Source organism: Streptomyces sp. NPDC002386 (assembly GCF_053593175.1).
This window is the reverse complement of the sequence record NZ_JBSFBX010000017.1, coordinates 23635-138977: the sequence shown is the minus strand read 5'-3', so window position 1 is coordinate 138977 and position 115343 is coordinate 23635. Positions and strand designations below refer to the sequence as shown.

Annotated in this window: 95 protein-coding genes and 1 pseudogene (1 of these 96 running past the window's edge); 54 read left to right on the top strand and 42 right to left on the bottom strand. The window is 73.6% G+C overall.

All coding sequences use genetic code 11. The features are described 5' to 3' along the window. Positions 1-647, bottom strand: the beginning of a protein-coding gene (locus ACWCPN_RS29485) for an acyl-CoA dehydrogenase family protein (protein WP_451212117.1). 991 nt of this gene lie to the left of the window's left edge; 647 of the gene's 1638 nt are visible here — the first part of the coding sequence; the start codon lies at positions 645-647; its stop codon lies off the left edge, out of view. 130 nt (positions 648-777) lie between these two features. Here ACWCPN_RS29485 and ACWCPN_RS29480 point away from each other — a divergent pair, with 130 nt between their 5' ends. After that, a complete protein-coding gene (locus tag ACWCPN_RS29480) occupies positions 778-2016 on the top strand; it encodes a YihY/virulence factor BrkB family protein (protein ID WP_365128752.1) in 1239 nt (412 codons plus the stop codon). Between the two features lie 73 nt (positions 2017-2089). Further along, positions 2090-2770: pseudogene (locus ACWCPN_RS29475) on the top strand (helix-turn-helix domain-containing protein); the annotation flags it as partial. On the opposite strand, the gene ACWCPN_RS29470 reads toward ACWCPN_RS29475, so the two are convergent. The 3 genes from ACWCPN_RS29470 to ACWCPN_RS29460 all read right to left on the bottom strand — a co-directional run bounded on the left by ACWCPN_RS29470 (position 2759) and on the right by ACWCPN_RS29460 (position 4225). Beyond that, positions 2759-3157 carry a VOC family protein gene (locus tag ACWCPN_RS29470; protein ID WP_451212115.1) on the bottom strand — a complete coding sequence of 133 codons (399 nt, stop codon included), beginning with the start codon at positions 3155-3157 and terminating at the stop codon, positions 2759-2761. The pseudogene ACWCPN_RS29475 and the gene ACWCPN_RS29470 overlap by 12 nt on opposite strands. A 64-nt stretch (positions 3158-3221) precedes the next feature. Then, a complete protein-coding gene (locus ACWCPN_RS29465) occupies positions 3222-3404 on the bottom strand; it encodes a DUF397 domain-containing protein (protein WP_451212112.1) in 183 nt (60 codons plus the stop codon). After that, complete coding sequence (locus ACWCPN_RS29460) at positions 3401-4225, bottom strand: helix-turn-helix domain-containing protein (protein WP_451212109.1); 825 nt, start codon at positions 4223-4225, stop codon at positions 3401-3403. The genes ACWCPN_RS29465 and ACWCPN_RS29460 overlap by 4 nt, the downstream gene beginning before the upstream one ends. Before the next feature lie 278 nt (positions 4226-4503). Between ACWCPN_RS29460 and ACWCPN_RS29455 the strand changes: the two genes are divergently transcribed. Further along, a complete protein-coding gene (locus ACWCPN_RS29455; protein ID WP_365128746.1) occupies positions 4504-5367 on the top strand; it encodes an isocitrate lyase/PEP mutase family protein in 864 nt (287 codons plus the stop codon). After that, positions 5364-5633, top strand: coding sequence for a hypothetical protein (locus ACWCPN_RS29450; protein WP_451212105.1), 270 nt, complete (start codon positions 5364-5366; stop codon positions 5631-5633). Before ACWCPN_RS29455 ends, ACWCPN_RS29450 begins: the two co-directional genes overlap by 4 nt. Before the next feature lie 133 nt (positions 5634-5766). On the opposite strand, the gene ACWCPN_RS29445 is transcribed toward ACWCPN_RS29450, so the two are convergent. Next, complete coding sequence (locus ACWCPN_RS29445; RefSeq protein WP_451212102.1) at positions 5767-6435, bottom strand: cytosine permease; 669 nt, start codon at positions 6433-6435, stop codon at positions 5767-5769. A gap of 145 nt (positions 6436-6580) precedes the next feature. On the opposite strand from ACWCPN_RS29445, the gene ACWCPN_RS29440 reads away from it, so the two are divergent. Then, on the top strand, positions 6581-8152 hold the full coding sequence (locus ACWCPN_RS29440; RefSeq protein WP_451212260.1) for a carboxylesterase/lipase family protein: 1572 nt from the start codon (positions 6581-6583) through the stop codon (positions 8150-8152). 253 nt (positions 8153-8405) lie between these two features. Here the strand turns inward: ACWCPN_RS29440 and mmuM are convergent, their stop codons facing one another. Continuing rightward, positions 8406-9335: a homocysteine S-methyltransferase gene (gene mmuM / locus ACWCPN_RS29435; protein ID WP_451212099.1), complete on the bottom strand. Its 930-nt coding sequence runs from the start codon at positions 9333-9335 to the stop codon at positions 8406-8408. Between the two features lie 191 nt (positions 9336-9526). Between mmuM and ACWCPN_RS29430 the strand changes: the two genes are divergently transcribed. From ACWCPN_RS29430 to ACWCPN_RS29420, 3 genes are read left to right on the top strand one after another with little or no spacing between them, the layout of a single operon-like run. After that, entirely contained in the window at positions 9527-11257 is a 1731-nt protein-coding gene (locus ACWCPN_RS29430) for a DUF2264 domain-containing protein (RefSeq protein WP_451212096.1), read from the top strand. Beyond that, positions 11254-11622 carry a VOC family protein gene (locus ACWCPN_RS29425; RefSeq protein ID WP_451212093.1) on the top strand — a complete coding sequence of 123 codons (369 nt, stop codon included), beginning with the start codon at positions 11254-11256 and terminating at the stop codon, positions 11620-11622. The genes ACWCPN_RS29430 and ACWCPN_RS29425 overlap by 4 nt, the downstream gene beginning before the upstream one ends. A 52-nt stretch (positions 11623-11674) precedes the next feature. Beyond that, on the top strand, positions 11675-12133 hold the full coding sequence (locus tag ACWCPN_RS29420) for a hypothetical protein (RefSeq protein WP_451212090.1): 459 nt from the start codon (positions 11675-11677) through the stop codon (positions 12131-12133). A gap of 33 nt (positions 12134-12166) precedes the next feature. Here the strand turns inward: ACWCPN_RS29420 and ACWCPN_RS29415 are convergent, their stop codons facing one another. The 4 genes from ACWCPN_RS29415 to ACWCPN_RS29400 all read right to left on the bottom strand — a co-directional run bounded on the left by ACWCPN_RS29415 (position 12167) and on the right by ACWCPN_RS29400 (position 18517). Beyond that, a complete protein-coding gene (locus tag ACWCPN_RS29415; RefSeq protein WP_392293439.1) occupies positions 12167-12751 on the bottom strand; it encodes a TetR/AcrR family transcriptional regulator in 585 nt (194 codons plus the stop codon). Positions 12752-12834: 83 nt separating this feature from the next. Continuing rightward, positions 12835-15705, bottom strand: a complete 2871-nt coding sequence (locus ACWCPN_RS29410) for a glycoside hydrolase family 2 TIM barrel-domain containing protein (RefSeq protein WP_451212086.1) — start codon at positions 15703-15705, stop codon at positions 12835-12837. Further along, the gene (locus ACWCPN_RS29405) at positions 15702-16997 is read right to left on the bottom strand and encodes an ROK family protein (protein WP_451212082.1); all 1296 of its coding nucleotides are present in this window, start codon (positions 16995-16997) and stop codon (positions 15702-15704) included. The genes ACWCPN_RS29410 and ACWCPN_RS29405 overlap by 4 nt, the downstream gene beginning before the upstream one ends. 275 nt (positions 16998-17272) lie before the next feature. Continuing rightward, a complete protein-coding gene (locus ACWCPN_RS29400) occupies positions 17273-18517 on the bottom strand; it encodes an FAD-binding protein (RefSeq protein ID WP_451212079.1) in 1245 nt (414 codons plus the stop codon). 122 nt (positions 18518-18639) lie between these two features. On the opposite strand from ACWCPN_RS29400, the gene ACWCPN_RS29395 reads away from it, so the two are divergent. From ACWCPN_RS29395 to ACWCPN_RS29335, 13 genes are all read left to right on the top strand, one after another. Next, entirely contained in the window at positions 18640-19647 is a 1008-nt protein-coding gene (locus ACWCPN_RS29395; protein ID WP_451212076.1) for a hydroxyacid dehydrogenase, read from the top strand. Positions 19648-19760: 113 nt separating this feature from the next. Next, on the top strand, positions 19761-21080 hold the full coding sequence (locus ACWCPN_RS29390; RefSeq protein WP_199212543.1) for a radical SAM protein: 1320 nt from the start codon (positions 19761-19763) through the stop codon (positions 21078-21080). A 243-nt stretch (positions 21081-21323) separates the two neighbouring features. After that, the gene (locus ACWCPN_RS29385; protein WP_451212073.1) at positions 21324-22823 is read left to right on the top strand and encodes a cellulose-binding domain-containing protein; all 1500 of its coding nucleotides are present in this window, start codon (positions 21324-21326) and stop codon (positions 22821-22823) included. Between the two features lie 329 nt (positions 22824-23152). Continuing rightward, positions 23153-23875 (top strand): Crp/Fnr family transcriptional regulator, encoded by a 723-nt coding sequence (locus tag ACWCPN_RS29380; RefSeq protein ID WP_451212257.1) that lies wholly within the window; start codon positions 23153-23155, stop codon positions 23873-23875. 108 nt (positions 23876-23983) lie between these two features. After that, entirely contained in the window at positions 23984-24811 is an 828-nt protein-coding gene (locus tag ACWCPN_RS29375; RefSeq protein WP_451212070.1) for a hypothetical protein, read from the top strand. Between the two features lie 5 nt (positions 24812-24816). Then, the gene (locus ACWCPN_RS29370; RefSeq protein WP_451212067.1) at positions 24817-27366 is read left to right on the top strand and encodes a hypothetical protein; all 2550 of its coding nucleotides are present in this window, start codon (positions 24817-24819) and stop codon (positions 27364-27366) included. After that, positions 27359-28966, top strand: coding sequence for a hypothetical protein (locus ACWCPN_RS29365; protein ID WP_451212064.1), 1608 nt, complete (start codon positions 27359-27361; stop codon positions 28964-28966). The genes ACWCPN_RS29370 and ACWCPN_RS29365 overlap by 8 nt, the downstream gene beginning before the upstream one ends. Further along, positions 28963-29517 carry a Pycsar system effector family protein gene (locus ACWCPN_RS29360; RefSeq protein WP_451212061.1) on the top strand — a complete coding sequence of 185 codons (555 nt, stop codon included), beginning with the start codon at positions 28963-28965 and terminating at the stop codon, positions 29515-29517. Before ACWCPN_RS29365 ends, ACWCPN_RS29360 begins: the two co-directional genes overlap by 4 nt. A gap of 101 nt (positions 29518-29618) precedes the next feature. Beyond that, positions 29619-31892, top strand: coding sequence for a VWA domain-containing protein (locus ACWCPN_RS29355; RefSeq protein ID WP_451212059.1), 2274 nt, complete (start codon positions 29619-29621; stop codon positions 31890-31892). 137 nt (positions 31893-32029) lie between these two features. Then, on the top strand, positions 32030-35752 hold the full coding sequence (locus ACWCPN_RS29350; protein WP_451212056.1) for a tubulin-like doman-containing protein: 3723 nt from the start codon (positions 32030-32032) through the stop codon (positions 35750-35752). Then, positions 35749-38685, top strand: coding sequence for a hypothetical protein (locus ACWCPN_RS29345; RefSeq protein ID WP_451212052.1), 2937 nt, complete (start codon positions 35749-35751; stop codon positions 38683-38685). The genes ACWCPN_RS29350 and ACWCPN_RS29345 overlap by 4 nt, the downstream gene beginning before the upstream one ends. A gap of 70 nt (positions 38686-38755) precedes the next feature. Next, positions 38756-40855 carry a hypothetical protein gene (locus ACWCPN_RS29340; protein WP_365128707.1) on the top strand — a complete coding sequence of 700 codons (2100 nt, stop codon included), beginning with the start codon at positions 38756-38758 and terminating at the stop codon, positions 40853-40855. Continuing rightward, positions 40852-43134 (top strand): hypothetical protein, encoded by a 2283-nt coding sequence (locus ACWCPN_RS29335; RefSeq protein WP_451212048.1) that lies wholly within the window; start codon positions 40852-40854, stop codon positions 43132-43134. Before ACWCPN_RS29340 ends, ACWCPN_RS29335 begins: the two co-directional genes overlap by 4 nt. A 212-nt stretch (positions 43135-43346) precedes the next feature. On the opposite strand, the gene ACWCPN_RS29330 is transcribed toward ACWCPN_RS29335, so the two are convergent. Then, on the bottom strand, positions 43347-45056 hold the full coding sequence (locus ACWCPN_RS29330; protein WP_451212045.1) for a DEAD/DEAH box helicase: 1710 nt from the start codon (positions 45054-45056) through the stop codon (positions 43347-43349). 87 nt (positions 45057-45143) lie between these two features. After that, positions 45144-45347 carry a cold-shock protein gene (locus ACWCPN_RS29325; RefSeq protein ID WP_020943502.1) on the bottom strand — a complete coding sequence of 68 codons (204 nt, stop codon included), beginning with the start codon at positions 45345-45347 and terminating at the stop codon, positions 45144-45146. 431 nt (positions 45348-45778) lie between these two features. On the opposite strand from ACWCPN_RS29325, the gene rsgA reads away from it, so the two are divergent. The 4 genes from rsgA to ACWCPN_RS29305 all read left to right on the top strand — a co-directional run bounded on the left by rsgA (position 45779) and on the right by ACWCPN_RS29305 (position 50246). Continuing rightward, positions 45779-46882 (top strand): ribosome small subunit-dependent GTPase A, encoded by a 1104-nt coding sequence (gene rsgA, locus ACWCPN_RS29320; protein ID WP_365128701.1) that lies wholly within the window; start codon positions 45779-45781, stop codon positions 46880-46882. Positions 46883-46998: 116 nt separating this feature from the next. After that, on the top strand, positions 46999-48393 hold the full coding sequence (locus ACWCPN_RS29315; protein ID WP_451212255.1) for a bifunctional transcriptional activator/DNA repair enzyme AdaA: 1395 nt from the start codon (positions 46999-47001) through the stop codon (positions 48391-48393). Next, positions 48390-48905, top strand: a complete 516-nt coding sequence (locus ACWCPN_RS29310; RefSeq protein ID WP_451212041.1) for a methylated-DNA--[protein]-cysteine S-methyltransferase — start codon at positions 48390-48392, stop codon at positions 48903-48905. Before ACWCPN_RS29315 ends, ACWCPN_RS29310 begins: the two co-directional genes overlap by 4 nt. Positions 48906-49070: 165 nt before the next feature. Continuing rightward, entirely contained in the window at positions 49071-50246 is a 1176-nt protein-coding gene (locus tag ACWCPN_RS29305) for an SGNH/GDSL hydrolase family protein (RefSeq protein WP_451212038.1), read from the top strand. 4 nt (positions 50247-50250) lie between these two features. Here ACWCPN_RS29305 and ACWCPN_RS29300 read toward each other — a convergent pair whose 3' ends face one another. Beyond that, positions 50251-50733, bottom strand: a complete 483-nt coding sequence (locus ACWCPN_RS29300; protein WP_392293453.1) for a DUF456 domain-containing protein — start codon at positions 50731-50733, stop codon at positions 50251-50253. Between the two features lie 36 nt (positions 50734-50769). Continuing rightward, positions 50770-51759, bottom strand: coding sequence for a helix-turn-helix domain-containing protein (locus ACWCPN_RS29295; RefSeq protein ID WP_451212035.1), 990 nt, complete (start codon positions 51757-51759; stop codon positions 50770-50772). A gap of 407 nt (positions 51760-52166) precedes the next feature. Here ACWCPN_RS29295 and ACWCPN_RS29290 point away from each other — a divergent pair, with 407 nt between their 5' ends. The 3 genes from ACWCPN_RS29290 to ACWCPN_RS29280 all read left to right on the top strand — a co-directional run bounded on the left by ACWCPN_RS29290 (position 52167) and on the right by ACWCPN_RS29280 (position 56227). After that, entirely contained in the window at positions 52167-53636 is a 1470-nt protein-coding gene (locus ACWCPN_RS29290; protein WP_451212032.1) for a protein phosphatase 2C domain-containing protein, read from the top strand. Between the two features lie 68 nt (positions 53637-53704). Continuing rightward, positions 53705-55447: a pyruvate dehydrogenase gene (locus ACWCPN_RS29285; protein WP_451212029.1), complete on the top strand. Its 1743-nt coding sequence runs from the start codon at positions 53705-53707 to the stop codon at positions 55445-55447. 297 nt (positions 55448-55744) lie between these two features. Next, entirely contained in the window at positions 55745-56227 is a 483-nt protein-coding gene (locus tag ACWCPN_RS29280; protein WP_451212026.1) for an ATP-binding protein, read from the top strand. A gap of 98 nt (positions 56228-56325) precedes the next feature. Here the strand turns inward: ACWCPN_RS29280 and ACWCPN_RS29275 are convergent, their stop codons facing one another. Both ACWCPN_RS29275 and ACWCPN_RS29270 read right to left on the bottom strand, forming a co-directional pair. Beyond that, on the bottom strand, positions 56326-57366 hold the full coding sequence (locus tag ACWCPN_RS29275) for a DUF2637 domain-containing protein (RefSeq protein ID WP_451212024.1): 1041 nt from the start codon (positions 57364-57366) through the stop codon (positions 56326-56328). Positions 57367-57668: 302 nt separating this feature from the next. Beyond that, positions 57669-58508, bottom strand: coding sequence for a (2Fe-2S)-binding protein (locus tag ACWCPN_RS29270; protein WP_451212021.1), 840 nt, complete (start codon positions 58506-58508; stop codon positions 57669-57671). A 165-nt stretch (positions 58509-58673) separates the two neighbouring features. Between ACWCPN_RS29270 and ACWCPN_RS29265 the strand changes: the two genes are divergently transcribed. Continuing rightward, positions 58674-59456, top strand: coding sequence for a GntR family transcriptional regulator (locus ACWCPN_RS29265; protein ID WP_451212018.1), 783 nt, complete (start codon positions 58674-58676; stop codon positions 59454-59456). Between the two features lie 65 nt (positions 59457-59521). On the opposite strand, the gene ACWCPN_RS29260 is transcribed toward ACWCPN_RS29265, so the two are convergent. The 3 genes from ACWCPN_RS29260 to ACWCPN_RS29250 form a co-directional block, all read right to left on the bottom strand. Continuing rightward, positions 59522-60043 carry a DUF2231 domain-containing protein gene (locus ACWCPN_RS29260; protein ID WP_199212559.1) on the bottom strand — a complete coding sequence of 174 codons (522 nt, stop codon included), beginning with the start codon at positions 60041-60043 and terminating at the stop codon, positions 59522-59524. A 71-nt stretch (positions 60044-60114) separates the two neighbouring features. Next, complete coding sequence (locus ACWCPN_RS29255) at positions 60115-60882, bottom strand: hypothetical protein (RefSeq protein ID WP_451212015.1); 768 nt, start codon at positions 60880-60882, stop codon at positions 60115-60117. 166 nt (positions 60883-61048) lie between these two features. Continuing rightward, positions 61049-62722 carry a PucR family transcriptional regulator gene (locus ACWCPN_RS29250; RefSeq protein ID WP_451212012.1) on the bottom strand — a complete coding sequence of 558 codons (1674 nt, stop codon included), beginning with the start codon at positions 62720-62722 and terminating at the stop codon, positions 61049-61051. A gap of 344 nt (positions 62723-63066) precedes the next feature. Here ACWCPN_RS29250 and ACWCPN_RS29245 point away from each other — a divergent pair, with 344 nt between their 5' ends. From ACWCPN_RS29245 to ACWCPN_RS29225, 5 genes are all read left to right on the top strand, one after another. After that, on the top strand, positions 63067-63960 hold the full coding sequence (locus ACWCPN_RS29245; protein WP_451212009.1) for an FAD binding domain-containing protein: 894 nt from the start codon (positions 63067-63069) through the stop codon (positions 63958-63960). Then, positions 63960-64535, top strand: a complete 576-nt coding sequence (locus tag ACWCPN_RS29240) for a (2Fe-2S)-binding protein (RefSeq protein ID WP_451212006.1) — start codon at positions 63960-63962, stop codon at positions 64533-64535. The genes ACWCPN_RS29245 and ACWCPN_RS29240 overlap by 1 nt, the downstream gene beginning before the upstream one ends. A gap of 2 nt (positions 64536-64537) precedes the next feature. Beyond that, positions 64538-66922 carry a xanthine dehydrogenase family protein molybdopterin-binding subunit gene (locus ACWCPN_RS29235; RefSeq protein WP_451212003.1) on the top strand — a complete coding sequence of 795 codons (2385 nt, stop codon included), beginning with the start codon at positions 64538-64540 and terminating at the stop codon, positions 66920-66922. Between the two features lie 195 nt (positions 66923-67117). Further along, positions 67118-68575, top strand: coding sequence for an NCS2 family permease (locus ACWCPN_RS29230; RefSeq protein WP_199212561.1), 1458 nt, complete (start codon positions 67118-67120; stop codon positions 68573-68575). A 99-nt stretch (positions 68576-68674) separates the two neighbouring features. Beyond that, positions 68675-69826 carry an XdhC family protein gene (locus tag ACWCPN_RS29225; protein WP_451212000.1) on the top strand — a complete coding sequence of 384 codons (1152 nt, stop codon included), beginning with the start codon at positions 68675-68677 and terminating at the stop codon, positions 69824-69826. Positions 69827-69840: 14 nt separating this feature from the next. On the opposite strand, the gene ACWCPN_RS29220 is transcribed toward ACWCPN_RS29225, so the two are convergent. Both ACWCPN_RS29220 and ACWCPN_RS29215 read right to left on the bottom strand, forming a co-directional pair. Beyond that, positions 69841-70281, bottom strand: a complete 441-nt coding sequence (locus ACWCPN_RS29220; protein ID WP_199212563.1) for an SRPBCC family protein — start codon at positions 70279-70281, stop codon at positions 69841-69843. A gap of 107 nt (positions 70282-70388) precedes the next feature. Continuing rightward, entirely contained in the window at positions 70389-71156 is a 768-nt protein-coding gene (locus tag ACWCPN_RS29215) for a polysaccharide deacetylase family protein (RefSeq protein WP_392293524.1), read from the bottom strand. 183 nt (positions 71157-71339) lie between these two features. Here ACWCPN_RS29215 and ACWCPN_RS29210 point away from each other — a divergent pair, with 183 nt between their 5' ends. From ACWCPN_RS29210 to ACWCPN_RS29190, 5 genes are all read left to right on the top strand, one after another. Then, positions 71340-71600: a hypothetical protein gene (locus ACWCPN_RS29210; protein WP_451211997.1), complete on the top strand. Its 261-nt coding sequence runs from the start codon at positions 71340-71342 to the stop codon at positions 71598-71600. Positions 71601-71625: 25 nt separating this feature from the next. After that, complete coding sequence (locus ACWCPN_RS29205) at positions 71626-72093, top strand: TIGR03668 family PPOX class F420-dependent oxidoreductase (protein ID WP_451211994.1); 468 nt, start codon at positions 71626-71628, stop codon at positions 72091-72093. A gap of 105 nt (positions 72094-72198) precedes the next feature. Continuing rightward, a complete protein-coding gene (locus tag ACWCPN_RS29200; RefSeq protein ID WP_451211991.1) occupies positions 72199-72870 on the top strand; it encodes a DUF2690 domain-containing protein in 672 nt (223 codons plus the stop codon). Positions 72871-72875: 5 nt separating this feature from the next. Next, positions 72876-75878, top strand: a complete 3003-nt coding sequence (locus ACWCPN_RS29195) for a hypothetical protein (protein WP_451211987.1) — start codon at positions 72876-72878, stop codon at positions 75876-75878. Next, the gene (locus ACWCPN_RS29190) at positions 75878-76579 is read left to right on the top strand and encodes a hypothetical protein (protein ID WP_451211983.1); all 702 of its coding nucleotides are present in this window, start codon (positions 75878-75880) and stop codon (positions 76577-76579) included. The genes ACWCPN_RS29195 and ACWCPN_RS29190 overlap by 1 nt, the downstream gene beginning before the upstream one ends. A gap of 51 nt (positions 76580-76630) precedes the next feature. Here the strand turns inward: ACWCPN_RS29190 and ACWCPN_RS29185 are convergent, their stop codons facing one another. Both ACWCPN_RS29185 and ACWCPN_RS29180 read right to left on the bottom strand, forming a co-directional pair. Beyond that, positions 76631-76966: a hypothetical protein gene (locus ACWCPN_RS29185; RefSeq protein ID WP_451211980.1), complete on the bottom strand. Its 336-nt coding sequence runs from the start codon at positions 76964-76966 to the stop codon at positions 76631-76633. Positions 76967-77046: 80 nt separating this feature from the next. Continuing rightward, the gene (locus ACWCPN_RS29180; RefSeq protein WP_451211977.1) at positions 77047-77889 is read right to left on the bottom strand and encodes a patatin-like phospholipase family protein; all 843 of its coding nucleotides are present in this window, start codon (positions 77887-77889) and stop codon (positions 77047-77049) included. A gap of 177 nt (positions 77890-78066) precedes the next feature. Here ACWCPN_RS29180 and ACWCPN_RS29175 point away from each other — a divergent pair, with 177 nt between their 5' ends. Both ACWCPN_RS29175 and ACWCPN_RS29170 read left to right on the top strand, forming a co-directional pair. Continuing rightward, complete coding sequence (locus ACWCPN_RS29175) at positions 78067-79410, top strand: diacylglycerol/lipid kinase family protein (RefSeq protein WP_451211974.1); 1344 nt, start codon at positions 78067-78069, stop codon at positions 79408-79410. 216 nt (positions 79411-79626) lie between these two features. After that, complete coding sequence (locus tag ACWCPN_RS29170; RefSeq protein WP_451211971.1) at positions 79627-80736, top strand: winged helix DNA-binding domain-containing protein; 1110 nt, start codon at positions 79627-79629, stop codon at positions 80734-80736. A 145-nt stretch (positions 80737-80881) separates the two neighbouring features. On the opposite strand, the gene ACWCPN_RS29165 is transcribed toward ACWCPN_RS29170, so the two are convergent. The 3 genes from ACWCPN_RS29165 to ACWCPN_RS29155 all read right to left on the bottom strand — a co-directional run bounded on the left by ACWCPN_RS29165 (position 80882) and on the right by ACWCPN_RS29155 (position 85742). Further along, positions 80882-81673, bottom strand: coding sequence for a S1 family peptidase (locus ACWCPN_RS29165; RefSeq protein ID WP_451211968.1), 792 nt, complete (start codon positions 81671-81673; stop codon positions 80882-80884). Between the two features lie 238 nt (positions 81674-81911). Next, positions 81912-84737, bottom strand: coding sequence for a helix-turn-helix transcriptional regulator (locus ACWCPN_RS29160; RefSeq protein ID WP_451211964.1), 2826 nt, complete (start codon positions 84735-84737; stop codon positions 81912-81914). Positions 84738-84905: 168 nt separating this feature from the next. Further along, entirely contained in the window at positions 84906-85742 is an 837-nt protein-coding gene (locus tag ACWCPN_RS29155) for a helix-turn-helix transcriptional regulator (RefSeq protein WP_365128663.1), read from the bottom strand. Between the two features lie 126 nt (positions 85743-85868). On the opposite strand from ACWCPN_RS29155, the gene ACWCPN_RS29150 reads away from it, so the two are divergent. After that, positions 85869-87542: an AMP-binding protein gene (locus ACWCPN_RS29150; RefSeq protein ID WP_451211959.1), complete on the top strand. Its 1674-nt coding sequence runs from the start codon at positions 85869-85871 to the stop codon at positions 87540-87542. Then, complete coding sequence (locus tag ACWCPN_RS29145; RefSeq protein WP_451211956.1) at positions 87539-89149, top strand: AMP-binding protein; 1611 nt, start codon at positions 87539-87541, stop codon at positions 89147-89149. Before ACWCPN_RS29150 ends, ACWCPN_RS29145 begins: the two co-directional genes overlap by 4 nt. A 19-nt stretch (positions 89150-89168) precedes the next feature. On the opposite strand, the gene ACWCPN_RS29140 is transcribed toward ACWCPN_RS29145, so the two are convergent. Continuing rightward, positions 89169-89834 carry a hypothetical protein gene (locus tag ACWCPN_RS29140; RefSeq protein ID WP_451211954.1) on the bottom strand — a complete coding sequence of 222 codons (666 nt, stop codon included), beginning with the start codon at positions 89832-89834 and terminating at the stop codon, positions 89169-89171. A 280-nt stretch (positions 89835-90114) separates the two neighbouring features. Here ACWCPN_RS29140 and gcl point away from each other — a divergent pair, with 280 nt between their 5' ends. Beyond that, a complete protein-coding gene (gene gcl / locus ACWCPN_RS29135; RefSeq protein WP_451211951.1) occupies positions 90115-91902 on the top strand; it encodes a glyoxylate carboligase in 1788 nt (595 codons plus the stop codon). Positions 91903-91970: 68 nt separating this feature from the next. Here the strand turns inward: gcl and ACWCPN_RS29130 are convergent, their stop codons facing one another. From ACWCPN_RS29130 to ACWCPN_RS29110, 5 genes are all read right to left on the bottom strand, one after another. Further along, on the bottom strand, positions 91971-92687 hold the full coding sequence (locus tag ACWCPN_RS29130) for a TIGR04222 domain-containing membrane protein (protein WP_451211948.1): 717 nt from the start codon (positions 92685-92687) through the stop codon (positions 91971-91973). A gap of 159 nt (positions 92688-92846) precedes the next feature. Beyond that, positions 92847-93080 carry a hypothetical protein gene (locus ACWCPN_RS29125; RefSeq protein ID WP_199212575.1) on the bottom strand — a complete coding sequence of 78 codons (234 nt, stop codon included), beginning with the start codon at positions 93078-93080 and terminating at the stop codon, positions 92847-92849. A gap of 423 nt (positions 93081-93503) precedes the next feature. Further along, positions 93504-94961: a catalase gene (locus tag ACWCPN_RS29120; RefSeq protein WP_451211945.1), complete on the bottom strand. Its 1458-nt coding sequence runs from the start codon at positions 94959-94961 to the stop codon at positions 93504-93506. A 172-nt stretch (positions 94962-95133) separates the two neighbouring features. Then, the gene (locus ACWCPN_RS29115; RefSeq protein ID WP_451211942.1) at positions 95134-96024 is read right to left on the bottom strand and encodes a 2-hydroxy-3-oxopropionate reductase; all 891 of its coding nucleotides are present in this window, start codon (positions 96022-96024) and stop codon (positions 95134-95136) included. Positions 96025-96049: 25 nt separating this feature from the next. Further along, positions 96050-96871 carry a TIM barrel protein gene (locus tag ACWCPN_RS29110; RefSeq protein WP_451211939.1) on the bottom strand — a complete coding sequence of 274 codons (822 nt, stop codon included), beginning with the start codon at positions 96869-96871 and terminating at the stop codon, positions 96050-96052. 155 nt (positions 96872-97026) lie between these two features. On the opposite strand from ACWCPN_RS29110, the gene ACWCPN_RS29105 reads away from it, so the two are divergent. The 8 genes from ACWCPN_RS29105 (at position 97027) to ACWCPN_RS29070 (ending at position 103270) form a co-directional block, all read left to right on the top strand. Continuing rightward, positions 97027-97278 (top strand): hypothetical protein, encoded by a 252-nt coding sequence (locus ACWCPN_RS29105; protein ID WP_199212578.1) that lies wholly within the window; start codon positions 97027-97029, stop codon positions 97276-97278. Beyond that, a complete protein-coding gene (locus tag ACWCPN_RS29100; RefSeq protein ID WP_451211936.1) occupies positions 97275-97643 on the top strand; it encodes a helix-turn-helix domain-containing protein in 369 nt (122 codons plus the stop codon). Before ACWCPN_RS29105 ends, ACWCPN_RS29100 begins: the two co-directional genes overlap by 4 nt. A 118-nt stretch (positions 97644-97761) precedes the next feature. Beyond that, positions 97762-98274 carry a 2-oxo-4-hydroxy-4-carboxy-5-ureidoimidazoline decarboxylase gene (uraD, locus tag ACWCPN_RS29095; RefSeq protein ID WP_451211933.1) on the top strand — a complete coding sequence of 171 codons (513 nt, stop codon included), beginning with the start codon at positions 97762-97764 and terminating at the stop codon, positions 98272-98274. A gap of 4 nt (positions 98275-98278) precedes the next feature. Next, entirely contained in the window at positions 98279-98674 is a 396-nt protein-coding gene (gene uraH / locus ACWCPN_RS29090; RefSeq protein ID WP_199212581.1) for a hydroxyisourate hydrolase, read from the top strand. Between the two features lie 3 nt (positions 98675-98677). Beyond that, complete coding sequence (gene pucL, locus ACWCPN_RS29085) at positions 98678-99601, top strand: factor-independent urate hydroxylase (RefSeq protein WP_199212582.1); 924 nt, start codon at positions 98678-98680, stop codon at positions 99599-99601. A gap of 120 nt (positions 99602-99721) precedes the next feature. Then, the gene (locus ACWCPN_RS29080) at positions 99722-101101 is read left to right on the top strand and encodes an 8-oxoguanine deaminase (RefSeq protein ID WP_451211928.1); all 1380 of its coding nucleotides are present in this window, start codon (positions 99722-99724) and stop codon (positions 101099-101101) included. A gap of 329 nt (positions 101102-101430) precedes the next feature. Further along, the gene (locus ACWCPN_RS29075; protein WP_451212251.1) at positions 101431-102756 is read left to right on the top strand and encodes a nucleobase:cation symporter-2 family protein; all 1326 of its coding nucleotides are present in this window, start codon (positions 101431-101433) and stop codon (positions 102754-102756) included. A 112-nt stretch (positions 102757-102868) separates the two neighbouring features. After that, entirely contained in the window at positions 102869-103270 is a 402-nt protein-coding gene (locus ACWCPN_RS29070; RefSeq protein ID WP_451211925.1) for a winged helix-turn-helix transcriptional regulator, read from the top strand. A gap of 8 nt (positions 103271-103278) precedes the next feature. Here the strand turns inward: ACWCPN_RS29070 and ACWCPN_RS29065 are convergent, their stop codons facing one another. The 4 genes from ACWCPN_RS29065 to ACWCPN_RS29050 form a co-directional block, all read right to left on the bottom strand. Next, positions 103279-103701, bottom strand: a complete 423-nt coding sequence (locus ACWCPN_RS29065) for an acyl-CoA thioesterase (protein ID WP_451211922.1) — start codon at positions 103699-103701, stop codon at positions 103279-103281. Positions 103702-103755: 54 nt separating this feature from the next. Next, complete coding sequence (locus tag ACWCPN_RS29060) at positions 103756-104385, bottom strand: hypothetical protein (RefSeq protein ID WP_451211919.1); 630 nt, start codon at positions 104383-104385, stop codon at positions 103756-103758. Positions 104386-104501: 116 nt separating this feature from the next. After that, positions 104502-105101, bottom strand: a complete 600-nt coding sequence (locus ACWCPN_RS29055; protein WP_451211916.1) for a histidine phosphatase family protein — start codon at positions 105099-105101, stop codon at positions 104502-104504. 163 nt (positions 105102-105264) lie between these two features. After that, positions 105265-106476, bottom strand: coding sequence for a pyridoxal phosphate-dependent aminotransferase (locus tag ACWCPN_RS29050; RefSeq protein ID WP_392402048.1), 1212 nt, complete (start codon positions 106474-106476; stop codon positions 105265-105267). A gap of 81 nt (positions 106477-106557) precedes the next feature. On the opposite strand from ACWCPN_RS29050, the gene ACWCPN_RS29045 reads away from it, so the two are divergent. Continuing rightward, positions 106558-107184 (top strand): winged helix-turn-helix transcriptional regulator, encoded by a 627-nt coding sequence (locus ACWCPN_RS29045; RefSeq protein WP_451211912.1) that lies wholly within the window; start codon positions 106558-106560, stop codon positions 107182-107184. Between the two features lie 84 nt (positions 107185-107268). Here ACWCPN_RS29045 and ACWCPN_RS29040 read toward each other — a convergent pair whose 3' ends face one another. Genes ACWCPN_RS29040 through ACWCPN_RS29030 form a run of 3 tightly spaced genes read right to left on the bottom strand, consistent with a single transcriptional unit; the run spans position 107269 to position 110855 of the window. Further along, on the bottom strand, positions 107269-108069 hold the full coding sequence (locus ACWCPN_RS29040) for a hypothetical protein (RefSeq protein ID WP_451211910.1): 801 nt from the start codon (positions 108067-108069) through the stop codon (positions 107269-107271). Then, a complete protein-coding gene (locus tag ACWCPN_RS29035) occupies positions 108069-109331 on the bottom strand; it encodes a VWA domain-containing protein (RefSeq protein ID WP_365128641.1) in 1263 nt (420 codons plus the stop codon). The genes ACWCPN_RS29040 and ACWCPN_RS29035 overlap by 1 nt, the downstream gene beginning before the upstream one ends. Before the next feature lie 18 nt (positions 109332-109349). Then, the gene (locus ACWCPN_RS29030) at positions 109350-110855 is read right to left on the bottom strand and encodes an IucA/IucC family protein (RefSeq protein WP_451211907.1); all 1506 of its coding nucleotides are present in this window, start codon (positions 110853-110855) and stop codon (positions 109350-109352) included. 123 nt (positions 110856-110978) lie between these two features. On the opposite strand from ACWCPN_RS29030, the gene ACWCPN_RS29025 reads away from it, so the two are divergent. Then, positions 110979-112481, top strand: a complete 1503-nt coding sequence (locus ACWCPN_RS29025; RefSeq protein ID WP_451211904.1) for an IucA/IucC family protein — start codon at positions 110979-110981, stop codon at positions 112479-112481. Between the two features lie 570 nt (positions 112482-113051). Here the strand turns inward: ACWCPN_RS29025 and ACWCPN_RS29020 are convergent. The 3 genes from ACWCPN_RS29020 to ACWCPN_RS29010 form a co-directional block, all read right to left on the bottom strand. Further along, complete coding sequence (locus ACWCPN_RS29020) at positions 113052-114122, bottom strand: HTTM domain-containing protein (protein WP_451211901.1); 1071 nt, start codon at positions 114120-114122, stop codon at positions 113052-113054. 79 nt (positions 114123-114201) lie between these two features. Next, positions 114202-114843 (bottom strand): DUF5819 family protein, encoded by a 642-nt coding sequence (locus tag ACWCPN_RS29015; RefSeq protein WP_451211898.1) that lies wholly within the window; start codon positions 114841-114843, stop codon positions 114202-114204. Between the two features lie 264 nt (positions 114844-115107). Next, the coding region (locus ACWCPN_RS29010) for a hypothetical protein (RefSeq protein ID WP_451211895.1) at positions 115108-115343 on the bottom strand (236 nt) is incomplete at its 5' end.

Genomic DNA, 115343 nt, shown 5'->3' with positions numbered 1-115343 from the left:
CACTTGTGCCCGGTGAGGGCGTACGTCCCGGCCTCGGCGAGCGGCCGGGCCCGCGTGGTGTTGGCCCGTACGTCGCTGCCGCCCTGCTTCTCGGTCATGCCCATGCCGAACAGGGCGCCGGCCTTCTCGGCCGCGGTCCGCAGCCCGCGGTCGTAGATGCCGGACGTCAGCCGCGGCTCCCACTCGGCGGCCAGCGCCGGATCGGCCCGCAGCGCGGGCACGGCGGCGTGTGTCATCGACAGCGGGCAGCAGTTGCCCGCCTCCACCTGGGTCCACACCAGGAACCCGGCCGCCCGGCGCACATGCCCCGCCGGCCGGGTCCAGGCGCCCGTGAGGCCCGCCGAGACACCCTTGCCGAGCAGACGGTGCCAGGCGGGGTGGAAGTCCACCTCGTCGATCCGGTGGCCGTAGCGGTCGTGCGTGCGCAGCCGCGGCGGGAACTCGTTCGCCTGCGCCCCCCACTCCTGCACCTGCGCCGACCCGGCGGCCCGGCCCAGCGCGGACAGTTCCGAGCGCACCTCGTCCAGCACCTCGGCGGCGGTGTGCCGCTCGACGGCCTCCACGAGGGCCCGGTCCGCGCCGAAGACGTCGTAGCCCACCAGCGCGGGCGGCTGGTTCGTCACGGTGTGCGTGGGGTTGCCTGCCATGACGCGAACCTACCCGCGATCGCGCCGAAGCTGCCCCCGCAGTGCCGTGGCGCCGCCGGGGAGCGCGTCCGCCCCGGTCGTCCACCCCCGGAAGGTGAGGGCGGTCCGGTGCGGCGGATACCGTTAGGTCGTGCAGCCAGGAAGTGAAACCCCCGATCGGCCCGCCGGCCGCCTCCACCGGGCCAGAGCCCTCTACCGGAACGTATCCAAGCGCAGGACGGCCTGGCTGCTTCTCAAGGACACCGTCAACTCGTGCATGGAGTACCGCATCCTGGGCCTGGCGGCCGAGGCGGCCTTCTTCACGCTGCTGTCGGTGCCGCCGCTGCTGCTGAGCCTCATCGGCCTCCTCGGCTACGTCGACGCCTGGACCGGCGCCGACACCATCAAGAGCCTGGAGAACAACATTCTCGAGGCCTCCCGCACCGTCCTGTCCGACAAGGGCGTCAAGGAGATCGCCGAGCCGATCCTGCACGACGTGATGGCGGGCGGCCGGCCCGACGTCATCTCCATCGGCTTCCTCTTCGCCCTGTGGTCCGGCTCCCGCGCGGTGAACGTCTTCATCGACACCATCACCGTGATGTACGGCCTCGACGGCGTGCGCGGCATCGTGAAGACCCGCCTGATGGCGTTCCTGCTGTTCATCGTGGCCCTGCTGATCGGCTCGGTCGCGCTGCCGCTGATGGTGGCCGGACCGGACGCGGTCGTCCGGATCGTGCCCTGGTCCGAGACGCTGGTGCAGGTCCTGTACTGGCCGGTCGTGCTCGTCCTGTCGGTCGTCTTCCTGACGACGCTGTACCACGTCTCGGTGCCCGTGCGCTCCCCGTGGATCGAGGACGTGCCCGGTGCCCTGGTCGCCCTCGCCATGTGGGTCCTGGGCAGCCTGCTGCTGCGCATCTACCTCACCCACACCATCGAGGGCGCCACGATCTACGGCTCCCTGGCAGCCTCCGTCGCCGTCCTGCTGTGGATCGGTGTGTCGGCCTTCGCCGTGCTCGTCGGCGCGGCGGTGAACGCCGCCATCGACCGGGTCTGGCCGGCCGCCGCCACGGCCGCCGCCCGTGAGGCGAACGAGCGGGTGCGCGAGGCGCAGGTCGCCGAGTACGTCGCCTGGGCCGCCGGGGCCCGCGAGAGCGACCCGGACGACCCGGACATGCCCTCCGAGTTCCCCGAGCGCTGGTCCCGCTTCCTCCCCCCGGAGGACGTGACGGCCCGCCTGCGCACCCACGCCAGGAACCCGCACCACCACACGCACAAGGCGGACGGGGCGGCCGGAGGGACCGGCGCGGCCGGTCCGGGCGCAGCGCCCGGATCCGGCGGTGTGAACGGCGTCGACGGCAAGCACGGCGGCACGCCTCCGCACGGGACGTGACCACGGGGCGGCCGCCCCTCCGCGCCGGCCGTTCCGCCGCCCGGGGCGCCCCGGGCGGCGTAGCCTGGCGCTCGTGTACGAGGAACGGCCGTCCCGGCTCACCGGCGCCGTCGTGTGGCGCCGCACCCCCGAGGACCCCGCCGCCCGGCCGGTACTGCCCGACGGCTGCATGGACCTGCTGTACAGCGACGGCAGGCTGCTGGTCGCCGGCCCCGACACCCGCGCCCACGTCCCCGGGGGCCCGCCCCGCGCCTGGGCGGGCCTGCGTTTCTTCCCCGGCACCGCGCCCGCCCTGCTCGGCGTACCGGCCCGGGAACTGCGCGACACCCGGGTCGAACTGACCGACCTGTGGCCGGTCGCCCGGGCCCGGCGGCTGCGCGACCGCGTCGCGGCGGCACCGGAGGCGGCGACGGCCCTGGAGGACATCGCCCTCGGCTGGGCGGCCGAGTCCGACGGCCCCGACCCGCTGCTGCGCCGGCTGGTGGAGTGCCTGGACGCGGGCCGCGCGGTGACGGCCACGGCCGCCGAACTCGGCATCGGGGAACGCGCCCTCCACCGCCGCTGCCTGACCGCCTTCGGCTACGGGCCCAAGACCCTCGCCCGCATCCTGCGCCTCCAGCGCGCCCTGGCGCTGGCCCGCTCCGGCGTGCCGTACGCGCAGACGGCGGCCCGGACCGGCTACGCGGACCAGCCGCACCTCGCCCGTGACGTCCGGCAGCTCACGGGCCGGCCGCTGGGCGAGCTACTCGGCGGCCGACGGGGCGAACAGATCGACGCCGTTGCCGTCGGGGTCGTGCACGGTGGCGTACCGCTGGCCCCAGAACGCGTCCCACGGCTTCAGCTCGCCGTGGTACCCGGCGCCCACCAGATCCTCGTACACGGCGTCCACCCCGGCCGGTGAGCCGCAGTGGAAGGCGAGCCCGACGCGTCCGCCGGCGGCGGGCGCCTGCCAGGCCGGGTGGAAGGACCGGACGGTCTCCTCGGTGTCCAGGGCGAGCACCAGCCCGCCGGGCAGCTCGGCCTCGACATGCGGCTGTGTCTCGGCCCCCTCGGGGAAGACCAGCCCGAGGCGGCGGTAGAAGGCGAGCGAGGCGGCCAGATCGGAGGCCACCACGCCGATCACGGCGAATCGTGGAGTCATGGGCCCACGGTAGGCAGGGACCGGACCCCCGGTCTTGAAGAAAACGGACAGGGGCCGGACCCGGTCAGACGCCCTCGGCCAGCTTCAGGAAGGCGGCCCATGAGGCGGGGGCGACGGTGAGGTGCGGAGCGGTGGGGGTCTTGGAGTCGCGGATGTGGATGGCGGTGGGCGCGGCGGCTACTTCGAGGCAGTTGCCGCCGTCGCTACCGCTGTAGCTCGACTTGAACCATCGAAGTACGGTGCTCATTGCTCTCCTAGGAGACGGTCCAGCAGTTCCCGCGTGTCCTCGGGGGTGAGTGCCTGTGACCGCAGCATCGCACACCTTTGCGTGAGGATGGCCACCTCGTCGGGATCGGCGATCAGTTGACTGCCGCGCTGGGTCTCCGTATAGGCGAGCCGCTGGTGATCGGGGGTCTCCAACAGGACGAAGGGGCCGTCCAGAGCCGCGTGTGCGCTGCGTCCCAGTGGCAACACCTGCAAGGCGATGCCCGGCATCTCGGAACAACCCCGCAGATGTTGGAGTTGCTCGCGGTACACCTCCTTGCCGCCGAGGAAGTCACGCAGCACTGGCTCCCAGATCACGAAGCAGGCGATCGGCGGATCCGTACGCTGGAAGATCGCCTGGCGTTCGGTCCGAGTCGCCACGTACGGCTCGATCTCCTCCTCGCGCAGCACCGGAATTCGACTGCGGAAGACCGCCCGAGCGTAGGCCGTCGTCTGGAGCAGACCCGGCAGAACCTGGTTCTCGTAGGAGGAGATCACCGTCGCCTCCCGTTCACAGTCCAGGTACTCCTCCGCCCACATGGGAACCAGGTCCACCTCGGGCATCCTGCTCAGCGCGACGGACAAAGCGCCCCTGGTGTCGAGGAGTTCGTCCAACTGCTCCGCCAGATCCGGCTTCAGCGGGCGTCTGCCCTGCTCGATCGAGGCGATCTGCTGCTCGCCGACGACGAACCGCTCGCCCAGCGACCTCTGCGTGTACCCGGCGGCCTCGCGGTGGAGGGCGAGCAGCGCACCCACCATCCGCATCGCCGAGGCGTTCCTCCGTGCCCGTCGGCTCGTTCCCATGCGGTCGAACTCCCCACCCTCGTGCCCGCGTTCACCATCCCGCACCCGTACAAACGAGCTGTACGTGAGCAGGTGGCGGCGGACACGGACTCGCACTGGGCGGGACGGCTCACCGAGTGACGTTTCTGCGGTGAACCCGTTCGGCCAACGGGGTGAGTAAAGCCCGTGCATGGCAATGGTCAGCCATCCGTCTAGGGAATCTTTCGACTCGGTAAAGGGCGTCGAGACGCGGAGACCTCCACGGGTCCGCGTCACCCACCCACAGAAGGAGCCGGACCTTGACCTACGGGAAGAAACTGCGCGAGCGGATCGCCGGGCCCGGGACCACACCGCTGATCGGCGTGTACGACATGTACTCGGCCTCGATCGCGGCCAAGCACTACGACGGGATGTTCGTCTCGGGCTTCGGCTTCGCGGCCTCGTACTACGGCCTGCCGGACATCGGCTTCATCGCCTGGCCCGACATGGTGGCCTTCGTCCAGCGGCTGCGGGGCGCGTTCCCGCACCACCACCTGCTCGTCGACATCGACGACGGGTACGTCGACCCGGAGGTCGCCTGTCACGTCGTCGAGGGACTGGAACGGATCGGTGCCTCGGGGGTGATCCTGGAGGACCAGAAGCGGCCCCGCCGCTGCGGGCACGCCGACGGCAAGCAGGTGCTGCCGCTGGACGAGTACCTGGAGAAGCTGGAGAAGGTCCTGGCCACCCGGCAGGACCTCGTGGTCGTCGCCCGCACGGACGCCACCGACGAGCACGACATCCTGCACCGCGCCGAGCGGCTCGCCGCGACCGACGCCGACGTGGTGCTGGTCGACGGAGTGCGCAGCGTCGAGTGGATCGGGCGGATCCGCGAGGTCACCGGGGGCAAGCCGCTGCTGTTCAACCAGATCGCCGGCGGCAAGTCGCCCCGCCTGTCGCTCGGCGAACTGTCCGACCTCGGTGTCGACGTGGCCATCTACAGCACGCCCTGCCTGTTCGCCGCGCACCAGGCCATGGACTCCGCGCTCACCGAACTCAAGGCGGCCGACGGGCGGTTGCCGCGGGTGGACCCGGCGGGCGGGGTCGGCGTGCACGCGTCGACCACGCTGCTGGAGCGCAACATCGCCCGCGAGCGGTCGCGGCCCGAGGGCGTGGGCGTGTGAGGCGTGCGGCGTCCCGGCCGACGGTGGCCGCGGTGCTCACGGCGGCGGTGCTCGGGGCCGGTGCCGTGCCCGCGGTCGCCTCGGCGTCCGCGTCCGAAAGCCTGATCACCGTCATCGACAACTCGCGGGCGGACTCGATCCTGGAGGTCGACCGCGCGGGCAACCTGCAGGCCGGCAGCGGCACCGCGGGCAGCGACCACGACGGCAGTGCCGTGGACGTGGTCGAGGCCCTGGCCGGCGCCGCCGGCCGGCAGGAGGAAGGCTGAGGGGCGACGCGGGAACGCGGTGACACGGGACGACGGCCGGGCACCCCGTACGGGAGGTGCCCGGCCGGGCGTCCGCGGGTGGGGCGCCGCGACCGGCCCGCCGGAACGGGCGGGTCGGCTCGGTCGGGCTCGGTCAGGTCTGGAGCCGCTCGGTGGCCGCCGCTCCGGGGTGGGGGAGGGCGTCGGCGGACTCGCGGCGGCGCACCCACCGCCGCCCGTCGGAGACGGCGAGCAGCGCGTACAGCGCGCCCGCGGACAGGGCGCCGGCGAGCCAGGACAGGTCGATACCGTGCAGGCGCAGCGAGAGCGGGCCCCGCAGCGCGGCCACCGAACCGTCCATGAACAGCCAGGTGCAGAGCACCCCGACGGCGAAGGCGAGGATCGCGCGCCAGCGCACGTCGGGCAGCCGGCGGCTGCCGACGGGGTCGAAGAGGCGGTCGAACGAGGTCACCTTCCGCTCGACCACGCCGTAGTGCAGCAGGACGATCCCCGCCCACGGCGCGAGAAGAACCAGGCGAAGACCGACATGAGCGCCAGCACGGCCAGGGTGGGCGGACCGTCCAGCGCTCGAAGGCGGCGATGGCGCGGTAGCCGCCAGCGAGACGGCGACCTGGACCGCCATGACCAGGGCGGCGACGACGATCTTGACCGCCGTGTTGCCGGCGTGCGGGTCGAGTGCGCCGATCCTGCCGAGCAGGGCCACCACGAGGTCGAGCACGATCCAGGTGTTCACCGCGCACCAGCCGACCACGACGACCGCCTGGACGGCCGTCGGCAGGTAGTTGCCGCGCCGTCCGAACACGGCCGCACGTCCCCCGTACAGCCCAGCGGGGACTCCGTGCGCCGGAATACATCCGCGCGGTGTGGTGCTCTGGGATGAGCGGTGCTTGATCGGTGCCCGGGTGGCCGTACGGCGGGGGCCGGGCGTGGTGAAGGGCTGGTGGGCGATGACGGCAGAGCAGCCGGCGGGCCCCGTGGTCGGGACACCCCACGGGGCGGTACGCGGCCGGTACGAGCGCGGTGTCGCGGTGTTCCGGGGGATCCCGTACGCCGCTCCGCCCTTCGGGCCCCGCCGGTTCCGGCCACCCGAGCCGCCCGAGCCGTGGGACGGCGTGCGGGACGCCGGTGCCTTCGGGCCGACGGCGCCGAAACCGGCGTACTCCGAGGCCTTCGCCCGGTACCTCTCCGATCCCGTGGTCGCCGGTGACGACTGCCTCAACCTCAACGTGTGGACCCCGGAGCCGGGCCCGGGCGCCCGTCTGCCGGTCCTGGTGTGGCTGCACGGCGGTGCCCTGACCAGGGGATCCTCCGCCGTGCCCGTCTACGGCGGACACGCGTTCGCACGGGACGGGGTGGTGCTCGTCTCGGTCAACTACCGGCTCGGGGTCGAGGGCTACGGACTGTTCCCGGACGCGCCGCCCAACCCCGGGCTGCGCGACCAGCTTGCCGCGCTGCGCTGGGTGCGCGACAGCATCGCCGCGTTCGGCGGCGACCCGGACAACGTCACCCTGTGCGGGCAGTCCGCCGGAGCGATCAGCGTCGGCGCCCTGATCGCCGCACCCCAGGCCCAGGGCCTGTTCCGGCGGGCGGTGCTGCAGAGCGGCGCACCGGAGTTCTCGGAGCGCGACCGGGTGCGGCGGATGGTGCGCCGGATGGCCGGGCGGCTGAAGATCCCGGCCACCGCCGAGGCCTTCGCCGCCGTCGACCGGGCACTGCTGCTGCGCACCCAGGCCGAGGTGAGCCGGCTGAGCGGCCCCGTGCTGGGCGGCCCCGCCTTCGGCATCGTCGTCGACGGGGACCTCGTGCCCCGCGACCCGCTCCAGGCCCTGATCGACGGCGAGGCGGCCCGGGGCGCGGACCTGCTCATGGGCTGGACCCGGGACGAGTACCGGCTGTGGCTGGTGCCCGGCGGGCTCGTCGAGCGCGTCGACCGGCTCGGCACGGTCGCCCTGGCCGGGGCGATGGCCCGCTGCCACGCCGGCCACGACGTGCCCCGCGGCTACCGCGCCGCGCGTCCCGGCGCCGGCACCGCCGAGGTCGTCGGCCAGATGGTCACCGACCACCTGCTCCGGCTGCCGCTGCACCGGCTCGCCGACGCCCGCCCGGGCAGCTCGTACCTGTACGAGTTCGCCTGGCCGTCCCAGGTCCCCGGGCTCGGCGCCTGTCACGCGCTCGAACTCGGGTTCGTCTTCGACACCGGGGAGGTCCCGGAGTCGGTCAAGCTGGCCGGGGCGGGCGCGCCGCGGGAGCTGTGTCAGGCGATGCACTCGGCCTGGGTGCGGTTCGCCGCGACCGGGGATCCCGGCTGGCAGGCCTGGGACGCCACGCACCCGGTGCGGATCTTCGACGGCGGCGAGCCGTGTGTCGCCCACGGTCCGCGCGACAGCGAACTCGCGCTGTGGCCGGTCACGCCCGCCATCCCGGAGCCGGCGTCCGCCTCCGGCGTCAGGGCACCGGGAGCCGCACGAGCCTCCGCGGTACGACGCCTGCGCCGCTCGGTCACCGCCCGACGCCGATGACGGCGCGCACGGTGCCTGTGCCGCGACCTCCGGCGCCGACCCGGTGACGTGGGTCGTTCAGGCCGGTGATGGACGGTGGCTGCGCGGCACCGGTGGGTTGCGGGGGTGCTCGGCGCGCTCCGCTCGGTCGCCGTCCGGCATCGGTGCGGCCGCGTGCGGTGTCGGTGGGTCCGGGAGGGCGTGATGGCCGGTGGCGTGGGTGTGGCGGGCCGTGGCGTCCGTCGGGGCCGCGGGGGCGGTCGGAGTGGCCCGCTCACACCACCCGCGCGATCTCGGCGATCCCCTGCGGTCCCACCCGGCAGCAGCCGCCGATCAGGCGGGCCCCGGCGTCACGCCACTCCACGGCATGGCCGGCGCCGAACCGGGAGCGGCCGGTCCAGGCGCGTGCCCGCGGGTCCCAGGCCTCCCCGCTGTTGGGGTAGACGACGACCGGCTTCCCGGTGACCCGGGCCGCGACGCCGATCGCGTACGGCACGTCCTCCGGCGCGCAGCAGTTCACACCGACCGCGATGATCTCGTCGGCCTCCGCGGCGGGCGCGAACGCCTCCTCCAGCGACTGGCCGGCGCGCGTACGCCCGCCCTCGACGGTGTACGAGAGCCAGGCGGGCACCCCCAGCCCCCGCACCGCCCGCACGAGCGCCGCTCCCTCGTCGGCGTCCGGGACCGTCTCCAGGGCCAGCGCGTCCGGCGCGGCCGCGGCCAGGATCTCCAGCCGGGGCCGGTGGAACCGTTCCAGTTCCCCGACGCTCAGCCCGTAGCGTCCCCGGTACTCGGAGCCGTCCGCGAGCATCGCCCCGTACGGACCGGCCGAGGCCGCCACCCACAACGGGCGGACGGCTCCGGCCGCCCGCGCCCGCCGGGCCGCGTCCCGGGCCAGTTCCACGCTGAGTGCCAGCAGCCGCGCCGCCCTCGCCCGGCCGATCCCTCGCCTGCCGAACCCCTCGAAGCTGGCCTGGTAGCTGGCGGTGATCGCCACGCTCGCACCGGCGTCGAAGTAGGCGAGGTGCGCATCGGTGATCGCCTCGGGCCGCTCGGCCAGCAGCCGTGCCGACCACAGCTCGTCGCCCAGGTCGTACCCGGACGCCTCGAGCTGGTTGGACATCCCGCCGTCGAGCACGACCGCTCCCGCGGCGAGGGCTTCGGCGAGGCCGGGACGCGTGCTGCCGGGCGTACTGCTGGTCATGTCTCGACGCTAGTCCACGTGCCTCCCGCGCACAGCGCGCGCGTCCGCGCAACGGGGTGGAAAGCGCTTCCCGCGAGCGGTACGGTCTCGGGTCGGCCGGGGACGGCGCCACGTGCCCGAGCCCGGCCCGGTCCGCGAGGAACGCCGGAACCGGGGCGCCCCCGGGTCCAGCGGGAAGGGAAGTCACCGCCGTGCTCCGACTGCCGCCCGACGACCGCTCGTCGAGCCCGTTCACCGGGTACACCCGCGCCCACTGGGAGGCCGCGGCCGACGCCCTGCTCGCCGCCGTCGAGCCGTACGCCACCCCCGACCGCGCGCTCTACCACCTGCCCGGCGACCACGTCAGCCACTCCGGCCACCTCTCCGACGGGCTCGAAGGGTTCGCCCGCACCCTGCTGCTGGCCGCCTTCCGAGGTGACGAGACCGCGCTCGGCCGCTACGCCGAGGGCCTCGCGACCGGCCCGGGCGGAGTCTGGCCGCGGATCGCCGACCGGAGCCAGCCCCTGGTCGAGGCCGCCTCGATCGCCCTGGCCCTGCGGCTGACCCGGCCCCTGCTCTGGGACCGGCTGGACCAGCGGGTGCGCGAGCGTACGGCGGTCTGGCTGGAGGACGCCCTCACCGCCGAACCCTGGCCCTGCAACTGGGTGTTGTTCCCGGTCACGGTGGGCGGATTCCTCGCCGAGATCGGCCACCGGCCGGACGCGGCCCGCAGCGCGGTCGACCGCGGCCTGGGCCGCGTCGAGGACTGGTACCTCGGCGGCGGCTGGTACACCGACGGCGACGGCCGCAAGTTCGACCACTACAACGGCTGGGCCATGCACCTCTACCCGGTGCTGCACGCCTGGCTGGCCGGCGACGCCGAACTCCTGGACCGCTACGGCGGCCGTCTCGAAGCCCATCTCGCCGACTACGCACGCCTGTTCGGCGGTGACGGCGCTCCTCTGCACCAGGGCCGCTCACTGACCTACCGGTTCGCGACCGCGGCCCCGCTGTGGCTGGGCGCGCTGACCGGACGTACGCCGCTGGCGGCCGGTGAGACACGGCGGCTGGCGTCCGGAGCGCTGAGGTACTTCCTGGACCGGGACGCCGTGGACTCCCGCGGACTGCTGACCCTCGGCTGGCACGGCCCCGACGAGGCCGTCCTGCAGAGCTACTCGGGGCCGGCCTCGCCCTACTGGGCGAGCAAGGGCTTCCTGGGCCTGCTGCTGCCCCCGGACCACGAGGTCTGGACGGCACGCGAGCGTCCGGGCCCGGCGGAGCGCGCCGACGCGGTGATCCCGGTCGGCGGGCCCAACTGGCTCCTCCAGTCGACGTGTTCGGACGGCGTCGTCCGCCTGCACAACCACGGCAGCGAGGACGTCCGCTACGACCCGTACTACACGCGGTTCGCGTACTCGACGGTCACGCGCCCCCTGGGGTCCCCGCCCGACAACAGCGTCACGGTCGGCGGCGACCCCGTCCGCTCGGGCATCGTGCCGCTGGGAACGGGGGAGGACTGGGCGGCCTCCCGGCACACCGTGGCGTCCGGTGCGACGGTGACCAGCCTGGTCGTGGCCGACGGGGCGGTGGAGGTGCGGGCCCATCTGGTGACGGGAGCGGAACCCGGCACCGAGGTGCGCGTCACCGGGTGGGCGCCGGGAAAGGACGAGCGGGCCGAACTGGTCCCGGCGCACGGCCTGTCGGACGGACCCGCCCTCTCCGGCGTGACGGGTGACGGTCCCACCCTGTTCGTCGCCCTCGCCCGGCTCACCGCGGAACCCGGTCCCGTGCCGCTGGGCGACCTGGTGGCCGTCGAGGTGCGGGAGGGCCGTGACCTGACCGTCCGCTGGGCCACGGGCCGGGCGGCCGGACGGTTCCGGTTCGCGCCCCGCGAGAACTCGGTTGCCGCCCTGGGCGACCGTGCCCAAGACTCCACCGCATGACTTCCAGAATCCGCCACGTCACCATCGCCTGCGCCGACGCCTACGCCCTCGGTGCCTTCTGGTCGAAGGTGCTGGACCAGCCGCTGCACGAGGACGACCACCCCGGTGACCCGGAGGCGCTGATCGAGGGCGCGGGGCTGCTGTTCGTGACCGTGCCCGAACGCAAGACGGTCAGGAACCGGCTGCACCTCGACCTCCAGCCGCAGGACCGCACCCGGGACGAGGAGGTCGAGCGGGTGATCGCCCTCGGCGCCACCCTGGTCGACGACCGGCGCAGGCCCGACGGCACCGGCTGGGTGGTGCTCGCCGACCCGGAGGGCAACGAGTTCTGCGTGGAGCGCAGCGCGGCCGAGCGCGCCGGGTAGGGCGCGGACACTTCGGCCGCCGCCGAAGCGATGCGGACCTAGCGTGCTCCGTATGAGCGACACCGAACAGGAAACGCCCGCACGGGCCGTCACCGCCATGGTCGGGCACGTGCTGGCCCTGGCCGCCGGATGGACCGCCTGGGACGGCACCCCGGTCCGCACCGACGGCCGCGTGTACACCCCGCACAAGGCGATCCGCAGGGTCGCCGACCACCTCGTCGACCATCTCGCCGAGCTGGAGTCCCGGCTGGCGGGCGAGGATCCCCAGCCGGACCACTGGCACGCCTCCGCGAGCACCACGGCCGCGGACCTGGCCCCCTTCACCGCCGACGACCTCGACGAGGCCCGCAGCCGCCTCACCCGGCTCGCCCGGATCTGGGCCGTACGCCTGGACGCGCTGACCGGCGAACAGCTCGACGCCTCGCCCGGTGAGGGCTGGACCTTCCGCGAACTGGCCCACCACGTGGCGGAGTCCACGTACTACGCGGACGCGGTCGGGGACCTCTCGTGACCGCCCGCGCCCGTGCCGCCGTGGCTGTTCCGCTCAACCGGCGGCCCCCGCCTCCCGGGGCCAGTGGGTGAGGGCGATGTGGAGGGCCTCCACCGCCTTGTCCCAGGAGGCCCGTACGTCGCGGGGGGCACCGAAGCCGCCGGTGGACTCCAGGACGCAGTAGCCGTGGAAGGTGCTCCGCAACAGGCGTACGGCGTCGGTGAGGTCGGGCTCGGCCAGGCCGTAGGCACGGAGCATGCCGTAGGTGATCTCGGCGGTGCGGCGCAGGGCGGGGGAGCCGGCGATCAGGCTCTGGTCGATCTGGATCTGGGTGGCCGCGTAGCGGCCGGGGTGCTCCAGGGCGTAGGCCCGGTAGGCGCCCGCGAAGGCGGTCAGCGCGTCCCGGCCCGCCCGCCCCGCCACCGCGTCCGCGATCCGGTCGATCAGCTCGCCGCCCGCGTGCAGCGCCAGCCGGGAGCGCAGGTCGTTCAGGTTGCGGACGTGCGAGTACAGGCTCGCGTCCTTCACCCCGAAGCGTCGGGCCAGCGCCGAGAGGGAGACGTTCCCGAAGCCCGCCTCGTCGGCGAGCTCGGCGGCGGCCACGACGATCCGGTCGACGGTGAGTCCCGCACGGGCCATGGGCCACCTCCTCCTTGGACGCCCAGCCGGCGTCCCAGGGTATCCAGGCCGTGACCTCGGGCCCGCGCGGATCGGGGCGCCCGTCAGGTCGTGACCTCCGAGAGGACGAAGGAGAAGCGGGTGGGCTCGGCCCGCAGGAAGTACCGCGGCAGCGGGCCCGGGCCGCAGGACTGGGAGCCGAGGCCGTGCAGTCCGTGGTCCAGATTGACCCACACCGTGTCACCGGTGGTGAGGTCGGTGAGGTGGGCCGCCGCGTCCAGGTGCTCGGTGGTCCAGCGCCGGGCGGTGAGGGAGAACTCCGGGGCGCCCTCGACGCGCAGGCCGCCGAGCTCCGCCCAGCGCACGCCGGCCCGGGCGCCGTTCTCCTGCGGGCGGACGTACGGCGTCTGCATCTCGTCCACGGTCGACTGCCAGCGGCCGACCACGGACGCCGTCGCGCTGTCCGGGTACGCCTCGCCCGGCCCGCCGCCGTACCACCGCACCCGGTCGGCCGCGGCCAGCCCGAGGCGGACACCGAGCCGGGGCAGCGGTACCGTCCAGTCGCCGTCCGGGGTCACCGACACGGTCAGGCCCAGCCGTGTTCCGTCCGACGTCCAGCGGTACACGGCCGACAGCCCGAACTCCCGGGCCGCCGGCGCCACCCGGGTGCGCACCGTCAGCGCGTCGTCGGCGACGTCCACCGCGTCCAGCCGGTGCCGCATGCGGTGCAGACCGAGCTCGCGCCACAGCGGGCCGTGGCGGACGTCCGTCTGCCAGGCGGCGCCGTCGTCGTTGTCGGTGGTGGCCCGCCACACGTCCAGGCGCAGCCCGGTCACCGCCACCCCGCCGATCGCCGTCAGGGCACCGCTCCGGGCGTCGAAGGAGGCCGGGCCGAGGGTGATCACCCCCTCGCCGGGCACCGGGCCGGCGCCCGCCGGGACCGACGGCACCGGGCGGACCCCGACCGCGAACTGACCCCAGGCGACGACGTGTTCCCTCGGCGCCCAGGCGGTGTCGGCGGCGAGCAGCGCCCGTACGGTCCAGTGGGCCTCGCCCGCCGGTGCCGGGGCCGGCGGCTCGGGCAGCTTCACCTCGGCCGACGCGCCCGGCGCCAGCGGGGGCACCGGCAGGGCACCGGACGCCACGGTCTCGCCGTCCACCTGGTAGGCCCAGGTGAAGGCCAGCGCCGAGAGATCGGCGAAGTCGTACTTGTTGGTGACGCGGACGCCGCCGCCGGTGCCGTCGCCCTCGATCGCGACCGGTTCGATCACCTTCTTGTACTCGACGAGCCCCGGGGAGGGCCGCCGGTCGGGGAAGAGCAGCCCGTCGCAGACGAAGTTGCCGTCGTGCAGTTCCTCGCCGAAGTCGCCGCCGTAGGCGTAGCCGAACCGCTCGTCCTTGACGCCGTGGTCGATCCACTCCCAGACGAAGCCGCCCTGCAGCCGGTCGTGGGCCTCGAAGATCCGCTGGTAGTCGGCGAGTCCGCCGGGGCCGTTACCCATGGCGTGCCCGTACTCGCAGAGGATGAAGGGCAGTTCACGGCGCCGGCGGGTGCCGCCGTCCAGGCCCCGGCCGATCCGCTCGACCTCGTCGTGCCCCGCGTACATCCGCGAGTACACGTGCGTGTCGCGGCAGTCGAGGTCGCCCTCGTAGTGCACGAGGCGGGAGGGGTCGCGGCCGCGGATCCACTCGGCCATCGCGGTCAGGCCCCGGCCGGTGCCGGCCTCGTTGCCCAGTGACCAGACGACGACGGACGGGTGGTTCTTGTCCCGCTCGACCATGCGGGCCGCGCGGTCGAGCAGCGCCGGGGTCCAGCGGTCGTCGTCGACGGGATTGTCCCGCCAGGCCTGCTCGGTGAAACCGTGCGTCTCCAGGTCGCACTCGTCGACGACCCACAGGCCCAGCTCGTCGCACAGGTCCAGGAAGGCCGGGTGCGGCGGGTAGTGGGAGGTGCGGACGGCGTTGACGTTGTGCCGCTTCATCAGCAGCACGTCCTCCCGCATCGTCCCGAGGTCCAGCGCGCGGCCCCGCTCCGGATGCCACTCGTGCCGGTTGACCCCCTTGAACAGCACGGGCCTGCCGTTGACCTTGAGCAGGCCGTCCGACAGCTCCACCGTGCGGAAGCCCACGCGCAGCGGCACCCGTTCGCCCCCGGTGTCCAGCACCCCCTCGTACAGCCTCGGGGTCTCCGCCGACCACGGCTCGGCGGGCACCGTCACCGGCTCTCCGGTGCCGACGTCGATCCCCAGGCCGGGCACGGTCACCCTGCCGTCCACGTCGGAGTCGACGCGCAGGGTGCCGGTCCCGGCGACGTGGTCGTACGAGGCCTGCACGAAGAAGTCCGGGGCGCAGCCTGCCGGGCGGTGCAGCAGTGTGACGTCACGGAAGATGCCCGGCAGCCACCACTGGTCCTGGTCCTCCAGGTACGAGCCCGCCGACCACTGGTGGACCCGCACCGCCAGCACGTTGCCCACCGCCTTCAGCAGGTGGCCGGCCGCGAACTCGTGCGGCAGCCGCGAGCCCTTGAACTCGCCCAGTTCGGTGCCGTTCAGCCAGACCCGGGCGCAGGACTCCACCCCGTCGAACCGGAGCACCGCCCCGCCGTCCGACGGGTCGGGCCAGTCCGCGGGCAGGTCGAAGACGCGCAGGTGGTCGCCGGTCGGGTTCTCGGTCGGGACCCGGGGCGGGTCGACCGGGAACGGGTAGCGGTGGTTGGTGTAGACGGGGGACCCGTATCCCTGGAGCACCCAGTGGCCGGGGACCCGCAGCTCCGCCCAGCCTGCCGCGTCGTACCCCTCACGGGTGAAGGAGTCGTCCTCGGCGTCGGCCGTGTCCGACAGTCTGAAGCGCCAGGTTCCGTTCAGCGAAAGGGACCTGGCGTCCGAGGCGGCGTACCAGGCCCGGGGCGGCAGCGCCCCGGAGCCCGGCGAGACGTCCTCGACGTAATCGGTGGCCGTGGGAGTGCGGAAGCTCATCGGTCTCCTAGCTCAGCCGGTCGTCGGACGATCGGTGCGGTACGGCCTCTCGCGGCACCGGCGCGCCCGGCGCCGTTGCGCGGTCCACCCGCGGACCGCAGCGTCCCCTCCAGGGCGAACGTGGCCGCGCCCAGGCACACCGGGTCGGTGGGGATGGGGGAGAGGACGATCTCGGTCGCGGCCAGCGGCCGCCGCAGCGCGCGCCGGGCGACCGCCACGCGCACCTCGTCGAGCAGCGGCGCGCCGAGCCGGGACGCCACCCAGCTGCTCAGCACGACCACCTCGGGGTTCAGGAGATTGATCAGGTCGGATATCCCGGCGCCCAGATAGCGGGCGGTGTCACGGACCACCTCGAGCGCCACCGGATCGTCCGCGGCGGCCGCCGCGCCCAGGGCGTCGATGGTCGCCGTCTGGTCGCCGGGGTGCAGCAACGGTGACCGCGGGCTCAGTTCGCGCAGGTTCCGCATGATGCCGGGCGCGCCGACGTAGGTCTCCACACAGCCGTGGTTGCCGCAGTGGCACAGCCGGCCGTCCAGCACGAGCGTGGTGTGCCCCCACTCGCCCGCGCTGTTGCTGACCCCCCGGTGCAGACCACCGCCGAGCGCGAGACCGGCGCCGACCCCGGTACCGAGGTTGACCACCACGGCGTCCCCGCGCCCCCGCGCCGCCCCGAACCACAGTTCGGCCACGGCGCAGGCGCGCAGCGGGTTGTCCAGGTACAGCGGATGCGCGACGCGCTCGGCGAGGAGGTCCAGGAACGGCACGTCGTGCCAGTCCCAGTTGGGCGCGTACTCGGCCACGCCGCTGTCCCGGTCGACCTGGCCCGGCACGCTCACGCCGACGCCGAGCACCCGGGCCGGCTCGATCCCGGCCCGGGTCACCACCGAGGAGACGGCGGCGGCGACATGGCCGGCCACCTGCTCCGGGCTGCTCCCGCCGGGCCGCATCTCCTCGTCGGCGCGGGCCAGCACGTTCAGCGCCAGGTCGAACAGCTCGACGTGCACGTACGTCTCCGCGACGTCGACCCCGATCAGGGCGCCGCCGGACGCGTCGACGGCGACCAGGCCCCGGGGCCGGCCGCCCGCCGAGTCCTCGAAACCGACCTCGGTGATCATGCGCAGGTCCAGCAGCTCGCCGACCAGCGTGGCGACCGTGGCCAGGCTCAGCCCGGTGGCCGCCGCCAGCTCCTGCCGCGAGGTGGGAGACCCGGCGATGATCTGGCGCAGCACCTCGTAGCGGTTCGCGGTGCGGATGTCACGTGACGTGCGCTTCACGGAAGCGGCCCCTCCCATCCCGTCGGCCCGGAACGGCACGGGACCGGCACCGGCGCGGCGACAGGCTATGGGCTGGAGATGCTTCGGACAAGGGGTTAGGAAAGGGGGTGTGAAAAGCCCCGCCGGTCTCAGGGGGCGTCTCCCCGGTCTTCGCGGGTCCGCGACGCCCGGCACGGCACCTCGCCGCACGCCCGAACCGCCCACGTACACCCGGTACGAGGGCGACTCGACCGCACGCCGAGGCACCGCACCGGACGCCGCGGCCTGATCCACGAAGATCGGGCAGACGCCCCCTAGTCCCCCAGGACGTCCCGGACGAACGCGTTGGTGAACTTCCCGGTGGGATCGAGGGATTCGGCCAGGGCGCGGAAGTCGGCCAGGCGCGGGTACCGCAGCCGCAGCTCCGCCGACGGCACCGTGAACACCTTGCCCCAGTGCGGACGGGCGTCGAACCCGCTCAGCGCCTCCTCGACCCGGCGGACCACCGGCAGCACGGCGGACGTGTCCTCGATCCAGGTGAAGTGCAGGGCCACCGAGTCCCGGCCGTGGGCCGGGCTCAGCCACTGCGGGTCGGCGGCGACGGTGCGCACCTCGCAGGTCTGCAGGACGCCGGCCACCGTCGTCCGTACGGCGTCGAGCGCGTGCAGCGCGTCGACGGCGGCCGCCCGCGGCAGCAGGTACTCCGACTGCAGCTCGGCCCCGCTGCTCGGGGTGAACTCCGCCCGGAAGTGCGGCAGCCGCTCGTGCCACGGTCCCGGCACCCCGAACTGCCCGGTGCAGTTCACCGCGGGCATGCCCGGCACCGGGTGCATCGCCTCGGTCGCGGCGGCCGCCCACGGGAAGTCCACCGGCGCCTGATCGGTGCGCCGCTTCACCCACACCTGACGGAACCCCGGCTCCCGCCAGTCGGTGAACAGGCTCACGCTGTACGCCGCCCCGGCCACCGCCCCGTAGTCCAGCCCGGCCAGCGGCAGTTCGGTGAACACGTACTGCTCGACCTCGTACGCCGGCTCCAGCTCCAGGGTGAGCGCGGTGACCACGCCGAGCGCGCCCAGCGAGGTCACCGCGCCGTCGAAGTGGGCGTCGCCCCGGGCGACGGTGACCGTGGAGCCGTCCGCCGTGACCAGTTCCACCTCCCGCACCGCGGCGGCGAGCGGCCCGTTGGCCACGCCGGAGCCGTGGGTGCCGGTGGCCACCGAGCCCGCCACCGAGATGTGCGGCAGGGAGGCCATGTTGGGCAGCGCGAGACCGTGCGCGTGGACCGCGCGGGCGAGTTCCGCGTACCGGACCCCGCCCGAGACGCGCACCGTACGGGCCGCGGTGTCCACGTCGGTCACCGGCGGCAGGGCGGCGAGCGACACGAGCACGCCGTCGCCGCCGGGCTCGGCGATCCGGTTGAAGGAGTGGCCGCTGCCCAGCACCCGCACCCGGGCGCTGCGGGCCACCAGGGACCGGAGCGCGCCGGCCGTCTCCGGGCGGTGGAACTCCCCGGCCTCGTAGGTGATGTTCCGGGCCCAGTTGGTGACCGTCCGACTCATCCTCGCCGTCCCTCTCTGGAGCTGCGTGTTCATTGACCCTCTCATCTGCCGGGACCTACCGTAGAGAGCGGTTGCTGTCCGGGCGCCCGGTCCGGGCTCCGACGAGACGGAAGGTCCCTTCGTTGCCCGAGCGTCCCCAGGCGCTGTTCGCCATGACGGCCCCGAACGTGCCGTGCGTCTTCCCGCCGGACCTGCTCGCCGCGCTGCGCGAGCACGTCGACATCGACCCCGCCGTCGTGGCGGAGGACCTCGGCGACCCCCGCGTGCGGGAGGCGCTGGCCCGCACCGAGGTCCTGATCACCGGCTGGGGCTGCCCGCTCCTCGACAGGGCCGCCCTGGACGCGGCACCGAGGCTGCGCGCGGTGCTGCACGCGGCCGGCTCGGTCAAGGGCTTCACCACCCCCGAGGTCTTCGAGCGCGGCATCGCCGTCTCCTCGGCCGCCGCCGCCAACGCCCTGCCCGTCGCCGAGTACACCCTCGCCATGATCCTGCTCGCCGGGAAGGACGTCCTCGCCTCCCGCGACCTGCTGCGCACCCGCCGCGCCTTCCCCTACGGCGACATCGTCCCCGGCGTCGGCAACTACGGCCGCCGGGTGGGCGTCGTCGGCGCCTCCCGCGTCGGCCGCCGGGTCATCGAGCTGCTGCGCCCCCACGACCTCCGGGTGAGCCTCGCCGACCCCTACGTCGACGAGGCCGGGGCCGCCCGGCTCGGTGTGCCCCTGCTGCCGCTGGACGACCTGCTCCGCACCTCCGACATCGTCACCCTGCACGCCCCGGACACCCCCGGGACCCGGCGTCTGATCGGCGCCCGGGAACTCGCCCTGATGCCCTCGGGCGCCGTGCTGATCAACACCGCGCGCGGCGCCCTGGTCGACCACGACGCCCTGGTGAAGGAACTGCGCACCGGCCGCCTCTGCGCCGTGCTGGACGTCACCGACCCGGAGCCGCTGCCGGCCGGCTCGCCCCTGTTCGACCTGCCCAACGCCTTCGTGACCCCGCACCTGGCCGGCTCGCAGGGCAACGAGGTCGCCCGGCTCGGCCGGACGGTGGTCGAGGAGGCCGCGCGCCTGGTGGCGGGGGACCCGCTCGCGCATGCCGTCGATCACACCGTCCTGGAGCGGACGGCCTGACGGCACCGCCGAACCGGGACGGCTCGCGCGCCGGTACGGGGACCCGGCCGGGCCGGCGCGCGAACGGGGGCATACGGTGAGAGCCGAATGTCCGAGCCGGGAGGAGATGACGGATGGGCAGCCGCACCGCGCTGGTCGAGGATCTGATGGAGCGCTTCCCGCATGTGCCGCGGGAGGCCGTCTTCAAGGAGGACCTGCTCCGGGGCGGAGTCGCCTTCGACGCCTCCGCGCTCAGCGACAACGAGAGCGGCGAGGTCAAGCCGAAGTCGTACTTCATCTTCTCCTTCGACCACGGCACCCTGCCCGAGCTGGGCGAGGCCGCGCTGCGCCGGCCCCCGGAGGAGATCATCCTCACGGGCGGCCCGTACGGCCTGCGGCGCACCGTCGTCTCCGTACGGGTGAATCCGGCCTCGCCGTACCGGGTCGCCGCCGACGAGGAGGGGCTCCTCGGCCTGTACCTCGACGGCAGCCGGATCGCCGACGTCGGCGTGCCGCCCATGCCCGAGTACTACCGGCACACCCTCTCCAACGGGAAGTCCGTGATGGAGGTCGCCCCCACCATCCAGTGGGGCTACCTGATCTACCTGACCGTCTTCCGGGTCTGCCAGTACTTCGGCGCCAAGGAGGAGTGCCAGTACTGCGACATCAACCACAACTGGCGCCAGCACAAGGCGGCCGGCCGGCCCTACACCGGGGTGAAGGACGTCGAGGAGGTGCTCGAGGCCCTCGAGATCATCGACCGGTACGACACCCAGAAGGCGTCCACCGCCTACACCCTCACCGGCGGCGCCATCACCAAGACGGTCGCCGGGCGGGACGAGGCCGACTTCTACGGCCACTACGCCAAGGCCATCGAGGAGCGCTTCCCGGGCCGCTGGATCGGCAAGGTCGTCGCGCAGGCGCTGCCCAAGGCGGACGTGCAGCGGTTCAAGGACTACGGGGTGCAGATCTACCACCCCAACTTCGAGGTGTGGGACCGCCGGCTCTTCGAGCTGTACTGCCCCGGCAAGGAGCGCTACGTCGGCCGGGACGAGTGGCACCGCCGCATCCTGGACTCGGCCGACGTCTTCGGCGCGCGCAACGTGATCCCGAACTTCGTCGCGGGCGTGGAGATGGCCGAGCCGTTCGGCTTCACCTCCGTCGACGAGGCCATCGCGTCCACCACCGAGGGCCTGCGCTTCTTCATGTCGCACGGCATCACGCCCCGCTTCACCACCTGGTGCCCGGAGCCCACCACCCCGCTCGGCAAGGCGAATCCGCAGGGCGCGCCGCTGGAGTACCACATCCGGCTGCTGGAGGCCTACCGGGCCACGATGGACGACTTCGGGCTCGCCTCGCCGCCCGGATACGGCGAGCCCGGGCCGGGCCGCGCGGTGTTCTCCGTCAGCTCCTTCATGGACAGCCTGCCCGCCGAGGAGCCGGCGGAGGTCTGACCGCCGGAAAACGGCCGGCCGGACGGTGAGCGGAACGGGGCCCGCATCCGTACGAGAGACGGGAGAGGCGGGCCCGGCCGGCCGGTCACGGCCGGTCACGGCGCGCGACGCCGTGATCACTCGATTTGAACATGGCGCTTGTCAGTCCTGTCGGCGGCGTGAAAGGCTCCTGCCCGCTGCGGGGTTCCTCCAACTCCCCTATGTGTGCGGTGAGTTGACCTCGCTCGTGGATGCAGGAGTGCCATGCCCGACCTGCCGGCCCCCCAGGACGCCACCGAGGCGGAGCTGTTCTCGGAGTGCTGGGACGCGGTGCTCAGTTACGCCGACCTGTGCACCTCCGGATCACTGACGGCCCATCAGCTCGCCACCGAGGCGTTCACGTCGGGCATGCGCGAGCTGCGAGCCGTCGGCACCCTCCCCGGGCGCGGCCCCGGACGGCGCCCGGGCCGGCTGCCGGCGATCCCGGAACTGCTCACCGCGGTACGGAACACGGCCGCGGGCTGGGAGGCCGGCGGCCAGGGGCACAAGCTGGACCCCGATCTGCGGCTGTGGCTCAACTCCGCCCGGGCCGCCGGGTTCGCCGGGCCGCCCGCGGGGCGGCCGGTCGCGCTGCGGGGTCTGAGGGACATGCAGGGCTCGGACGCCACGCTGCTGTGGCTCGCCGAGGTGGAGGCCCTGCCGCTGCCGGCCGTGGCCCGCCGGCTCGGCCTGGACCCGGCCACGGCCGCCGACGAACTCGACCAGGTGCGGAACCTGTTCCGGGTCCGCTGCCACCGTGCCCACCTCGACTCGGCGATGGACGCGGAGTGCCGTGCGTACGCCCGCCTGCTGGACGCGGTGACCCGGTCGGCCGGCGCCGAGACGCCGCCCGACCTCTCCCGGCATCTCGCCACCTGTGCGCCGTGTGCCGAGGCCGCGGCCTGTCTGCGCCTGCACGGCGGCGGGCTGCCCGCCGCCGTGGCCGGCGGCGTCCTCGGCTGGGGCGGCCTCGCCTACCTGGAGCGCCGGCGGCGTGCCGCCGAGGTCCGGCTGGGTGCCGGTCACCCGGGCGCGCCCGGAGCCGGCGGTGACCCGGAGGAGCGCGGCGGCCGGGGCCGGGCGCTGCGCGGCGGCCTGCTGGGCGCCGCCGTCCTGCTGTCGGCCCTCGCGCTCGGGGTGTCGATGATGCCGTTCGGCGGCTCCGGCGACGACGAGGCGGCGGCCCGCGACGACCGTCAGCCCGTCGCCGATCCGGGCTCGTTCCCGGTCACCGGCGGCTCCCCGGCACCCGGGGGGCCGGCGTCCGGGGACTCCGCCCCCCGGGACTCGGCGTCCGCCGCACCATCCGCGACCGCTCCCCGGACCCGGCACGAGACCAGGAGTCCCGGCCCCGAACCCCAGGGGACCTCCTCCGGCACCACCGCACCCACCCGTCCGGAGACCCCCGCACCCACCTGCCGGGTCGCCTACGACCTGGTGAACCAGTGGCCCGACGGCTTCCAGGCCACCGTCACCGTCACCACCGCCGAGGCCCTCACCGGCTGGCAGGTCGCCTGGAGCTTCCGCGACGGCCAGCGCATCGACCGGATGTGGGACGCGACCGCCCACCAGGCCGGCTCCCGGGTCGCCGCCACCGCCGCCGACTACAACAGGTCCGTCGCCGCGCGCTCCTCGCTGTCCTTCGGGTTCATCGGGTCCTGGCGGGACCGGAACCGGACACCGTACGACTTCACGCTCAACGGGGAGACCTGCGCGGCGGGCTGAAATCCGCGCCGCGGCGTTCACAGAAAACCTGAGTTCTGGCCAAATCCCCCCGTTCTGCGACTTGGCGCATTTATGCGAGCTGTCACCCCCAAGGGGGTCTGACCTCGCCCTGATCGATCGTCGCCGAGCGCCGGACGAGCCTCGTTTCGCCGCCGCCGGTGGCCGGTCCGCGTCCTCGACGCGTGCTGCCCGGGTGACCTACCTGGCAGTTCCGTCATTACCGGACGGTACCCCCGATGTGGCGCAATTCACTCGCCCGAATATGGCGTTCTGCCACCATCAACGCCATCGAAAAACCGGCCATCGGCACTGCGGCGGGGGGCGTGGCCATGGGGCTGCTCGGCAATGACCTGGCGTTCGCGCAGTCTCTGTCCGCACAGGAGCGCGAGGGCGTCATGGCCCTCGGCACCCGGAAGCACTTCCAGCCCGACGCGCACCTCCTGACCGAGGGCGACCGGTCCAGCCACGTGCTGATCCTGCTCGAGGGCTGGGTCACCGTCTCCGTGTCCACCGACCGGGGCGCCACCCGGCTGATACTCGGCCTGCGCGGACCCGGTGAACTGCTCGGCGAGATGGCCGCGCTGGACCCGCATCCGCGCAGTGCCACCGTGCGCGCCCTCGGCCCGACAGAGGCCCAGGTCATATCCGGGGACGCCTTCCGGCGCTTCCTCGCCCTGCATCCCCGCGTCAGCGGACTGGTGATACGCCAGCTCACCTTCCGGCTGCGCAGCGCCGACCGGGAACGGTCCGCGCTCGCCTCGCTCACCGTCCTGCAGCGCCTGGCCGTCCGGCTCAGCGAACTCTCCGCGGCCGAACCCGCCGGTCCCTACGCCCCCTCCGCGGCGGGCCGCCCGTCCGGCCCCCCGCCCGCCGGCTCCGTCGTCCACCTGGCCCAGGACGAGCTGGCCGCCACCGTCGGCGCCACCCGGGAGGCCGTCGCCAAGGCCCTCAGGCTGCTCCGCGCCCAGCGCATCGTGCGCACCGGCAACCGGATGGTCGAGATCCTCGATCCGGACCTGCTCGCCCTCCTCGCGGACGGCCATCACGAGTAACGCACCGCCCGCCGTGTGTAAACGGCTACAGACGGCCCCGCGTCCCGGGCCCGACGCTGTTGGGACGACCACCTCATCGACGAGCGCACAGCACCGCAGGGGGCACGGGTGAACCACGACGCGACCGAAATCACCGAGGAACACTACGAGTTGGTGATCAGCGTCGACGCCAGACGGTCCGGGGAGTACGACGACGTCGACAAGCCGCGGATGCGCGCCCGGATCTACCGGGTGCTGGAGACGGCCTTCACCCACGCCTCGGTGCCCCGCGACGCCCTCCACCTGGAGGACCGCGGGGACGGGGTGCTCGTGGCGGTCACGGGCCGCGTCGCGGTGAGCCGGCTGCTCGGCCTGTGGCTGGTCGAGGTGCGCGAGAAGCTGCGGGACGAGAACCGGGGTCTGCGCGTGCCCCTGGGACTGCGCGTCGGCATGCACGTCGGCCCGGTCCGGCACGACGACCGGGGCATCAGCGGACGCGCGGTCGACCTGGCCTGCCGGCTGGCCGACTCCGCCGTGGCCCGCCGCCTCCTCGACGCCAACGGGGCCGACCTGGTCCTGGTCACCTCGCGGTCCCTGTACGAGGACGTGGTCAGCGCGGGCGGCAAGTTCATCGAGCCCGGGCAGTACTCGCGGGCCCGGCTGCGGCTCAAGGAGGGCGAGGTCACCGCCTGGTGTCATCTGCCGGGCCTGCCCGCCCCCGAGATCCCCGACGACGAACCGCCCGGGACCGCCGCCGAAGCGCCCCGGCCCGGTCCCGCCACGGCACCGGACCACGAGGCCCCCGCCCCGCCGGCTGCCGGCCCGGCCCGGGAGCGCCCGTCCGGTGACCGGTACACCGTGCACGGCGACATGTCCGAGCACCACGACAACGTCTACCAGCAGCCCGTGCACATCGGCCGGATCACCGACCGCGACGACGAGCGGCGCAAGGGCTGAGGCGGATGAGCGACGAGAGGCAGCCGGACACCCCGGCCGAGGACGCCCCCGACAAGCCCGACCAGAACCGCTCGGCCGGACCCGAGGACCGCAAGGGCCGCGACGACCGGGCCCGCGACGACGACGGCAAGGCCGGCGGCGGGTCCGGCAAGGACGACGACGCCGAGGACGAGGCCGCCGAGCGGCAGCGGGAACGCGAACGCGAACTGGAGCGCGCCTCCGGGCGGATCAAGGAGTACACCCGCGACCCCCTCGCCGAGGAGCAGAGCGAGGACGCCCCCACCGACCTCGCCGCCGCCGCGCGGACCCGCCGCGCCACCCGGACGCTGTTCGACGTCGGCCGCGACCTGACCAGCTTCGACCGCTCGTACATCGGCAGCGCCATCGTCGGCGACATCAACCTGCACATGGACGCCCGCCGGTCCGGCGCCGGCATGCGCAGCGGACCCGTGCCCGACGAGGAGCTGCGCCGGCTGCGCCGCGTCCACGTGGAGCCGGAGGGCTACCTGCGGCTGCGCAACACGCTGCGCGCCCGCCGGCTGCTGGTCCTCGGGGCCGCCCCGGGCACCGGGCGGACCAGTACGGCGCTCTCCCTCCTCGACGAGGTCACCACCGCGTCGGCCAACGGCGCCGCACCGGATCCCGGCACCGGATCGCGGGTGCGGCGGGTCGATCCGGACGGCGGGGTGCGCAGACTCGCCGAGTCGCTGGGCCACTCCCACGACGACGGCGAGCAGACCCAAAGCGGCACCGGCTACCTGCTGGAGCTGTCCCTGACCCGGCCCGGCGCGCTGCCGCCCGCCGAGATGGACCTCGACGAGCTCGCCGCGGCCCTGGACCGCCGCGACGCCTACGCGGTGATCGTCGTCACCGTCGGATCGGCCTCCAACGCGCTGCTCGCCGGCCGGTACGGCATGCTCTGCCCGCCCGCGCCCACCCAGGAACTGCTGCGCACCCGGCTGCTGGAACGCATGGAGCGCCACGCGGCCGCGGCACCCGACGGCGGCCCCGGCCCGGCCGAACTGCTGGCCCGCGGCGAGGAACTGTGGGCCCGTGAGGAGGTCAAGGGCGTCGTCGGGCTGAAGGACCTGCGCCCGGCGGAGGCCGGACTCCTCGCCTCCCTGCTGGCCGGCCACGTACTCGGCGACCTCTCCTACGAGGAGTTGCTGGCCGGCTGCCGGAGCCTGGCCGCGAGCCAGGTGCAGGAGTGGTTCGCCGGGGTCGACCGGGCACTGACGGCACGGCCCGCCGACGGCGCCGGTGCCGGGCACCCGGACACGGCGACCCTGTTCCACCCGGTGGCGTTCCGGATCGCCCTGGCCGTGCTCGGCGGCGCCTCGCACAGCGCGGTGGCCGCCGCCGCCTACCTGCTGACCTGGGAACTGTCCGTCCAGTGCGACCCCGACAACACCCCGGCCCGCCCGCTGTTCTGCGACGACCCGGAGGCCGACCTGGCGCTCTCGCGCGCCGAGGTGACCGACGGCCGGGTCGAGGTGGCCGGCGGCGAGGTCCCGGCCCGGCTGATCTGGTACCGGGGCACCGCCCTGCCCTCCGCGGTCCTGACCGAGCTGTGGGACCGGCACTTCCCGGTCCGGGCGCCGGTGGTGCGCTGGCTCAGGCTGCTCGCGGACGACCCGCGCTCCCAGGTGTGGATGCGCGCCGCGGTGGCCGCCGGCGAGCTGTGCGTACGGGACTTCGACTACGGCTACACCGAGCTGGTGCGGCCGCTCGCCGAGGCGGCCACGCCCCGCCGCAGGATCTTCGCGGCCACCACCCTGGACCAGTCCGCCGGACACGACAGCCACCGCGGGACCGTGCACCGGCTGGTCGGGGACTGGAGCCGCAACGGCACCAAGGCGCTGCGCTGGACGGCGGCGATGGCGCTGGGCTACGGCAACTCGGCGGCCTCCATGGACGACACGCTGGACGGCCTCGCCAGGATCGGGGTCCGTGACGACGGGGACCAGCTCGCGGTCGCCTCCTTCAACGTCGTCCGGCTGCTGGCGCTGCCGGACGCGGACCAGGTGCTGACGCGGATCGCCGAGTGGACCCACCACAAACGCGAGGCGTACCAGGACCTGGGCCTCGTCACCACCGTACGGCTGTCGCTGACCACGGTCGACGAGGTGCTGACGGAGGACCCCGACGCACCCCTGGCCGACCGGGGCGACTGGCCGCTGCCGCTCGCCCTGGCCGCCACCCGCCCCGAACTCGTCGGCCCCATGGCCGACCTGATGTGGACGGCCCTCAACACGGCCCGGGCCAGGGACGTGGCGATGGACGCGCTGGAACGTCTGCTGCGGTCGTCCGTCCGCAAGGACGGCACCGAGTGGACCCGGCCGGGACTCGCGGCACTGCTGCCCGAACTGGCCACCGAGGACCACGACCAGCGGCGGCTGGACTGGCTGCTGCGCCACATGATGAACGACCCCGAGAACCCCCTCCCCGACGCGCGGGCGCGTGACCTGTGGTGGCTCGCCGTCACACCGCGGCGGCCGGACCGCCGGGAGCGGACGCGCCGGGAGAGGACCCGCGAGGAGGACAGGCATGGCTGAGGACGAGGACGAGACGGCGGCCGGGGGCCCGGTACCCGCGGGACCGTTCCTGCGGGAGTACGCCCCGCTCGGCGCCTACCCGGTGGCGAGCGCGCAGAGGGCCTCGGTGCTGTTCTACCGCAACGGCGGCCACAGCGTGGTCACCGTCTCCGGGGTGCGGCACGTGGACAAGCGGGCGCTGGCCCGGCCGTACAACGTCTGCGAGATCGCGCAGGGCACGTACGTCTCGCCGCTCCAGCTCGAGCTGCCGGCCGCCGGCGGCACCAGCTTCTTCAAGGCCGAGGTGGACATCGAGTGGGAGGTGACCGATCCCCATCTGGCCGCCGTCCAGGTCGTGACCGACGTCGCCGCCCGGCTGACCTCCCCGGTGCTGGAACGGCTGCGCGAGATCACCCTGACCTACCGGGTGACCGACGCCGAACAGGCCAACCGCGTCATCACCCGGGAGTGCGTCGGCGGCCGCTGGAGCGACCTCGGCAGCGAACTCGGCCTGCGGGTAAGGCTGTACGTCCGCCTCGGGGTGAACGACGAGGCCATCGAGTACGCGAAACAGCGGCGCGGGGCGCAGGCCGACGCCGAGGTCACCCGGGTCCGCCAGGACTCCTTCCGGCGGATGCTCCAGGGCGGCGAGCTGGAGCAGCTCAGCTTCATGCTGGCCGCCGACCCCGAGGGCGCCAAGGACTTCCTGGAGAAGATCCGCCAGGAGGGCCGGCAGGACGAGCGGGAGCGGGTCGACCGGCTCTACACCATGGCGCTCAGGGGCGAGCTGCACGCCGCGGACGTGGAGGTGCAGGTCCTCAACCTGCTCAACCAGGACCAGCGCCGCCCGCTCCAGGGGCCCATCGGAGCCGTGCCGGCCCGCCGGGAGCCGCGCCAGCTGGAACCGGCCCCGGAGGAGCCCTTCACCCCGGACTGGGTGTCGGACGAACCGCCCCGGCGAAAGCCCCGTCGCGCCGAGTCGCACCGCGCGGAGACCTACCGGACGGAGACCCATCGCACCGAGTCCACCCGGGAGGTGCACCGCGCCGAGACACACCAGGACGACGACAGCCTCGGGGACGGACCGCCCTCCCGCCGCCGGCCGGAGCCCTGGCCGGAGGACGACCACGACCGGGAGCCGTCGCGGACCCGGGCCTACCGTCCGGACTCCGGCCCGGCCGACGACCACGACCGGGAGCCGTCGCGCGGCCGGACCTACCGGCCGGACACCGGTCCCGGGGACGACTACGAGCGGCCGCCCCGGCGCGCCGGGGCGTACCGGCCCGAGCTGGAACCGGGCGACGACCACGACCACGAGCCGTCCAGGGGCCGGACCTACCGGCCCGAGGCCTATCAGGCGGACGACTACGACCGGGAGCCCGTCAGGGGCCGCGCCCGGCGCCCCGAGCCGTACCCGGCGGACGACTACGACCGGGAGCCGCCGCGGGGCCGGACCTACCGTCCGGAACCCGACCACGGCGACGACTACGACCGGGAGCCGCCGCGGGGCCGGACCTACCGTCCGGAACCCGACCCGGCCGACGACCACGACCGGGAGCCGCCGCGCGGCCGCAGGCGCACCCGCGGCGACGGCTGGTCCTGGGCGGAGGAGGACCGATGACCGCCGAGGACGAGGCCGCCAGGACCTCCCCCGCCCCGGTCGTGCTCGTGCCGGACGGGGGTCGGCACAGCCACGACGGGGCGGGGGAGCGCATCGCCGAACGACTGCTCGACACGATCCGCGAGGACCTCGGACGAGCCGACTCCAAGGCCGCCGTACTGCTGTCCGGGACGCTCGCGCTGCCCGCCTTCCTGATCGGATGGCACGGCGCGCCCGGCTGGCGCGGACCCGCCGACGTGACGCTGGTCCTCGCCGCGGCGCTGTGGGCCGCCGCGGTGATCGCGCTGATCGGCGCGGTGATGCCGCGCACCGGCACGCGGCGCGGCCGGGACGAGGTCACGTACTTCGGCGACCTGGTGGCCGCCCGCGACCTCACACGGCTGTCCGCCCGGGTGGCCGACGCCGGGCGCGACCCCGCCGGGTGGCTGCTCGTGCAGGCCGTCGACGTCAGCTCGATCCTGTCCGCCAAGTACCGGGCCATCCGCTGGGGCATGGGCTCGCTCGCCCTGTCGGCGGCGTTGGCCCTCGCCTGGGGCCTGACCCCGCGCTGAGCGGGTTCGCCCGTACCGAGCACTCCATGCAGAAACGAACGAGGAATCAGGGGACCGCCGTGGAAACAGTCACGGGAAGACGGCAGACGCGAGGGGGCGGGATGCGCCGCGCCGCGGTCGCGATGCTGGCGGGGGCCGCGCTGTCCGGCGCCCTGTCGGCACCACCGGGTCACGACCCGGTGCCGGTCGCGGACACGAGGCCGGCGTTCCCGGCGGTCAACTACGCCGTGGCCGTCGACGAGTCCGCGAGCCTCGCCGCCGCGGACATGAAGGCCGAGAAGGCCGCCGCCGCCCGGATCGCGCTCGGCGACGTCTCCTCCCAGTCCCATGTCACCGTCTTCGGCTTCGCCGCCGCCGAGTCCGACGGCCAGCGCGCGGTGGACCCGGTGTGCCCGCGGACCGCGCTGGACGCGGCGGGCCGCGACACCATCGGCGGCTGCGTCACCAAGCTGCGCGGCCGGACCAGGAGCCAGGGCACCGGCACCGACTTCCCGAGCGCGATACGCCAGGGCGTCCACGACCTCACCGACGGCACCGACCCGTCCCAGCCCCGGGTGCTGTTCCTGCTCACCGACGGCTACATGGACGTCAGCGACAGCCCCAAGTACGGCGACCCCGCGCACCGCGACGACGAGGGCGACCGGCAGCTCGGCCTGGCGCTGAAGGAGGCCAGGGACGAGCACGTGCAGGTGTGGCCGCTCGGCTTCGGGGACCAGCCGCGCATGGACGAGCTGAAGCGGATGGCCGCCGGCGGGTACCAGAAGGGCTGCGTCGACCTGCCGTCCGCGACCCCCGAACCCAAGAAGGTCGAGCCGGCGGCCATCGGCACCACCCTGGAGGACATCTTCGCCGCCGCCCACTGCCTGCGGCACGAGCGCGGACCCGCCCCGAAGCGGCCCCCGTCCACCCAGGAGATCGCCGTCTCCCCGCTGGCGACCGTGGGCAGCATCGTGGTCGACAAGGGCGACCCCGCCGTCGAGATCACGTACTACGACCCCAACGGCAACAAGGTGCCCACGCACGGCAAGTACCGCAAGTCGTCCTTCGAACTGGCCGGCGGCAGCGGTGTGGTGGAGGCGCTGAAGATCGTCGACCCGCTGCCCGGGCCCTGGAAGGTGAGGGCCGAGGCACCCGAGGGACACCGCTCGCTGCCCGTCTCGGTCAGCGTGCTGTGGCAGGGCGAGCTGCGCGGCGCCATCACCATGGACCCGCCCTCCCCGCAGGCCGGGGACGAGGTCGAGGTGACCATGCGGCTGCAGACCCGCGAGGGCTACCAGATCAAGGACCCCCGCGACTACGACGGGCTGCGGGTGCGCAGCGCCCTCACCGGCGACGGATTCACCCCGCTGAAGCTGGACCTCACCGACGACGGCAAGGCCGCCGACCCGAGGGCCGGCGACGGCTCCTTCACCGGCTCCGTGCGCGTCCCGAAGGACGCCGACGGCGCCCTGAAGGTGAGCGCCACACTGACCGCCGCCGGGCTCAGCGCCGACACCCGCAGCGAGTCCGGCGAGGTCGCCCCCGGCCAGCTGCCCGTCACCACCTCGCTCGACCTGCCCGCCGCGGACGTCCACCCGGGCGCCCGGATCAGCGGCACCCTGGCCGTGCACAACACCAGCGGCACCGCGCACACCCTGCGGCTCGCCGTCACCGACCTCCAGTCCGGGCTGCTCTCCGTCAGCCCCGAGCGGATCACGCTGGGGCCCGGCGCGTCCGGCACCCGGAAGGTGACCGTCGAGGTCGCCCCGGCCGGCGTCTTCGGCGACCGCCTCGGCGACGACGGGCTGGACCTCGCCGGCAACGTCACCGTCGCCGACACCACCGACCACGACCGGACCCTCGTACGGTCCCCGCTCTCGGTGCGGGTGACGCACGAGCCGGGCTTCTGGGACAAGTACAGGTGGGTGATCCTGGGCGCCGCCGCCCTGCTGGTGGCGCTGGCCCTGGTGGCCGCCGCCTGGGTGCGCCAGCGCCGGCGCGCCAAGGACCCGTACGGACTGACCCTGCACCTGGTCGCGGAGGACGGCAGCGTCCTCTCCGAGCACCAGGCCGGGCACGGGCAGAAGCAGTGGTACGAGTTCATGGTCGCCGAACCCCACCGCAGCCCCCGCATCGAACGGCGCCCCCACGGCCCGTACGCCGTCCAGCGCAATCCCAAGGGCGGCGGAGCGGTCCTGCGCAGGAAGGGCGGCGGCCGGACCCTGGTGCCCGTCCGCGGCCCGGTCCCGCTGACCGAGACGCTGCAACTGGCCCTCGGCGAGGACAAGCGTCCCCCGAAGCCGAGGCGCCGCAGGCAGCCGCCGTCCCGCCCCCGCCCCGAGGCCGGCACCCCCGAGAGCAGCAGCACCCCCAGCGCCTACAGCTCCTACGAATGACGCCGGGGACGGGCGGGGAGCCCGATCGCTCCCCGCCCGGCACACCGCACCGCACCGCGGCCGCCAGGCCGTACGCACCACGCAGAAGGTCCCAGCACGAACCCGCGGCCGCCCCGGCCGCGAGCGGGGAGGAAACCATGAAGATCTTCCAGCCGATGCTCTTCGTCGGCCTGGGCGGCACCGGGGGACTGGTCGGCGCCGAACTCGAACGCAGACTGCGCACCGAGCTGTGCGGGCCGGACGGCATGGCACTGACCCGGCAGAGCGGCCAGGCCCCCTACCAGCTCCCGGACTGCCTCCAGTTCGTATACGCCGACTACAGCGAATCCGACCTGCAGCGGCTGCCGCAGTTCAACGTGGACCCCTCGCTGCGCGCCGCCTACGCCCGCACGTCCCGGGCCACCCACCACCTGCTGCCGAACTTCGACAGTTCACCGGAAGTCACCAAGATGCTCCGGGCCAGCATGCGCGAGGAGGTGGCCGGCTGGCTCCCGCCCGTCATCGGCGAGCCCGAGGTCACCCCGCTCCACAACGGCGCGGGCCAGCTCCCCACCGTCGGCCGCGCCGCCCTGTTCGCGACGCTCCGGCACGGCCTGAACCCCGTCCTCGAACCGCTGCTGCAGGCGATCGACGCCATCGCCAAGTCGGCGGGCGAACTCAGCGAGCTGGGCGGCGGCAGGGTCAGCGGCTGCGACGTGTTCGTCGCCTTCTCGGTGGCCGGCGGCACCGGCGCCGGCATCTTCCTGGACTACCTGCACCTCATCAACTACGCCTTCCAGGTACGGCGGTTCGACGGCGTCAAGATCTACCCGCTGGTGGTGATGCCGTCGTCGTTCTCCTCCGCCACCGGCGGGGGGCGCGAGGCGGAACTCAACGCGGCCCGGTCCCTGGTGGACCTGTTCCGGCTGGTGGACCGGCAGAACGCGCCCACCGAGGGAGCCGAGATCGGCGACCTCGACCAGGACGCCGGCTTCGCCATCCGCTACCCGGGCACCAACCCCGTCCGGCTGCGCACCGGAATCCTCCCCACGGCGTTCCTGTTCAGCCCGACCGCCGGCATCCGCGCCGACGACCTGCGCCGTTCCATCGTCTCCCTGGTGATGTCGCTGATCGGCACCGAACTGGGCGACGGCCGCTCCCGAGGCCGCAAGACGGCCGCAGACGACGACTACCAGACCTTCTCCGCGAGCTTCATCAACCGTGGAGTCGCCCGCAGTTCGCTGTCGCCGACCGGCATCGGCCGGCAGGGCGTCTCCACCAGCCTGGTCGCCTCCATGACCGCGCCCATGGACCAGCTCGCCGACCTGGTCGCCGGCCGGATGCTGCGGGAGGCGGTCACCGAACTGGTGGAACGGCCGCGGGCCGCCCTGCGCGGCGACAACGGAGTGCTGATGATCCGGCAGCTCTTCGCCGACTCCCACCTCGAAGAGCTTTGGGAGCGACGGCAGTTGCCGGTGCCCGAGCCCGAACCGCTGCCCCGGGGCGGGAAGAACGTCGAGCAGGCACTGGGCGAGCGCATCGGCGACATGCAGCGGCAGCTGGCCGCGCTGCGTGCGGACGCCGAGCACCAGGCCGCCGTCATGGCCGACCGCTTCGCCCCGCGTCCCGCCGTCGACAAGCTGCTGCAGAGCGCCGACCCCTTCCTCGCCGAACGCGTCGTGCGCGGCATACCCGACAGCGACCACGGGATCGTCCGGCTCGGCTTCCTCGGCATGCTGGACAGCCGCGCCCGTGCCCCGCAGCGCCCGGCGGGGGTCACCGAGCAGCCGCCCAAGATTCCCCGGATCAAGGGGCAGCTGGCCGGCATGGCGCCCGCCCGCTGGGGCGACGAGGCCGTCCAGGCCGCCATCCGGGAGCAGGACGCCTGGTACGAGTGGCGCTGCCGGCTGATCTGGCACGAGGCCTGGCGCGACCAGCAGCAGGTCTGGCAGCCCCACGCGGACGCGGCCGGCGCCGACCTGGACCGCCTGGTGCGGGCCTTCCGCAGCCACGGCGACCAGGAGCGCAAGGCCTCCGCGCAGAAGGGCCACGAGCTGTACGAGGACCGCACCGGCATCTCCTACCTGCTGCCGCCGCAGCGCACCATCAACCACTTCTACGAGGACGTGGTCGCCCGGCTGATCCGCCGGGAGGGCCTGCGGGAGACCGACTACGAGGCGGCACTGCTGCTCAAGCTGGTCGACGGGGACACCTGGCGCCGCGTCCACACCCGCAGCCGCCGGGACCCGGACGGCGCCGTCGCCCAGGTCAAGGGCCAGCTCGAGGCGCGCATCACCCGGCTGTTCGCGGAGAGCGGTACGCATCTGGAGGAGCGGCCGCTGCTGCCGGCCATGGGGACCCTGCTGTCCGCCGCGGCGGGTGACCAGGAAGCCACCGACCAGGTCAGCAAGGAGGCGCTCGACCTGTTCGGACGCAAGCTCGCCGGTCTGCTGCCCGTCGGGTTCACCCCGGAGGGCACCGGACCGCTGCGGGTCCTGGTCACCCACCCCCGGGTGCAGGCCGCGGAGGAGGTGCAGGAGTACCTCGGCAAGACGCTGCGGCTGCCCTCGGACGCGAAGAACTCGGTGGAGTACCGGGCGGTGGAGAGCGACTCGATCACCGTGGTCCTCTTCCGCAGCGAGATGAGCCTCACCCAGGTGCCCGAGGCCCGCAAGGTGCTGCGCCAGTGGGCCCGGGCGAAGGAGTCCGAGCAGGCGCAGGACGTCTTGCGCTGGCGTCAGCGCCTCGGCCACCGCGACAGCTGGATGGTCAGCAGCGAGGAGGACCGGCGCACCATCCTGCACCGGCTGCTGTGCTGCATGTGGAACGGCCAGGTGGACGTCGTGGACGGCGACCCGGCCTCCCCGGACCGGGTGAGGCTGCGGCTGTTCCCGGAGGCGGGCCCGAACGTGCCCGGCGTCCGCCTGCGCCTGGGCGACTTCCCCGGCGGGGTGTCGAGCTGGGCGGAGCTGCTGCGGTCGTACGAGCGCTGGACGGTCCTCGACGACGAGCGGACCGTGGAGGACTACTGCCGTGAGCTGATGGGCGCGCAGCCGCTGGGCCTGGCCCGGACCGGCAGCGAACCCCATCCGCTCTTCGTCGACCTGGTCGAGAAGATCGCCCCGCGCCAGCTCGAACTGCTTGCCGATCGCCGGGAGCGCGGCGGCGAGCGGGTCGAGGGCTGGGTGCGGCCGCTGTGGGAGTTCTGGGCGGAGACCCTGCCGGCCGCGCTGGACAAGGAGTTCGGTGACCAGCGCGCCGTCCAGCCGACCCTGCGCACCCTGCTGGAACACGTGCGCGGCGGCACCCCGGGGCGGGCCCGGGGCCGGGACGACGTACCCGCCCCCCGACGCCCCGCCACCGATGACGACGACTGGGGGACCGCCCCCGTGTCCTCCTACGACACCCACCGGGGAGCGGCCGACCGGGAGGACCGGGACGGCGGCGACACCGCCCGCCCCCGTGGCTACGACCGGCCGTTCGGGGAGGAGCGCCCGTACGCGGAGGAGCGCCCGTACGGTGGCGACGCTCCGTACGGTGACGAGCGGCGGCGCGCCGAGGACCGCGGCGCCCGGTTCCGCGAGGACGACGACGAGGACCGGGCCGCCCCGGAGGGCGCCCGCCGGCGCGGCTACGAGCGGTCGTACGCCGAGGACCGCGGCGGCCGGCGCGGCACGGACGACGACGCGGGGCAGGAGCTCTGGGGCGAGCGGGAGACCCGCGGGGACGACCGTCCCCCCGCCGGGAGCGGCGCGGAGGAACGGCGTCGCCGCGAGGACGTGCCGACGGTGCCCTGGGACGACTCCGCCGGCCACGGAACGTACGGCGGCGACGAGCGCGACCGGTCCCGCCGCAACCCCTGGGACGGTGACGCGCAGTGAGTACCGCTCAGGACTCCGGAGCCGTCGTCCACCTGGACCTGCGCGCGGGCGCGGCGGAGCTGGACAGCGCCGCGGCCCTGCGCGCCAGGGTGGCCCGGCAGCTCGGCCGGGCCGGGCTGCCGGAACCCGACGACCCGCTCTTCCTGGTGGTCGACACCCCGGCCGGGCTGACCGACCACCAGCTCCAGTACGAACTGCTCACCGGCTACCGGGCGGTGGGCGAGGTCAGGCTCCTGGTGCTGCTGGTCGGCAGCGCGCCGGGCTCGTACGCGGGCGAGGACGAGGCGTTCCAGCCCGACCGCAGGCTGGTGCGGCCCGCCGTGCTGCGCACCTCGGGCACCGGGCTGCTGTGGGCCGGTGACCTGCGCTCGGCGCACACCGCGCTGGAGCAGCCCGCCGCCGACGACCCGGACGCGCTGGCGGTCCTGGTCGACGTGCTGTCGGTGCCCGACCTCTACCGGGGGGTGCTGGAGGCGATCGGCACGCTGCCCGAGGCCGTCGCCGCGCCCGGGGTGCGGCTGCTGGAGCAGGACCTGCCGCCGGAGGTGCGCGACCGGGCCTGGCGCGACGCGCTGACCCGGTTCGCGGGCGAGGACACCGAACTCGCGCCGGACGTCCTGCTGACCGCCTCCTCCGGAGCCGATCTGCCGGAGCCGCTGCGCCGGCTGGTGGCGGCCCGCGGCGGCCGGGACCAGCGGCACCGGGAGCCCGGTGGCGTGGCCGACGACACCCACGGCGCCTGCGTGGAGGCACTCGACCGCGCCGAGGACTCGCTGGCCGGACTGCGGAGCCTGCCCGGGCTGCTGCGGCCCGGCCGCCGGGACTCCTTCGAGGCGGACGTCGACGAGGCGCACCGGGCGCTGGAGGAGTACCGGGACCTCGTCGGCACCGCGCTGCGCGGCGGCGGCGCGACCGCGTCCCCCGCCGAGTCGGCGGCCCGGCTCACGGCCCTCGGGCTGCGGGTGCCGTCCGCCGAGGGCATCGGCGAGCGGATCGGTGAGGGGCTGCGGGACTTCGCCCAGAAACTCCTCGGCCAGGAGCTGCCCATGCGGTCGGTGGCCCAGCGGTTCACCGGGCTGGCCGGGCGGGTGGAGCCGGTACCCGGTTCGGCGCTGCTGCCGAAGCTGGCCGCCCTCCCCGGCGCCCGCGCCGACGCGCGCACGGGCGCCGCGGACACCGGTGGCGGGGCGGAGCGGTCCGGGACTGCGGACGGCGCGGCGGTGCCCGGCCTCGTGGCCGCCACGCCGCTCGCGGCCGTCGCCGCACTGCTCGGCGCGCTGTGGCGGGGGCCGTTCCTCCCGCTGGCGCTCCTCGTCCCCCTGCTGTTCGCCGCCATGGCGGAACTCGGGAAGGCCCGGCTGCGCGGTGCCGGACGCCCCGGCCGCTGGGCCGTCGCCCCACGCGTCGCGGCGTTCGCGGGTGCCGGGGCGGGGGTGGCCGTGGCGTACGCGGCCGGGCCCCCGCCCCTGCTGAGCGGCGCCGCGCTGGTGGCCGGATGCTGCGTCGCCGTGGAGACGGCCCGCAGGCTGTGGCACGCGGCGGCCGCCGCCTGGGCGCCGGGCCGGACGACGGCCGGGCTGCGGCACACCCTGGACCGGCTCGACGCCCTGCTGGCCGAGGCGGTCGGCGAGCACTGGGCCGTCGAGGAGCGCCTGTACTGCGCCGACGCGGCCCGGTCCGTCGCCGGCATGCTGCGCGCGACGGCCGCGGCCGCCGAGGCCGAGGCGGCGCCCGAGGCCGAGCGGTTCGAGGTGCCCGGCGCCCGCACCGCACCGGACGCCGGCCCGCCCGCCGAGGACGACTGGCTCACCGGCCCCTCCGCCCTGGAGACGGACGACGCCGGCCCCGACGACGCGGACGGCGACTGGGCCGGCGTGTACGCCTGGCAGGACGGCCCGGCCTGGCAGGACGGACCCGCCTGGGAGGAGCCCGCCGGGGACGAAGGGCACGGCGAGCGGCCGCAGGAAAGCCGGCAGAGGACTCCCGGCGCGGCCCGGAGCGACCGCGCCAAGGGGGTTCCGCGCTGGCTGGAGCGGGACAGCGGCGAGGGCGGACCGGAGCTGGTCGCCACCCTGGCCGCCGATCTGACGGACGCCGCCCTGGAGGCCATGAAGCCGTACTGGGGTGCCGTCGAACGCGGCCAGGCCGGCGCCCTCGCCGTGCGGCGCACCGAGGAGCGGGTCCGCGACGTGCTGTCGACGGCCCGCCGCCACCTCCAGCACAACGGAGTGCTGGCCGCACCGCCGTTCGCCGCCGCCCGCCGGGTCCGCGCCACCTCGGCGAACCTGCTCGGCACCGACCCGCACCGGCCCGCCGAACTGGTCGGCGCGGAGACCGACCGCCAGTCCGTGGTGCAGCTGTCCTCGCCCGAACAGGGCACGCTGCTCAGCCGCGACCCGGCGGCCGCCGTGTGGCTCAGGTTCGCGCCGCTGGCCGTGCGCGACGAGGTGGAGAAGGCCTGGCGGTCGAGCGGTTCGGCCCAGCCGGAGGACGTCCTGTGGACCTCCTCGGGACGGTACGCCGGCCTGGTGCGGCTCACGCCGCTGCGGATGGGCGTGGTGGACACCGTCCGGCCCCGCTACGGCGCCGGCCCCGACGACGGCACGGACCCGTACGGCCGCGAGATCCCGGACGAGCCGCGGAACCCGTACGACCGCCCGCGCCCCGCCGGCCGGGAGGACGCCCACGACCGGACGGACCACGGCCGGCGGGACGCCGCCGACCGGAGGGACTGGGACTCCTACGAGCGGACGGACGCGTACGGGACGGAGGCGTACGGAAGGGAGGCGTACGGGGCGGACTCCTACGCGTACGACCCGCCGCCCTCGGCGTACGAGCAGGCGAGCCCCTACGAGGAGGCGGCCCGGTACGAGCAGGCGCCCCCGTACGACCGTCCCGACCAGGACGACCGACGGGACGGCGACCGCTGGTGAACCGCACCCCGCACCCCGGCCGCACGCCCGCGCACGGCCCGGTGCACGCGCACGAAGGAGAGGACCGCCGGTGACCAGCTCGCCCCCGGACAAGCTCGCGTTCACCCTGCCGTCGGGCCGGCGCCGCGTCACCCCGGCCCGCTTCGGGCCCGAGTCCCGCCGCGACCGGCTGCTGCCCCAGCTCATCCGCAACTGCGTGCTCGACGACGAGGGACAGCAGTGCCTGCAGGTGCGCCTGGGCAGCGCCGAGGCGGCCAACCCGGCGGCCCGCGCGCTGCTGGACACCGAGGCGGGCACCGCGCTGCACCTGCACCGTGTGCTCGACGACACGGAGTACGCGGCGCTCTTCCCGCGGATCATCGGCTACGAACCGGACGCCGCCGAGCCGTTCCTGCTGTACGCGGCACCCCGGGGCGTCCCCGCCGCACGCACCCACGTGATGGCCGCGACCGACCAGCAGCGCCTCACCCGGGACCTGATGCTCGCCCTGTGCCTGCTGGACGACCAGGGCCTGGTGCCGCGCGGTGTCTCGCCCGCCACCGTGCTCTGGGACGGCGCCCGGGTCCAGCTCTGGGGTCTGGAGGCGATGACCCGGACCGGACGGCCCAGGTCCCCGTGGGGCAGGCCGCCCTTCTGCTCGCCCGAACAGCGCCGTGGCGAAGGGCTCGCCGATCCGCGGGACGCCGTGTGGAGCGCGGCCCAGGTGCTCTACCGGCTGGTCACCGGACGGCCCGGGCCCGCCGACCGGGCCCCCGCCGACCTGGGCGAACACCGGGCGCTGGACCGGACGTTGCGGCAGGCCTTCGCCGCGCGCGCGGCCGATCGGCCCACCCCCGCCCAATTGCTCGAACTCCTCGCGCCGGGAGCCGCCCGCCGGGTCCGGCTCACCCTGCCCGCCGACGAGGAGCGCCCGCACCGGGAGGCCTTCGAGGAGGCGCTGCGGCTCAAACGGCAGGCACCGGCGGCCCGCACCGGGGACGGAACCGGGGCGCCGGCGGCGCCGGGCGGCGGGGAGGTGCTGTGCCCCTACTGCCTGGAGGCCATCCAGCTCGACCTCGGCAAACTGTTCGTCACCGACAGCAGGATGCAGTACAAGCCGCTGGACCTCGCGGGCATCGGCAACCCGGTACGGCGCACCGACATCATGCGCGGCGCCGTCCAGAAGTGCACGGCCGACCCGGACTTCCCCGAGCACTTCATCCCGGTGCCCTACCTGACGTACGGCCGCCCGCTGACCGTGGCGATGGTCGGCCAGTCCTCCACCGGCAAGAGCCATCTGCTGACCCAGATGATCGCGGCCGTCACCGACGGCGGCCTGGAGCCGTTCGGCCTCAAGTGGCAGTCCGTCAACCCCGAACAGCACGCGCGGTTCGTACGGGAGCGGGTGCAGCCGCTGCGCAGCGGCCGGGTCCTGGACCACACGGCCGCCCTGGGCCTCGACGACTTCGCCCGCTTCGTGGAGTCGCTGCTGATCACCGACGCGCGCGGCCAGGTGCGCCCGGTCGCCTTCTTCGACCTCGGCGGCGAGGACCTCGTACGCACCGACGCGGCGCTGCGGTTCCTGCTCGGGGTCGACGCCCTGATCTTCGTGGTCGACCCGGCGCTGGCCCTGCCGCTGCCCCAGCTCGACCACGTCAGGGAACGCCTGGACGTCGAGGTGAACCGGGACGGCGACCTGGCCTTCGGCACCGTCCTGGACCGGCTGCCGAAGAACGGCCCGTACCTGGACGTGCCGGCCGCGATGGTGCTCGGCAAGGCGGACCTGCTCAGGTTCCAGCCGCCCGTCGACCGCTGGCTGGCCCGGCCGCCCGCCGCCTCGCTCGACCCCGCGCCGATCCGCGAGGAGAGCCGGGACGTGTACGGGCTGCTGCGCCGGCACGCCGGCCAGGCCTGGCTGCGCCCCTTCGACGCGATCCGCCGGTGCACCCTGCACATCGCCTCCGCCACCGGGGGACAGGAGGCCCACGGCCGCTATCCGGCGGGCGCCGGGCCCCGGCGGGTGCTGGAGCCGCTGCTGGCGCTGCTGGCGATGCACGGACTGATCGACGTGCCGGGCGGCGCCGAGGCGCTGGCGGTGGGGGAGGCACCCGTGCTCGAGACGGTGCCGTGGGAGGAAGCGCAGAGAGCCGGGGGATCCGGGGGATCCTCCGGGGGAGAGGAACATCAGTGAACGGCTACCAGGACCGGGGCACGGTGCACCAGGTCGTCTTCCGCTGGGACGGCAACCACGGCCGTCAGGGCACCGGCATGAGCGCCGTCGCCCACTCGTGCCCGCCCGAACGGGCCGAGCGACTGGGCCGGGAACTCGGCCGGCTGCTCTGGGTGTCCGGCACCGCGGCGGCACGGCCGAGCGTGGTGCGCACCGTGTCCCGCGACGGCGACGTCATGCTCGTCCGGCGCTGGCCCACCACCGACCGGGGCGGCCGGCCGTCCACGGTCAGTCACGTCCTCTTCGGCGACCCCCGGGCCCTGATGACCCGCCAGTGCCTGGGCCTGGCGTACCGCGGCTGGGGGCCCCAGGAGAAGGCCGAGCAGGCGAAGGGCCGGCAGTCCGTGATCGACTGCGCGGAACTCGACGACGTGGCGCGCAGACGGCTGCCCGGCATGCTGGACGCGCTGCCGAGCGTCGAACACGCGCTGATCCTGGCCACCGCCGAGCTGCTGCGCGATCCGGCCCAGCGGGTGTCGCTGCTCCTCGAGGAGAAGACACCGCGCGACTGGCCGGACGCGGACCGGGTGCCGCTCGTGTATCTCGGGTTGTTCCTGATCTTCGGCTCCTGGCTCCGCCAGGAGTGGACGTTCGCCACCTACGACACCGTGGACACCCATCCGCTGCGGCTGATGTCCGTTCCGCGCTGGGAGCCGGACACCGGCACCTCCGGCCCGCTGGCCCGGATCATGGGCCGCCGGCCGGCCGAGCCGGGGCTCGAACACTGGGCGGCCGCCCGGCTGGTGGAGCACCTGCTCGCCGACCCGGACGCGCCCGCCGGCGCGCCGCAACTGGTCCACGGCCTGGCCGACGGCGCGGCCCTCGACTGGGACCGGCGGCGCGCCCGGCTGCAGGACGTCCTCGGCACCGAACGCCCGGCCGCCCGTCCCCGCCGCCGGCCCGAGTCCCCACCGGCACGCGACCCCGAACCCGTACCGGCACGCGACCCCGAACCCGTACCGGTCCGCGACCCCGAACCCGTACCGGTCCGCGACCCCGAACCCGTACCGGTCCGCGACCCCGACCCGGTACGCGAACCACCCTCACGCGACCCGGCGCCGCCACGCCATCCGGCGCCGCCACGTGGTCCGGCACTGTCACGTGAACCGGCACACCAGCGCGACGCCGCATCCTCACACGAACCCACCCCGCCGCGCGGGTCCGAGCCCCGTACGCCACGCACTCCCGACGCTCCGCCCCAGTCCGCACACGCCCCCCAACCGGCCTCTCCACCCGGGTCCGCACACGCTCCGGAACAGATCTCTCCGCCCCGGTCCGCACTCGCCCCCGAACAGATCTCTCCGCCCCGGTCCTCGCGCACCCCCGACCCCGCCCCCGTGTCCGAGTTCCCGCACTCGCCCGGACCGCATCCCGCTCCCGCTCCCGGTGCGTCGACCGAGTACGGGACCGGAGGGCACCCGGTGCTGTCGCTGCCCGACGGTTTCGACACCGCCCCGGCGGCTCCCGCCGCGTCCCCTCAGGGCGCTCCGGACACCGGTGGACTCCACCGCGAGCTGTGCGGCCACCGGCGCGGGGACACCATGGGGCACCGCTATCTGCTGGCGGAACTCGGCAGGCAGTCGGACGAGTTCCTGCTGGACGAACTCCGCTCGGAGCAACTGTCGCCGGACGCCGTCGACTTGGTCCTCGAAGAGCTGGGCAGGCCGCCCCGCCTCCAGGCGCGTCACCCCGACACCCGGCACGGTCTCTGCGCCGAAGTGCTCAAGCAGAACCTGTACTTCGCGCAGCAGTCACCCGGCGGCCCCGAGGCCACCTTGTCGAGGGCGGCGACGGCCGAGCGGGCGGCCCGGGTCTTCCAGTGGGCCGTGGCACCGCTGGCCCGGGACGAACAGTATCGGTCCGACCTGCGGGAGCTGTTCTACCGCATGAGCCGGGAGCGGCACGCCACCACGGGCAACTGGCTCTGGCAGACCTTCGTCGAACCGGAGAACGGACAGGTCCCCGACCTGCCGCCGGACCTGTGGAGCCAGCTCCTGCGGGACGCGTTCCGCAACGCGGCGACACCCGCGGTGCCGCCGTCGCCCGGCACTGACGCTCGCGCCGTCCAGGCCCACCACCGGACGCCCCCGCGTCCTTCGGAAGGGCCCACCGGTCCGGGCGGACCGTCAGCCGGCAGGGCCCGGCTCGCCGAGCTGACGAACAACCCGGGCTGTGTGCTCGGCAGCGGCGTCTGCCTGATGGTCGTCGTCCTCGCCGCGATCGTCCTGCTCGTGCTCTGAGGAAGCTCAGCGGTGACCGGCGGGCGTGGACCAAGCGGTTTTCGGTTCCATCACGGATTCCGCCGGTTCACCGACACTCTCGGCACGACGCGGTACGCGACGTACTCGTCGGAGGTGAGCTTCGGGGCCGTCCCCGGCACCGGGAGAGCCCTCCACGCACATGGTGGTCTTCGGCTGACCGCCATGTACGCGAAGGGCTCGTCGAGCAGGCCTCAGGTGGCCGTGGTGCGCCGGCCGCCCCGGCGGTCGGCGCCGCCCGCGGCACCGCCGGCCGCCGTGCGCCGGCGGGAACCGCGGGAGTCCTTGGCCGAGCCCGAGGCGGCGCCGGTCGCGTTACCGGCCGCGGCCCGGCGGTCGGTGCCCCGGCCGCCCGCGCCGCCGGCACCGCCCGTGGCCCTGGTGCCACCGGTCCGCCGGGCGGAGCCTCGCCCGCCGGTCGCGGCGGCCTCACCGGCCGGTGCCGCGCCCGCGGCCGCCCTGCGCTCCGGTCCCCGGCCGCCGGTCGCGGCGGCCGCACCGGCAGCCGCTCCCGCTCCGCCGCCGCGGCGGCGGCGACCGGACCGTCCGCCGCGCTCGGTGCCGGTCTTCCGGTCCGGGCGGGACGGCGCGGGCGTCGCCGGCTGGGGGACCTCGATGGTCACCGGTACGCCGGACGGCTCGCGGGCGCCGGTGATGGTGACCAGCTCCGGATCGCTCGACTTCACGCGGGCGGTCCGGGGGCGGATGCCCGCGTCCGACATGAGCCGCGTCATGTCCCGCTTCTGCTCGGGCAGGACCAGCGTGACCACGCTGCCGGAACCGCCGGCGCGGGCCGTGCGGCCGCCCCGGTGCAGGTAGTCCTTGTGGTCGGTGGGGGGATCGACGTTAACGACGAGGTCGAGGTCGTCGATGTGTATGCCCCGGGCCGCGACGTTCGTCGCCACCAGCGCGGTCACCCGGCCGGTCTTGAACTGCTCCAGAGTGCGGTTGCGCTGCGGCTGGGAGCGGCCACCGTGCAGTGCCGCCGCGCGCACGCCGACGGCCAGCAGCCGCTTGGCGAGCCGGTCCGCGGACCTCTTGGTGTCCAGGAAGAGGATCACCCGGCCGTCACGGGCCGCGATGCGCGTGGTGACGGCCTCCTTGTCGGTGCCGTCCAGGACATGGAGCACGTGGTGCTCCATGGTGGTCACCGCTCCCGCCGACGGGTCCACGGAGTGCACCACGGGGTCGGTCAGGAACCGCTGCACCAGGCGGTCGATGTTGCGGTCCAGGGTGGCCGAGAAGAGCATGCGCTGCCCGTCCGGCCGTACGCGCTGGATCAGCTTGGTGATCTGCGGCAGGAAGCCCATGTCGGTCATCTGGTCGGCTTCGTCCAGCACCGTGATGCGCACGTCGTCGAGCACGCAGTCCCCGCGTTCCACGAGGTCGTTGAGCCTGCCGGGGGTCGCCACGACCACCTCGGCGCCGCGCCGCAGCGTGCCGGCCTGCTTGGTGATCGACAGACCGCCGACCACCGTGGCCAGCCGGAGGTTGACCGCCGTCGCGTACGGGGTCAGCGCGTCGGTCACCTGCTGGGCGAGTTCCCGCGTGGGCACCAGCACCAGGGCGAGCGGCGCCTTGGGCTGCGCGCGCAGACCGGCGGTGCGGGCCAGCAGCGCCAGCCCGAAGGCGAGGGTCTTGCCCGAGCCGGTGCGCCCCCGCCCCAGCAGGTCACGGCCGGCGAGCGAGTTCGGCAGCGTGGCGGCCTGGATGGGGAAGGGGGTGGTGACGCCCTGCGCGGTGAGCGTCTTCAGTAGAGCCGCGGGCATGTCCAGACCGGCGAAGTCCTCGACGGCGGGAAGTGCGGGTGTCGTGCTCTCCGGAAGCCGGAATTCCCTCGGGGACGACGCGGACGGTGGGGGTGACGAGGCGCGCCGGTTCGACTTCTGGGGTCTGCGGGACATGCGGTTGTCTGCCTTCCTGAAAACAGCACAAACCGGGGTCCGCACCATGACGGTGCGGGCCCCGGTGAGCGGGTACGTGTCCGGCGATCAGGCGGGAACGATGTTCTCCGCCTGCGGGCCCTTCTGGCCCTGCGTGACGTCGAAGCTGACCCGCTGGCCCTCCTGGAGCTCACGGAAGCCCTGGGTGGCGATGTTCGAGTAGTGGGCGAAGACGTCGGGGCCGCCGCCGTCCTGCGCGATGAAGCCGAAACCCTTTTCAGAGTTGAACCACTTCACGGTTCCCTGTGCCATGACTTTCTCCTTCTGGTAGGCAGAGGCCCCATCCGGAGATGCCGGAAAAACAAATAATGCGCCTTTAGGAGAAACATTCCCGTCAAGGCGCACATGAATTCATGGGTACCACAACTGCAACTGCGGCAACCGTAGCACACCTCGGCCGGCCGGTGGCTCGCGCGCGCCCGGGCCGCGGGGCCGAAGCGGGCGGGCGAAATAAATCAGTGGCGCCCGACTGTGCGGCGCTCTACGGTGAAGACCGCTTCGCACGACGGCCGTTGGTGGCCGCCGGCGACCGGACGAGGAACGGGAGGTGTGACCGATGGCTGTCTCTGTGACGGGTGCTGCCCGCAACCAGAAGATCATCCACTCCACCCCCGTGGCCTCCGGCTGACCTTTCCCAGCGCGCACGAGCGCGGAGCCGGGGCCGCCCCCTCGAAGGGTTCCCCTTGAACTTCTCCTCCTCCTCGGTTTCGTCGCACCCTCTCGCCGCCTACGGCTGGGACGAGGGCTGGGCGGCCGAGTTCGCTCCCCACGCCGAGCGGGGCCTCCTGCCCGGCCGTGTCGTACGGGTCGACCGCGGCCAGTGCGACGTCGTCACCCCGGCCGGCGTCGTCCGCGCCGACACCGAGTTCGTCGTCCCCCGCGATCCGATGAAGGTCGTGTGCACGGGGGACTGGGCCGCCGTCGACCCGGCAGGCGGCGATCCGCGGTACGTGCGGAGCCTGCTGCCCCGCCGTACCGCCTTCGTCCGGTCGACCTCCTCCAAGCGGTCCGAGGGGCAGGTGCTCGCGGCCAACGTCGACCACGTCGTCGTCGCCGTGTCCCTCGCCGTCGAACTCGACCTCGGGCGCGTCGAACGCTTCCTGGCACTGGCCTGGGAGTCGGGCGCGCAGCCCGTGGTGGTGCTCAGCAAGGCCGACCTGGTGCCGGACCCGGTGACACTGGCCCATCTCGTCCAGGACGTCGAGACGACCGCGCCGGGCGTGCCCGTGCTCACCGTGAGCGCCCTGCACGGTGACGGCCTCGACGTGCTCACCGCGCTCGTCGGCGGCGGCACCACGGTGCTGCTCGGGCAGTCCGGCGCCGGCAAGTCCACCCTCGCCAACGCCCTGGTCGGCGAGGACGTCATGGACGTGCGGGCCGCCCGGGACGTCGACGGCAAGGGCCGGCACACCACCACCACCCGCAACCTGCTGCCGCTGCCCTCCGGCGGCGTGCTGATCGACACCCCCGGGCTGCGGGGCGTCGGGCTGTTCGACGCCGGGAGCGGGGTCGGGCAGGTCTTCGCCGAGATCGAGGAACTGGCCGAGCGGTGCCGGTTCCAGGACTGCGCGCACGAGAGCGAGCCCGGCTGCGCGGTGCGCTCCGCGGTGGACGACGGGGACCTTCCGGTCCGGCGCCTGGAGAGCTACCGCAAGCTGCTGCGGGAGAACCAGTGGATCGTCGCCAAGACGGACGCCCGTCTGCGCGCCGAGATCAGGAAGGACTGGAAGCGGAAGGGGGCGCAGGGCAGGGCCGCGATGGAGGCCAAGCGCGGCCGCTGGGCCTAGGGGGCCGGGGCCGGCGGCGGCCCCGGCCGACGGCGGCCGTCCCGCCGCCCCTCCCACCTGCGTGTCCGATTTCCGCCAGCCCGCCCCCGCCGGGGCGGGCCACACTGGAACACGTGATGGACGAGGACAGCGGGTACGAGGCGGTGCGCAGCCGGGACGGACGGTTCGACGGGGCGTTCTTCTTCGCCGTCGAGACCACCGGGATCTACTGCCGGCCCAGTTGCCCCGCGGTCACCCCGAAGCGCTCCAACGTGCGGTTCTTCCGCACGGCCGCCGCCGCGCAGGGCTCCGGATTCCGGGCCTGCCGGCGGTGCCGGCCGGACGCCGTGCCGGGATCGGCCGAGTGGAACGTCCGGGCGGACGTGGTCGGCCGGGCCATGCGCCTGATCGGCGACGGCGTCGTGGACCGTGAGGGCGTCGCCGGACTCGCCGCCCGGCTCGGTTACAGCGCCCGGCAGGTGCAGCGGCAGCTCACCACCGAGCTCGGCGCCGGACCCGTGGCGCTCGCCCGGGCCCAGCGGGCGCACACCGCCCGGACACTGCTGCGGACCACCGACCTGCCGATCACCGAGATCGCCTTCGCGTCCGGGTTCGCCAGCGTGCGCCAGTTCAACGACACCATCCGCCAGGTGTACGACGCCACACCGAGCGGGGTACGGGCCGCCGCGCCCCGCGGCCGCGGCGCCCGCCGGGCCACGCCGGGCGCGGGCATCCCGCTGCGGCTCGCCCACCGCGGCCCCTACCAGTCCCGCGCCGTCTTCGACCAGCTCGCCCAGGAGGCCGTACCCGGCGTCGAGGAGGTCACCGGCGCCCCCGGCGGCCGGACCTACCGGCGCACCCTGCGGCTGCCGCACGGCACCGGGATCGTCGCCGTGGAGGAGCGCGCCCGGGGCCCGAGAGCGGGCGGCGGCACGCATCCGGGCGGCTGGCTGGAGGCGCGGCTGCACCTCACCGACCCCCGGGACCTGACCACCGCCGTGCAGCGGCTGCGCCGGCTCTTCGACCTCGACGCCGACCCGTACGCGGTCGACGAGCGGCTCTCCGCCGACCCCCGGCTCGCCCCGCTGGTCGCCGCCCGGCCCGGCCTGCGCTCGCCCGGCGCCGTCGACCCCCTGGAGCCCGCCGCGCGGGCGCTCGCCGGGGTGGCCGGGGCCGAGCGGCTGGTGCGGCGGTACGGCAAGGCGCTCGACGCGCCCTGCGGCAGCCTCACACACCTCTTCCCGGAGCCCGACGCACTCGCCGGGGCCGAACCCGGCGGCCCGCTCGGCGCGCTCGCCCGTGCGCTCGCCGACGGCACCGTACGGCTGGACCCGGGCGCCGACCGGGACGACGCCCAGCGGGCGCTGCTCGCCCTGCCCGGCATGGACCCCGCCATGGCCGCCACCCTCCGCGTCCGCGCCCTCGGCGATCCCGACGTGGCCCCGCCCGGCTCCGAGACCCCCGAGGCCTGGCGGCCCTGGCGGTCGTACGCCATCCAGCACCTTCGCATCACAGGAGAGTTGACCCCGTGACGGACCTGACCCTCTGGACGGCCGTGGACACCCCGGCCGGACGGCTGCTGCTCACCGCCGGCCCGGACGGCGCCCTCACCTCGCTGTCCGTGCCCGGGCAGAAGGGCGGCCGCGCCGTCGAGCCCGACTGGCGAGAGGACCCCGGACCCTTCCGGGCCGCCGAGGAGCAACTGGCGGCCTACTTCGCCGGCGAGCTGAAGGAGTTCCGGCTGCCCCTGCGCGCCCACGGCACCGACTTCCGGCAGCGGGTGTGGGCCGCCCTCGACACCGTGCCGTACGGCGCGACCACCACCTACGGCGAGATCGCCGCCCGCATCGGCGCCTCCCGTGCCGCCGTCCGCGCCGTCGGCGGCGCGATCGGCGCCAACCCCCTCCTCATCGTCCGCCCCTGCCACCGCGTCATCGGCGCCGACGGCACCCTGACCGGCTACGCGGGCGGCCTCGACCGGAAGCTCCTGCTGCTCACCCTGGAGAACGGCCTGCCGGATCCCGCCCCGGCACCGCGCCGCTGACCGGACGGCGCCGACGCCCGGCCGGCCCGGCCGCGAACCACCCTCCGCCCCCGCCCGGGTACCGCCCTACGCCGAGCGGGTGGATTCCCCGGTGCCGCTCCGGTCCCGCGCGCCCGCCCTGTGGCACGGTCACCAGCGACGGGTCGTGGGAAGGGCGGGCGGTACATGGTCAAGGCGGGGCGGGCGCTCGCTGCGCTGTTGCTCGCGGTGGTGCCGGGAACGGCGGCCAGGGCCGTCGCCTCGACCACCGCACCGCGGTGGACGGGCAGTTGGGAGGCGGCACCGTCCGGCACCGCGGCCGCGCTGCCCGGTGCCGCCGTCCGCAACGTCGTCCATCTCAGCGTCGGCGGCGGTGCCGTGCGGATCCGGCTCAGCAACCGCCTCGGCACCGCGCCCCTGCGGCTCGGCGCGGTCACGGTGGCGCTGCGACGGGCCGCGGGCCCGGACGCCGTACCCGGTACCCTGCGCACCGCCACCTTCCAGGGTGCGCCGACGGCCACCGTCCAGCCCGGCCGGGACGTGCTCACCGATCCCGTCCCGCTCGCCGTGCCGGCCGCCGCCGATCTGCTGGTCACCGTCCTCACCCCGGACGACTCCGGGCCCGCGACGTTCCACCGCACCGCCCTGCAGACCAGCTACCTGGCCCCGGGCGGCTCGGGCCACGCGGCCGACGAGACCGGCTCCGCCTACACCCTGGCCACCGGCTCCTGGTACTACGTCACCGGCGTCGACGTCCTCGGCACCGCCGAGGGCAGCGTCGTCGCGTTCGGCGACTCGCTCACCGACGGCAACGGCTCCACCCCCGACGGCAACCGCCGCTGGCCGGACCGGCTCTTCGAACGGCTGGGGCGCCTCGGCGTCCTCAACGCCGGTGTCGCCGGCAACCGCCTGCTGCGCGACGGCACCGGGCCGAGCGCCCTGGCCCGGCTGGACGCCGACGCCCTGGACCGGGCCGGGGCGCGGGTCCTGGTCGTGCTGGAGGGCATCAACGACATCAAGGGCACCCCCGTGGCGGACGACCCCGCCGCCTTCGCCGCCGCGTACCGCACCCTCGTCGCGCGCGCCCACGCCCACGGGATCAGGGTCGTCGGCGTGACCCTCACGCCGTACGCGGGGTACAGCGCGTACACGGCGGCCGGTGAGGCCGTACGGCAGCGGGTCAACGCGTTCATCCGCACCGGCGGCGCCTTCGACGCCGTCGCCGACGCCGACGTCGCCGTGCGCGACCCGGCCCGCCCCGAGCGCATCCTGCCCGGCTACGACCCCGGCGACCATCTGCACTTCAACGACGCCGGCATGCGCGCGATCGCCGACACCGTCGCCGCGGCCCTCGCCCGCTGACCGGTCAGCCCCACAGCACGGCGCCCAGCCACGCCCCCGCGATCAGCAGACACGCGAACAGCTCGGCGAGCACGCTGGAGCCGCCCGACCGCATCGTGGTGCGCAGCGCGGACACCGCCTCGCCGTGCCCGCCGAGCCGCAGCCGCTCGTGCAGGTAGATACCGGCCAGGAAACCCGGCAGCGCGCCGAGCACCGGCAGCAGCACGAAGCCGAGGACGGCACCCGTCCCGGCGTACACGGCCATGCGGGGCGTGGCGCCGCTCGCCCGCAGCCGGCGCGGGGGCAGCGCCCAGCGCACCACCAGGGACAGCAGCAGCACCCCGGTCGCGCCCACCAGCACCGCCCAGGCCAGCGGCCGGGGGTCCTTCAGCGCCCACCACAGCACCGCGGCCCACACCAGCCAGGACCCCGGCGCTCCGGGCACCAGTACTCCGCACAGGCCGAGCGCGATCACCACGCCGACCAACAGGAGTTCCCACGCTCCCATCTGCCCAGCGTGCCCGAGGAGTGAAGAAGCCGCAGATCAGACGGGTTCGTCGCGGGACACCCAGCCGCGCTCGTAGGCGTGCCAGCCCAGTTGCAGCCGGGTCGTCACCCCGGCCAGCTCCATCAGCCGCTTCACCCGGCGCTGCACGGTCCGCAGGCCCAGGTCGAGCTGTTTGGCCACGCTCACGTCGGTCAGCCCGGCCAGCAGCAGCGACAGCACCTCCAGGTCGGTCGGGTCCGGCCCGTCCGGCTGCTGCTCGGCCACCCCGGAGCCGGCCAGCCGGAGCGGCAGCGCCTCGCGCCACACCGAGTCGAACAGGCCCGCCAGCAGCTCCAGCAGCCCGCTCGCGTGCACCACCAGCGCGGCCGGCTCCACCGTTCTGGCGGTGAGCGGCACCATGGCGAGCGAGCGGTCGGCGATCACCAGCTTCGTCGGCACCCGGTCCATCACCCGCACCCGTTCGTTCCGGCCCAGCGCCGCCGCCAGCTCGGTCAGCCCGTGCGGCAGGTCCAGCACGTCGCGCTCCACCACCACCCGGTAGCGGACCCCGCGTCCCGCCGCCTGCTCCTCCGCGTCGTTCTCCATCCCGGAGACCACCATCGGGTTGCCGGTGACCAGCGCGCACACCTCCTCGGTGGCGCCGAGCTGCATCTGCAGGAAGCGCTGTGCCACCGCCGAGGCGCCGGTCACCACCTCCACCAGGTCGTGCACCTCCGGCTCGGCCGCCGTGGCCCGGTACTCCTCGGCCAGCAGCGCCGCCGTCAGCTCCGCCTTCTCCAGCTCGTGCCGCCGCTGCGTCAGCAACGCGGCCAGCGCCACGCCGGGCGGCGCCGCCACCCAGCGGCCCGGCCGGGCCGGGGACTGGGCCGCCAGGCCGTGCCCCTCCAGCCGGCGCAGCGCGCGCTCGGTGTCCGGTTCGGCCAGCGACAGCCGCCGCGCCAGATCCGCCACCTCGGCGGCGCCCACGGACACCAGCGCCCGGTACGCGGACTCGTGGGTCTCGTCCAGGCCTATCGCTGCCAGCATCGAGCCGCGTTCCCCTTTCCTGCGAACAAGCCATTCAGGCGGGCGGTCCGTGGCGGAAACCGGCCACGGCGCAAACCCGCCGCCGCACATCATCGCCGTACCCGCGGTCACTCTGCCAGGGTGAACAGCACTGGCGGACACCCGGCCGGACCGGCGGCGCACAGCCGCGGCCCAGGAATCCCGGGCATGATCCGACCGGATCCGGCCACCCGGCGCGGCGTGGCCCGGTCACCCAGAACGTCGCCGGGCGGTCCTCCCGTGGGGGGTGGGACCGCTCGGCGGCCATCACGCCTTCCTCGTACGGCAGTTCGGGCCATCCTCCACCGCGGCGCGCCACCGTGGACGCGGACGCCGGAATTTCCCCGTGCCCCGTTTCCATACGGCCTCCGCGGTGGACAATCAGGGACATGAGCCAGCAGGGGGGCAGGCCCGCCCGTCATGACGACGACTGGTGGGGACAGCTGTACGACGACTCCACCGAGGACACGGGGCCCACACCGGCCCCCGACTCCCTGGACGACCGCTACACCTCGGCGCGCGACGCGGTGCGGGAGCGGCCCGGCGGCAACGAGTCCTCCGGCGCGCCCCCGACCCCGTCCAGCGCACCCCGAATCCCGCCGGAGGTGGCCCCGCCCCCTCCGGAGGCAGCCCCGACTCCGCCGGGTGCGGCCTCGGTCCCGCCCAACGCACCCCCGATCCCGCCGGGTGCGGCCTCGGTCCCGTCGGGTGCAGCCCCGACTCCGCCGGAGGCAGCCCCGGTCCCGCCCAGCGCACCCCCGGTCCCGCCCAGTGCACCCCCGGTCCCGCCGAAGGCGGCCCCGGCCGCGGCCTCAGAGCCTTCGGTGCCCCCGCGTTCTCCCTACGCCGCCCCCGCCTCCGTGCCCTCAGCGGTCCCCGCGCCGCCCTCCGCCCTCGACCACGTCGGTTCCGGGCCCCCCACCTACGACCCCGAGCCCACCGCGCTGCCCCTCGCCGATCCGGACGAGCTGGCGGAGCAGGTCGCCGACACCGCGCTGGACGGGGCCCGCTACGGCACCTGCACCCTGCGTGCGGTGTCGCTGCGCGGGGACTCGGCGCGGTACCGGGGCGAGCCGCGCCGGGACGCGCTGCTGACCGCGCGGTTCGGCACCGGCGAACAGGCGCTGGTACTCGTCGCCATGGCGACCGGCGCCCGGACGGCGCCCGGCGCGCACCGGGTGGCGGCGGAGGCGTGCCGGCTGATCGGCCGGGCCGTCGGCCGCAGTCACGGGCGGCTGGTCGAGGACCTCCGGGCCGCCCGGCGCGGCGAACTCAAGTCCGGCCTGCAGCGGCTGACCGACCGCAGTCTCGGCAGACTGCGGGCCGACGCCGCCGATCGGGGCCTGGACCCCGAGGAGTGCACCGCCGGCCTGCGCTGCCTGCTGCTGCCCGCCGACCCCGGCTGCCGCACCCGCGTGTTCTTCGGTGCCGGCGAAGGAGGACTGTTCCGGCTGCGCGGCGGCGAGTGGCAGGACATAGAGCCCCGCGTGCCGTCCGGCGGCACCACGGGCGAACCGGTCGTCGGCTTCGGCTCGGCCCCGGCCGAGACCCCCGAGGGCGACCGGCTCACCATGGACTTCGGCATCCCGGTTCCGCCGAGTCCCTTCGAACCCGCCCCCGAACCGCCCCGCGAACCCTTCCGCTTCCGGGCCTCGGTAGCCCGCCCGGGTGATGTGCTGGTGATGGCGACCGGCGGCCTCGCCGAACCCCTGCGCGGTGAGCCCGCGCTCTGCGCCTACCTCGCCCGCCGCTGGTCCGGCCCCACCCCGCCCGGCCTCGCCGCGTTCCTCGCGGACGCCCAGGTGCGGGTGAAGGGTTACGCCGACGACCGTACGGCGGCGGCCGTGTGGGAGGCGTAACCGCCGCCCCTGTGACTTGATGGACCGGGAGGGCGTATCCCGGGACAGCGAAGGGGCAGACGACAGCCATGGCCAAACAGAACGTCGCCGAGCAGTTCGTCGACATCCTCGTCCGGGCCGGTGTGCGCCGCCTCTACGGCGTCGTGGGAGACAGCCTCAACCCGGTCGTGGACGCGGTGCGCCGCCACTCCGCCGTGGACTGGATCCACGTACGCCACGAGGAGACCGCCGCCTTCGCGGCCGGCGCCGAGGCCCAGATCACCGGCCGGCTCGCGGCCTGCGCCGGCTCCTGCGGCCCCGGAAACCTGCACCTCATCAACGGCCTGTACGACGCGCACCGTTCCATGGCCCCGGTGCTCGCCCTGGCCTCGCACATCCCCTCCAGCGAGATCGGCCTCGGCTACTTCCAGGAGACCCATCCGGACCGGCTCTTCCAGGAGTGCAGCCACTACAGCGAGCTGATCTCCAGCCCCAGGCAGATGCCCCGGCTGCTGCAGACCGCCATCCAGCACGCCGTCGGGCAGAGCGGCGTGAGCGTGGTCGCGCTGCCCGGTGACATCGCCGACGAGCCCGCCCCGGAACGCGCCGCCGAGAGCGCCCTCGTCACCTCCCGGCCCACGATCAGGCCCGGCGACGCGGAGCTCGACAAGCTCGTGGACATGATCGACGAGGCCGGCAAGGTCACCCTCTTCTGTGGCAGCGGCACGGCCGGCGCGCACGCCGAGGTGATGCGGTTCGCCGAGAGGATCAAGTCCCCGGTCGGACACGCCCTCAGGGGAAAGGAGTTCATCCAGTACGACAACCCGTTCGACGTCGGCATGAGCGGGCTGCTCGGCTACGGCGCCGCCTACGAGGCCACCCACGAGTGCGACCTGCTGATCCTGCTCGGCACCGACTTCCCGTACAACGCCTTCCTGCCGAACGACGTGAAGATCGCCCAGGTCGACGTGCGGCCCGAGGTGCTCGGCCGGCGCTCCCGGCTCGACCTCGCGGTGTGGGGCGACGTGCGCGAGACGCTGCGCTGCCTCGTCCCGCGGGTGAAGGAGAAGACCAACCGGCGCTTCCTCGACCGGATGCTGAAGAAGCACGCCGACGCGCTGGAGGGCGTGGTCAAGGCCTACACCCGCAAGGTCGAAAAGCACGTGCCCATCCACCCCGAGTACGTGGCCGCCGTGCTCGACGAAGTCGCCGCCGACGACGCGGTGTTCACCGTCGACACCGGAATGTGCAACGTGTGGGCCGCGCGCTACATCTCGCCCAACGGCCGCCGCCGGATCATCGGTTCCTTCTCGCACGGCTCCATGGCGAACGCGCTGCCGATGGCGATCGGCGCCCAGTTCACCGACCGCCGCCGGCAGGTCGTCTCCATGTCAGGCGACGGCGGGTTCGCCATGCTGATGGGTGACTTCCTCACTCTCGTGCAGTACGACCTGCCGGTGAAGGTCGTACTGTTCAACAACTCCGCGCTCAGCATGGTCGAACTGGAGATGCTGGTCGCGGGCCTGCCCTCGTACGGCACCGCGAACACCAACCCGGACTTCGCCGCCGTGGCCCGCGCCTGCGGTGCCTACGGGGTGCGGGTGGAGAAGCCCAAGCAGCTCGCCGGGGCACTCAAGGACGCCTTCCGGCACAAGGGGCCGGCGCTGGTGGACATCGTCACCGATCCCAACGCGCTGTCCATCCCGCCGAAGATCAGTGCCGAGATGGTCACCGGGTTCGCGCTTTCCGCCTCGAAGATGGTGCTGGACGGCGGGGTCGGGCGCATGGCCCAGATGGCCCGCTCCAATCTGCGCAACGTCCCCAGGCCCTGAGACACCCCCGAAGACGGTGCTTTTTGGCCACTTTCACCGCCCGTGACGGCGGGCCGTCCAGTGGTGCCACACGTCCCGGTCTGTCCGTCCTGGGGCGTCCGGGGCACGGTACGGGGGTCCTGCGGGGCCGAGCGGGATCGCGGCGGGGCCCGGGGCCGTGCGCGAGGAGCGGGCAACCGTGGCCGAACACACGGCCGTCGGCCGGACCCCAGGACTGCCCGCAGGCGCATGGGGAATGGATCCCCGTGAACGTGTTCGACCAGGAGGGGCAGGGCCGGAAACGTGCGGGCGGGGGTCATGAAGAGGCAGGCACGAGGGGGCGGTCCCGTAGCCATCGGGGCCTCCTCGGCTCAAGTGGGGGAACGGACCGACACCATCACCGAACGCGAGTGGCACCAGCAGCGGCTCAGCCGCAGGCTGGGGCGGGCGGACCTAAGGGCGGTGCCCGAGGCGCGCCGGGAGCTGCGCGAACTGCTGCGGCACTGGGGCAGGCCGGGCCGCTCGGAGATAGCCGAACTGCTCACCAGCGAACTCGTCACCAACGCGCTCGTGCACACCGACCGGGAGGCCGTGCTGACCGCCGTCGTCTCGGCCGGCGGACTGCGCGTGGAAGTCAGGGACTTCGTGGCCCGCAGGCCGCTGCCGCGGACACCGGACACGGGCGAGGACACCAACGGCCGAGGGCTGGTCCTGGTGGAGTCCCTCGCGGACTCCTGGGGCGTACGGCCGCACGGCGTGGGCAAGTCGGTGTGGTTCGAACTCGGCGCCGAGGCGGCCTGAGGCGGACCGGCCGGGAGACGGACACGGGACGGGGGCGTGACCCGCGCGGTCACGCCCCCGTCCCGTACTGAGCCCAGTCCCCGGTCCCCGGTGCGGTGCTATCCGAACTGCTGCTCCAGATCCTTCAGTTTGCGCTCCAGCGAGTCCAGGCGCGGCAGGGCCATCGTGTCGTCCTCCGCGGTGAGGTCGACGGTGATCGCCTCAGTGCCCTTGCGGACCGGCTGAAGGGAGGGCCGAGAGCGCGCGGGCAGCGGTTCCGGCGTCGATATGGCAGGCTCCGCGGTCGCCGGCGCGGGGCCGCGCTCCACCGCCTGCACCTCCACCTGCCGTGCGCCGCGTCCGCCGAAGCCCCGCTGGCCCCGGCTGATGGCACGCAGCTGGGCGCGCTCGACGCGCTGCTGGTCACGCCGGCGCCGGCGCGCCTCTTCCTTCTGCCGCTTGTCGTCGCGCACCTCCTCGACCGCCTCGTCCAGGCTGCGCACGCCCTCCAGGAGCATGAGGGACCACGCCCCGTAGGTCTCGCGCGGCGCCCGCAGCCAGCGGACGATACGGATCTGCGGCAGCGGGCGGGGCACCAGGCCCTGCTCGCGCAGCGCCGCCCGGCGGGTCTGCTTCAACGCGCGGTCGAACAGCACGGCCGCCGACAGGGACATGCCCGCGAAGAAGTGCGGGGCGCCCGCGTGACCCAGCCCCCTCGGCGCGTGCACCCAGTTGAACCAGGCCGCGGCGGCGGCGAACATCCACACCAGTATCCGGGAGCCCAGGGCCGCGTCACCGTGGCTGGCCTCGCGCACCGCGAGGACGGAGCAGAACATCGCCGCGCCGTCCAGGCCGAACGGCACCAGGTACTGCCAGCCGCCGGTCAGCCCGAGGTTCTGCTCACCGAAGCCGACCAGACCGTGGAAGGAGAGGGCGGCCGCGACCGCCGCGCAGCAGAAGAGCAGCACGTAGGAGGCCGTGCCGTAGACGGCCTCCTTGCGCCTGCGGCGCTCCTCGCTGCGCTCCCACGAGTCGTCCGCATTCGCGTTCTCCCCGGAGGAGCGCTTGCCGCGCGCGAGCACCGCCACCGCCGCCAGCAGGCCCAGGAGCAGCACGGCGCCCGGAAGCAGCCAGTTCAGCGATATGTCGGTCAGTCTCATCAGGGGTCCCTTGCATTGGGATAGGGCGTAACGCCCGCCATAGTGGCCCACTCCGGACGGCCCTCAGAGGGTTTCGGGGCAAGAGGCCGCCAACGAGGTGCAAGGGGATGCCCAAGGCGACGATCTGCTCGAACTGCCGTGTGAGGGGCGGGAGTTGAGTTCGAATAAGACTACCCGTACGGATGGTTCCCCGGAAAGTTCCCGATGCGGGTGGGGGAGTTGTGAAACGTCTGTCCGCGGCCGGTGGTCCGATCGCGATGATCTTAGGGGACGCGGGGCGCCCGTCCGAACCTGAGGGAGGCTCAGGCAGCCGTGTTGGCGCTGAATTCGGTGATCCGGGCGCTGTCGCGGATGCGCGGGCAGGTGGCGCAGGTGTCCTCGGGGCGCACGGTGTAGAACATGCAGCAGCTCGCCCGGTCCCGGGTGGCCAGCGGCTCGCCGTCCGGCCCGGTCAGCACGCGGAACGCCGCCGAGCCGGCGTACGGCCGGGTCGCCCCCGGCAGCAGCAGCTCCAGCTCCCGCACGGCCCGCCGCTCCTCGTCCGCGCCGAGCAGGTGGGCCACGTACCACAGGCCTTCCACGATCTCGTCGGTCGCCATGCCCCACAGGGCGCGCCCGCGCCGCCGCATCCGCGGCCCGAAGGCGTCGAGCACCGGCTCCAGGTGCTCGGCGACGGCCGCGCGCACCTCGGCCCGCAGCGCCTCCTCGTCCGGCACGACGACCGCGCCGGGCAGCGCGGCCGCCGGATCGCCCGGCAGGCAGGCGAAGGACGCCGGGCGGACGGCCATGCGGCCGGCCGGGCGGTCGTAGGAGACGGCCGTCACGGGCAGCCGGGGTACCCGGCGGCGCAGGAACCACGGGGCGGTGATCAGCAGGCAGGCCGGCCAGGCGTAGCGGTGCAGTCCGAAGCTCGCGACGACGTCCGGGCGGGCCCGCCGGCCGTAGTCCCGCAGTACCTGCGCCTCGTCCCAGGCGAGGAAGGCGTCGAGCTCGTCCCCGCCCTCGGCCAGCCGGGCGGCGGCGATCCAACCGCCGCCCTCGGGCAGCGCCCGGGCCGGGTCCGGCTCGGTGACCGTCAGCCCCGGGTACACGGCCGTCAGGCGGGCGTACGCGGAGGTGAACGGCGAGTCCGTGGCGGGCATGGCGGGATCACCGGACCTTGATCGGGAGCTGGGTGCGAAGGTAAGCCTAACCTTATTCGCACCCCGGGAAATTTGAACAGCCGTCCCGTACGCCTATGGTGCTTGACGGACAAGTGACAACCCGCCGTTAATGACCCCAAGTGCCGACAAGCCGGAGGAGGCCCCGTGAAGCAGGGTGTGCAGGGCTCCGCCGACCCGTTCGGCGAGGCCCGGGCCCCGGCGCGGGAGCGCGCGGCCGAGCCGGCCGGCGGGCGGGACACCGGTCGGCCCGGCGCGCGGGGCGAGCACACCCACGCCGAGCACCCGATCCCGCGGCCCAGGACGGCCGTGCGGCGTTCCTCGGTGCGCGGGCAGATCCTGGACGCGCTGCGGGCGGCCCTGGTGGCGGGCGAGCTGAGGCCGGGGGAGGTCTACTCGGCGCCGGCCCTGGGCGAGCGCTTCGGGGTGTCGGCGACACCGGTGCGCGAGGCCATGCAGCAGCTCACCCTCGAGGGAGCCGTCGAGGTGGTGCCCAACCGCGGCTTCCGGGTCATGGAGCGGGGCGCCCGGGAGCTGGCCGAGCTGGCCGAGGTGCGGGCGCTGCTGGAGGTGCCGGTGATGCTGCGGCTGGCCCGTACGGTGTCCGCCGAGCGCTGGGCCGAGCTGCGGCCGCTGGCCGAGGACACGGTGCGCGCCGCGTCCTCCGGCTGCCCGGCGACGTACGCGGAGTCCGACCGCGCCTTCCACCGGGCGGTGCTGTCCCTCGCGGGCAACGCGCAGCTCGTGCGCATGGCGGAGGACCTCCACCGGCGCTCCCAGTGGCCGGCCGCCGGCGGCCCGGTCCGGCACGGGCGCGCCGACCTCCTGGCCGACGCGGCCGAGCACACGGCACTGCTGGACGCGCTGATCGCCCGCGACCTCGACGTGGTGCGGGACCTGGTCGGCGACCACTTCGCGGGCGCCGCCTGACGCCGGCCGGACACCTCACGGGTGCCGCCCGGCCGCGGGCGGAGCGGGCCGCCCCGGGAGACGGGTCAGGAACCGTCCCGCTCGCCGTGCGCGCTCTTGGAGTAGGCGTCGTGCCAGGCGGCCTTCGCGCCCGAGTCGCCGATGCGGTACACGTCCACCACGGCTCCGGCCGCGACCGCCAGGGACAGCACCGAGACCACGATCCGCAGCGGCAGCGCGGTGAGCCGGGCGGTCCGCGCCGCGCCCCCCTCCTGGCCCTCGCTCCTCGGACCGCGGGCCGACCACCACACGACCGCGGCCAGGACGAACAGTCCCAGCGCCCACGGCAGCAGTCCGTCGCCCAGCTCGGTGTGCCGCCGGACCAGCGCGTCGTCGTCGACGTGCCGCTCCAGCCACTCGCCGGCCTGGGTGGTCAGCGGCACGCTGACCAGGGCGACGAGGGCGAGCGAGGGCAGCAGCACGCCCAGCCGCCGGGCGGCCCGCGGCCACACCGCGCCGGCCACCAGGGCCAGCGCGGTCAGTGGTATCAGTACGACGACCAGGTGGACCAGCAGGACATGGGCCGGAAGGCCGTTGAGCAGACTCATCGAGCACTCCTGAGGGGGTCGGGGCGCGTCACACTGGCACAGCAACCTCTCAGTCGGCTCTGAGGCGGCCCTCAGGCGGTCGCGGCACCCGGCGCCGGCGTGGCCAACTGCCGGGCCAGCCAGGTCGGGACGCCGCCCAGCAGCCGGAACAGCCGCCGGGCCTCCTCCCGCAGCCGTGAGGCCTCCGGCTCCGACTCCGCGTCCGCCAGGGAGGCCAGCGCCGGAGCCGTGCCCACCAGGTAGCCCAGCTCCTCGCGGATCCGCAGCGACTCGGCGAAGCCGTGCCGGGCCTCCGCCAACTCCCCGTCGCGCAGGGAGAGTCCGGCGAGGTGGCGCCAGGTGAAGGACAGCAGCAGCGGATCGGTGTGCGCCGTGGCGCCCGCGTGGGCGCGACGGTAGGCCGCGCGCGCCGCCTGCGGTGCGTGGGCCAGGTTCTCCGCCAGCAGTCCCCGCCGGAAGTCCAGCAGCGCCCGCCCCACGGCGCCCGGCGGGATCAGCGCGGCCGCCCGCCCGAGCGCCGCCCGCGCCTCGTCCACGCGGTCCCGTACGCCGTGCAGCGTGGCCGCGTAGGCGAGTTGGCCGCGTTCGCAGGCCGCCGCCCCGCGCTCCTCGTCGGTGTGCGCCTGCGCCTCCGCCGTGCGCAGCGCGTCCTCCGCCTCCGCCCAGCCCCGCTCGGTGTACAGGCACCGCTCGACCAGCAGGGCGGCCCGCTGCAGGGTCGCGGCCGGGGTGTCCGCCGGCAGCATGGCCGCCGCGTCGGCCCAGCAGGCCCGCGAGCGCAACCGCCATACCGCGGTCTGGAGAGGATCGTCACCTGCGGTCGTTCCATTACCAGACATGGCGGAATACGCCACGTTGCCCTCCCCGAGCACGCCGTCGAGCTGTTGAGTGGTGGCGGCATTCCAGCACCAATCATGGGGCTGGGCCAAGGGGATGGGTGAAAGAATTCACAAAGTCGGGGGACCTTGGCGTGACTTGGCCGGACCCTGTCACGCCCCCGCCGCCTCAGCTCATCCGCAGCGCCAGGAAGAAGTCCAGCTTGTCCTCCAGGCGCGACAGGTCCCGTCCCGTCAACTGCTCGATCCGCCCGACCCGGTAGCGCAGTGTGTTGACGTGCAGGTGGAGCCGGGTGGCGCAGCGGGTCCAGGAGCCGTCGCAGTCGAGGAACGCCTCCAGGGTCGGGATCAGCTCGGCGCGGTGGCGGCGGTCGTAGTCGGTCAGCGGGTCCAGCAGGCGTGCCGTGAAGGCCCGGCGGACGTCGTCCGGGACGAACGGCAGCAGCAGCACGTGCGAGGCCAGCTCCTGGTGGCCGGCCGCGCAGACCCGGCCGGGGCGGGCCGCAGCGACCCGGCGGGCGTGCCGGGCCTCCTCCAGCGCGCCGCGCAGGCCCTCCGCCGAGTGCACGGCGGCGCTGACACCGAGGGTGATCCGCCCGTCGTCGGACAGGCCCGCCGACAGCGGCTCCCGCACCGCCCGCAGCAGCTCCTCGGCGAGCAGACCGGTCTCGGAGCCGTCCTGGTCGGTGGAGACCGCCGGGAGGGGCACCAGGGCGACCGCCTCGTCCCCGGTGTGGGCGACGGCGATCCGGTCCGACGGCTCGGGGCCGGTGGCCAGCGGGTCCACCAGGACCTCCTCCAGCAGCGACTGGGCGACCGGACCGCCCTCCACCGCCTCCCCGTCCCACTCGACCCGGGCCACGACCACCTGCCAGTGCGGGGCCGCCCCGAGCCCGGGCAGCAGCACCGGCGCGGCCACCCGCAGCCGCGCGGCGATCTCGGCGGGCGCGGCGCCGGTCTGCACCAGCTCCAGCACCTCCTGCGCGAGCCGGCGCCGCACCGTGCGCGCCGCGTCCCGCCGGTCGCGCTCGACCGCGATCAGCTGGGTGACGCCCTGGAGCAGGTCGAGACGCTCCTCCGGCCAGTCCCCGGCGTCCGCCTCGACCGCGAGGAGCCAGTCCGACAGGACCGTCTCGCGCATGTCGCGGGCCGCCTGCGGGGAGCGCCCGGAGGAACGGACGGCGAAGAGGGAGAAGGTGCTGCCGTCCAGCGGCACCCGGTGCGGGCCGCGCCGGCCGGAGCGGGTGGCGGCCAGGTGCTCGGCGGCGAGGCGGGCGCAGGTCTCGGGCGGCAGCGACGGGCCGGCGACCTTCGAGCCGGCGATCAGCCTGCCGGTGGGGGAGAGCACCCAGGCGCGCAGGTCGAGGTCGGTGCCGAGCAGGTCCAGGACCACGTCGGGGCCGCCGCCCGCCGGGCCCGAGGTCATCATCCGCCGGTGCCGGTCCACCACGGCCGCCAGATCACCGGCCCGTTCCCCGGAGACCTGCCGCACCACGTGCTCGGTGACCGTCGCGAACGCCACCGACTCGTGCACCGCGAACAGCGGCAGCCGGTGCTTGGCGCAGGCCAGCACCAGGTCGTCGGGGACGTCGCCCAGCTCGGCCTCACCGGCGGCCAGCGCCGCCACCCCCGCCTGCACCAGGATCCGCACGAACGGCTCGGAGTCACCGGCGTCGCGGCGCCAGGCCAGGCCGGTCAGCACCAGCTCGCCACCGGACAGATAGCGGCTCGGATCGCGCAGGTCGGTGGTCATGACCCCGCGCACGGAGCGGTCCAGCTCGTCCTCGCCGCCGAGCAGCCGCAGGCCCAGCGCATCGGTGTCCAGCAGTGCGCGCAGCCGCATCTCGTCGCCGCCGTTCTGTGTCTCGAAATCTACGATGAATCCTGGTGGGTGACCCGTGACGGGTCCGGAACACGGGTCCCGGGGCCGTCACGGCGGAGCCGTCGGGCCGGCACCCGCGTTTCCCGGGGAAAACGGAGAGGTTACCGATGACCTCCGTTCATACGAATCTACAAGATGCCCGTCGTGGCCAGCCAACTCCTTCATGGTTTCGGTGACTGACCCCGCCGGAGTACGGGGCGGTGTACTGAGCCCACTCCGCGTAAAGAGCACATGAACGAGCCGGAACCGCCGCACCCGGATTGGCTCGATCCGTACGACTCACGAGACGAAGAAGAGAGCCGGTCATGGACTTCCTTCGCCCCGCCAGCTGGGAGGAGGCGCTCGCCGCGAAGGCCGAGCACCCCACAGCTGTGCCGATTGCGGGTGGCACCGACGTGATGGTCGAGATCAACTTCGACCACCGCCGGCCCGAGTACCTGCTCGACCTGAACCGCGTCGGCGACCTCTACGAGTGGGAGGTCGGCGAGGACACCGTCCGGCTCGGCGCCTCGGTCCCCTACACGAAGATCATGGAAAATCTCCGTGCCGAGCTGCCGGGCCTCGCGCTCGCCTCGCACACGGTCGCCTCCCCGCAGATCCGCAACCGCGGCGGCGTCGGCGGCAACCTCGGCACGGCCTCGCCCGCCGGTGACGCCCATCCGGCCCTGCTCGCCGCCGGCGCGGACGTCGAGGTGGAGTCGGCGGCCCGCGGCACCCGCCTCGTCCCGATCGACGCCTTCTACACCGGCGTCAAGCGCAACGCCCTCCAGCCCGACGAGCTGATCCGCGCGGTGCACATCAAGAAGGCGGACGGCCCGCAGCAGTACTCCAAGGTCGGCACCCGCAACGCCATGGTCATCGCCGTGTGCGCCTTCGGGCTCGCCCTGCACCCCGCCACCCGCACCGTGCGCACCGGCATCGGCTCCGCCGCCCCGACGCCGGTCCGGGCCAAGGCCGCCGAGGAGTTCCTGAACGCGGCCCTGGAGGAGGGCGGCTTCTGGGACAACGGAAAGATCGTCACCCCGTCGGTCGCCAAGCGGTTCGCGGAGCTGTGCTCCGGCGCCTGCAACCCGATCGACGACGTCCGGGGCACCGCGAGCTACCGCCGGCACGCGGTCGGCGTCATGGCCCGCCGGACACTCACCTGGACCTGGGAGTCGTACCGCGGCGCCCGCCGCGCCACCGAGGGAGCTGCGTGATGCGCGTCAACTTCACCGTCAACGGACGCCCGCAGGAGGCCGACGACGTCTGGGAGGGCGAGTCCCTGCTGTACGTGCTGCGCGAGCGCCTCGGCCTGCCCGGCTCCAAGAACGCCTGCGAGCAGGGCGAGTGCGGCTCCTGCACCGTGCGCCTCGACGGCGTGCCGGTGTGTTCCTGCCTGGTCGCCGCCGGTCAGGCCGAGGGTCGCGAGGTGGTGACCGTCGAGGGCCTCGCCGACTACGCCAGGCAGCGCTCCTGCGGCGACTCCGGCGCGTGCGGCACCTCGCTCGACGAGGCCAGGGGGTGGCAGGCCGGGGGCACCGACTCGCAGACCGGCGAGGGCGCCGGACTCAGCCCCGTGCAGCAGGCGTTCATCGACGCCGGCGCCGTCCAGTGCGGCTTCTGCACCCCGGGCCTGCTGGTCGCCGCCGACGAGATGCTGGAGCACAACCCCAACCCGTCCGACGCGGACATCCGCGAGGCGCTGTCCGGCAACCTGTGCCGCTGCACCGGCTACGAGAAGATCATGGACGCGGTCCGGCTGGCCGCCGCCCGCCAGTCCGAGGGGGTCTGAAGATGCCGACGAACGGCGCTCCTACGAAGATCACGCAGGGCTCCCGGACCCGGGGCGGCGTCGGTGAGTCCACGCTCCGCCCGGACGGCACCCTGAAGGTCACCGGCGAGTTCGCGTACTCGTCCGACATGTGGCACGAGGACATGCTGTGGGGCCAGATCCTGCGCTCCACCGTCGCGCACGCCGAGATCGTGTCCATCGACACCGCCGAGGCCCTCGCCCTGCCCGGCGTGTACGCGGTCATGACCTACGACGACCTGCCCACCGACGTGCGGAACTACGGCCTGGAGATCCAGGACACCCCCGTCCTCGCCCACGGCAAGGTGCGCCACCACGGCGAGCCGGTCGCCATCGTCGCCGCCGACCACCCCGAGACCGCCCGCCGCGCCGCGGCCAAGATCAAGGTCGAGTACCGGGAACTGCCGGTCATCACCGACGAGGCCTCCGCGACCGCACCGGACGCGATCCTCCTGCACGAGAACCGCGACGACCACCACGTGGGCCACGTCCCGCACCCGAACATCGTGCACCGCCAGCCGATCGTCCGCGGCGACGTGGCGGCGGCGCGCGAGCGGGCCGACGTCATCGTCCGGGGCGAGTACACCTTCGGCATGCAGGACCAGGCCTTCCTCGGACCCGAGTCCGGCCTCGCGGTGCCCGAGGAGGACGGCGGCGTCCACCTCTACATCGCCACCCAGTGGCTCCACTCCGACCTCCGCCAGATGGCGCCCGTGCTCGGTCTGCCCGAGGACAAGGTGCGGATGACGCTCTCCGGCGTCGGCGGCGCGTTCGGCGGCCGCGAGGACCTGTCCATGCAGATCCACGCCTGCCTGCTGGCGCTGCGCACCGGCAAGCCGGTGAAGATCGTCTACAACCGGTTCGAGTCCTTCTTCGGGCACGTCCACCGCCACCCGGCCAAGCTGCACTACGAGCACGGGGCCACGCGCGACGGCAAGCTCACCCACATGAAGTGCCGGATCGTGCTGGACGGCGGCGCCTACGCCTCCGCCTCCCCGGCCGTCGTCGGCAACGCCTCCTCGCTCAGCGTCGGGCCGTACGTCGTCGACGACGTCGACATCGAGGCCGTCGCCCTCTACACCAACAACCCGCCCTGCGGCGCCATGCGCGGCTTCGGCGCGGTCCAGGCGTGCTTCGCCTACGAGGCGCAGATGGACAAGGTGGCCGAGGAACTCGGCATGGACCCGGTGGAGTTCCGGCAGCTCAACGCGATGGAACAGGGCACCCTCCTGCCCACCGGGCAGCCCGTCGACTCCCCGGCCCCGGTCGCCGAACTGCTGCGCCGGGTCAAGGCGATGCCGCTGCCGCCCGAGCGCCAGTGGGAGTCCAGCGAGGGCGCCGACGTACGCCAGCTGCCCGGCGGTCTGTCCAACACCACGCACGGCGAGGGAGTCGTACGCGGGATCGGCTACGCGGTCGGCATCAAGAACGTCGGCTTCTCCGAGGGCTTCGACGACTACTCCACCGCGCGCGTCCGGATGGAGGTCGTCGCCGGCGAGCCGGTGGCCACCGTGCACACCGCGATGGCGGAGGTCGGCCAGGGCGGGGTCACCGTCCACGCGCAGATCGCCCGTACCGAGCTGGGCGTCAGCCAGGTCACCATCCACCCGGCCGACACCCAGGTGGGCAGCGCCGGTTCGACCTCGGCCTCCCGGCAGACGTACGTCACCGGCGGCGCCGTGAAGAACGCCTGCGAACTGGTCCGCGAGAAGGTCCTGGAGATCGGGCGGCGCAAGTTCGGCTCCTACCACCCGGCCTGGGCCACCGCCGAACTCCTGCTGGAGGGCGGCAAGGTGGTCACGGACGCGGGCGAGGTCCTCGGCGACCTGGTCGACGTCCTGGAGGACGACGCCGTGGAGATCGAGGCGGAGTGGCGGCACCGGCCGACCGAGCCCTTCGACCTGCGCACCGGCCAGGGCAACGGGCACGTCCAGTACTCCTTCGCCGCGCACCGCGCCGTCGTCGAGGTCGACACCGAACTCGGCCTGGTCAAGGTCGTCGAACTGGCCTGCGCCCAGGACGTCGGAAAGGCGCTCAACCCGCTCTCCGTCGTCGGCCAGATCCAGGGTGGCACCACCCAGGGCCTGGGCGTGGCGGTGATGGAGGAGATCGTCGTCGACCCCAAGACGGCGAAGGTCAGGAACCCCTCCTTCACGGACTACCTGATCCCCACGATCCTCGACACGCCGACCATCCCCGTCGACGTGCTCGAACTCGCCGACGACCACGCCCCGTACGGGCTCCGTGGCATCGGCGAAGCCCCGACCCTGTCGTCCACCCCGGCCGTCCTCGCGGCGATCCGGAACGCGACCGGACTGGAGCTGAACCGCACACCGGTCCGCCCGGAACACCTCACGGGCACCGCGTAGAGACGGCCGCCATCGCGTCGCGGCGACGCCGCGACGCCGGCACCCCGGCGCCGGGCCCGCCCGACCCACGGCCGTCCCGGCGCCGGTCAGCAAGTACCACGTTCGTCTCGGGCCGTCCCCCGGGCCGTCCAATCCCAAATCCCGCCTGCCGCCCCACGGCAGCCGGGTGCCCCTGTGAACCTTGGGAGTTGGCCCATGACCCAGCAGTCAGTGGAGCCCAGGACCACAGCCGAAGACGCGGGCGAAGGCACCCGCGTCCCGGCCGGCAGGTCCTGGCTCGACCGGTACTTCCACATAAGCGGCAGAGGATCCACCGTCGCGCGCGAGGTGCGCGGCGGCATCACCACCTTCATGGCGATGGCGTACATCCTCCTGCTCAACCCCCTGATCCTGTCCGGGAAGGACGCGGCCGGGGACACCCTCGGCCAGAAGGCCCTGATCACCGCGACGGCGTTCGCCGCCGCCCTCACCACACTGCTGATGGGCTTCGTCGGCAAGGTGCCCCTCGCGCTCGCCGCCGGCCTGTCGGTCTCCGGGGTCCTGTCCTCGCAGGTCGCCCCCAACATGACCTGGCCGCAGGCCATGGGCATGTGCGTGCTGTACGGCGTCGTCATCATGCTGCTGGTCGTCACCGGCCTGCGCGAGATGATCATGAACGCGATCCCGCTCGCGCTCAAGCACGGCATCACGATGGGCATCGGCCTGTTCATCGCCCTCATCGGCTTCTACAAGTCCGGCTTCGTGCACCAGGGCAAGGCGACCCCGGTGAGCCTCGGCCCCGCCGGCGAACTCGCCGGCTGGCCGGTCCTGCTGTTCGCCGGCACCCTGCTGCTGATCTTCATGCTCCAGGCCCGGAACATCCCCGGCGCCATCCTGATCGGCATCGTCTCCGGCACGGTCGTCGCCGCGGTGCTCAACGGCCTCGGCGTGATCGACCCGAAGCAGTGGGCGGGCGGCGCGCCGGAGCTGCACGGCAGCGCGCTCTCGATGCCCGACTTCTCGCTCTTCGGACACGTGGAGTTCGGCGGCTGGGGCGAGGTCGGCGCGATGACCGTCGGCATGATCGTCTTCACCCTGGTCCTGGCCGGCTTCTTCGACGCCATGGCCACCATCATCGGCGTCGGCACCGAGGCGAAGCTCGCCGACGACAAGGGCCGGATGCCGGGCCTGTCCAAGGCGCTGTTCATCGACGGCGCCGGCGGTGCCATCGGCGGCGTGGCGGGCGGCTCCGGACAGACCGTGTTCATCGAGTCGGCCACCGGGGTCGGCGAGGGCGCCCGCACCGGGCTGGCCTCGGTCGTCACCGGACTGTTCTTCGCCGCCTGCCTGTTCTTCACCCCGCTGACCGCGATCGTGCCGCAGGAGGTCGCCTCCGCCGCCCTGGTGGTCATCGGCGCCATGATGCTGATGAACGCCCGGCACGTGGACTGGGCCGACCGCGCCACCGCCATCCCGGTCTTCCTGACCGTCGTCCTGATGCCGTTCACGTACACCATCACCACCGGTGTCGCCGCGGGCGTCATCTCCTACACGGCGATCAAGACCGCCCAGGGCAGGGGCCGCGAGATCGGGGCCTTCATGTGGGGCCTGACGGCCGTCTTCCTCGTCTACTTCGCCCTGCACCCCATCGAGGGCTGGCTGGGCGTGCACTAGGCGGCGTCTCCCCGATCCTCGCGGACCCGTGAGGATCGGGGAGACGCCCCCCAGTCCGGCCGACCCCCGCCCACCGCAACCCCGTCAGGAGACCGAGACATGCTGGACATCGCCGAGGAGCTGAACCGGTGGGTCGAGCAGGGCCGTGACTTCGCCGTCGCCACCGTGGTGGCCGTCGGCGGCAGTGCCCCGCGGCAGCCGGGCGCCGCCCTCGCGGTGGACACCGGCGGCACGGCCGTCGGCTCGGTCTCCGGCGGGTGCGTGGAGGGCGCCGTGTACGAGCTGTGCCGGCAGGCGCTCGAGGACGGGGAGACCGTCCTGGAGCGCTTCGGGTACAGCGACGAGGACGCCTTCGCCGTCGGCCTGACCTGCGGCGGCGTCATCGACATCCTGGTCACGCCGGTCCGGGCGGACGATCCCGCCCGGCCGGTGCTCGCGGCCGCGCTGGCCGCCGCCGCGCGAGGCGAGGCGGCGGCGGTCGCCCGGATCACCGAGGGTCCGGCCGGACTGCTCGGCCGCGCCCTGCTGGTCCGTCCCGACGGCTCCCACGACGGCGGCTTCGGGGGCCATCTGGAACTCGACCGCACCGTGGCCGCCGAGGCCGGCGCCCTCCTGGACGCGGGCCGCACCGGCACCCTGGAGATCGGAGCGCGGGGCTCGCGCTGCGGCGCCCCGCTGACGGTCCTGGTGGAGTCCTCGGTCCCCGCGCCCCGGATGATCGTGTTCGGCGCGATCGACTTCGCCTCCGCGCTGGTACGGGCCGGCAAGTTCCTCGGCTACCGCGTCACGGTGTGCGACGCCCGCCCGGTGTTCGCCACCGCGGCCCGCTTCCCGGACGCCGACGAGATCGTCGTCGAGTGGCCCCACGAGTACCTGGAGCGCACGGACGTCGACGGCCGCACCGTCCTGTGCGTCCTCACCCACGACGCCAAGTTCGACGTGCCCCTGCTGCGGCTCGCCCTGCGGCTGCCGGTCGCCTACGTCGGCGCGATGGGCTCCCGCCGTACCCATCTGGACCGCAACGAGCGGCTGCGCGCGGTCGGCGTCAGCGAACTCGAACTGACCCGGCTGCGCTCGCCGATCGGTCTCGACCTCGGGGCCCGCACCCCGGAGGAGACGGCCCTGTCGATCGCCGCGGAGATCGTCGCCTGCCGCCGCGGCGGCAGCGGTGTCTCCCTCACCGGCGCCCACACCCCGATCCACCACGACACGGCGGCCGCTCCCGCGGGACGGATCGGGTCGGTGGCCTGAGCGGCCGCCGCCCGTCACGCCCGCCGGAGCAGCCGGTTCGCCGCGCTCCCGAACAGGGTCCGCGCCGTGGCCGCCACGACGCCGTCGAAGAGGCGGGGTAGGAAGCGGACCCGCACGTCCTCCCGCCACACCACACGGGCCCGGCCGTCCGGCCCGGGTCCGACCTCGATCTCGGCCCAGCCCAGGATCACCCGCCCGTGCTTCTCCAGGCGGCACATCCCCGGTGCGCCGTCCGCGGGCGGCCGCCAGACCGTGACCTCCATGGGGTCGTCGAACCCGAGCGGGCCGACACCCGAGCGGGCCACGAACCGGGTGCCCTCGTGCGTCGGCGCGGGCGTGAGGACGGTGATGTGGGTGAAGGGCACCGCGTCACCGTGGCGGGGCCACTCGGTCAGCCGCCGCCACGCCTCCTCGAGCGGAAGGGGCACGGTGCGTTCGACGGAGAAGTAGGGCACGGCACGATCGTAGGCAATGGCCGCCGTCCGGTCGCCCGTCCGCCCGGCCCCGGATCCCCTGTACGGCTCAACGGCGGCCCCGGGAGGGTGGCCGACGGCCTGCCGGCTCAGGGCCGGTACACCCGGCCCGGTTCGGCCTTCCCCGGCGCCAGCAGCTGAGGCACCGTCACGAAGACGTAGCCACGGGCCTTCAGCGCGTCGATGATGCCGGGCACGGCCGGCACGGTGCCCCGGTAGATGTCGTGCAGCAGGATGATGCCGTCCCGGGAGGCCTGGTCCAGGACGCGCTTGGTGATCAGCGCCGAGTCGGTGGTCGTGTAGTCCTTCGCGGTCACGCTCCACAGCACCTCGGCCAGGCCCAGCTCCTTGCAGATGCGGTGCACGTCGGCGTCGGTGCGGCCCTGGGGCGGGCGCATCAGCGTGGGCCGGTGCCCGGTGAGCCGCTCTATCTCCTCGTCGGGCCGCCGCAGTTCCTCACGTATCCGGTCGTCGGAGATCCGGGTGAGGATCTTGTGGTCCCAGGTGTGGCTCGCGACCTCATGGCCCTCGGCCGCCATCCGCCTGACCAGTTCCGGGTATGTGTCGATGTGCCGCTTGCCCAGCAGGAAGAAGGTGGCCGGGACCTTCTTCTCCTTGAGGATGTCGAGCAGCCGCGCCGAGTTCTCGCTCGGCCCCGCGTCGAACGTCAGCGCGATGCACTTCGCCTCGCGGCAGTCCACCGCCCCGAGTCCGGCCGGTGCCCCGTGGGCACCCTCGGCGCGCACCGTGCTGGGAGCGGTCGTGTCGACCTCCGCGCAGCCCGACAGCGTCAGCGCCAGACAGGCGGCCACCGAGGCGAGCGTGGACAGACGCAACCCGCGTCGCGTTCCGCGCATCTTCTGGGGCGCGGGCTGCGGGGCCGGATTCGCGCCGGCCGAAGTCGTGAGAGGCATGCCGGGACTATACACTCGGTTCATAGTTCATGTGTTCGATTTTCGGCCTCATGCGAACGCCCGGCGGCGCGGCCGTAGCACCATGGAGGAGCGGGGGAGTGAAGGCCAGCGGCGAGAGGACCGCCCATGCGCTTCCGCGACCGTGCCGAGGCCGGACAAGTGCTCGCCGGTCCGCTGAGCGGCCTGCGTGACCGGGGTGAACTGCCCGGCCCCGTCGTCCTGGCCGTCCCGGTCGGCGCCTCCGACTCGCTCGACTCGCTCGCCCCGGAGGCGGACGCGATCGTGCGCCCGTACCGGCCGGCCGTCTTCAGTGCCGTCGGTCAGTGGTACGACGACTTCGGACAGCTCACCGTCGCCGGCGCGCTCGACGCCCTGCGCGTGAGCTGACCGGCCGCACAGCGAGGAGCGGCGTATGCCCCGACTGGCCGAGAGCGAGGCGCGGTCGCTGTTCGCCGCCGCGCGGGTGGCCCGGCTGGCCACCATCGACGCGTCGGGCCGGCCCCACCAGGTGCCGGTGGTCTTCGCCCATCACGCTCCCGGCGGCGCCGACCGGCTCGTCACCGCCGTCGACCACAAGCCCAAGACCACCGACCGCCTCAAGCGGCTGGCCAACCTGTCCGCGCACCCGGCGGTCTCGCTGCTCGTGGACGTCTACGACGAGGACTGGGACCACCTGTGGTGGGTCCGTGCCGACGGCGAGGCCCGCGTCCTGCCGCCCGGCACCGCCGACCCGGGCGCACGCCGGGCGCGGCAGACCGCCGTGGCGCTGCTGTGCGCCAAGTACCCGCAGTACCGGTCCCGTCCACCGGCCGGCCCGGTGGTCGACATCACCGTGCGGCGGTGGACCGGCTGGCGGGCGCGGACGTCCGAATCGCCGTGAAAAAGGCGGGAGAGCAACGGGGATATTGATTCCGCCTGTTCCTGTGGTTCGGCACCGGGATCCCCCTGATCGTCTGGCCTGTCGACGTAAAGCAGCGGAAAAGAGATGGTGCGGGCGCAACCCTCTCGATTCGACATAAGTGCAGGTCCGGGGCGGTGCAACTGCCTTGCACCGAGCGTGTGTTCGCGTAAGCTGCGCGTTATCCCCGCCGCGTTCGCGGCGGCAGGGGAAGGAACTTCTGAGGAGATATGTGTGCATGGCATACGTAAATGGGGGCCGGCGGCTGCTGCCCTCACCCTGATGGCCGGAGCCTTTCAGGGAATTCAGGCATCTCCGGCGGCCGCGGCCGACTGCTGGAGGGCCACCTGTTCGGGTAAGGACCCCATTCAGATGGGGTGCGACGACGACGCCGAAATTCTCCAGCAGGCGACGGAGCCGGACGAGTCGGTGGCGGTGCGGCTGATGTGGTCGCCGAAGTGCCAGGGGGTATGGGCGAAGATCTCGCGCGATCTCGACACGTCCCCCGACTACGTGTACGGGACGCTGTGGACGACGCGTGCGTCCGACGGCGGCATCGAGGACTACGACGCGACGGGTCTGCTCGCCGACGGTGTGGCGGGCGCCTACACCAAGATGCAGAACTGGAAGACCACGACCGCGAAGGCGTGCTGGAACGACGTCGACTCCCAGTACGACCCGGAGCCGCTGCAGTACATCAAGGACAACAACAACGCGAGCCTCCCGCTCGTGCACGGCCTGTGCACGGACTGGATATGAGGAAGATGATGCGCAGAAGAGGTCTCAGGAGATACTTCTCCACCAATCCCCTCCTGGCCCTGAGCGTGGTGGCGGCATCCACCGCCCTGGTTCCGATGGCGTCCTCGGACGGCACCGTGAGGACGGCGCCCGCCGCCGCGGGCGCCGCGTCGCCCCGTCTGTTCTCCGCGCCCGGCAAGGACCTGGGATCGGGTTACGCCTCGTCGTCGGACGCGATCGTGCAGGCCACCGGCGACGCCGAGGGGCTGCACATCCTCGCGGCCCGGGAGAGCGACGGGTTCTCCTTCTACGAGATCGCCCGTCTCGACCGCAAGGAACTCTCCGACGCCGGCCCGTGGACGGGCTACGTCTGCACCACGGGGTCGGGAGACTACGCGGCGGCCGTCTACGCCCCGTCGGCCTGGTCCAACCAGCCCGGCGCGTACGAGAACGGCGCCTTCGCCGCGGTCGTCCGTCTCTCCGACGGCAAGGTCACCGAGATTCCCGACCGGGTGCAACTGGCGTACTTCACACCGGGCTGCGGAACGGGCGACGAGGTGGCGTTCACCTCCAGCTCGGCCACCGACAGGTCGGCCGGCTCGACCACGGTGATCTCGGTGGACGCCGCCACCGGGTCGGTCTCCTCCCGCCGCACGGTCGACGGCTATCTCACGCATGTCATGCCCACGCAAAAGCGAACGGTGGGCGTGCTCGGCGGTGATCTCGTCGACCTCCGGGGCAGCGGCAGGAAGCTGTCCCCCCGCAAGCTCGCCGCCGTGCCCGGCCCGATGTTCGCGCTGACCGCCTCGAAGAACGGCACGGTGGACGTCGGCACGGTCGACGGCGGGAACAGCGTCATCTCCCGCTTCGACGGCAGGCGTTTCACCGAGCTGGGCCGCGCCCCGAAGGGGGACGTCAAGCTCCTCCCCGTGGCCGGCGGCGACGCGGTCGTCGGCGACGTGAAGGGCATCGACACCAGCAAGGCCCCGGGGCTGTCCAAGCACGCGGTCGACGGCCGGGTGGCCGGCATCTCCCGGCACGGCCACCTGGTGACCAACTCGGTGTTCTCCGAGCAGATGAAGGGCATCACCACCGGCGTCGGCTCGCCCTCGAAGAAGGGCGCCGGGACGCTGACGGTCAAGGCGACCGCGCTCCGGACCGGCGCCAGGGCCACCACGCTCGTGGACGCCGACCGCGAGCGGCCGGTGCCGGACTCCTCGGTGCGGCTGGACCCGGCCGCGTTCGCCATGGCCGGACCCGACGACCAGGACCCCGCCACCTGTGGTGAGGGCGGCCCCGAGTCGCAGTGCCTGTCCGGATCCGGTGCGGCCGTGTACGGCAAGGTCGCGGAGATGGAGACGCCCTGCATCGTCAAGCGCAACGACCCCAAGCGCCAGGCGCTCCAGCCCAGCGCGAACATGGTCGAGTGGGCGGTCGACCAGGCCGTGCACGGCGACCTGACGGTGTCCCGCCCGTCGAACTGGCACGACACCGGCCTCGGCGCCTACACCCCGCAGGGCCTGTTCCCCAAGCCCCAGCTGACCGGCGGCGGCGAGATCCCGGCTCAGGTCATGCTGGGCATCCTCGCGCAGGAGTCCAACTTCAAGCAGGCGTCCTGGCACTCCATGAACGGTGACTCGGGCAACGTCACCAAGTCCGACTGGTACGGCAACGCCAACGGCATCCACGGCTACCCCGACCGCGAGAAGGCCGACTGCGGTTACGGCATCGCCCAGGTGACCACCGGCATGTCGGAGAAGCACGCCGAGCAGCTCGACGCCCTGCACGCCGGCGCCGTCACCACCGACTACGCGGCGAACATCGCCGCCGGCCTGGGCATCCTGGCCGAGAAGTGGAACCAGATCAAGGCGCTGGGCATGAACGTCAACGGCGGCAGCCCGGCCTACATCGAGAACTGGTACACGGCGCTGTGGGGCTACAACTCCGGTGTCTACACCTCCGGTTCCGTCGGGCTGGGCTTCTTCAACAACCCGATCAACCCCCGCTACCCGGCCGACCGGCAGCCGTTCCTGCGTTACAGCTACGACGACGCCTCGCACCCCGGCGACTGGAACTACCCGGAGAAGATCTTCGGCTGGGCGGAAGTCCCGCAGAAGACCTGGGACGCGGCGGAGTCGTACTCCGAGCCGGACATGCCGTTCGGCGTCATCAAGGTCCCGCCGCGCACCCTGTTCTGCGACCCGGCCCTCAACTCCTGCGACCCGGACGCGGCCGACCCGTGCCCGACCTGGGACGCGCAGTGCTACTGGGACGGCACCGTGGACTGGATGGGCGGTCAGAACACCGACAACTCCACGACCGAAAAGCTCAGTTACTCGCTCGGGTCGGGTGAGCCCGCACTGCAGAGCAAGTACGAGCACGGCCCGTGCATCGACCACCCGAGCGTCTACCCCAACGCCATCGTCGTCGACGACCTCGGCGAGCACGAGGACACCTACGGCTGCGGCGACTTCGAGGCGGCCGACGACGGCAAGTTCACGCTCCAGGCCGGTGACAACATCACGACGCTGCGGGACGACGGCACGTTCCGCGCGACCCCGTACCTCGCCCCCATCGACCTGCACCAGCTCGGCGCCGGGTACGACCACCACGTCTTCTTCACGCACAGCTACGGAGACACGGACTACTTCCACAAGATCACCGGCCGGTGGGAGGTCAACCAGGCCAAGCTCCCCTCCGGAGACCAGCCGGGCGAGCGCTACAAGGTCTTCCTGCACCTGCCCAGCCACGGCGCCGAGGCCATAGTCCGCTACAACTTCATCCCGGGCGACAACACGGTGGGCGCCAAGGCCGACTACTGCCGGGTCAACCAGGGCACCCGCAGCGCCGGCAAGGACACCTGGTTCGAGATGGGCACCTTCTCGTTCTGGAAGGGCGGCCGGATCGAGGCGGACAACCTCCACGACGCCGGTACCGGGGACAGCAACGTCGTGTTCGACGCGATCGCCTTCGTCCCGTTCAACTACGCCGACCCCGGCGCGTGCAACCTCAACGACGGCGGTGTCTGATGCGCGCCGCCCTGCGCGTTCCCGCCGTGCTGATGACGGTCGTCATCGGCGCGGCGGGGGCCGCCTCCTGCAGCCGGAACAGCCCCGGGACGGCGGCGTCCGACCGCCCGAAGGCCGCGGCGTCCTCACCCGGGCCGTCCGGGGCGCGGACCGCCCCGCGCGCCGCCGATCTGCCGAAGCACGCGGTGGCCGGCGACAAGCGGCCCGGCTTCGGCGCGGCGGACACGATGGCCGAGGGCTACACCGGGAAGGACTTCCTCACCGGGCTCTCGAAGGACTGGAAGCTGAAGCTGGACGGGCCCGTCGAGCAGGAGATGCCCGACGGCGGGAAGAGGACCTACGTCAACGGGCGCGGCGGTGACGGCGTGACGGTGTCGGCCGGATACGCCGATCACCGGAACCTGTCGTCCCTGCTGTGCAGAGCCGGCACGGACCGGTCCGGCGACTTCGGCTTCCTCGCCGCCTGCACGGGACTCGACGTGGCCGGAGTCGACCACGGCAAGGCCTCCGCCTGGCTCCGGCAGGCGAGGAAGGAGACCGACGCGCTGTACGCGAGGAAGGTCGCCGAGACGGGGAACAAGAAGGAGTACGTCGTCAGCGGGGTGTTCACCTCGGGGCCGGTGACGATGGTTCTGCACCGGGCGTACGACAGGTACTCGCTGAGGATCCTCGGAGGCGCGGTGGCGTCCGGCGGCCAGTAGCCGGACGCGAGGTGTGAGGGTCCCCGCCGTCGCCGGCGGGGACCCTTCGCGCTACAGGTGCGAGCAGATCAGCGCTTCCGTCTTGTCCTTGTACTCCTGCATCTCGTCCGCCGTGTAGCCCGCTTCCTTCAGGCTCTGCATCAGCGCGGGCGTGTCGCCGCACAGGCGGGGCCGCTGCTGGTCGAGATAGGACTGGACGCCTTCGGCGGTCAGGTCCTCCCAGGCGCGTTTGATCTCGTCGTTCTTCTCGTGCGCGTAGGAGAACTCGACCCATTCCTTTTCCTGGCTCGTCAGGCGGGACGTGTCGACGGACGTGTCGCTTCCGCCGCACGAGGCGGCCAGGAGTGCGCACGCCACCACCGCGAGACACACACGCGCTTTCTTCACGATTCTCTCTTCCGCACAGAGCGCCAGGGGGGCCGTATCGTACGGCATGTACGCGCCAATCAGGGAAGGCGGGTGGTGCCTCAGCCGTGGTGCCAGGGCAGCCGCAGCGCCCGTCCCTGTGCCCGGCCCGCCTCGGCGGCGGGACCGCGGGTTCCCGGGTCCAGCGGGTTGTCGCCGATCGCCGCCCGCGCCGCCTCGTCGGGCGCCACGACCACGACCTCGCAGCCCCGGGCGCGCAGCTCCCGCACCGATCCCTCCACCGGCCGCTCGCTGGGGAACGGCTCCGTCATGCCCATCGGCACGATCACCACCACCCGGTCCGCGTCCTCCACGAAGTCGAGGTTGGCCATCGAGCGCACCCCGCCGTCGACGTACCGGCGCCCGTCGATACCGACCGGCGGCCACACGCCCGGCACCGCGCAGCTCGCCGCCACCGCGTCGACCAGCGGCACCCCCGAGTCCTTGTCGAAGACCCGCGGCTCCCCGCTCTCGGCGTCCACGGCGACGATCCGCAGCGCGCGCTCCGGCCAGCCGTGCGAGGGCAGCCGCGACTCGATCACCGCCCGGCGCCGCGTCTCCGGCACGGTCGGCGCCGCCAGCGCCGCCCGTCCCACGGCCCGGCGCAGCTCCGGCACCGAGGCGCCGGCGGACGCCGCGGCACCGATCTCGGCGGCGAACCCCTCCAGGTCCATCACGGCCATGATCTCGGCGGACTGCAGCGCCGGATCCACCTGCCGCGCGTAGAGCTCCGCGAGCCCCAGCCCGCTGCCCAGTTGCGCCGAGACGGTGGAACCGGCGGACGTCCCGAGCAGCAGATCCGCGCCGGAGACGTCCTGTCCCGCGTCGGCCAGCCCGGTCAGCACCCCGGTGATCCAGGCGATCCCGCCCACCCCGCCGCCGCCCAGTACCAAAGCCTCGGACATCGCTGCTCCTCGGTTGTCGGTTCTTGATCCACCGGAATGACACCACACAAGGTGAAGGCGACCGTCCGGATGTGGCCACCGTGCCCGCGCGGGCGGACGGCGAGCCGCGCCGGGCGCGGACATGCCGTTCACGGGGACCGCTCGTAGCCTGGGACGACGGGAGCGGGAGGTCGCGGTATGAACAGGCGCTGGACCGCGCGCCTGGCCCTGGTGGCGGGCGTCGCGGCGGTGGCCGTGCTGCTGGCCTTCGCCGGGCCGGGCAGCATCCTCCTGGTGCTCGTGGGCCTGGCCGGGACGGTACTGACGGCGGCCGGTGTGTGGTGGCTGCTGAGCCGCACCGGCTGGGTGAGGTCGCTCGCCGTGGTGCTGGTGGTCGCGGCGCCGCTCGCCGTGCTCGCCCTGTACGCCGCCGCCGGGCTGCTGTGGGTCGTGCTGGTCTCACTGGGCCTGTGGGCGCTGGCCATTTCCGCCGGGCGGGCGGCGCTCGCGGGCGACGACGTGCCCGCGATGCCGGAGCTCCCGGCCGGCCGGGCCCGGCACCCCTTCCTGATCATGAATCCGCGCTCCGGTGGCGGCAAGGTCGGCGAGTTCCGCCTCGACGAGCGCGCCGGGGCGCTGGGCGCGGAGGTCGTGGTACTGGACCCGGCCGCGCCGCAGGACGTGGCCGAGCTGGCGCGGCGGGCCGTGCGGCGCGGAGCCGATCTGCTCGGCGTCGCCGGGGGCGACGGCACCCAGGCCCTGGTCGCCGCGGTGGCCGCCGAACACGACGTCCCGTTCGTCGTGATCAGCGCCGGCACCCGCAACCACTTCGCCATGGACCTGGGCCTGGACCGGCAGGACCCCGCGGCCTGCCTCGACGCGCTGACCGACGCCGTCGAACTCCGCGTCGACCTGGGCCGTATCAGCGCCGGACGGGGGCCCGCGCACGGTGGCACGGAGCGCGTCTTCGTCAACAACGCCTCGTTCGGCGTGTACGCGGCCGTGGTGCAGAGCCCCGCCTACCGCGAGGACAAGGCCCGTACGACCCTGGAGATGCTCCCCGACCTGCTGACCCGGCACAGCGGCCCGCGGCTCGTCGTCCGCGCCGGTGAGCGCCGCCTGAGGGGTCCCCAGGCGGTCCTGGTGAGCAACAACCCCTACCGCAGCGACGACGCGGCGGGACTGGGCCACCGGGAGCGGCTGGACACCGGCCGGCTGGGCGTGCTGGCCGTCGACGTGAACAGCACGACGGAGGCGACCGAACTGCTGCTGCTCGGCGGGCGCAGCCGCGGGCTGACCGCCTTCTCGGCCCAGGAGGTCGTGGTGGACGCCGACGCCCCCGCCGTCCCGGCCGGTGTCGACGGCGAGGCACTGATGCTGCCCACCCCGGTCCGCTGCCGCATCGAGCCGGGCGCCCTGCGCGTCCGCGTGCCGCGCCACCGCCCCGGGGCGCCCCGCGTGGCACCGGCCATGAACTGGCGCGAGGTCCGCCGCCTGGCCCTGACCATGGGCCGCGTCGCCGCCGGCCGCGACACCCGCTGACCCGGCGCGGTCCCGTCACCCCGCCCCGGGCGGCGGGGGAGGGGTGTCGCAGCTCCGTCGCCGGGGGCGTCCAGATCGCTCCGATGCGCCGGCGAAAGGGCGACGGTGGACTCCACGGCGGGAAGGAGTGCTCCGGGCCGATGGTGCGGGGAGTCCCCGGATCCGGCCCGCCGGTCGCGGACAGAAGGTGTCCGCAAGTCCGGTTAGCGTGCCTCCATGACGAAGAGCAGCACGGCCCCGGCTCCGCTCCTGGACTCCCGCGCCCTCAACCGCGCCACCCTGGACCGGCAGCTCCTGCTGCGCCGTTCGCCGCTGTCCGCCGAGGACGCCGTGGGGCACCTCCTGGGTCTGCAGGCGCAGAACACCGAGCCGCCGTACTACGCCCTCGCCGCCCGGCTCGACGGGTTCGTACCGGAGCGGCTGTCCCGGCTCATGGCGGACCGCGCGGCCGTCCGCATCGTCACCCTGCGCTCCACCATCCACACCCACACCGCCGACGACTGCCTGACCCTGCGGCCGCTGGTGCAGGCGGCCCGGGAGCGGGAGCTGACGAACTTCCGCACCGGCCTGGCCGGCGTCGACCTGGGCCGGCTGGCCGCCGTCGCCCGTGAGCTGGTGGAGGCGGAGCCGCGGACCATGGCCGAGCTGCGCGAGGCACTGAGCGCCGAGTGGCCGGACGCGGACCCGGGGTCCCTCGCCGTCGCCGCCCGCTGCACCCTGCCGCTGGTCCAGGTGACCCCGCGCGGACTGTGGGGCCGGCCCGGCCGGGTCGCCCTCACCACCGCCGAGCAGTGGCTGGGCCGGTCCGCCGAACCGGCCCCGGCGCCCGAGACCGTGATCCCGCGTTACCTCGCCGCCTTCGGTCCCGCCTCCGTCAAGGACATGCAGACGTGGTCCGGGCTCACCCGGCTGCGGGACGCCTTCGAGCGGCTGCGCCCGCGGCTGCTCACCTTCCGCGACGCCGCCGGGGCCGAACTGTTCGACCTGCCCGACGCGCCCCGCCCCGACCCGGACACCCCGGCCCCGCCCCGCTTCCTGCCCGAGTACGACAATCTCCTGCTCTCGCACGCCGACCGCGGCCGGGTCGTACCCCCCGAGTACCGGGGCCGTGCCCGGCGCGGCAACCAGGCCTACCGCACCCTCCTGGTCGACGGCTTCCTGGCGGGCGTGTGGAAGCCCGAGGGCACCGCACTCGTCGTCGAGCCGTTCCGGGAGCTGACGAGGGGCGAGCGCGAGGAGGTCGCCGAGGAGGGCGTCCGCATGCTGGCCGCACTGCACCCCGGGAAGCCGTACGACGTCCGGTTCGGCACCGTCGTACCGCGCTGAGCCTCGCGCGCGTCCGCCGGAGGCCCACCGCCGGCAAGTGGCCGCGGGGGCCGGGGACATGGAGAGGGGGGCGTTGCGGGCCGCTCGTGGTGGCTCGCAACGCCCCCCGGCATCTACCCGAGGGATGCTCGGGTGGTCCTCGGGGCTATGAGTTGACCTGTGCGGTCACGAGGTCCGAGAAGGTGGTCAGCCGGGTGTACACACCCGGGTAACCGGCCTCCGCGCAACCCTCGCCCCAGGAAGTGATCCCTGCCAGGACGCCCCCGATCAACAGGGGACCGCCGCTGTCGCCCTGGCAGGTGTCTACGCCACCGGACGTGTATCCGGCGCAAACCATGTCGGACCGGACGTAGTCCGACCCGTAGGAGCTCCCGCAGCCGGCGTCCGACACGACCGGAACGGTCGCGGTCCGCAGCTGGTTGGAGGAGCTTCCGCTCTCCGAGGTGGTGCCCCAGCCCAGGATGCGGGCCGTGGTGCCGGCCGCGTACACGCTGGTCTGGGAGGAGGAGACGTACGAAGCCTTGGTGTACGGCATCGACGTCGACAGGGTCAGCACGGCCACGTCGTCGCCGTTGGTGGCGTCGGTGTAGTCCGGGTCGATCCAGATCCTGCTGACCTTGCTGACCGTGCCGTTGGTGCCGTTCAGATAGGTCCGGCCGCCGACCACGCGGACGCTGCTGGTCGTCTCACCGACCATGCAGTGCGCCGCCGTCACCACCTTCTTGGCGGCCACCAGGGTGCCGCCGCAGAACTGGCTGCCGGACGCGTCCGTGATCTGCATGACGAACGGGTACGCCGTCGTGGTGGTGGTCGTCCCCCCGACGATGGGCTGAGGAGCGTCGGCCGCGGCGGGGGAGGCGATGAGCGCGGTGGCCGCCGCGGCGGCCGTCGCCACGAGCGTGGCGGTGGTCCTTCTGGCACGTCTGAGGCCGAACATGCGTCTCCTCGGGTTTGCCGGTGGGGGGTTCGCCGGGCGTGGGGGTGGTGCACGTGGGTGGGGGAACCCCCTGCCCGGGTGAGACCGAGCGGCTGGGGGTGAGACCGACCCCGTGTGCCCGGGCGAGCGGCACGTCCTTTACGCTAGGACCCGGGTCCCTCGGCTCCCAATGAGGGAACCCCCTAGGGGGTTGGGTGAGGGAAAACCCTCGGTCCGGCTCAGTTAACTAGCGCCTCGCTCACCGCGCTCGGCGAGCCGCCGCCAATCGGACGATGTCGACGCGCGAGCGGATCCCCAGCTTCCGGTACACCCGGGTCAGCGTGGCCTCGACCGTCTTCACACTGACGAACAGCCGGGACGCGATCTCCCGGTTGGTGGCCCCCTCCATGACGAGCGCGGCGACCTGACGCTCCATCGAGGCCAGGCCGTCCAGTGCGTCCAGCGGGTCCCGGGCGGGCGGCGCGGGCTCCGGCTGCGGGGCGCGCAGGGCCTCGTCCACCTGGTGCAGCCACGGCAGCGCCCGGCAGCGCCGGAACAGCCGCACGGCCTCGTCGTACGCCGTCCGCCGCCTGGCCGGGTTCTCCGCCTGCCGCGCGCGCAGCCGGGCCAGCGCGAACGCCGCCCGGGCCTCCTCCAGACCGTTGCCGAGCTTGCCGAGCCGGTCCTGAGCGGACGTCAGCTGGGCGATGGCGGTCTCGTGGTCGCCGCGGGCCGCCCGGGCCAGCGCCTCGGCCCGGTCCAGGACGGCGACGACACTCTCCCGGCCCAGTCTGACGGCGTGTTCCCGGGCCCCGTCGATGACCTGCTGCGCCTGGCCGTGCTCTCCGACGAGCACCAGCGCCTCCGCCAGGTCGCCGTGCCAGCGGCCGCGCGCCGGGTCGGTGATGCCGAGTCCCAGCTCCAGCTCCCGCACCCGGCCCAGCGACTCCACGGCGGCCCGCGGCTCCCCGGCCACGAACTGGGCGTAGCCGAGGGCGGCCAGAGCGCGCGAGAGGTACATCTGGTCGCCGTCCTCCTCGGCGTGCCCGACCGCCTCGCGGGCCAGCTCCAGCGCCCGCTCGGTGTCACCGCCGGACGCCTCGGCGAGCGAGGCCAGCATCGCGGACGCGCTCTCGCCGATGCCCGCGTCCCGGGCCAGCCGCAGACTCTCCCGGGACAGGTCGAGGGCCCGTCCGCAGTGACCGGCGCGCAGCTCGGTCTCGGCGCACATGCGCAGGTAGTGCACCTCGCTCTCGACCATGCCGCGCCGCCGCACCTCGCGCAGCAGCGCGGTGATGGTGGCCCGGGCCTCGGTGAGCTGGTCGCTCATCAGCAGCCAGCGGTAGCGGGCGTAGCCGACGCCGTTGTGGTGGCAGGCGACGTACGGGTCCTGCGGCTCCTCCAGGGCGCGCGCGGTGGTGGCGGCGGCGTCCGGATGGCCCATCAGGGTCTCGGTGGACGCCTGGAAGGCGCGCGCCATCAGCTCGGTGCGCCGGTCGCCGGCCCGCGCGGCCAGCTCGGCGGCGTGCGCGGCCTCCTGGCGGGCCTCGGTGAAGTCGCCCTCGACGACCAGGGCGCGCCAGGCGAGCTGGTAGCGGACCAGGGCCAGCAGCCTGGGGTCGTCACCGGCGTCGGCCAGCGCCTGCGGGAAGACGGCGTCCACGTCGCCGAGCGCCTGCCCGGCGGACTCGATGACCACCATCCACGCCCGCACCCGTTCGGCGGGCAGCACGGCCCGGGACAGCACCTCGCGCGCGATGTCCCGGGCCAGGTCGGCCTCGCCCGCCGTGATGGCGTCCTCGGCGGCCCGCAGCCGCCGCTCGTCCGGGCCGGGCTCGCCGGCCGCCGGGGTGTGCCGGGCGGCGAGCAGCCCGAGCGAGGCGGCCACCGAGGGCGCACCGCGGTCCCGTGCCAGGGCGGCGGCCTCGGCGAGCCGGTCGGCGACGTCCGGGTCGGTGCCGGTGGTGGCCAGGGCGAGATGGCGCGCCCGTTCGATGGGGTCGGAGGCCGCGGTCGACAGCGCCGCGTGCACCGCGCGCCGCTCCTGCGCGGGTGCCTCCGCGTACAGCGCGGCGGAGATCAGCGGGTGCGCGAACCGAACGGCCGGGTCGTCGGTCTCGGTGGCCAGCAGCCCGAGTTCGGCCGCCTGGGCGCACTCGGCCTCGGCGTGCTCCCGGCCGGCCGCGTGCAGCAGGGCGAGGGTGGGGCGGGCGCCGGCGCTGGCCAGCAGCAGGGTGCGGCGGGCCTCCACCGACAGCAGGTCGAGGCGGCTGAGCACCAGGGCGCGCAGCGAGGTGGGCACCGGCAGCGGCTCGCCCGGCCGGGGCGGGGCCGGGTTCTCGGCCAGGACGCGGCCCAGCTCCAGGGCGAACAGCGGGTTGCCGCCGCTGGTGCGGTGCACCTCCCGGACGGTGGAGCGGGGCAGGCCGTCGTAGCCGCGGTGGTTCAGCAGCGTGGTCAGCTCGGTGCGGGAGAGCGGGCCCAGCCGCACCGAGAGGGTGCCCGGCGGGCAGGCGCGCAGATGGCGGTCGTAGGCCTCGTCCTCGGTGCGCACCGCGCACAGCATCTGCACGGGGGTGTCGCCGAGCCGGCGGGCGGCGAAGCCGAGCAGTTCGGCGCTGGCCGGATCCAGCCACTGCAGATCGTCGGCGACGATCAGGACCGGGCCCCGGTCGGCGAGCGCCCGGAGCGCGGAGAGCACCGCGAGGCGCAGGGCGAGGCCGTCGCGCTGGAGGCTGGACTCGCCGCGGCCGGTGAGCGCCGACTCCAGGGCCGTGAGCTGGGCGGCCGGCAGCCGGGGGGCGACCTCCTCCAGGGCCAGGCCGAGGAGGTCGGCGAGGGCCAGGAACGGAAGGTGGGATTCTGACTCGGTCGCCGAGCAGCGCAGGACCCGGCGCGCGGTGGCGCCGTATTCCTCGGCCAATGCCCGCAGGACCGTCGATTTACCTATTCCGGCGGGGCCGTGGAGCAGCACGCTGCCACCGGAGTCGAGTTGGTCCCGGGCGCTCCCGAACAGCTCTTCGCGGCCGATGACCAGGTCGGGACGGCATCGAACCGACTCCTGGAAGTCCCGTCGCACGGTCACCGCTCCCCTCCTGTGTCGTGTCCGGGCCAAATTCTAGGCAACGATCCTTGAAATTCGGACGGAAGCCGTGGTGAGGGAAATAACAAACGGTCAAGCGCAGGAAAAAATTCGCGGCATGGTCACAACAATGGGCAGGTTTCCTTACGAGCGTCACCGACCGGCCGGTCTCTACGGCAGGAGCCCCGCCCGGCGTGCCGCGGTCACCGCCTCCCCCCGGGTGTGCGCACCCAGTTTCCGCATCGCCGAGCGCAGATAGCCCTTCACCGTCTCCGGCCGCAGACCCAGCCGCTCGGCCACGGCCGCGTTGGTCGCGCCCGCCGCCACCCAGGACAGCACGTCCAGCTCCCGCGGCGCCAGGCTCGCGCCGCCTGCCGGGCGGGGCGCGGCCAGCAGCCCGCACGCCGCCAGCAGCTCGGCGCGCAGTTCCGGGTCGGCGATCCGCGGCGCCAGCGCGCGCAGCGCCGCGTGCGCCTCGCGCACCTGTTCCTGGCCGGTTTCCGCCCCCCGGGACGCCCCGGCGGGCTCGGTCCGGGCCGCCGCGAGCAGCCCCCGCGCCTCCTCCCGCACCACGAGCGACTGCTCCACGTCCCGCGCCGCCGCCACCGCGGCGCCCAGCGTGCGGTCGCCGAGCGGCTGGGCCGAGCGCAGCGCGCCGTACAGCACCCCGCGCACCCGGCGCCGCACCACGACCGGCACCGCGAGCACCGAGTGGATGCCCTCGGCGGCCACCGGCACGTCGTACTCGTGGCTGATCTGCCGCGAACCGGCGTAGTCCGTCACCGCGCACGGACGGGCCAGTGCCACCGCCCTGCCGCCGAGCCCGTTGCCGGACGTCACCGCGAGGGACCTGAGAGCTGCGGTGTGGGTGCCGCTCAGCTCACTGATCCGGATCTGCGGCCGGCCGGCCTCGACCAGCCCGCCGAAGGCGACCGGAAGCCCGGTGGTGTGCCGCAGCCGGGCCAGCGCACCACGAATCTCCGTCGTCGCCACGGCCTCTGCTGCCACCTCATCGCTCCTTCGGTGCGGCTCACCGTGGACCACACCCCCGTTCGGGGGTAGTGAGACCTGCATCACGGATTAGACGATGCCAGAGAGCCGCCCGGCAATGGTCCGGATTCTAGGAGGACACCGATGACGACGGCGACCGAGGTCTTCAGGACCGCGCGGGACTTCCTGCTGGAGCACCGCGAGGACTACACCCGCGCCTACGAGGGCTTCGTCTGGCCGCGGCCCGAGCACTTCAACTGGGCGCTCGACTGGTTCGACGTGATCGCCGAGGGCAACGACCGGACGGCGCTGCACATCGTCGAGGAGGACGGCACCGAGACCAGGCTGTCCTTCGCCGAGATGGCCGAGCGCTCCAACCGCGTCGCCGCCCACCTGCGCGCGCGGGGCGTCGCCGCCGAGGACCGCGTCCTCGTGATGCTGGGCAACCAGGCGGAGCTGTGGGAGACCGCGCTGGCCGCCATGAAGCTGCGCGCCGTGGTCATCCCGGCCACCCCGCTGCTCGGCCCCGCCGACCTCTGCGACCGGGTGGAGCGCGGCCGGGTCAAGCACGTGCTGGTGCGGGCCGAGGACACCGCCAAGTTCGACGACGTGCCCGGCACCTACACCCGGATCGCGGTCGGCGGGCTGCCGCGGGAGGGCTGGGAGCCGTACGAGGACGCGTACGCCGCGTCCCCCGACTTCGTCCCCGACGGCCCCACCCTGGCCGACGACCCGCTGATGCTGTACTTCACCTCCGGGACGACCGCCCGCCCCAAACTGGTCGAGCACACCCACACCTCGTACCCCGTCGGGCACCTGGCCACCATGTACTGGATCGGTCTCCGGCCCGGCGACGTGCACCTGAACATCTCCTCGCCCGGCTGGGCGAAGCACGCCTGGTCGAACCTCTTCGCCCCGTGGAACGCGGAGGCGACGGTCTTCATCCACAACTACACGCGGTTCGACCCGGCCCGCCTGATGGCCGAGATGGACCGGCACGGGGTCACCACGTTCTGCGCGCCGCCGACCGTGTGGCGGATGCTCATCCAGGCCGACCTGTCGCAGCTCGCCATCCCGCCGCGCGAGGTGGTCGCCGCGGGCGAGCCGCTCAATCCGGAGGTCATCGAGCAGGTCCGGCGGGCCTGGGGCATCACGATCCGGGACGGCTTCGGGCAGACCGAGACGGCCGTGCAGGTCTCCAACAGCCCCGGGCAGACACTGAAGACCGGCTCCATGGGCCGGCCCAGCCCCGGCTACCGGGTGGAGCTGCTCGACCCGGTCTCCGGCGCCCCCGGCGCCGACGAGGGCGAGATCGCCCTCGACCTGTCCGAGCGCCCGGTCGGCCTGATGACCGGCTACCACGGCGACCCCGACCGCACGGCGGAGGCGATGGCGGGCGGCTACTACCGCACCGGTGACGTCGCGTCCCGTGACGCGGACGGATATCTGACCTACATCGGCCGCAGCGACGACGTCTTCAAGGCCTCGGACTACAAGATCAGCCCGTTCGAGCTGGAGAGCGCGCTGCTGGAGCACGAGGCCGTCGCCGAGGCGGCCGTCGTGCCCGCCCCCGACGAACTGCGGCTCGCCGTGCCCAAGGCGTACGTCGTCCTCGCCGAGGGGTGGCAGCCCGGTCCCGACACGGCCAAGGTCCTCTTCGAGCACTCCCGCCAGGTGCTGGCCCCCTACAAGCGCCTGCGCAGGCTGGAGTTCGCCGCGCTGCCCAAGACCGTCTCCGGCAAGATCCGCCGCATCGAGCTGCGCGAGGCCACGGCCGCCGGCTCCGACCACGAGTACCGCGAGGAGGACTTCCGGTGACCTCGGAACTGTCGTACACCCACGGAACCGGCCCCACCGCCCTGCTCGGCGACACCATCGGGGCCAACCTCGACCGCGCCGTGGCCGCCTGGCCCGAACGCGAGGCCCTGGTCGACGTGCCCTCCGGACGCCGCTGGACCTACGCCGAATTCGCCGCCGACGTGGACCAGTTGGCCTGCGCGCTGCTCGCGAGCGGAGTCGCCAAGGGTGACCGGGTCGGCATCTGGGCGGTCAACTGCGCCGAGTGGGTGCTCGTGCAGTACGCGACCGCGCGCGTCGGCGCCGTCATGGTCAACATCAACCCGGCCTACCGCACGCACGAGGTCGAGTACGTCCTCAACCAGGCCGGGATCTCCCTGCTGTTCGCCAGCGTCCGGCACCGGACGAGCGACTACCGGGCGATGGTGGAGGAGGTCCGGGTCCGCTGTCCGCGGCTGACGGAGACCGTGTACATCGGTGATCCGGGCTGGGAGGCCTTCGCCGGGCGCGGGTCGGCGGTCCCGCGGGAGGAACTGCGGGCGCGCGAGGCCGAGCTGTCCTGCGACGACCCGATCAACATCCAGTACACCTCGGGCACCACGGGCTTCCCGAAGGGCGCCACGCTCTCCCACCACAACATCCTGAACAACGGCTACTTCGTGGGCGAGCTGGTCGCCTACACCGAGCAGGACAGGGTCTGCATCCCGGTCCCCTTCTACCACTGCTTCGGCATGGTCATGGGGAACCTGGCCGCCACCTCCCACGGCGCCTGCATGGTCGTCCCGGCGCCGTCCTTCGACCCGGAGGCGACGCTGGAGGCCGTCCAGCGGGAGCGCTGCACCTCGCTGTACGGCGTCCCGACCATGTTCATCGCGGAGCTGAACCTGCCCGGCTTCGCCGCCTACGACCTCTCCTCCCTGCGCACCGGCATCATGGCGGGCTCGCCGTGCCCGGTGGAGGTGATGAAGCGGGTGGTCGCCGAGATGCACATGGCGGAGGTCTCCATCTGCTACGGCATGACCGAGACCTCCCCGGTCTCCCTGCAGACCCGTATCGAGGACGACCTGGAGCACCGCACCGGGACCGTCGGCCGGGTCCTGCCGCACCTGGAGGTCAAGGTCGTCGACCCGGTCTCCGGGGTCACCCGGCCGCGGGGCACGGCGGGGGAGTTGTGCACCCGCGGCTACAGCGTGATGCTCGGCTACTGGGACGAGCCCGGGAAGACCGCCGAGGCCGTCGACACCGGCCGCTGGATGCACACCGGCGATCTGGCGGTGATGCGTGAGGACGGTTACGTCGAGATCGTCGGCCGCATCAAGGACATGATCATCCGCGGCGGCGAGAACATCTACCCGCGCGAGATCGAGGAGTTCCTCTACGCCCACCCCGGGATCCGGGACGTCCAGGTCGTGGGCGTACCGCACGAGAAGTACGGGGAGGAGGTCCTGGCCTGCGTCATCCCCCTGGATCCCGAGGACCCGCTCACCCTGGAGGACCTGCGCGCCTTCTGCCGCGACCGGCTCGCCCACTACAAGATCCCCAGCCGGCTGCAGATCCTGGAGAGCTTCCCGATGACGGTCTCGGGCAAGGTGCGCAAGGTGGAGCTGCGGCAGGCCTACGGCGCCTGACGGCGGGAGGTCCGGCGGTTCAGGACGCGCCCTGTTCGGCGAGGAGCCGGCCGGGGCCGTTCACCGGCGTGGCCGTCCCCCCGTGGTCGAGGGTGAACAGGGGGACGGCCAGCGCGTCGGCCTGGGCCCGTGCCGCCCCGGTGTAGCCCGCGACGGAGAAGTAGACGCAGTCCGCGGACTCCGTCATGGCCGTCAGCCAGAGGCACTCCACGTCCCGTGACGAGGCCGGGCGCGCCGCCGGATCGACCCGTACGACGAGACCGGGCGCGGCCAGGCCGATGCCGGACGGCGGGCGCTGGTCGGCGCGCCGGATGTCCCGGTGGCCGAGCCGGCGCAGGCACAGCACGGCGGAGGTGACCGCGTCCAGCGCCGAGGCGGCCCCGGCGGAGCGCGCCGGCGGACGGTGGCCGGGGCCCGGAGAACGGGTCCCGGCCACGGGTATGCGCAGCACCGCGCCGCACGGGCAGCCCAGTTCCGGATGCGGCCACTGGTTGCGCCGGCCGCAGGCCGTGCAGCGCACGGTGATCCAGTCCTCGTCCCAGGCACGGTGGACGAGCACGACCGGCCCGGCCGCCGCGTCCAGCCGCGGGGCGCTGGGGGCGCCGCAGGCGCAGGGGTACGGGGGTGCGGTGTAGACGTGCTCGCGGCGGCAGGCCGGACAGTGCAGCGGAACGCTCTCGGGCATGGCCCATCCATCTTCAGGCGTCGCGTCGGGGCGGCGTCCCCATCGTCCTCCATCCCGGTCCGTCTGTCCGGCGCTTGGCGCCTCTGCCCGGCCCGGCCCCCCGCGGCTCCCGGGCTCTCTTGACGACGTCCGGCACCCCCCTTACATTACTTCCAGATAGTAGAAGTTGACTTCCGCAATACGGAAAACGTATGGGGAAGCAGTCCGATGACTCCGGAGACGGTGCTCACCGCGGGGCGCGACGGGAGTACGCATCCGACAGCCGAAGCAGGAGTGCTCGATGGCCCGAATGACCGCTGCCCGCGCGGCAGTTGAGATCCTCAAGCTCGAGGGCGTCAGCGACGCCTTCGGTGTGCCCGGCGCGGCGATCAACCCGTTCTACAAGGCGCTCAAGGAGGGTGGCGGGATCCACCACACCCTCGCCCGCCACGTCGAGGGCGCCTCGCACATGGCCGAGGGCTACACCCGCGCCCGCCCCGGCAACATCGGTGTCTGCATCGGCACCTCCGGACCCGCGGGCACCGACATGATCACCGGTCTGTACTCGGCGATCGGCGACTCCGTCCCGATCCTGTGCATCACGGGCCAGGCGCCCACCGCCGTGATGCACAAGGAGGACTTCCAGGCCGTCGACATCGCCTCCATCGCGCGGCCGGTGACGAAGATGGCGGTCACCGTCATGGAGGCCGCGCAGGTCCCCGGCGTGTTCCAGCAGGCCTTCCACCTGATGCGCTCCGGCCGGCCCGGCCCCGTCCTGATCGACCTGCCGATCGACGTGCAGCAGACGGAGATCGAGTTCGACCCGGAGACGTACGCGCCGCTGCCGGTCCACAAGCCCGTCGCCACCCGCGCCCAGATCGAGAAGGCGCTGTCCTTCCTGCTCGCCGCCGAACGCCCGGTCATCGTCGCCGGCGGCGGTGTCATCGGCGCCGACGCCTGCGACCTGCTGACCGAGTTCGCCGAGCTGACCGGGACCCCGGTCATCCCGACCCTGATGGGCTGGGGCGCGCTGCCCGACGACCACGAGCTGAACGCCGGCATGGTCGGCGTGCAGACCTCGCACCGCTACGGCAACGCCACCTTCCTGGAGTCGGACTTCGTCCTCGGCATCGGCAACCGCTGGGCCAACCGCCACACCGGCTACAAGCTCGACACCTACCGCCGGGGCCGCAAGTTCGTCCACGTCGACATCGAGCCCACCCAGATCGGCCGGATCTTCCCGCCGGACTACGGGGTCGTCTCCGACGCCGGGGCCGCGCTGGAGCTGTTCGTCGAGGTTGCCCGGGAGCTGAAGGCGGCGGGCGGGCTGCCCGACCGCACCGCCTGGATCGCCTCCACCCGGGACCGCAGGGCCACCCTGCTGCGCCGTACGCACTTCGACGACGTGCCGATGAAGCCGCAGCGCGTGTACGAGGAGATGAACCGGGCGTTCGGCCCGGAGACCCGGTACGTCACGACCATCGGCCTCTCCCAGATCGCGGGCGCGCAGATGCTGCACGTCTACCGGCCCCGCCACTGGATCAACTGCGGTCAGGCCGGCCCGCTCGGCTGGACCGTCCCGGCCGCGATCGGCGTCGCCAAGGCCGACCCTAACTCCCCGGTCGTCGCCCTCTCCGGCGACTACGACTTCCAGTTCCTGATCGAGGAGCTGGCCGTCGCCGCCCAGCACCGGATCCCCTACGTGCACGTCCTGGTGAACAACGCCTACCTCGGCCTGATCCGGCAGGCGCAGCTCGGGCTGGACATCGACTTCCAGGTGAACCTGGAGTTCGAGAACGTCAACACGCCCGAGATCGGCGTCTACGGCGTCGACCACGTCAAGGTCGCCGAGGGCCTGGGCTGCAAGGCGATCCGGGTCACCGAGCCGGACCAGCTCGGCCCCGCCTTCGAGCAGGCCGGGAAGCTGGCCGCCGAGTACCGGGTGCCGGTCGTCGTCGAGGCGATCCTGGAGCGGGTCACCAACATCGCGATGAGCCGGACCATGGACATCGGCGACATCACCGAGTTCGAGGACCTCGCCACCGAGCCCGGCCACGCGCCGACGGCGATCAGCCCGCTGAGGGTCTGAGCCACGAGCACACGAGGGGCGGCCCGTCCGGGGGACGGGCCGCCCCTCCGGCGTGCGGTCCCCGCCGCTCAGTCGAATCCGCCGCCCCCGCAGCCGCCGCCGAAGTCGTGGCCGCCGTGGAAGCCGCCGTGGTGGTGGCCGCCGTGGGCCCCGCCGCCGAAACCGCCGCCGTCCCTGTCCCCGGCGCTGTCGTCGCCGTGGAAGGTGATGCCGCGGACGCCGCTGCCCCGGCCGAGGGGGAACAGGCCCTCGTCCGCGAGGGCGCCGCGGCCGGTGAGCCCGGAGTCACGGGCGAAACGCGGCAGCAGCGCGGCCAGCGCGCGCCCGCCGTGCAGCGCGACGGTGATCAGCACCTCCTGCTCCGCGAAGCCCTCCGGACCGGCGGGGCCCCGCGGCAGCGGATGGCGCTCGCGCAGCTCGGCCAGGAGCCGGCGGGCGGCGCGGGTGCGGCCCGGCGGCAGCGCTCGCAGCAGTCCGGCCGCCACGAGTTCGGCCCGCGTCCCGGCGAGCGCGTGCCGGACCACCGCCCGGCCGGGCAACTCCCTTGGCCCCGCGGGCCGGTAGAGGCCGGTACGGACCGCCTTCTCCAGGGGATGGCGGAAGGCTCCGGCGTTCCCCGCGCCGGTCCTGCGCACTGTTCCCGGCCGGCCCGAGTCGACCGCGCCGCGCAGGTGCAGGGCGAGCACGGCGACCGTCACGGCGGCCCGGTCACCGCCCCGCAGCAGGGCGATCGCGCACGGCTCCGGCGGCGTACGGTCCACGGGCGGCGGGTTCGTACGATCCATGAGGCACCCCCGTACGAGGCCCGCCGCCCCCGTGCCGGCGGGCCCCGCATGACGGTAATGTGCCCGGCCACGACGGCGGTCGAAGCCTGAACGCCCTGGTTCAGAGCTTGATTTGAGGTATGCGTAGGCCGGGTACGGCCACCGCCGTACCCGGCGTCGCTACAGCTCGTGCTCCGACAGGCCGGGCCAGTCCTCCGGCCCGCCGCCCTGCCACTCGATGAGGTCGCTCTCCTCGACCTCGATCCGGTCCAGGTCGGCCAGCCGCAGGATCTCCACCACGTCGTCCAGGTGCGAGGCCAGTCCCAGCGTCACGTCCCCCTCGGTGACCCGCCGGGAGCCGTCCAGGGCCGGGGCGTGGACCACGATGTGCGGATACTGCGTCGGATGTCCCATGGGTTCAGCGTCCTGCGGACGCGCCGGATACGCACGCCGGGCCGGGATCCGGAGCGCCCGGGGGCCGGGACAGCGCGAAGAGCGCCCCCTGCCGCGGGGGCGCTCCGCACGATGGTGGTGGCCGTCCGACGGCGCGAGGCTGGGCGCGACAGGACGTTCGCGCCGCCGGACGGCTGACCGTGGGGCCTCCGCACGGAGGCCGCTGCTGGAGGACCGCGGCGGCCGCGACGGACACGCGAACCCTTCCCTCTGGTCGAGAAGGGGACCCGCGTCCTTCACCACCGCACTGGCTCGCACGCCGCCGCGGTCCTCGCTCTGCCCGCCGTACCGAGAGGTCACCCCTCATCCGGACCGCTCGGTCGCGGGTCGTGTGCGTCCGGGTCCCGGCCTCCCCGCCGGGTCCCGGACGCGGTCCTCGGGACCTCAGTCCTCGCGCAGGGCGCGGACCGCCTCCTCCACGCGCCGGCCGTAGTCGGGGTCGGCGGCGTGGAAGTGGGCCAGGTTCTTCTCGATCACGTCGTCGCGCGAGACCTGCGAGAGGCCGCCGGCGATGTTCGCGACCAGCCGCCGCCGCTCCTCCTCGGACAGCAGCCGGTACAGCTCGCCCGCCTGGAAGAAGTCGTCGTCCTTGGTGTGCGCCGGTGCCTCGTGGGTGCCGGTGTGACCGGACACGGCCAGCGGGGCCGACAGCGGGCGGCCGGTCTCCACCGGGCCGTCGTATGAGTTCGGCTCGTAGTTCTTCGCGTGCCGGCCCTGGGCGTTGACCGCCATGAGGCCGTCGCGGCCGTGGTTGTGCGCGGTCGTCGCCCTGGGCGCGTTGACCGCGAGCTGGGTGTGGTTGACGCCCAGGCGGTAGCGGTGCGCGTCCGCGTAGGCGAAGAGCCGGCCCTGGAGCATCTTGTCGGGCGACGGTCCGATGCCCGGCACGAAGTTGTTCGGGGAGAACGCGGCCTGCTCCACCTCGGCGAACACGTTGTCCGGGTTGCGGTCCAGCACCAGGCGGCCCACGCGCCGCAGCGGGTGGTCGGCGTGCGGCCACACCTTCGTCAGGTCGAACGGGTTGAAGCGGTAGTCCGCCGCCTCGGCCGCCGGCATGATCTGGACGTACAGGGTCCAGGACGGGTGCACGCCCCGCTCGATGGCCTGCAGCAGGTCCGTCTGGTGGGAGCCGGGGTCCTTGCCCGCGATCTCGGCGGCCTGCTCGGCGCTCAGCGAGCGGACGCCCTGGTTCGTCTTGAAGTGGTACTTGACGAAGAAGGCCTCGCCCTCGGCGTTCGTCCACTGGTACGTGTGCGAGCCGTAGCCGTTCATGTGCCGGTACGAGGCCGGGATGCCGCGGTCGCCCATCAGCCAGGTCACCTGGTGCGTGGCCTCGGGGGAGTGGGCCCAGAAGTCCCAGACGTTGTCGGGCTCCTGGCGTCCGGTGAACGGGTCCCGCTTCTGCGAGTGGATGAAGTCCGGGAACTTGATCGGGTCCTTGATGAAGAACACCGGGGTGTTGTTGCCGACGAGGTCGTAGTTGCCCTCCGCGGTGTAGAACTTCACGGCGAAGCCGCGCGGGTCGCGGACGGCGTCGGCGCCGCCGAGGGAGTCGGCGACCGTGGAGAAGCGGACGAACACCTCCGTGCGCCGGCCGATCTCGCCGAGGAAGTCGGCGTGGGTGAAGCCGGTGACGTCGTCCGTCACCTCGAAGTGGCCGTACGCGCCGGAGCCACGGGCGTGCACCACCCGCTCCGGGATCCGCTCGCGGTTGAAGCGCGCGAGCTTCTCCAGGAGGTGCTGGTCCTGGAGGAGCAGGGGGCCGCCGACGCCGGCGGAGGCGGAGTTCTGGTTGTCGGCGACCGGGGCGCCGGACTCGGTCGTGAGCACGCGCTTCGACATCGTGGACCTTCCGTGCGGGAGTCAGCGGAAACCTGTTTCCGCTTCGTGGAGCCTAGAAGTGGGGGAACGGGGCGTCAACAGTTTGTTGAAGCAGGTTCCGGGCCGCGGCACCGCCTGGGCGCGACAGGACAGGTGTCGGCGGCGCCGCGGCCCGGAAGTCGAGGGGTGCGGGTCAGATCTGGGCGCCGGAGAGGCGCTCCACGGCCCGCAGCAGGGCCGAGTGGTCCAGGCCGCCGTCGCCCTGGGCGCGCAGTGACGCGACCAGTTGGGCGACCACGGCGCCGACCGGCAGGGCGGCGCCGACGTTGCGGGCGGCGTCGGTGACGATGCCCATGTCCTTGTGGTGCAGGTCGATGCGGAAGCCCGGCTCGAAGTCGCGGCGGAGGAAGTTGTCCTTCTTGCGCGTCAGTACGGTGGAGCCCGCGAGGCCGCCGTTCAGGACGTCCAGTGCGGCCTTCAGGTCCACGCCGGACTTCTCCAGGAACACCACCGCCTCGGCGCAGGCCTGGATGTTCACGGCCACGATGAGCTGGTTGGCGGCCTTGACGGTCTGGCCCGAGCCGTGCGGCCCGCACAGCACGATGGTCCTGCCCAGCGCCTCGAAGAGGGGCCTGGCGAGGTCGAAGTCGGCCTGCTCGCCGCCGACCATGATCGACAGCACCGCCTCGACCGCGCCGGCCTCACCGCCGGAGACCGGGGCGTCGAGGACGCGAACGCCCTTGTCCGCGGCGGCCTTCGCGAGGTCGACGGAGGTCTGCGGGGTGATCGAGGACATGTCGATCAGCAGCGCGCCGGGCCTGGCGTTCTCCAGGATGCCGTCGGGCCCGTAGGCGATGGCCTCGACCTGCGGGGAGGCCGGCACCATCGTGATCACCACGTCGGCGTCCCGGACCGCCTCGGCGATCGAGCCGGCCGCGGATCCGCCGGCGGCGGCCAGGCGGTCCAGCTTCTCCCGCTCCAGGGTGAAGCCGGTGACGTCGTAGCCCGCCTTGATCAGGTTCTCGGACATGGGGGAGCCCATGATGCCGAGGCCGATCCACGCGATCTTGGGAAGGTTGCTCATGAAGGGGTGCCTTTCAGTACGGGGGTCAGCGGGGCAGCCAGCCGAAGGCCTCGGCGCTCGGGCGGTCGCCCGGCTTGTACTCGAGGCCGATCCAGCCGTCGTAGCCCGCCTTCCTCAGCTGGTCGAGGAGGTCTTCGAGGGGCAGCGAGCCGGTGCCGGGCGCACCGCGCCCCGGGTTGTCCGCGATCTGCACATGGCCGGTTCTCGCGGTGTACCGCTCGATCACCGCCGGCAGGTCCTCGCCGTTCATGGCCAGGTGGTAGAGGTCCATGAGGAACCTGGCGTTGCCGAGCCCGGTCGCCTCGTTCACCCGGTCCACGACCTCCACGGCGGCCGGTGCCGAGACCAGCGGGTACCGCGGCGACTCGGGCGCGTTCAGCGCCTCGACCAGCAGCACCGCGCCGATCCGGTCGGCCGCCCGGGCCGCGAGGACGAGGTTCTCCAGGGCGAGCGCGTCCTGCTCGGCCGGGTCCACGCCCTCGACGCGGTTGCCGTAGAGGGCGTTGAGCGCCCCGCAGCCCAGCGACGCGGCGAAGCCGGCGGCCACGTCGATGTTGGCGCGGAACCGCTCCGACTCCTCGCCGGGCACCGACAGGGCCCCGCGGTCCGGGCCGGGCAGCCGCCCGGCGTAGAAGTTCAGTCCCGTGAGCCGGACGCCCGCGTCCTCGATCGCCCGCCTCAGGGCGTCGAGCTCGGACTGTTCCGGGGTGGGGGAGTCGACCCAGGGCCACCACAGCTCGACCGCCGTGAAGCCCGCCGCGGCGGCGGCCGCGGGGCGCTCCAGGAGCGGGAGTTCCGTGAAGAGGATCGACAGGTTGACGTTGAAGCGCTGGTCTGCGAATCCCACGGGGGCGGCGCTCCCTTCCTGTAATTCCATAATGTGGAAGTTTGTTTCTGCTTAACGGAAGACTGCCCGGGGGGCTCGCGGCTTGTCAAGGGGGTCGAACGCCGGTCCTCCGCCGGACCTGCCCAGGGGCCGGGGCCGCGGGTTAGGTTGAGCGCGTGCGATTGAGAGTGGAGTTCACGACCGAGCCCTTCGACCTCGAGGAGGCGCCCGCGCACGCCCTGGCGGCCCGCGAGGTCATCGAGGCTGCCGAGCTGGACGCCGTGGACGTCGGCCCGTTCGGCAACACGGCGGAGGGCGGTGCGGACAGCGTGCTGACGGCCGTGGACGCCCTGCTGCGCAAGTCCCTCCAGGCCGGTGCCACCCGGATCTCGCTGCAGGTCAACGTGGTCGGGGAGGACGGGAAGTGACCGGTGCCGGGGACGAGTCCTTCATCGCGGCCGTGAAGCCGCTGGTCGACGCCATGGGCGGGGACCTGCTCCCGCCCGACGAGGCCGGCCCCGACGACGTCGTGCTCTCCTGGGAGGGTGTCGACGTGGTGGCCGTGCGCCTGCCTCAGCTCGCCGACTCCCTGGACCACATCCTCGCCGCCATGGAGCGCCGCAGGGGCATGCCGCTGGCCGACCTGGACCGCAAGGCCAAGCAGGAGGTCGTGCGGGTGCTGGAGGCGCGCGGCGCCTTCTCCGTCCGGCACGGCGTGGAGACCGTGGCGGGCGCGCTCGGCGTGAGCCGCTTCACCGTCTACAACTACCTCAACCGCGAGAAGGAGGGCTGAGGGCGGCCCGGGAAGTAACCCGGAATTTTCAACAAAGTGTTGACGTCGTGTTTCGGAGGGCGTTAGCTACTGGGCAGCCCGTTCAGCTCGAAGGCCGTTTCCGGCCACGGAGGCTCCCGTGACTACGACTTCCACGCCCCCGGGCCTGGCCCGGTTCAACGTCCTGGAGGAGCACGCGGCCCGCGCCGCCCTCCACGAGGCGTGCGCCTCCGCCGAGTGGGCCCGGCGGCTGCTGGCCGGCCGCCCGTACGCCACCGTGGCGGACCTGCACGCGGCCAGTGACGCCGCGACGGCCGGACTGAGCGACGCGGACCTGGCCGAGGCGATGGCCGGGCACCCGCCGATCGGCCGCCCCGCGCCGGGCGATCCGACCTCCGCACGGGAACAGAGCGGCATGGCCGGCGCCGCCGCCGGCCTCAAGGCCGAGATGCTCGAACTCAACCTGGCCTACCAGGAGAGGTTCGGCCATGTCTTCCTCATCTGCGCCACCGGCCGCAGCGGAGAGCAGATGCGGGACGCGGCCAGGGAACGGCTCGGCAACCCGCCCGAGCGGGAGCGGGAGATCGTCCGCACCGAACTGGGGAAGATCAACCGCATCCGGCTGGCCCGACTCGTCGAAGAGGACGCCTGACACCATGAGCACCAGCACCACCGCCTCCGTGTCCACACACATCCTGGACACCTCCGCCGGCCGCCCCGCCGAGGGCGTCGCCGTCCGGCTCGCCGTCCGCCGGGGCCGGGACGCGGACTGGCAGGCGCTCGGCGGCTCCGCGACCGACGCCGACGGCCGGTGCAAGGACCTGCCGGCGCTGCCGGAGGGCACCACCCACGTACGGCTCGACTTCGCCGTGGAGCCGTACTTCGAGAAGAAGCAAGCCGATGCGCAGCAGGACGCCCCCGCGAATCGGGACAGCGGACCGGCGGTGTTCTTCCCGGAGGTGGCGATCACGTTCGCCGTCGTACCGGGCGAGCACTACCACGTACCGCTGCTGCTCAACCCGTTCGGCTACTCCGTTTACCGAGGGAGCTAGCTAATGCCCACCATCCTGGGACAGAACCAGTACGGCAAGGCCGAGAACCGGGTCGTAAAGATCACGCGGGACGGCGCCACCCACCACATCAAGGACCTGAACGTCTCCGTCGCCCTCAGCGGTGACATGGAGGAGGTCCACTACTCCGGCTCCAACGCCAACGTCCTGCCGACCGACACCACCAAGAACACGGTGTACGCGTTCGCCAAGGAGCACGGCATCGAGTCGGCCGAGCAGTTCGGCATCCACCTCGCCCGCCACTTCGTCACCTCGCAGCCGGCCATCCACCGCGCCCGCATCCGCGTCGAGGAGTACGCCTGGGAGCGGATCGAGACCTCCGACGCCAACTCGAAGTTCATCGGCGCGGACGAGGTCAAGCACTCGTTCGTGCGCAAGGGCCAGGAGACCCGGCTGGCGCAGATCACCTATGACGGATCGTCGTGGGAGGTCGTCTCGGGCCTGAAGGACCTGACGGTGATGAACTCGACCAACTCCGAGTTCTGGGGTTACGTCAAGGACAAGTACACCACCCTGAAGGAGGCGCACGACCGCATCCTGGCCACCTCGGTCTCCGGTCGCTGGCGCTTCAACTGGACCGACGACGAGCAGCGGATGCCCAACTGGGAGAAGTCCTACGAGCAGGTGCGCAAGCACATGCTCCAGGCCTTCGCCGAGACGTACTCCCTCTCGCTGCAGCAGACGCTGTACCAGATGGGCTCGCGCATCATCAACAACCGCGGCGAGATAGACGAGGTCCGCTTCTCGCTGCCCAACAGCCACCACTTCCTCGTGGATCTCGAGCCCTTCGGGCTGAAGAACGACAACGAGGTCTACTTCGCCGCCGACCGGCCCTACGGCCTGATCGAGGCGACCGTCCTGCGGGACGGCTGCGAGCCGCGCATCCCGGTGGACCTCACCAACCTCTAGCCAGTTCACTCTCTCGGCACCCGTGGCCGGGGAACCCACGTCCCCCGGTCACGGCACTCAAATCCTCCAGGGTCCTGCCGTGCCCACCCATTTCAGTCCGCCGAGCGAAAAGGACGAATCATGGCAGCAGCCCAGCGCATCGTCATCGAGAACTGTTCGATCGCGACCGTCGACGCCGACGACACCGAGTACGCCTCCGGCTACCTGGTCATCGCCGGCAACCGCATCGAGGCGGTCGGCGCGGGCAAGGCCCCCGGGGGCCTGGAGAACGTCGTACGCCGTATCGACGCCACCGGACACCTCGTCACCCCGGGCCTGGTCAACACCCACCACCACTTCTACCAGTGGATCACCCGGGGCCTGGCCACCGACCACAACCTCTTCGACTGGCTCGTCGCGCTGTACCCGACCTGGGCGCGCATCGACGAGCCGATGGTGTACGCGGCGGCCCGGGGATCACTGGCGATGATGGCCCGCGGCGGTGTCACCACGGCCATGGACCACCACTACGTGTACCCCCACGGCTCCGGCGACCTGTCCGGCGCGATCATCCGCGCCGCCCGGGAGACGGGCGTGCGCTTCACCCTCGCCCGCGGTTCCATGGACCGCAGCGAGAAGGACGGCGGCCTCCCCCCGGACTTCGCCGTCGAGACCCTCGAAGGGGCCCTCGCGGCCACCGAGGCGACCGTCAAGGAGCACCACGACTCCTCCTTCGACGCCATGACCCAGGTCGCCGTCGCCCCCTGCTCCCCCTTCTCCGTCTCCACCGAACTGCTCAGGCAGGGCGCCGAGCTGGCGCGCGGCCTCGGGGTGCGGCTGCACACCCACGGCTCGGAGACCGTGGAGGAGGAGAAGTTCTGCCACGAGCTGTTCGGCATGGGGCCGACCGACTACTTCGAGTCCACCGGCTGGCTGGGCGAGGACGTGTGGATGGCGCACTGCGTCCACATGAACGACTCCGACATCGCCGCCTTCGCCCGCACCAGGACCGGTGTCGCCCACTGTCCCTCCTCCAACGCCCGGCTGGCCGCGGGCATCGCCCGGGTCCCGGACATGCTCGCCGCGGGCGTACCGGTCGGCCTCGGCGTCGACGGCACCGCCTCCAACGAGTCCGGCGAACTCCACACCGAGCTGCGCAACGCGCTGCTGATCAACCGCCTCGGCGCGCACCGGGAGGCCGCGCTCAGCGCCCGGCAGGCGCTGCGGCTCGGCACCCACGGCGGCGCCTCGGTGCTCGGCCGCGCCGCCGAGACCGGCTCGCTGGAGGCGGGCAAGCTCGCCGACCTGGTGCTGTGGAGGCTGGACACCCTCGCCCACTCCTCCATCGCCGACCCGGTGACCGCCCTGGTCCTCGGCGCGGCGGCCCCGGTCACCGCCTCCTTCGTGAACGGCCGGCAGATCGTCGAGGACGGCCGCCTGCTGACGGTCGACGAGGACGCCATCGCCCGCTCCACGCGGCACGAGGCCCGGCGCCTGGCGCGCATCGCCGCCCAGGGCTGAGCCGGCACCGGAACTCCGGCCGGGAGGGACGGCTCCCGGCCGGCAGCGGTGGACCCCAGCGGTCCACAGCGGCCGGATCCGGGGCGCGCGTGAAGGCGCGCGCCCCGGAACGGTCTCCGTTCACCGGCCCCTTCCCGGGCCCACCGGTCCCTCCCCCACTCTCGACTTCGCTCGAGCGGGAGGTGCCCCCATCCCCGTGCACCACCTCCCTGAAACCGCGTCAGAGCCGACGTGTCCCACCGACCGGAGGAGCCGCCGTGTCCGCCCACCCCGTCGACGCCGACGAGCAGTCCGTCCACCCCGTGGACGAGAAACTCCCCGCCCTGAAGATGGCGACCAGCGGTCTGCAGCACGTGGCCGCCATGTACGCGGGCGTCGTCGCCCCGCCCCTGATCGTCGGCGCGGCCGTAGGCCTGTCCGGCACCGAGCTCACCTTCCTCACCGGGGCGTGCCTGTTCACCGCGGGACTCGCCACCTTCCTGCAGACCCTCGGCATCTGGAAGATCGGCGCCCGGCTGCCCTTCGTCAACGGCGTCACCTTCGCCGGCGTCGCTCCCATGACGGCGATCGTCACCTCCGCCGAGGACAGGTCCGACGCCCTGCCCATGATCTTCGGCGCGGTCATCGTCGCCGGACTCCTCGGCTTCCTCGCGGCCCCCGTCTTCTGCAAGGCCGTCCGCTACTTCCCGCCGGTCGTCACCGGCACGGTCATCACCCTGATCGGCGTCTCCCTGCTGCCGGTCGCCTTCAACTGGGCGCAGGGGCCGAACCCGGCCGCACACGACTACGGTTCGGCCACCAACCTCACCCTGGCCGGCGTCACCCTGCTGCTCGTGCTGCTGCTGCGCCGCTTCACCCGCGGCTTCGTCAAGCAGATCGCCGTCCTGCTCGGCCTGATCGCGGGCACCGTGATCGCCATACCGTTCGGCGTCACGGACTTCGCCCCGGTGACGAAGGCGGCCGTGGTGGGCTTCCCGACGCCGTTCCACTTCGGCGCCCCGCAGTTCCACATCGCCGCGATCCTGTCGATGTGCGTGGTGATGGTGGTGTCGATGACCGAGTCCACGGCGGACATGCTGGCCCTGGGCGAGATCGTCGAGCGCCCCGCGGACGAGCGGACCATCGCGGCCGGCCTGCGCGCCGACACCCTCGGCTCGGCCCTCAGCCCGGTCTTCAACGGCTTCATGTGCAGCGCCTTCGCGCAGAACATCGGACTGGTCGCCATGACGCGCATCCGCAGCCGTTTCGTGGTCGCCGCGGGCGGCGGCTTCCTGGTCCTGATGGGCCTGTGCCCGATGGCCGCCTCGCTCATCGCCGTCGTACCCCGCCCGGTCCTCGGCGGCGCCGGTGTCGTGCTGTTCGGCTCGGTCGCCGCCAGCGGTATCCAGACCCTGGTCCGGGCCGGCCTGGAGCGGGACAACAACGTCCTGATCGTGGCCGTGTCCCTCGCCGTCGGCATCATCCCGATCACGGCGCCGGATTTCTACCACGCCTTTCCGGACACCGCGAAGATCGTGCTCGACTCCGGCATCTCCACCGGGTGCGTCACCGCGGTCCTGCTCAACCTGGTCTTCAACCACCTCGGCCGCAGCCGGGACGCCGCCGACGTCACCCATCCGATGGAGTCGGGCGAGGAACTGACTCCCGTCCACTGAGCGGCGCGCGGGCAGCGGGAGGCGGAGCGGGGCACGGTCCCGCCCGCCTCCCAGCGGGTGCGGCCGGGGGTGTCGTGGGCGAGCATGGAGGCCGGTGCGAGGAGGGAGTCCGATGGCGCGCAGGAACACCGGTGTCACCGTCCGGGCGGTGGACGCGGGCGCCTGCCCGGTGCGCGAGGTGCTCGACCGGGTGGCCGGCAAGTGGAGCGTGCAGATCCTCGTCGCCGCCGCCGCGCGGCCCGTCCGGTTCACGGAGCTGGAGCGCGGCATCGAGGGCATCAGCCGCCGCATGCTGTCCCTGACCCTGCGCCACCTGGAGCGCGACGGCCTGGTCACCCGTACCGTGCATCCGACGGTCCCGCCCCGGGTGGAGTACGGACTGACGCCCGTCGCCCGGGAGTTGCAGCCGACGCTGCGACGGCTGGCCCACTGGGCCGAACGCAACCGGGGGTACGTCGCCGAGGCCCGGGCGGTCTACGACGCCGAGCACCCGCCGGAGCTGCTCGACGCGTAGGACCGTGGTCACAGACCGAGGAGTCCGAGGTCCGTCGCCAGTTCCTCGAACACCTCACGGGGATCGGCGAGCAGCTTCCGCTTCTCCAGGTCGAGCATGCCGCCCACCGCGGTGACCTCGGCCGCCACCGTGCCGTCGGGCTTGCGTATCTCCTGCCGGATCCGGAAGGTCTTGCCGCCGCCCCACTCGAACGCGCAGCTCACGTCGACCTCGTCCCCGGCGAGCAGCTCGCGGCGGTACCGGATCGTGGTCTCCAGGGCCACCGGCCCCACGCCCCGGTCGCGCAGCCGGGCCTGGGTCACCCCGACGGCCTGGAGCAGCGACCAGCGGGCGTGCTCCGCGTAGTTGAGGTACACCGCCTGGTTGAGGTGGCCCTGCACGTCGGTCTCGTAACCGCGGACGGTCACACGGACGGAAAACGGTACGGCCACGGCCGGCGCCCTTTCGTCGTTCGCTTCCTCGACCCGATGATCCTCGCACGCGCCTCAGGTCCGCCGCGGCGACGCCAGCAGGTACCGCACCCTGGTCCTGGGCTCCGTGTACGCGCCCGCCTGCCAGCCCGCCCGCTCCAGCGTCGCCGCGCACGCCAGCAGGGCCGGCTCGTCGGGTGCGTGGACCGCGACCGCCTCCGGCTGCGGTGTCGCCCGCACCCGGTAGCCGTCGCCGTCCGGGCCCGCCGGGCGGTGCCCCGCGGCCTCCAGGGCGAGCGCGGCGGCCCGCACCAGGTGCGTGCGCTCCCAGCCGCACGGGCGGTCGGTCGCACCGCCCGGGTTGGTCATCCGGCGCAGCTCCAGCAGTCCCTGCCAGGCGCTGCGCACCTCCCGCAGCCGGGCCGCCCCGGACACCGGGGCCTCCGCCTCCCCGCCGACGCGCGCGGCGAACCCCTCCCCGGCGGACGCGGGCTCCTCGGCGGCCGCCGGAGCCGCGGGCTCCGCCTCGCGCGTGCGGTGCCCGGCCGGGGTGAGGAAGTGGTCGTGCGGCGGCCGCGGGTGCCGGAAGGCGAGCCCCCGCCGCACCAGCGCGTCCAGCTGCGCCGGCGTGCCGCGCAGCCGTCCGGTCACCGGATCGGCGGCCTCGATCAGCCGTCGCTGTGCGACGGTCGGCGGTCGTGTCACGGCGGCCCCTTCCGATGCGCCGGCGCCCGGGAGCCGCCGGACCGGCGACTCGTTCCGAGCGTACGACCGGGGTCTGACAACGGCCCCGCCCCGGGGTCCGGGACCGGCCGGACCGGTCAGCCGGGAGCCCGGACGTTCCACCCCGCGATGACCGGCCGCCCGTGCTCGGTGCCGAGCCGGCCCAGCGCCCCCGTCGCGAGCTGGAACAGCGCCCCGTGCTGCGGCGGCAGCCCGAGCCGGCGCGCGGTCAGGACCCGCAGGAAGTGGCCGTGGGCGACCAGCAGCACCACTCCCTCGGTGTTCGCCAGCGCGGCGTCCACCTTGCCGAGCATCCGGTCCGCCCGCTCCCCGACCTGCTCCGGGGTCTCCCCGGGGTGCTCCGGCGGGCCCGGCGTGACCCCGTCCGTGAACAGGAACCAGCCGGGCCGCTCCCGCTGGATCTCGACCGTGGTCACGCCCTCGTAGCCGCCGTAGTCCCACTCGCGCAGATCGGCGTCGACCCGCGCGTCCTGGACGCCGATGAGCGCGGCGGTCTCCCGGGCCCGCTGCAGGGGGCTGACGAACGCGGCACCGATGCGGTGCGAGCGGATCAGCGGCACCAGCCGGCGCGCCTCCTCCCGGCCGTGCTCGGTCAGGGGCACGTCGGTCCGGCCGGTGTGCCGTCCGGACCGGGACCACTCGGTCTCACCGTGCCGGACAAGAAAAAGGTCACCCACGTCGACGCCCTTCCCGCTGACCTTCAGCGCATGCCCCCGAACGGTTTCACACCGCTCCGGACGCCCGCAGGGCGGGTTGGGCCGGACGGCCGTTCGCCCTTCGGGGGCACGACGGACCGGCCGTCACGGCGGCCCGCCGCCGGGTGAGCGCGGCCGGTACGGGCTACCCCTGCCGGTACCCGCCGAGGAAGCGTCCGATCCGGCCGATCGCCGCCTCCAGGTCGTCCGCGTGCGGGAGGGTGAGGATGCGGAAGTGGTCGGGCGAGGGCCAGTTGAAGCCGGTGCCCTGGACCACCTGGATCTTCTCGCGCAGCAGGAGGTCGAGGACGAACCTCTCGTCGTCGTGGATCCGGTGCACCTTCGGGTCCAGGCGCGGGAAGGCGTACAGCGCGCCCCTGGGCTTCACGCAGGACACCCCGGGGATCTCGTTGAGCTTCTCCCAGGCCACGTTCCGCTGCTCGTGCAACCGCCCGCCCGGGGCGGTGAGTTCGCGGATGGACTGGCGGCCGCCGAGCGCGGCCTGGATGGCGTACTGCGCGGGTGCGTTGGCGCACAGCCGCATGGAGGCCAGCATCGTCAGGCCCTCCAGGTAGTCCTTCGCGTGCTGCCTGGGCCCGGTGACGACCAGCCAGCCGGAGCGGAAGCCCGCCACCCGGTACGTCTTCGACAGGCCGCAGAAGGTCAGGACCACCAGGTCGGGGGCGAGGGCGGCGGCGGAGTGGTGGACGGCGTCGTCGTAGAGGATCTGGTCGTAGATCTCGTCGGCGAGGACCATCAGACCGTGGCGGCGGGCCAGGTCGAGCATGCCCTCCACCACCTCCTTCGGATACACCGCGCCGGTGGGGTTGTTCGGATTGATGATCACCAGGGCCTTGGTGCGGTCGGTGATCTTCGACTCCAGGTCGGCCAGGTCCGGGTTCCAGTCGGCCTGCTCGTCGCAGAGGTAGTGCACCGCCTTGCCGCCCGCCAGCGTGGTCACCGCCGTCCAGAGGGGGAAGTCCGGGGCGGGGACGAGGATTTCGTCGCCGTCCTCGATCAGTGCCTGCACGGCCATGGAGACCAGCTCGGAGACCCCGTTGCCGAGGAACACGTCGTCGACGTCCACCGCGAGGCCCAGGGTCTGGTAGCGCTGGGCCACCGCGCGGCGGGCGGAGAGGACGCCGCGCGAGTCCGTGTAGCCGTGCGCGCGGGGCAGCATCCGGATCATGTCCTGGAGGATCTCCTCGGGCGCCTCGAAGCCGAACAGCGCCGGGTTGCCCGTGTTCAGGCGCAGCACGCTGTGGCCCGCCTCCTCCAGAGCGTCCGCGTGCTCGATCACCGGCCCGCGGATCTCGTAACAGACCTCGCTGAGCTTGTTCGACTGCCGGAACTCCATGCGCCCCTCCGGAAACTCGTGTTGCTTGGTTTTACCAAGTAGGAGCTTGGAAAGTCCAACAACCCGTCTAGACTGCGCCGCATGTCACCTCGCCGAAGCTACGACCAGTACTGCTCCGCAGCCCGCGCCCTCGACCTCGTGGGCGACCGCTGGACCCTGCTGATCGTCCGGGAACTGCTGGCCGGCCCGCGCCGCTACACGGACCTGCACGCGGACCTCCCCGGCGTGAGCACGGACGTACTCGCCTCCCGGCTGAAGGACATGGAGCGCGACGGACTCACCACCCGGCGGCGGCTGCCCCCGCCCGGCGCCGCCTACGTCTACGAACTCAGTGCACGCGGACGCGAGTTGCTGCCCGTGCTGCAGGCCCTGGGGAAGTGGGGCGAGGGCGAGCTGGGGGAGCGGCGCCCGACGGACGCCGTCCGCGCGCACTGGTTCGCGCTGCCCCTGCTGCGGGCCCTCCAGGGTGAGGGTGTCGTCGAAGTCCGCCTGGAGGAGGGTGAGTTCCACCTCGACGTGGGCGCCGCCGACGGACCGGCCTACGGGGACGGGCCCGCGCCCGGCGCGGTGGACGCGCGCCTCGTCCTGGACTCGGCGACCTGTGCGGCCGTCAGCCGCGGCGAGCTGTCCCCGGCGGACGCCGTCCGCGCCGGACGGATCACCGTGACCGGCGACGGCACCCTCGCCAAGGCGCTGCGGGAGGGCTGACGGACGGGGGCCCGCCCAGTCGGCGCGGACGGCCGCCCCGGAGACACGGAAGGCCCGCCGGAGCGGCGGGCCTTCCGCTGTGGCTCAGGCGGACGGGGGCACCCGGGACAGCCGCCCCGAGCCGCGGGTGAGCGCGTAGCCGCCGATGCCCGCGAGGGCGGCCAGGATGCCGCCGGCCGCGGTCCACACCCAGCGGTCCGACCACCAGCCGGATGACCAACCGTCGTCAGGCTCGATGCTCGACAGCACCGCCGGCTTCGAACCGTCCTCGTCCGCCTCCGACTTGACGGCGATACCGGGTACCAGCGGCTTCGCCAGCGAGCCGTCCACGGCCGCCGCACCGCCGATGTCCTTGGAGTCGACACGGATCTCGGTGCTCACCGGCTGGCCGAGGTCGGACGCGGCCAGGTCCACCACGGTCAGGCGGACGTAGTACGTGCCTGGCAGCGGGTCGTTGGCCCACGGCTCCGACCAGGCCCGTACCGTGCGCAGCACGCAGGCCAGCTCGACCGAGGACGTCCCCTGGCCGGCGGTGCGGGTCGCCGCGCCGTACTGGCAGGACTGGCGGCGGCGCAGACCGTCGTACACGTCGATCTGCCAGGTCTGCGTGCCGTGCGTCTCGGGCAGCTTCACCGTCGCCGCGACGGTCGGCCGCTGCTCGGCGTCCGCCGGGAACGACCAGTACAGGTAGTCGCCGGTGGAGCCGGACGCGGTGGCCCGCCCGCCTTGTTCGATCTCCGTGGCCGTCCGGAACGAGGTGCCCGCCCGGGTGGGCACCCCGCCGTCGTCCGAGGCGCTCGGCGACGGCGTGGAGTCGGCGGCCGCCGGACCGGCGGCCAGCCCGAGCGCCAGCAGCGCGGCGCCCAGCACACGTGTGACAGTCATCAGTTCGTCCTCCAGACGGCGACCCGCCAGCGCGACAGCCAGCCCCACAGCAGACCGGCCACGAACCCGGCCAGCACCAGGGCGCCCAGCAGCCACCAGCCGCGGCCGAGGCCGAAGGCGGCCACGTCGGCCGCGTGCGACGGCCCGTCCACCACGTCCACGGTCAGTTCCAGCGGCAGACCCGGGGACGTCTTGACGCCCGCGGCGGCCGAGAAGGAGTTGGTGACCTGGAGGCACACGGTCTCCGCGGCCGCCGCGTCGTCGTCGCTCTCCGGCCTCGGGTACCGCAGGCCCGTGGAGATCGCGTCGGTGCGGCCGGTGCCCGCCGCCTCGCCGCGCACGATCTCCCGGCCGTGCAGGGTCACCGCCCGCAGCAGGACCCCGTAGTCGGGGGCGACCGCCCGGTCGTCGGCCACGCTGACCGAGGCGCGCAGCTCCTGGCCGGGGTTCACGTCGACCTTGTACCAGCGCTGCTGCCCGAACTCCTCGCGGTCCGTGTAGAGACCGGACTTCAGTGCCGGTGCCTTGGCGCACTCGGCGGCGCCCTCGGTGGCCACCGGCGTCACCACCGGATCGGCCGCCCGGTCGACCAGCTGACCCACCCGGTCGCTCAGTTCCTCCTTGTGCCGCACGGAGGTGTAGGTGCCGCCGGTCGCGTCGGCGATGCAGCTGAGCTGGTCGCGGGTCTTGGCGTCGGGGACGAGGCCGAGGGTGTCGATGGTCAGCCCGATGCCCTTGGCGGCTATCTCGCGCGCCACCTCGCACGGGTCCAGCGGCTGACAGGTGTCCTCGCCGTCGCTGATCAGGACGATACGGCGGGTGCCGTCACCGCCGTTCAGGTCGCCGGCGGCCTTCAGCAGCGCCGGGCCGATCGGCGTCCAGCCGGTAGGGGCCAGCGTGGCCACCGCGGTCTTCGCTTCGGTCCGGTCCAGCGGTCCGACCGGGTACAGCTGCGCGGTGTCCTTGCAGCCGGTCCTACGGTCGTCGCCGTGGTAGTTGGCGCCGAGGGTGCGGATGCCGAGCTCCACCTCCTCCGGCGTCGCGTCGAGCACCTCGTTGAAGGCCTGCTTCGCCGCCGCCATCCGGGTGCCGCCGTCGATGTCGCGCGCCCGCATGGAACCGCTGACGTCCAGCACCAGTTCGACCTTCGGGGCGGCCTGTTCCGTCTCGTCGGCGGCGGCCCCGGCGGGGAACGCGAGCCCGGCCGTCAGGGCGGCGAGGAGAGCGCAGACTCCCGCCGCCAGCCGTTGTCTTCTGATCATCGGCGGATCTTATTGATCTCAGGTGCCGGGCTCCAAAACGAGCGGGTTCGGCAGCGCCGTCCACTGGTCACCGGGGATCTCCGGGGACAGCCGCATCAGCGTCAGCGCCTTGGCCGGCAGCGGGCCTTCGCGCAGCGCGGCCAGGTCGGGCGTGTCCGGCAGCGCGGGCACGGCGGCCGCCAGTGCCGCCCCGAGTGCCGGGCCCGAGCCCGCCGTACCCGCTAGCGCTCCGGCCACCAGCGAGCCGAACAGCTTGCGACGCAGGGCCGTTTCGTCGTCCGTGACCAGGCGGCCGGTCAGCGCGGGCGGCGCGATGCCGTGCCGGGCCAGCCGGGCGGGGCTGATCCGGATGTCGGCGAGGTCCCGGTAGACCAGCCGCACCGGGGTGTTGTCCGCCGAGAGGATCACCAGCAGGTTCTGGCCGTGCGCCTCCAGGGCCACACCGAGGTCCAGCAGCCCCAGGCCCACCGTGAGCGCCAGCCGGGCGAAGTCCGCCAGCCAGGCGGGGGAGTCCGGCAGGCCGGTGCCGGGCAGCGCCGCCACCGGCAGCACCCGCTCGCCCGGGCGGGCGTAACCGGCGGGCGACTCCCGCAGCAGCGCGGCCAGATCGGGGGAGTGCGCGGTGACCGCGCCGAGCGTGCGGGTGATGTGCAGCAGCCCGCCGGTGCGGCCCGCCAGGTCCGCCGCGAACGCCGACAGGGCCGCCGCGACCTCGACCGAGTACCCGGAGATGTCCCGCACCGACGAGGTCAGCCGGGCGCTCAGCGCGGTCTTGACGTGCGGACCGCCGGGCAGTGCCAGCGTCCGCAGGGACAGCAGCGGGTGCGCGGCCCGCCAGGGGTCGTACGGCCGCTTGAGCACATGGTCCGCCTGCCAGGGGTGCACCGGCAGCAACAGCCGCTGCCCGTCGCGCAGTTCCTCCGGCCACTCGCCCGACAGCAGGCACTGGTCCGCCGGCACCGGTACCGCCCCCAGCTCCACCACCGGGCGGTGCTCCGGTGCGTAGGCGAGCTGGTCGGCCACCGAGAAACCGGGCCGGGAACGGCAGTTGGGGTGGTAGGGGTGCCCGTCGGTCACCCGCTGCTCCCACTCCCAGTCCCGTTCCGGCCAGGCCGCGGAGGTGTCCGCACCGGCCCGCGAGAGGGCCAGTGAGGCCGTGCTGTGCGCCAGTTCGGCCGCGAAGCCGGCGGCGTGCGGCACCGCGAGGCCGGCCATCAGCCGCGCCGGGTCGTCGTAGCGGTCCCGGCCGAGGCGCACGGACGTGACGTAGGCACCGGTCGCGTACGGGTCCGCGGGCGGCCCCTGCAGACTCCGGCCGTCGGCGAGCCGCAGCACCGGGCCCCGCGCCCCGCCGGCGCGGTGGGAGATCCACGGCAGCGGCTCGTACGCCAGAGCCCGCCACAGCCGGGTCAGCACCGCCGCGCGGGCACCGGGCAGCGCCGCCCGGTACCGCGGCAGCAGACCGGGCCGGACGGCGGCCAGCTCCTCGGCGAGTCCGGCCTCGGCGGTGGCTGAGTCGTACACGTTCGGCTCCTCGGGAAAGGGCAGCTCGGGGCACGATTGTGGGGTACGGCAGAGATACTGATCGCGACCGGCCCCCGGACCCGCCCGGCGGCCCGGCGGGACCGGCACCCCGACGACGGACGAATGGATCGCGTGGACCTCAAGCCTCCCAGTGACGCCGCAGGACGGCGCGCCGACGCGTACGCGTCCGCGCCCCTGCTGAACTGCCTGCTGCGCGAGGTCGCCGAGCCGCTGCCGGCCACCGGGGAACACCGGGTCCACCGCTTGCCCGGCACCGGCCGGCTGCTGCGGGTGCGGGCCGGCCGCCGGCCCGCCGATCCGGAGGTGCGCACGGCCGGGGCCTGGCACCGCCTCGGCCACACCGAGCTGGTCAAACTGGTCGCCGAGGAGCTGCGCCGGCACACCGGGCAGCCGGGCGACGACCTGCCCGCCGAGATGATCGACAGCCGGGAGGCCGTCGCCGCCCTGCTCGCCGCCCGCGCCCGGGCGGCGGCCCCCGCCGACCCCTATCTGCGCTCCGAGCAGTCACTGATCACCGGCCATCCCTGCCATCCCGCCCCGAAGGCGCGCGGTGGCGGCCCGGCCGCGGCCTGGCTGCCGTACGCCCCCGAGGCGCACGCCCGCTTCCCGCTCGCGCTGCTCGGTGTGCGCGCGGACCAGGTGGCCGAGGAGGGCGACACCCGTGCCCTGGACGCCCTCGGCACCGCCCCGCCGGGGTACCGGCTGCTGCCCGCCCACCCCTGGCAGCTCGACCTCGTCGCCCGCGACCTGGAACCCGCGCTCGCCGACGGCAGGCTGATCAGGCTCGGCACCACCGCCTTCGACACCTGGCCCACGGCGGCCGTCCGCACGGTGTACGAGCCCCGGCGCGACCTGTTCCTGAAGTTCAGCCTCGACGTGCGCATCACCAACGACATCCGCCGGCTGTGGCGCCACGACCTGCTGCGGCTGCGCCGTACCGACGCCGCCGTGGAAGGCGCGTTCGCCTCGATGGACCCGCCCGCCGCCTGGCTGTCCGACCGCGGCTACCGCACCGCCGCCTTCGCCTTCGAGGAACTGGCCGTACTCGTGCGGGACGGGCTGCGCGACGACCTCCTGCCCGCCGCCACCCCGCTCCTCGCCGCCGCCCTGGCCGAGGGCTTCGAGGGGAGCCCCCTGGCCGCCGCCGGCGACCCGGAGGCCTGGTGGGAGGCGTATCTGCGGCAGGTCGTGCCGCCCGCCCTGAGCGCGTTCGCCGAGCACGGTGTCGTCCTGGAGGCGCATCTGCAGAACACCCTGGTCGCGGTGGACCCGGCAGGCCTGCCCGTGCAGGCCCTGTTCCGGGACGCCGAGGGCGTCAAGCTGCTCCCGGAGGTCTCCCGGTCCGCAGGGTGGGAGCGGCTGGTGTACTGCCTGGTCGTCAACCACCTCACCGAGATCGCCGCGGCCCTCGCCGAGCACCACCCCGGACTCGACCCCTGGCCGACCGCCCGCCACGAGCTCGCCCGCCACGACCTGCCCGAGATTCCCGCGCTGCTCTCGGCGCCCACCCTCCCGGGCAAGACCAACCTGCTGTTGCGCTGGACCGGTGCGGACGGCGCCGCCGCCCGCTACCTGCCGCTGCCGAATCCGCTGGCCAACGGCTGACCCGGTCGGCCCCCGGGTAATTGCGGGACCTTCCCGCCGGTCGATTCGAGGCGGCCGGAACGGGCCGCGTCCGACTGGTTCCAGTTCCGCCTTATAGTGTCGCGTTCCACGAGTTCATGTGTTGCGTCGTCATTTGTTTCTTGGGAGTGGTCAGTTGACGGAGAACTGGCCGACGGTCAACCTGCCCACGGAGTCAGGTGCATCACGCCGCGAGGCCGTCCTGCGACGGGTGGTCCGCGTCGATCGGCATGCCTTGGAAGTCTCCGCCCTCCCCAGCCGCGACAAGCCACCCAGGGGAGCGAAGGCCCCCAAGGCCACACGGATCGCCGAACTCGGCTGCGGGCGAACGTCGTTCGCCCGCTAATGGCGGATGTCCGACAGCCGCGGCGACGCGCCACCACCGCCGAGCCGACATTTCCGGCGCAGACCGACTCCCCGCCGGCGAGGTCGCCTGCCGTGGACGCGGTGTGTGTGGGGACACGCCGTCCTCCGCCCGACGAGCGGCCGCAACCACGCGTGTGTCTCGGCATCGGACGAGATCTCGGCACAGGTGACCGCGGGTCGCGTCACTCATCCGCGGCCGGACCTCAGGGTGGGTTCACGGTCCCTGGTCTCGGTCCGGGCCTGGTCCACGACGACACCTGGTTCCTCCGGGACCTCCGGCCGCCGGGCGGTGCCCCGCCGCAGCCGGCCGGGATACCGGTAGAAGCGGTCCGGAAGAAAGACGGCGTCCGCGGCGATCATGGCGCCGGAGAAGAGCGGCAGGCCCAGCAGGAGCGCAATGCCCAGGTGCATACCCAACAGCATGGTCAGGACCGGGTATTTGAGCCTGCCGAACAGGACGAACGGAAAGCCCACCTGCAGCAGCACCGTCAGATAGCCGGCGAGGGTGAGCAGCAGGTCGTGCTTGTCCGCCATGAGAGAGAGCGCGGGCCAGGGCCGGAACAGCTCAAGATTCAGCACGTAATGGAGGGCGGTGCCGTTGCCCCAGGAGGCACCCTGCACCTTGTACAGGCCCGCTGCCCCGTACAGGAAGCAGACCTGGGCGGCGATGACGAGCATGCCGCAGTTGTGCAGCACGGCGACCACCGTCAGACGCGCGTCGCGGGCGTGGCGTCGGAATCCACCCGGTGCCCGGTCCGGCGCGAGCCGGGCAGCCTGGGGGGCGGATGCTCGGAGCCTGCTTCTGCGCGCGTCGAGGGACCAGCGTCGACCGCACGCGGTGAACACGAGGTAGAGGGCCATGAGGAGGATGAGGTTGTCCCCCCCGTCCGTCATGTAGATCGCCCTGGCGTGGAACGACGCCACCACGACCGCGAACAGGACGGACACCGCTCTGGTCCGCCAGCCCAGCATGAACAGTGCGGAGATGACGAGGGCTGTCGCGTAGCAGGCCTCGAAGTACCCCCGGCTGTCGGACAGGGTGAGGATGCTGGCCCAGCCGGTTTCGTCGAAGAGTTGCCTGGCCTGTGCCGGTGTCCAAGGAGAGCCTGGACCCCAGATCTCGTCGCGGTGGGGAAACTCGCGCAGCAGGAAGGCGAAGTAGAGGAACCCGTACCCGATGCGCAGCACCGCCGCGGCGTACAAGGAGACCGGCCGCTCCAGCAGGAGGGTCAGGAGTGTGGCGATACGGGACGTCACTCGCTGCGGCGTGGGCGTGAGTGCCCCCTCGGTACCGTGTCCGGGGCGCGGCGCAGTGACCGCCGCGACCGATGTCTGCTCAGCCTGCTGCATGGCCGGCCACCTTCCACCAGGGCAGATAACGGGTGTCGGTGGGCCGCGGTGCGGCCACGCCGGGACGGCGGCCGCCCACTGTGGCCGGTGCGGCGATGGGCAGACCGGTCACTCGCAGTTGGATGGACTCGAACGTGCCACGGCGATGGGCGGCGACGCGATCCGCCGCGATGTTGCGCAGGTACTCCTGGATCATCAGCGCGCGCTGCGAACGCGAACGGTCATCACCGCCGTGCGTTTCGAGGTACGAAGTCCAGGCCCGGCGCAGCATGTTCTGTGCTGTGTGGCTCGGGAAGGGGTCGTGTCTCACGGCGGACGTGTCGACGGCGGTCAGGTCGAACCATCCGCTGACCTGAACGGTGCCGTCCGGCGTGGTGTGCGCGGTCCTCGCGGAGATCTGCCGGTTGACCGACTCGGGCTCCGGCGCGAAGAGCCGCCAGTTCTGTTCGAACAACGGGAAGACCCAGGCGTCGACCTGCCGACTGTATTGCCGGGAGAGGGGATTCGGCGGTGCCACCTGCAGAAATACCAGGGCTACGTGTACCAGGGCCGTCGCCAGACAAAGAACCACGGTGATTCCCACTCCGGCCTTCAGGACCCTGGGCGGATCCGGAGAAGCCTCCACCACGGGCGGTCTCCCGCCCCTCCTCCGCGCGGTCGACGTCGTTCCGGCACCGGACCGGTCCGGTCCCTCCGCATCCGCTGATGCGGCGCCATACCGCATAGCCCCGTCCGGGCTTTCCGCCCCGACTTCTCTCACTTGGTTCTCCTGAGCTTTCGCCGACGGCGTGCGGCGGAATCGAGGACGATCCGTGCCGCACGCCGCCCGTCCTACTCACGCACGTGGGCGGCTGTCTCCGAGCGGTCACCCTGCCGGAGTGGTCCCTATTCGCTACGCAGGATCACAGTCGTAGCCGTCGTCCTTGCCGGGCTGGTCGGCATAGCCGTTGTGGTCATCGGGCTTGCATCCGTGACCATTCCCGCCGGTGGTGCCCGCGGTGGTGGTGCCCGTTGTCCCGGCGGTGGTGGTGCCGGTGGTGCCCGCGGTGGTGGTGCCCGTTGTCCCGGCGGTGGTGGTGCCGGTGGTGCCCGCGGTGGTGGTGCCCGTTGTCCCGGCGGTGGTGGTGC

Coding starts and splice junctions, on each gene's coding strand:
- ACWCPN_RS29140 (WP_451211954.1), bottom strand. CDS start 89,834: ATGCCCGAGAGCGTTCCGCTGCACTGTCCGGCCTGCCGCCGCGAGCAC.
- ACWCPN_RS29245 (WP_451212009.1), top strand. CDS start 63,067: ATGGACTTCCTTCGCCCCGCCAGCTGGGAGGAGGCGCTCGCCGCGAAG.
- ACWCPN_RS29425 (WP_451212093.1), top strand. CDS start 11,254: ATGACTTCCAGAATCCGCCACGTCACCATCGCCTGCGCCGACGCCTAC.
- ACWCPN_RS29470 (WP_451212115.1), bottom strand. CDS start 3,157: ATGACTCCACGATTCGCCGTGATCGGCGTGGTGGCCTCCGATCTGGCC.
- pucL (WP_199212582.1), top strand. CDS start 98,678: ATGCCCACCATCCTGGGACAGAACCAGTACGGCAAGGCCGAGAACCGG.
- ACWCPN_RS29370 (WP_451212067.1), top strand. CDS start 24,817: ATGAGCGACGAGAGGCAGCCGGACACCCCGGCCGAGGACGCCCCCGAC.
- ACWCPN_RS29290 (WP_451212032.1), top strand. CDS start 52,167: ATGAGCCAGCAGGGGGGCAGGCCCGCCCGTCATGACGACGACTGGTGG.
- ACWCPN_RS29460 (WP_451212109.1), bottom strand. CDS start 4,225: ATGGGAACGAGCCGACGGGCACGGAGGAACGCCTCGGCGATGCGGATG.
- ACWCPN_RS29325 (WP_020943502.1), bottom strand. CDS start 45,347: ATGGCACAGGGAACCGTGAAGTGGTTCAACTCTGAAAAGGGTTTCGGC.
- ACWCPN_RS29390 (WP_199212543.1), top strand. CDS start 19,761: ATGGGCAGCCGCACCGCGCTGGTCGAGGATCTGATGGAGCGCTTCCCG.
- ACWCPN_RS29210 (WP_451211997.1), top strand. CDS start 71,340: ATGCGCTTCCGCGACCGTGCCGAGGCCGGACAAGTGCTCGCCGGTCCG.
- ACWCPN_RS29225 (WP_451212000.1), top strand. CDS start 68,675: ATGCTGGACATCGCCGAGGAGCTGAACCGGTGGGTCGAGCAGGGCCGT.
- ACWCPN_RS29420 (WP_451212090.1), top strand. CDS start 11,675: ATGAGCGACACCGAACAGGAAACGCCCGCACGGGCCGTCACCGCCATG.
- ACWCPN_RS29080 (WP_451211928.1), top strand. CDS start 99,722: ATGGCAGCAGCCCAGCGCATCGTCATCGAGAACTGTTCGATCGCGACC.
- ACWCPN_RS29125 (WP_199212575.1), bottom strand. CDS start 93,080: ATGGGACATCCGACGCAGTATCCGCACATCGTGGTCCACGCCCCGGCC.
- ACWCPN_RS29200 (WP_451211991.1), top strand. CDS start 72,199: ATGGTGCGGGCGCAACCCTCTCGATTCGACATAAGTGCAGGTCCGGGG.
- ACWCPN_RS29120 (WP_451211945.1), bottom strand. CDS start 94,961: ATGTCGAAGCGCGTGCTCACGACCGAGTCCGGCGCCCCGGTCGCCGAC.
- ACWCPN_RS29300 (WP_392293453.1), bottom strand. CDS start 50,733: ATGGGAGCGTGGGAACTCCTGTTGGTCGGCGTGGTGATCGCGCTCGGC.
- ACWCPN_RS29315 (WP_451212255.1), top strand. CDS start 46,999: ATGGACGAGGACAGCGGGTACGAGGCGGTGCGCAGCCGGGACGGACGG.
- ACWCPN_RS29025 (WP_451211904.1), top strand. CDS start 110,979: ATGGATCGCGTGGACCTCAAGCCTCCCAGTGACGCCGCAGGACGGCGC.
- ACWCPN_RS29240 (WP_451212006.1), top strand. CDS start 63,960: ATGCGCGTCAACTTCACCGTCAACGGACGCCCGCAGGAGGCCGACGAC.
- ACWCPN_RS29130 (WP_451211948.1), bottom strand. CDS start 92,687: ATGGATCGTACGAACCCGCCGCCCGTGGACCGTACGCCGCCGGAGCCG.
- ACWCPN_RS29050 (WP_392402048.1), bottom strand. CDS start 106,476: ATGGAGTTCCGGCAGTCGAACAAGCTCAGCGAGGTCTGTTACGAGATC.
- ACWCPN_RS29410 (WP_451212086.1), bottom strand. CDS start 15,705: ATGAGCTTCCGCACTCCCACGGCCACCGATTACGTCGAGGACGTCTCG.
- ACWCPN_RS29415 (WP_392293439.1), bottom strand. CDS start 12,751: ATGGCCCGTGCGGGACTCACCGTCGACCGGATCGTCGTGGCCGCCGCC.
- ACWCPN_RS29040 (WP_451211910.1), bottom strand. CDS start 108,069: ATGACTGTCACACGTGTGCTGGGCGCCGCGCTGCTGGCGCTCGGGCTG.
- ACWCPN_RS29400 (WP_451212079.1), bottom strand. CDS start 18,517: ATGAGTCGGACGGTCACCAACTGGGCCCGGAACATCACCTACGAGGCC.
- ACWCPN_RS29355 (WP_451212059.1), top strand. CDS start 29,619: ATGCGCCGCGCCGCGGTCGCGATGCTGGCGGGGGCCGCGCTGTCCGGC.
- ACWCPN_RS29075 (WP_451212251.1), top strand. CDS start 101,431: ATGGCGACCAGCGGTCTGCAGCACGTGGCCGCCATGTACGCGGGCGTC.
- ACWCPN_RS29280 (WP_451212026.1), top strand. CDS start 55,745: ATGAAGAGGCAGGCACGAGGGGGCGGTCCCGTAGCCATCGGGGCCTCC.
- ACWCPN_RS29260 (WP_199212559.1), bottom strand. CDS start 60,043: ATGAGTCTGCTCAACGGCCTTCCGGCCCATGTCCTGCTGGTCCACCTG.
- ACWCPN_RS29170 (WP_451211971.1), top strand. CDS start 79,627: ATGACGAAGAGCAGCACGGCCCCGGCTCCGCTCCTGGACTCCCGCGCC.
- mmuM (WP_451212099.1), bottom strand. CDS start 9,335: ATGACCAGCAGTACGCCCGGCAGCACGCGTCCCGGCCTCGCCGAAGCC.
- ACWCPN_RS29365 (WP_451212064.1), top strand. CDS start 27,359: ATGGCTGAGGACGAGGACGAGACGGCGGCCGGGGGCCCGGTACCCGCG.
- ACWCPN_RS29230 (WP_199212561.1), top strand. CDS start 67,118: ATGACCCAGCAGTCAGTGGAGCCCAGGACCACAGCCGAAGACGCGGGC.
- ACWCPN_RS29150 (WP_451211959.1), top strand. CDS start 85,869: ATGACGACGGCGACCGAGGTCTTCAGGACCGCGCGGGACTTCCTGCTG.
- ACWCPN_RS29330 (WP_451212045.1), bottom strand. CDS start 45,056: ATGTCCCGCAGACCCCAGAAGTCGAACCGGCGCGCCTCGTCACCCCCA.
- ACWCPN_RS29235 (WP_451212003.1), top strand. CDS start 64,538: ATGCCGACGAACGGCGCTCCTACGAAGATCACGCAGGGCTCCCGGACC.
- ACWCPN_RS29175 (WP_451211974.1), top strand. CDS start 78,067: ATGAACAGGCGCTGGACCGCGCGCCTGGCCCTGGTGGCGGGCGTCGCG.
- ACWCPN_RS29045 (WP_451211912.1), top strand. CDS start 106,558: ATGTCACCTCGCCGAAGCTACGACCAGTACTGCTCCGCAGCCCGCGCC.
- ACWCPN_RS29270 (WP_451212021.1), bottom strand. CDS start 58,508: ATGCCCGCCACGGACTCGCCGTTCACCTCCGCGTACGCCCGCCTGACG.
- ACWCPN_RS29350 (WP_451212056.1), top strand. CDS start 32,030: ATGAAGATCTTCCAGCCGATGCTCTTCGTCGGCCTGGGCGGCACCGGG.
- ACWCPN_RS29385 (WP_451212073.1), top strand. CDS start 21,324: ATGCCCGACCTGCCGGCCCCCCAGGACGCCACCGAGGCGGAGCTGTTC.
- ACWCPN_RS29285 (WP_451212029.1), top strand. CDS start 53,705: ATGGCCAAACAGAACGTCGCCGAGCAGTTCGTCGACATCCTCGTCCGG.
- ACWCPN_RS29255 (WP_451212015.1), bottom strand. CDS start 60,882: ATGTCTGGTAATGGAACGACCGCAGGTGACGATCCTCTCCAGACCGCG.
- ACWCPN_RS29295 (WP_451212035.1), bottom strand. CDS start 51,759: ATGCTGGCAGCGATAGGCCTGGACGAGACCCACGAGTCCGCGTACCGG.
- ACWCPN_RS29215 (WP_392293524.1), bottom strand. CDS start 71,156: ATGCGCGGAACGCGACGCGGGTTGCGTCTGTCCACGCTCGCCTCGGTG.
- ACWCPN_RS29205 (WP_451211994.1), top strand. CDS start 71,626: ATGCCCCGACTGGCCGAGAGCGAGGCGCGGTCGCTGTTCGCCGCCGCG.
- ACWCPN_RS29405 (WP_451212082.1), bottom strand. CDS start 16,997: ATGGGAGGGGCCGCTTCCGTGAAGCGCACGTCACGTGACATCCGCACC.
- gcl (WP_451211951.1), top strand. CDS start 90,115: ATGGCCCGAATGACCGCTGCCCGCGCGGCAGTTGAGATCCTCAAGCTC.
- ACWCPN_RS29465 (WP_451212112.1), bottom strand. CDS start 3,404: ATGAGCACCGTACTTCGATGGTTCAAGTCGAGCTACAGCGGTAGCGAC.
- uraH (WP_199212581.1), top strand. CDS start 98,279: ATGAGCACCAGCACCACCGCCTCCGTGTCCACACACATCCTGGACACC.
- ACWCPN_RS29305 (WP_451212038.1), top strand. CDS start 49,071: ATGGTCAAGGCGGGGCGGGCGCTCGCTGCGCTGTTGCTCGCGGTGGTG.
- ACWCPN_RS29360 (WP_451212061.1), top strand. CDS start 28,963: ATGACCGCCGAGGACGAGGCCGCCAGGACCTCCCCCGCCCCGGTCGTG.
- ACWCPN_RS29035 (WP_365128641.1), bottom strand. CDS start 109,331: ATGATCAGAAGACAACGGCTGGCGGCGGGAGTCTGCGCTCTCCTCGCC.
- ACWCPN_RS29180 (WP_451211977.1), bottom strand. CDS start 77,889: ATGTCCGAGGCTTTGGTACTGGGCGGCGGCGGGGTGGGCGGGATCGCC.
- ACWCPN_RS29195 (WP_451211987.1), top strand. CDS start 72,876: ATGATGCGCAGAAGAGGTCTCAGGAGATACTTCTCCACCAATCCCCTC.
- ACWCPN_RS29440 (WP_451212260.1), top strand. CDS start 6,581: ATGACGGCAGAGCAGCCGGCGGGCCCCGTGGTCGGGACACCCCACGGG.
- ACWCPN_RS29115 (WP_451211942.1), bottom strand. CDS start 96,024: ATGAGCAACCTTCCCAAGATCGCGTGGATCGGCCTCGGCATCATGGGC.
- ACWCPN_RS29275 (WP_451212024.1), bottom strand. CDS start 57,366: ATGAGACTGACCGACATATCGCTGAACTGGCTGCTTCCGGGCGCCGTG.
- ACWCPN_RS29190 (WP_451211983.1), top strand. CDS start 75,878: ATGCGCGCCGCCCTGCGCGTTCCCGCCGTGCTGATGACGGTCGTCATC.
- ACWCPN_RS29380 (WP_451212257.1), top strand. CDS start 23,153: ATGGGGCTGCTCGGCAATGACCTGGCGTTCGCGCAGTCTCTGTCCGCA.
- ACWCPN_RS29250 (WP_451212012.1), bottom strand. CDS start 62,722: ATGCGGCTGCGCGCACTGCTGGACACCGATGCGCTGGGCCTGCGGCTG.
- ACWCPN_RS29070 (WP_451211925.1), top strand. CDS start 102,869: ATGGCGCGCAGGAACACCGGTGTCACCGTCCGGGCGGTGGACGCGGGC.
- ACWCPN_RS29165 (WP_451211968.1), bottom strand. CDS start 81,673: ATGTTCGGCCTCAGACGTGCCAGAAGGACCACCGCCACGCTCGTGGCG.